This window comes from Pseudonocardia humida, assembly GCF_023898865.1.
Lineage (GTDB): Bacteria > Actinomycetota > Actinomycetes > Mycobacteriales > Pseudonocardiaceae > Pseudonocardia > Pseudonocardia humida.
Genome location: NZ_JAGSOV010000024.1, coordinates 56,108 through 154,906, shown reverse-complemented (window position 1 = coordinate 154,906; position 98,799 = coordinate 56,108). Strand labels below are relative to the sequence as shown.

At 75.3% G+C, this 98,799-nt stretch carries 98 protein-coding genes, 1 pseudogene and 1 riboswitch (1 of these 100 running past the window's edge); of the genes and pseudogenes, 41 read left to right on the top strand and 58 right to left on the bottom strand.

Annotated elements, in window-relative coordinates; translation table 11 throughout:
• The 3 genes from KDL28_RS12600 to KDL28_RS12590 form a co-directional block, all read right to left on the bottom strand.
• Positions 1-487 (bottom strand): polyadenylate-specific 3'-exoribonuclease AS (locus KDL28_RS12600; protein ID WP_252438046.1); only part of this gene is annotated, 487 nt, incomplete at its 3' end.
• Positions 488-643: 156 nt separating this feature from the next.
• Entirely contained in the window at positions 644-1,144 is a 501-nt protein-coding gene (locus KDL28_RS12595; RefSeq protein WP_252438044.1) for a hypothetical protein, read from the bottom strand.
• A 215-nt stretch (positions 1,145-1,359) separates the two neighbouring features.
• Entirely contained in the window at positions 1,360-2,151 is a 792-nt protein-coding gene (locus KDL28_RS12590; RefSeq protein WP_252438042.1) for a lysophospholipid acyltransferase family protein, read from the bottom strand.
• 212 nt (positions 2,152-2,363) lie between these two features.
• Between KDL28_RS12590 and KDL28_RS12585 the strand changes: the two genes are divergently transcribed.
• A complete protein-coding gene (locus tag KDL28_RS12585) occupies positions 2,364-2,882 on the top strand; it encodes a DUF308 domain-containing protein (protein WP_252438040.1) in 519 nt (172 codons plus the stop codon).
• Between the two features lie 766 nt (positions 2,883-3,648).
• On the opposite strand, the gene KDL28_RS12580 is transcribed toward KDL28_RS12585, so the two are convergent.
• From KDL28_RS12580 to KDL28_RS12560, 5 genes are all read right to left on the bottom strand, one after another.
• Positions 3,649-4,599 (bottom strand): ROK family protein, encoded by a 951-nt coding sequence (locus tag KDL28_RS12580; RefSeq protein WP_252438038.1) that lies wholly within the window; start codon positions 4,597-4,599, stop codon positions 3,649-3,651.
• Positions 4,596-4,958 carry a hypothetical protein gene (locus KDL28_RS12575; RefSeq protein ID WP_252438036.1) on the bottom strand — a complete coding sequence of 121 codons (363 nt, stop codon included), beginning with the start codon at positions 4,956-4,958 and terminating at the stop codon, positions 4,596-4,598. The genes KDL28_RS12580 and KDL28_RS12575 overlap by 4 nt, the downstream gene beginning before the upstream one ends.
• A gap of 66 nt (positions 4,959-5,024) precedes the next feature.
• On the bottom strand, positions 5,025-6,248 hold the full coding sequence (locus KDL28_RS12570) for an ArsA family ATPase (protein ID WP_252438034.1): 1,224 nt from the start codon (positions 6,246-6,248) through the stop codon (positions 5,025-5,027).
• A 23-nt stretch (positions 6,249-6,271) separates the two neighbouring features.
• The gene (locus tag KDL28_RS12565; protein ID WP_252438032.1) at positions 6,272-6,727 is read right to left on the bottom strand and encodes an SRPBCC family protein; all 456 of its coding nucleotides are present in this window, start codon (positions 6,725-6,727) and stop codon (positions 6,272-6,274) included.
• 54 nt (positions 6,728-6,781) lie between these two features.
• The gene (locus KDL28_RS12560) at positions 6,782-7,573 is read right to left on the bottom strand and encodes a metallophosphoesterase family protein (RefSeq protein ID WP_252438030.1); all 792 of its coding nucleotides are present in this window, start codon (positions 7,571-7,573) and stop codon (positions 6,782-6,784) included.
• A gap of 158 nt (positions 7,574-7,731) precedes the next feature.
• Between KDL28_RS12560 and KDL28_RS12555 the strand changes: the two genes are divergently transcribed.
• A complete protein-coding gene (locus KDL28_RS12555) occupies positions 7,732-9,573 on the top strand; it encodes an AMP-dependent synthetase/ligase (RefSeq protein WP_252438028.1) in 1,842 nt (613 codons plus the stop codon).
• A 24-nt stretch (positions 9,574-9,597) separates the two neighbouring features.
• On the opposite strand, the gene KDL28_RS12550 is transcribed toward KDL28_RS12555, so the two are convergent.
• The 4 genes from KDL28_RS12550 to KDL28_RS12535 all read right to left on the bottom strand — a co-directional run bounded on the left by KDL28_RS12550 (position 9,598) and on the right by KDL28_RS12535 (position 14,022).
• Positions 9,598-10,785, bottom strand: coding sequence for a glycosyltransferase family 4 protein (locus tag KDL28_RS12550; protein ID WP_252438026.1), 1,188 nt, complete (start codon positions 10,783-10,785; stop codon positions 9,598-9,600).
• A gap of 112 nt (positions 10,786-10,897) precedes the next feature.
• The gene (locus KDL28_RS41480) at positions 10,898-11,965 is read right to left on the bottom strand and encodes a C40 family peptidase (protein WP_252438024.1); all 1,068 of its coding nucleotides are present in this window, start codon (positions 11,963-11,965) and stop codon (positions 10,898-10,900) included.
• Positions 11,966-12,215: 250 nt separating this feature from the next.
• A complete protein-coding gene (locus KDL28_RS12540; protein ID WP_252438022.1) occupies positions 12,216-12,485 on the bottom strand; it encodes a hypothetical protein in 270 nt (89 codons plus the stop codon).
• 115 nt (positions 12,486-12,600) lie between these two features.
• Positions 12,601-14,022, bottom strand: coding sequence for an NYN domain-containing protein (locus KDL28_RS12535; protein ID WP_252438020.1), 1,422 nt, complete (start codon positions 14,020-14,022; stop codon positions 12,601-12,603).
• Positions 14,023-14,140: 118 nt separating this feature from the next.
• Here KDL28_RS12535 and KDL28_RS12530 point away from each other — a divergent pair, with 118 nt between their 5' ends.
• Entirely contained in the window at positions 14,141-15,883 is a 1,743-nt protein-coding gene (locus KDL28_RS12530) for a DEDD exonuclease domain-containing protein (RefSeq protein ID WP_252438018.1), read from the top strand.
• A gap of 138 nt (positions 15,884-16,021) precedes the next feature.
• Positions 16,022-16,300, top strand: coding sequence for an Lrp/AsnC family transcriptional regulator (locus tag KDL28_RS12525; RefSeq protein ID WP_252438016.1), 279 nt, complete (start codon positions 16,022-16,024; stop codon positions 16,298-16,300).
• On the opposite strand, the gene KDL28_RS12520 is transcribed toward KDL28_RS12525, so the two are convergent.
• From KDL28_RS12520 to KDL28_RS12510, 3 genes are all read right to left on the bottom strand, one after another.
• Positions 16,297-17,073, bottom strand: a complete 777-nt coding sequence (locus KDL28_RS12520) for an SAM-dependent methyltransferase (protein ID WP_252438014.1) — start codon at positions 17,071-17,073, stop codon at positions 16,297-16,299. The genes KDL28_RS12525 and KDL28_RS12520 overlap by 4 nt on opposite strands.
• A gap of 130 nt (positions 17,074-17,203) precedes the next feature.
• Complete coding sequence (trpD, locus tag KDL28_RS12515) at positions 17,204-18,247, bottom strand: anthranilate phosphoribosyltransferase (RefSeq protein WP_252438012.1); 1,044 nt, start codon at positions 18,245-18,247, stop codon at positions 17,204-17,206.
• A 7-nt stretch (positions 18,248-18,254) separates the two neighbouring features.
• Positions 18,255-18,686, bottom strand: a complete 432-nt coding sequence (locus KDL28_RS12510) for a response regulator transcription factor (protein ID WP_252438010.1) — start codon at positions 18,684-18,686, stop codon at positions 18,255-18,257.
• A gap of 153 nt (positions 18,687-18,839) precedes the next feature.
• Here KDL28_RS12510 and ctaE point away from each other — a divergent pair, with 153 nt between their 5' ends.
• Genes ctaE through qcrB form a run of 4 tightly spaced genes read left to right on the top strand, consistent with a single transcriptional unit; the run spans position 18,840 to position 23,200 of the window.
• The gene (gene ctaE / locus KDL28_RS12505) at positions 18,840-19,445 is read left to right on the top strand and encodes an aa3-type cytochrome oxidase subunit III (protein ID WP_252438008.1); all 606 of its coding nucleotides are present in this window, start codon (positions 18,840-18,842) and stop codon (positions 19,443-19,445) included.
• Between the two features lie 25 nt (positions 19,446-19,470).
• A complete protein-coding gene (gene qcrC, locus KDL28_RS12500) occupies positions 19,471-20,331 on the top strand; it encodes a cytochrome bc1 complex diheme cytochrome c subunit (protein ID WP_252438006.1) in 861 nt (286 codons plus the stop codon).
• Entirely contained in the window at positions 20,328-21,488 is a 1,161-nt protein-coding gene (gene qcrA / locus KDL28_RS12495; protein ID WP_256501333.1) for a cytochrome bc1 complex Rieske iron-sulfur subunit, read from the top strand. The genes qcrC and qcrA overlap by 4 nt, the downstream gene beginning before the upstream one ends.
• Entirely contained in the window at positions 21,485-23,200 is a 1,716-nt protein-coding gene (gene qcrB, locus KDL28_RS12490) for a cytochrome bc1 complex cytochrome b subunit (RefSeq protein WP_252438004.1), read from the top strand. Before qcrA ends, qcrB begins: the two co-directional genes overlap by 4 nt.
• Here the strand turns inward: qcrB and KDL28_RS12485 are convergent, their stop codons facing one another.
• A complete protein-coding gene (locus KDL28_RS12485) occupies positions 23,201-24,376 on the bottom strand; it encodes a glycosyltransferase 87 family protein (protein ID WP_252438002.1) in 1,176 nt (391 codons plus the stop codon). It abuts the gene before it with no gap.
• 154 nt (positions 24,377-24,530) lie between these two features.
• Here KDL28_RS12485 and KDL28_RS12480 point away from each other — a divergent pair, with 154 nt between their 5' ends.
• From KDL28_RS12480 to KDL28_RS12470, 3 genes are all read left to right on the top strand, one after another.
• Positions 24,531-25,553: an LLM class F420-dependent oxidoreductase gene (locus KDL28_RS12480; protein WP_252438000.1), complete on the top strand. Its 1,023-nt coding sequence runs from the start codon at positions 24,531-24,533 to the stop codon at positions 25,551-25,553.
• Between the two features lie 171 nt (positions 25,554-25,724).
• Positions 25,725-25,889, top strand: a complete 165-nt coding sequence (locus KDL28_RS12475) for a hypothetical protein (protein WP_252437998.1) — start codon at positions 25,725-25,727, stop codon at positions 25,887-25,889.
• A gap of 326 nt (positions 25,890-26,215) precedes the next feature.
• A complete protein-coding gene (locus KDL28_RS12470; protein ID WP_252437996.1) occupies positions 26,216-26,491 on the top strand; it encodes a hypothetical protein in 276 nt (91 codons plus the stop codon).
• 36 nt (positions 26,492-26,527) lie between these two features.
• On the opposite strand, the gene KDL28_RS12465 is transcribed toward KDL28_RS12470, so the two are convergent.
• The gene (locus KDL28_RS12465) at positions 26,528-27,895 is read right to left on the bottom strand and encodes an FAD-dependent oxidoreductase (RefSeq protein ID WP_252437994.1); all 1,368 of its coding nucleotides are present in this window, start codon (positions 27,893-27,895) and stop codon (positions 26,528-26,530) included.
• 261 nt (positions 27,896-28,156) lie between these two features.
• On the opposite strand from KDL28_RS12465, the gene KDL28_RS12460 reads away from it, so the two are divergent.
• The gene (locus tag KDL28_RS12460) at positions 28,157-29,248 is read left to right on the top strand and encodes a DICT sensory domain-containing protein (protein ID WP_252437992.1); all 1,092 of its coding nucleotides are present in this window, start codon (positions 28,157-28,159) and stop codon (positions 29,246-29,248) included.
• Between the two features lie 20 nt (positions 29,249-29,268).
• Here the strand turns inward: KDL28_RS12460 and KDL28_RS12455 are convergent, their stop codons facing one another.
• A complete protein-coding gene (locus tag KDL28_RS12455; protein ID WP_252437990.1) occupies positions 29,269-30,339 on the bottom strand; it encodes a winged helix DNA-binding domain-containing protein in 1,071 nt (356 codons plus the stop codon).
• A 105-nt stretch (positions 30,340-30,444) separates the two neighbouring features.
• On the opposite strand from KDL28_RS12455, the gene KDL28_RS12450 reads away from it, so the two are divergent.
• From KDL28_RS12450 to KDL28_RS12435, 4 genes are read left to right on the top strand one after another with little or no spacing between them, the layout of a single operon-like run.
• Positions 30,445-31,383, top strand: coding sequence for an ABC transporter ATP-binding protein (locus tag KDL28_RS12450; protein WP_252437988.1), 939 nt, complete (start codon positions 30,445-30,447; stop codon positions 31,381-31,383).
• Positions 31,380-32,162 carry an ABC transporter permease gene (locus tag KDL28_RS12445; RefSeq protein WP_252437986.1) on the top strand — a complete coding sequence of 261 codons (783 nt, stop codon included), beginning with the start codon at positions 31,380-31,382 and terminating at the stop codon, positions 32,160-32,162. Before KDL28_RS12450 ends, KDL28_RS12445 begins: the two co-directional genes overlap by 4 nt.
• A complete protein-coding gene (locus KDL28_RS12440; protein WP_252437984.1) occupies positions 32,159-33,301 on the top strand; it encodes a sensor histidine kinase in 1,143 nt (380 codons plus the stop codon). Before KDL28_RS12445 ends, KDL28_RS12440 begins: the two co-directional genes overlap by 4 nt.
• Positions 33,298-33,903 carry a response regulator transcription factor gene (locus tag KDL28_RS12435; protein WP_252437982.1) on the top strand — a complete coding sequence of 202 codons (606 nt, stop codon included), beginning with the start codon at positions 33,298-33,300 and terminating at the stop codon, positions 33,901-33,903. Before KDL28_RS12440 ends, KDL28_RS12435 begins: the two co-directional genes overlap by 4 nt.
• A 34-nt stretch (positions 33,904-33,937) precedes the next feature.
• Here KDL28_RS12435 and KDL28_RS12430 read toward each other — a convergent pair whose 3' ends face one another.
• From KDL28_RS12430 to KDL28_RS12415, 4 genes are all read right to left on the bottom strand, one after another.
• Positions 33,938-34,756 (bottom strand): VOC family protein, encoded by an 819-nt coding sequence (locus tag KDL28_RS12430; protein ID WP_252437980.1) that lies wholly within the window; start codon positions 34,754-34,756, stop codon positions 33,938-33,940.
• A 54-nt stretch (positions 34,757-34,810) separates the two neighbouring features.
• Complete coding sequence (locus KDL28_RS12425) at positions 34,811-36,028, bottom strand: lyase family protein (RefSeq protein ID WP_252437978.1); 1,218 nt, start codon at positions 36,026-36,028, stop codon at positions 34,811-34,813.
• Positions 36,029-36,119: 91 nt separating this feature from the next.
• Positions 36,120-37,340 carry a cytochrome P450 family protein gene (locus tag KDL28_RS12420; RefSeq protein ID WP_252437976.1) on the bottom strand — a complete coding sequence of 407 codons (1,221 nt, stop codon included), beginning with the start codon at positions 37,338-37,340 and terminating at the stop codon, positions 36,120-36,122.
• Positions 37,341-37,375: 35 nt separating this feature from the next.
• A complete protein-coding gene (locus KDL28_RS12415) occupies positions 37,376-38,551 on the bottom strand; it encodes an NAD(P)/FAD-dependent oxidoreductase (RefSeq protein WP_252437974.1) in 1,176 nt (391 codons plus the stop codon).
• Between the two features lie 676 nt (positions 38,552-39,227).
• On the opposite strand from KDL28_RS12415, the gene KDL28_RS12410 reads away from it, so the two are divergent.
• Both KDL28_RS12410 and KDL28_RS12405 read left to right on the top strand, forming a co-directional pair.
• Positions 39,228-39,896 (top strand): 4'-phosphopantetheinyl transferase family protein, encoded by a 669-nt coding sequence (locus KDL28_RS12410; protein ID WP_252438052.1) that lies wholly within the window; start codon positions 39,228-39,230, stop codon positions 39,894-39,896.
• Between the two features lie 45 nt (positions 39,897-39,941).
• Positions 39,942-41,276 carry a DNA polymerase IV gene (locus tag KDL28_RS12405; protein ID WP_308215993.1) on the top strand — a complete coding sequence of 445 codons (1,335 nt, stop codon included), beginning with the start codon at positions 39,942-39,944 and terminating at the stop codon, positions 41,274-41,276.
• An 8-nt stretch (positions 41,277-41,284) separates the two neighbouring features.
• Here the strand turns inward: KDL28_RS12405 and nhaA are convergent, their stop codons facing one another.
• Entirely contained in the window at positions 41,285-42,625 is a 1,341-nt protein-coding gene (gene nhaA / locus KDL28_RS12400) for a Na+/H+ antiporter NhaA (protein ID WP_252437972.1), read from the bottom strand.
• Between the two features lie 15 nt (positions 42,626-42,640).
• On the opposite strand from nhaA, the gene KDL28_RS12395 reads away from it, so the two are divergent.
• From KDL28_RS12395 to KDL28_RS12385, 3 genes are read left to right on the top strand one after another with little or no spacing between them, the layout of a single operon-like run.
• Positions 42,641-43,168 (top strand): DsbA family protein, encoded by a 528-nt coding sequence (locus tag KDL28_RS12395; protein ID WP_256501370.1) that lies wholly within the window; start codon positions 42,641-42,643, stop codon positions 43,166-43,168.
• 46 nt (positions 43,169-43,214) lie between these two features.
• On the top strand, positions 43,215-44,024 hold the full coding sequence (locus tag KDL28_RS12390; protein ID WP_252437968.1) for an endonuclease/exonuclease/phosphatase family protein: 810 nt from the start codon (positions 43,215-43,217) through the stop codon (positions 44,022-44,024).
• A gap of 28 nt (positions 44,025-44,052) precedes the next feature.
• Positions 44,053-44,775, top strand: coding sequence for a DUF998 domain-containing protein (locus KDL28_RS12385; protein ID WP_252437966.1), 723 nt, complete (start codon positions 44,053-44,055; stop codon positions 44,773-44,775).
• A gap of 72 nt (positions 44,776-44,847) precedes the next feature.
• Here KDL28_RS12385 and cobT read toward each other — a convergent pair whose 3' ends face one another.
• Both cobT and KDL28_RS12375 read right to left on the bottom strand, forming a co-directional pair.
• Positions 44,848-45,909, bottom strand: a complete 1,062-nt coding sequence (cobT, locus tag KDL28_RS12380) for a nicotinate-nucleotide--dimethylbenzimidazole phosphoribosyltransferase (protein WP_252437964.1) — start codon at positions 45,907-45,909, stop codon at positions 44,848-44,850.
• Positions 45,909-46,670, bottom strand: coding sequence for an SAM-dependent methyltransferase (locus KDL28_RS12375; RefSeq protein ID WP_252437962.1), 762 nt, complete (start codon positions 46,668-46,670; stop codon positions 45,909-45,911). The genes cobT and KDL28_RS12375 overlap by 1 nt, the downstream gene beginning before the upstream one ends.
• Positions 46,671-46,703: 33 nt before the next feature.
• Positions 46,704-46,875: riboswitch (cobalamin riboswitch) on the bottom strand.
• A gap of 132 nt (positions 46,876-47,007) precedes the next feature.
• Between KDL28_RS12375 and KDL28_RS12370 the strand changes: the two genes are divergently transcribed.
• From KDL28_RS12370 to KDL28_RS12360, 3 genes are all read left to right on the top strand, one after another.
• A complete protein-coding gene (locus KDL28_RS12370; RefSeq protein WP_252437960.1) occupies positions 47,008-47,727 on the top strand; it encodes a hypothetical protein in 720 nt (239 codons plus the stop codon).
• Positions 47,724-48,500: a hypothetical protein gene (locus KDL28_RS12365; RefSeq protein WP_252437958.1), complete on the top strand. Its 777-nt coding sequence runs from the start codon at positions 47,724-47,726 to the stop codon at positions 48,498-48,500. Before KDL28_RS12370 ends, KDL28_RS12365 begins: the two co-directional genes overlap by 4 nt.
• Positions 48,501-48,651: 151 nt before the next feature.
• Complete coding sequence (locus tag KDL28_RS12360; protein ID WP_252437956.1) at positions 48,652-50,433, top strand: serine/threonine-protein kinase; 1,782 nt, start codon at positions 48,652-48,654, stop codon at positions 50,431-50,433.
• 9 nt (positions 50,434-50,442) lie between these two features.
• On the opposite strand, the gene cobA is transcribed toward KDL28_RS12360, so the two are convergent.
• From cobA to KDL28_RS12345, 3 genes are all read right to left on the bottom strand, one after another.
• Positions 50,443-51,672, bottom strand: coding sequence for a uroporphyrinogen-III C-methyltransferase (gene cobA / locus KDL28_RS12355; protein WP_252437954.1), 1,230 nt, complete (start codon positions 51,670-51,672; stop codon positions 50,443-50,445).
• Between the two features lie 145 nt (positions 51,673-51,817).
• Positions 51,818-52,492 carry a DsbA family oxidoreductase gene (locus tag KDL28_RS12350; RefSeq protein ID WP_252437952.1) on the bottom strand — a complete coding sequence of 225 codons (675 nt, stop codon included), beginning with the start codon at positions 52,490-52,492 and terminating at the stop codon, positions 51,818-51,820.
• Between the two features lie 55 nt (positions 52,493-52,547).
• Positions 52,548-53,555 (bottom strand): patatin-like phospholipase family protein, encoded by a 1,008-nt coding sequence (locus KDL28_RS12345; protein ID WP_372496957.1) that lies wholly within the window; start codon positions 53,553-53,555, stop codon positions 52,548-52,550.
• On the opposite strand from KDL28_RS12345, the pseudogene KDL28_RS42105 reads away from it, so the two are divergent.
• Positions 53,545-53,964: pseudogene (locus KDL28_RS42105) on the top strand (helix-turn-helix domain-containing protein); the annotation flags it as partial. The gene KDL28_RS12345 and the pseudogene KDL28_RS42105 sit on opposite strands and share 11 nt — an antisense overlap.
• A 180-nt stretch (positions 53,965-54,144) precedes the next feature.
• Here the strand turns inward: KDL28_RS42105 and KDL28_RS12340 are convergent.
• The 8 genes from KDL28_RS12340 to KDL28_RS12305 form a co-directional block, all read right to left on the bottom strand.
• Positions 54,145-55,485, bottom strand: coding sequence for a cobyrinic acid a,c-diamide synthase CobB (locus KDL28_RS12340; RefSeq protein WP_252437948.1), 1,341 nt, complete (start codon positions 55,483-55,485; stop codon positions 54,145-54,147).
• The gene (locus tag KDL28_RS12335) at positions 55,482-56,453 is read right to left on the bottom strand and encodes an aldo/keto reductase (RefSeq protein WP_252437946.1); all 972 of its coding nucleotides are present in this window, start codon (positions 56,451-56,453) and stop codon (positions 55,482-55,484) included. Before KDL28_RS12335 ends, KDL28_RS12340 begins: the two co-directional genes overlap by 4 nt.
• Before the next feature lie 33 nt (positions 56,454-56,486).
• Positions 56,487-57,020: a M20/M25/M40 family metallo-hydrolase gene (locus tag KDL28_RS12330; protein ID WP_252437944.1), complete on the bottom strand. Its 534-nt coding sequence runs from the start codon at positions 57,018-57,020 to the stop codon at positions 56,487-56,489.
• 129 nt (positions 57,021-57,149) lie between these two features.
• Entirely contained in the window at positions 57,150-57,836 is a 687-nt protein-coding gene (locus KDL28_RS12325) for an MBL fold metallo-hydrolase (RefSeq protein WP_252437942.1), read from the bottom strand.
• 64 nt (positions 57,837-57,900) lie between these two features.
• Positions 57,901-58,515, bottom strand: a complete 615-nt coding sequence (gene cobO, locus KDL28_RS12320) for a cob(I)yrinic acid a,c-diamide adenosyltransferase (protein WP_252437940.1) — start codon at positions 58,513-58,515, stop codon at positions 57,901-57,903.
• A gap of 38 nt (positions 58,516-58,553) precedes the next feature.
• Positions 58,554-60,623, bottom strand: coding sequence for a putative cobaltochelatase (locus KDL28_RS12315; protein WP_252437938.1), 2,070 nt, complete (start codon positions 60,621-60,623; stop codon positions 58,554-58,556).
• A gap of 87 nt (positions 60,624-60,710) precedes the next feature.
• A complete protein-coding gene (locus KDL28_RS12310; RefSeq protein ID WP_252438048.1) occupies positions 60,711-62,237 on the bottom strand; it encodes a cobyric acid synthase in 1,527 nt (508 codons plus the stop codon).
• A gap of 32 nt (positions 62,238-62,269) precedes the next feature.
• The gene (locus tag KDL28_RS12305; protein WP_252437935.1) at positions 62,270-62,596 is read right to left on the bottom strand and encodes a hypothetical protein; all 327 of its coding nucleotides are present in this window, start codon (positions 62,594-62,596) and stop codon (positions 62,270-62,272) included.
• A gap of 63 nt (positions 62,597-62,659) precedes the next feature.
• On the opposite strand from KDL28_RS12305, the gene KDL28_RS12300 reads away from it, so the two are divergent.
• Together KDL28_RS12300 and KDL28_RS12295 are read left to right on the top strand one after the other, a co-directional pair.
• Complete coding sequence (locus KDL28_RS12300; RefSeq protein WP_252437933.1) at positions 62,660-62,917, top strand: hypothetical protein; 258 nt, start codon at positions 62,660-62,662, stop codon at positions 62,915-62,917.
• Positions 62,918-63,003: 86 nt separating this feature from the next.
• Positions 63,004-63,471: a hypothetical protein gene (locus KDL28_RS12295; RefSeq protein WP_252437931.1), complete on the top strand. Its 468-nt coding sequence runs from the start codon at positions 63,004-63,006 to the stop codon at positions 63,469-63,471.
• 210 nt (positions 63,472-63,681) lie between these two features.
• Here KDL28_RS12295 and add read toward each other — a convergent pair whose 3' ends face one another.
• Both add and KDL28_RS12285 read right to left on the bottom strand, forming a co-directional pair.
• Positions 63,682-64,689, bottom strand: a complete 1,008-nt coding sequence (gene add / locus KDL28_RS12290) for an adenosine deaminase (RefSeq protein ID WP_252437930.1) — start codon at positions 64,687-64,689, stop codon at positions 63,682-63,684.
• Positions 64,690-64,743: 54 nt separating this feature from the next.
• A complete protein-coding gene (locus KDL28_RS12285; protein ID WP_252437928.1) occupies positions 64,744-65,526 on the bottom strand; it encodes a hypothetical protein in 783 nt (260 codons plus the stop codon).
• 159 nt (positions 65,527-65,685) lie between these two features.
• Here KDL28_RS12285 and KDL28_RS12280 point away from each other — a divergent pair, with 159 nt between their 5' ends.
• A complete protein-coding gene (locus tag KDL28_RS12280) occupies positions 65,686-66,477 on the top strand; it encodes an SURF1 family cytochrome oxidase biogenesis protein (RefSeq protein ID WP_252437926.1) in 792 nt (263 codons plus the stop codon).
• Between the two features lie 15 nt (positions 66,478-66,492).
• Here the strand turns inward: KDL28_RS12280 and KDL28_RS12275 are convergent, their stop codons facing one another.
• The 3 genes from KDL28_RS12275 to KDL28_RS12265 form a co-directional block, all read right to left on the bottom strand.
• Positions 66,493-67,446 carry a cobalamin biosynthesis protein gene (locus KDL28_RS12275; RefSeq protein ID WP_252437924.1) on the bottom strand — a complete coding sequence of 318 codons (954 nt, stop codon included), beginning with the start codon at positions 67,444-67,446 and terminating at the stop codon, positions 66,493-66,495.
• On the bottom strand, positions 67,446-67,643 hold the full coding sequence (locus KDL28_RS12270) for a hypothetical protein (RefSeq protein WP_252437922.1): 198 nt from the start codon (positions 67,641-67,643) through the stop codon (positions 67,446-67,448). The genes KDL28_RS12275 and KDL28_RS12270 overlap by 1 nt, the downstream gene beginning before the upstream one ends.
• 119 nt (positions 67,644-67,762) lie before the next feature.
• Complete coding sequence (locus KDL28_RS12265) at positions 67,763-69,448, bottom strand: AMP-binding protein (RefSeq protein ID WP_252437920.1); 1,686 nt, start codon at positions 69,446-69,448, stop codon at positions 67,763-67,765.
• 321 nt (positions 69,449-69,769) lie between these two features.
• Here KDL28_RS12265 and KDL28_RS12260 point away from each other — a divergent pair, with 321 nt between their 5' ends.
• On the top strand, positions 69,770-70,183 hold the full coding sequence (locus KDL28_RS12260) for an SsgA family sporulation/cell division regulator (RefSeq protein ID WP_252437918.1): 414 nt from the start codon (positions 69,770-69,772) through the stop codon (positions 70,181-70,183).
• Between the two features lie 21 nt (positions 70,184-70,204).
• Here KDL28_RS12260 and KDL28_RS12255 read toward each other — a convergent pair whose 3' ends face one another.
• Positions 70,205-70,810, bottom strand: a complete 606-nt coding sequence (locus KDL28_RS12255; protein WP_252437916.1) for a DUF5709 domain-containing protein — start codon at positions 70,808-70,810, stop codon at positions 70,205-70,207.
• Between the two features lie 139 nt (positions 70,811-70,949).
• Here KDL28_RS12255 and KDL28_RS12250 point away from each other — a divergent pair, with 139 nt between their 5' ends.
• Positions 70,950-71,528, top strand: a complete 579-nt coding sequence (locus KDL28_RS12250) for a TetR/AcrR family transcriptional regulator (RefSeq protein ID WP_252437914.1) — start codon at positions 70,950-70,952, stop codon at positions 71,526-71,528.
• Positions 71,529-72,205: 677 nt separating this feature from the next.
• Positions 72,206-73,432 (top strand): GNAT family N-acetyltransferase, encoded by a 1,227-nt coding sequence (locus KDL28_RS12245; protein ID WP_252437912.1) that lies wholly within the window; start codon positions 72,206-72,208, stop codon positions 73,430-73,432.
• A gap of 18 nt (positions 73,433-73,450) precedes the next feature.
• On the opposite strand, the gene KDL28_RS12240 is transcribed toward KDL28_RS12245, so the two are convergent.
• The 3 genes from KDL28_RS12240 to KDL28_RS12230 form a co-directional block, all read right to left on the bottom strand.
• Positions 73,451-73,753 carry a hypothetical protein gene (locus tag KDL28_RS12240; RefSeq protein WP_252437910.1) on the bottom strand — a complete coding sequence of 101 codons (303 nt, stop codon included), beginning with the start codon at positions 73,751-73,753 and terminating at the stop codon, positions 73,451-73,453.
• Between the two features lie 7 nt (positions 73,754-73,760).
• The gene (locus tag KDL28_RS12235; protein WP_252437908.1) at positions 73,761-74,267 is read right to left on the bottom strand and encodes a mycothiol transferase; all 507 of its coding nucleotides are present in this window, start codon (positions 74,265-74,267) and stop codon (positions 73,761-73,763) included.
• A 124-nt stretch (positions 74,268-74,391) separates the two neighbouring features.
• Positions 74,392-75,276: a PfkB family carbohydrate kinase gene (locus KDL28_RS12230; protein ID WP_252437906.1), complete on the bottom strand. Its 885-nt coding sequence runs from the start codon at positions 75,274-75,276 to the stop codon at positions 74,392-74,394.
• Between the two features lie 147 nt (positions 75,277-75,423).
• Here KDL28_RS12230 and KDL28_RS12225 point away from each other — a divergent pair, with 147 nt between their 5' ends.
• The 3 genes from KDL28_RS12225 (at position 75,424) to fahA (ending at position 78,953) form a co-directional block, all read left to right on the top strand.
• Positions 75,424-77,241 (top strand): flavin-containing monooxygenase, encoded by a 1,818-nt coding sequence (locus KDL28_RS12225; protein WP_252437904.1) that lies wholly within the window; start codon positions 75,424-75,426, stop codon positions 77,239-77,241.
• Between the two features lie 96 nt (positions 77,242-77,337).
• Positions 77,338-77,715: a PH domain-containing protein gene (locus KDL28_RS12220; protein WP_252437902.1), complete on the top strand. Its 378-nt coding sequence runs from the start codon at positions 77,338-77,340 to the stop codon at positions 77,713-77,715.
• Positions 77,712-78,953, top strand: coding sequence for a fumarylacetoacetase (fahA, locus tag KDL28_RS12215; RefSeq protein ID WP_252437900.1), 1,242 nt, complete (start codon positions 77,712-77,714; stop codon positions 78,951-78,953). The genes KDL28_RS12220 and fahA overlap by 4 nt, the downstream gene beginning before the upstream one ends.
• A 54-nt stretch (positions 78,954-79,007) precedes the next feature.
• On the opposite strand, the gene KDL28_RS12210 is transcribed toward fahA, so the two are convergent.
• The 7 genes from KDL28_RS12210 to KDL28_RS12180 all read right to left on the bottom strand — a co-directional run bounded on the left by KDL28_RS12210 (position 79,008) and on the right by KDL28_RS12180 (position 81,834).
• On the bottom strand, positions 79,008-79,229 hold the full coding sequence (locus tag KDL28_RS12210) for a hypothetical protein (protein ID WP_252437898.1): 222 nt from the start codon (positions 79,227-79,229) through the stop codon (positions 79,008-79,010).
• Between the two features lie 167 nt (positions 79,230-79,396).
• A complete protein-coding gene (locus tag KDL28_RS12205) occupies positions 79,397-79,627 on the bottom strand; it encodes a hypothetical protein (protein ID WP_252437896.1) in 231 nt (76 codons plus the stop codon).
• Positions 79,628-79,706: 79 nt separating this feature from the next.
• Entirely contained in the window at positions 79,707-80,114 is a 408-nt protein-coding gene (locus tag KDL28_RS12200; protein ID WP_252437894.1) for an STAS domain-containing protein, read from the bottom strand.
• Between the two features lie 60 nt (positions 80,115-80,174).
• The gene (locus tag KDL28_RS12195; protein ID WP_256501355.1) at positions 80,175-80,363 is read right to left on the bottom strand and encodes a WYL domain-containing protein; all 189 of its coding nucleotides are present in this window, start codon (positions 80,361-80,363) and stop codon (positions 80,175-80,177) included.
• 109 nt (positions 80,364-80,472) lie between these two features.
• Positions 80,473-80,634, bottom strand: a complete 162-nt coding sequence (locus KDL28_RS12190) for a hypothetical protein (RefSeq protein ID WP_252437890.1) — start codon at positions 80,632-80,634, stop codon at positions 80,473-80,475.
• A 57-nt stretch (positions 80,635-80,691) separates the two neighbouring features.
• On the bottom strand, positions 80,692-80,940 hold the full coding sequence (locus tag KDL28_RS12185; RefSeq protein ID WP_252437888.1) for a DUF397 domain-containing protein: 249 nt from the start codon (positions 80,938-80,940) through the stop codon (positions 80,692-80,694).
• A gap of 27 nt (positions 80,941-80,967) precedes the next feature.
• Positions 80,968-81,834: a helix-turn-helix domain-containing protein gene (locus KDL28_RS12180; protein ID WP_252437886.1), complete on the bottom strand. Its 867-nt coding sequence runs from the start codon at positions 81,832-81,834 to the stop codon at positions 80,968-80,970.
• Positions 81,835-82,024: 190 nt separating this feature from the next.
• Here KDL28_RS12180 and KDL28_RS12175 point away from each other — a divergent pair, with 190 nt between their 5' ends.
• The gene (locus KDL28_RS12175) at positions 82,025-82,327 is read left to right on the top strand and encodes a hypothetical protein (RefSeq protein WP_252437884.1); all 303 of its coding nucleotides are present in this window, start codon (positions 82,025-82,027) and stop codon (positions 82,325-82,327) included.
• A gap of 147 nt (positions 82,328-82,474) precedes the next feature.
• Here KDL28_RS12175 and KDL28_RS12170 read toward each other — a convergent pair whose 3' ends face one another.
• Positions 82,475-83,359 carry a YihY/virulence factor BrkB family protein gene (locus KDL28_RS12170; RefSeq protein ID WP_252437882.1) on the bottom strand — a complete coding sequence of 295 codons (885 nt, stop codon included), beginning with the start codon at positions 83,357-83,359 and terminating at the stop codon, positions 82,475-82,477.
• Between the two features lie 283 nt (positions 83,360-83,642).
• Here KDL28_RS12170 and KDL28_RS12165 point away from each other — a divergent pair, with 283 nt between their 5' ends.
• Positions 83,643-84,947 carry an MFS transporter gene (locus KDL28_RS12165; protein WP_252437880.1) on the top strand — a complete coding sequence of 435 codons (1,305 nt, stop codon included), beginning with the start codon at positions 83,643-83,645 and terminating at the stop codon, positions 84,945-84,947.
• Entirely contained in the window at positions 84,937-86,352 is a 1,416-nt protein-coding gene (locus KDL28_RS12160; RefSeq protein WP_252437878.1) for a pyridoxal phosphate-dependent decarboxylase family protein, read from the top strand. Before KDL28_RS12165 ends, KDL28_RS12160 begins: the two co-directional genes overlap by 11 nt.
• A 15-nt stretch (positions 86,353-86,367) precedes the next feature.
• Here the strand turns inward: KDL28_RS12160 and KDL28_RS40410 are convergent, their stop codons facing one another.
• Positions 86,368-86,493 (bottom strand): hypothetical protein, encoded by a 126-nt coding sequence (locus KDL28_RS40410; RefSeq protein ID WP_256501322.1) that lies wholly within the window; start codon positions 86,491-86,493, stop codon positions 86,368-86,370.
• A 186-nt stretch (positions 86,494-86,679) separates the two neighbouring features.
• On the opposite strand from KDL28_RS40410, the gene KDL28_RS12155 reads away from it, so the two are divergent.
• The 3 genes from KDL28_RS12155 to KDL28_RS12145 all read left to right on the top strand — a co-directional run bounded on the left by KDL28_RS12155 (position 86,680) and on the right by KDL28_RS12145 (position 88,598).
• A complete protein-coding gene (locus tag KDL28_RS12155; RefSeq protein WP_252437876.1) occupies positions 86,680-87,582 on the top strand; it encodes an SGNH/GDSL hydrolase family protein in 903 nt (300 codons plus the stop codon).
• A gap of 214 nt (positions 87,583-87,796) precedes the next feature.
• Complete coding sequence (locus tag KDL28_RS12150; RefSeq protein ID WP_252437874.1) at positions 87,797-88,123, top strand: hypothetical protein; 327 nt, start codon at positions 87,797-87,799, stop codon at positions 88,121-88,123.
• Between the two features lie 31 nt (positions 88,124-88,154).
• Positions 88,155-88,598: a hypothetical protein gene (locus KDL28_RS12145; RefSeq protein ID WP_252437872.1), complete on the top strand. Its 444-nt coding sequence runs from the start codon at positions 88,155-88,157 to the stop codon at positions 88,596-88,598.
• A gap of 136 nt (positions 88,599-88,734) precedes the next feature.
• On the opposite strand, the gene KDL28_RS12140 is transcribed toward KDL28_RS12145, so the two are convergent.
• The 4 genes from KDL28_RS12140 to KDL28_RS12125 form a co-directional block, all read right to left on the bottom strand.
• Positions 88,735-92,028 (bottom strand): DEAD/DEAH box helicase, encoded by a 3,294-nt coding sequence (locus KDL28_RS12140; RefSeq protein ID WP_252437870.1) that lies wholly within the window; start codon positions 92,026-92,028, stop codon positions 88,735-88,737.
• Between the two features lie 578 nt (positions 92,029-92,606).
• Positions 92,607-93,068, bottom strand: coding sequence for a hypothetical protein (locus KDL28_RS12135; protein WP_252437868.1), 462 nt, complete (start codon positions 93,066-93,068; stop codon positions 92,607-92,609).
• 111 nt (positions 93,069-93,179) lie between these two features.
• Entirely contained in the window at positions 93,180-94,757 is a 1,578-nt protein-coding gene (locus tag KDL28_RS41475; RefSeq protein ID WP_252437866.1) for a DUF2207 family protein, read from the bottom strand.
• 101 nt (positions 94,758-94,858) lie between these two features.
• Positions 94,859-97,855 carry an AAA domain-containing protein gene (locus tag KDL28_RS12125; protein ID WP_252437864.1) on the bottom strand — a complete coding sequence of 999 codons (2,997 nt, stop codon included), beginning with the start codon at positions 97,853-97,855 and terminating at the stop codon, positions 94,859-94,861.
• 338 nt (positions 97,856-98,193) lie between these two features.
• Between KDL28_RS12125 and KDL28_RS12120 the strand changes: the two genes are divergently transcribed.
• Positions 98,194-98,799 carry the 5' portion of a ferritin-like domain-containing protein gene (locus tag KDL28_RS12120; protein ID WP_252437862.1) on the top strand. Its footprint extends 366 nt past the window's final position, so the window shows 606 of its 972 coding nt (coding positions 1-606); the start codon lies at positions 98,194-98,196; its stop codon lies off the right edge, out of view.

Genomic DNA, 98,799 nt, shown 5'->3' with positions numbered 1-98,799 from the left:
ACCGCGCGGCCACCGCCGACTCGATCGCCTCCCACCGGCGCAGGTTGAGCCGGGCGTCCGCCAGCGCGTCGTGCGCGTCGGGGGTGGGCGGCGGCAGCGGCGGGCGCCCCGCGTCCTCCCAGCGCTGCCGCAGCTCGCGGGTGAACCGCGGGAGCGGGCGCGGGAGCGCAGGCATCGCCCCCCACAGCTGGCACAGCGCCACGTGGTCGTAGGCCGCGATCCAGGCCCACAACTCGATGTCCCCCGGCGCCGAGGTGAGGAACTCCAGCAGGTCGGCGCGCAGCCGCTGGCGGGAGCGCCAGGCCTGGTCGGCGTGCGCGGGCAGCTTCGGCAGCACGTTGGCCCGCACCCACGGTCCGGCCCGCTCCGGGTCGAACTCCGTCGACACGGCGTAGAACTCCCGGCCGTCCTCGCCGACCACGCCGATCGACACCAGGTCGATCGTCACGCCGTCCTCGATGAACTCGCAATCGTAGAAGAACCGCATACCCGTCCTGTTTCGCAGGTCAGCCCAGTGGCCCGGCTCCGGGATCGGAGTCGGGCCACTGGTGACCGTAGACGGCGTGCCGACCGGGTGCAGCGGGCCGGGGGTGCGGGCCACCGGCACCGGTCCAGGACCGGGGACCAGCAGCACGCGGTGAGCTCAGTTGTCGGTGCCGAGGGTCTCGTCGACGGTCCCGTTGCCGGGCCTGATCCCGCCGCCGGGCGTGTTCTCGTCGTCGTTCTCGCCCCCGTCGTCGTCTTCGTCTTCCTCGTCGTCAGGGGCGTTGTTCCCGCCGTTCTGACCACCACCACCGTTGGCCGGCGGCTCCTCCTCGTCCTCCTCTTCCTCCTCCTCGACCGGCTGCTGGACCGGAGCGGGAGGCGGAACGACCACCGGAGCCGGCGGCGGGGGTGGCGGAGGGGGTGGCGGCGGAGGCGGCACCGTCGTGCGCCGCACCACCACCGGCGGCTTCGTCGTGACCTCCGCCTTCTCGATCTCGGGCGTCGCCGTCGGGGAGGCCACCAGCGTCGCCGAGGGGCGCGGCGGCAGCACCGGCAGGCTCAACGACGACGCGGGCAGGGAGGGGGCCTCGACGCCGCGCAGGGACGCCGACCAGGCCGATGTCGCACCCAGCACGATCCCGGCGACTACCGCGAACACCGCCCACGGAGCGAGCCTCGTCAGGAAGCTGCTGCTCGACCGGCTCGGGGAAGGCCGGGTGGACCGCTCGGTAACCGCTGGCACGATCGTGGTGGGGACATCGCCGGATGATGGGGAGTCATACCGTCGAACCACGTGGGAATGTCTAACCCACGGGTAACCGCGTTACCAACTCGGGGTCCATATCACCCGTTCAGACCAGCATAATCACTCGATCAGGTTCCGGTGGCCGGACTCTTGGGCGCCTCCGGCGCGCCCTTCCCGACGTCCTGCGCGGAGCCCGCTTCCAGGTCCTTCCGCACGCCCTCGCGGGCGTCCTGCCGGGCCGCCTTCGCCGCGCGCTCCTTGACCGACGCCGCGTACATGTCGACGTAGGTCTGGCCGGTCAGCTCCATGAGCGCGTACATGATCTCGTCGGTCATCGAGCGCTCGATGAACCGGTCGCCCGCCATCCCGGCGTAGCGGGAGAAGTCGAGGGGTCGACCCACCCGGATGTGCACCTTGCGCGGGCGCCACATCCGCGACCCGATGGGGTTGACCTTGTCGGTGCCGATCATCGCCACCGGCACGACCGGCACCCCGGCCTCCAGGCACATCCGGGCCACCCCGGTCTTTCCCTTGTAGAGCCGCCCGTCGGGCGAGCGGGTGCCCTCCGGGTAGATGCCCAGCAGCTTGTCCTCGCGCAGCAGCCGCACGGCCGTGTCCATCGCGGCCTGCGCCGCCGACCCGCTGGCCCGGTCGATCGGGACCTGCCCGACCCCGGAGAAGAACAGCTTCTTGAACCACCCGACCAGCCCCGGCTGCGTGAAGTACTCGCGCTTGGCCAGGAACGTGATGCGCCGCGGCACCAGCAGCGGCAGGAAGAACGAGTCGGCCACGGCCAGGTGGTTGCTGGCCAGGATGGCGCCACCACGCTCCGGGATGTGCTCGAGGCCCTCGATGGTCGGCCGGAAGAACAGCCGGAGCAGCGGACCGAGGAGCACGAACTTGGACCACCAGTACAGCACCCGGGCGTGCCCCCTCCAGATCGACGGCGACAGCCTACGGAGGGTCCACCGACCGGACAACGGCGAGCCGGATCGGTGATTGCTACCTCCGGTCGCGCGCAACCCCTCCTGCTGGAGCCTGGACCGTGAAAGGATGGGGGTGGGTCGCGCCGCTCCCCGACGCGACGGCCAGTGCGCGGCGCCGGTCGTGGACGACATGCCAGGAGGGCAGCGTGAACTCCGGTTCCGACGAGCGCCCGCAGCCGAGCGGCGGCGGGCGGGCTCCCGACGAGTTCGACGCCATCGTGGCGGCCTGGCGCCGGGAGGGCCCCGTCCCGGTCTGGCCCGACGACGACCTGTTCGCCGAGTCGGCGCCCGCCGCCGACAAGGAGACCGGTCCCGACCTCGACACCCCCACCGCGCCCACCCCCGCGGCGGCCACCGGCCCCGTCCCGCCGCCGAGCGGCCCGCGCGACCACTCCCCGCCCACCCGCCCCGAGGACGAGCACTACATCCCCCCGGAGCCACCCCCTCTGCCCCGCCTCGGCCCCCCGGCCATCGTGGGGCTGGTGCTGCTGGGGCTGGGCCTGCTGCTGGTCCTGGTCCCCGGCTGGCTCGGGGTGGGGCCGGCCTACGGCCTACCCCTCGGCCTGCTCACCCTGGCCGCCGGCCTCGGCTGGCTGGTCCTGCGCCTCTGGCCCGACCCACCCACTCCCCCGCGGGACGGCGACGACGACGGCGCCGTCATCTGACGGTCGCGCCCGCCCTCGGGTGGGCTGGTCCGGCGCCTCCGGCGCGCCCACGACCGGGCCCGGGGCGGTCCCGAGGCCAGCCGGCCGTCTTCGCAGACCCGGCCTGGTCCTCGCAGGGCGCACGGCATCTGCGAAGACCCCACAGACCCTGCGACGTGGCTGAGGGCCCCGCCGCGGGAGATCAACACGGTCGGGAGCGACCTGAGCGGCTCCCCACCAGCCCATGATCACCAGTTGGGGGACATGAGCCGCACTGGAGCGGCGAATGTCCCCCAACTCGCCCAGCCCCCGACATCCGGGGTGATCCATTCGCGCGAGATCGACCCCATCGGGCTCCGAGACGCCGCCTAGCCCGACCACGTCGATCTCGCGACAGAACCCAACCTGAGCACCCCCACCGGACCTCCACCCAGGGTCCTCCCCCCAGCCCCCTGCCGTCACGTCGGCGCGCGCAGCGCCGGCACGAAAGTGCTGGCCCCCGCCACCCCCACCCAACGCGCCCAGCCGCACCAAGCTGGCGGGGGCCAGGACTTTCGTGCTGCCCTCAGGGGCCGACGGGACGGTAGGGGGCGACCCCTGCTCAGAGGTCGCCCGCCGCGCAGGCGCCGCCGGAGGCCCCGACCAGCCCACCCGAAGCGAAGCCAGGACGCTGCGAACGCCCTGCCGAAGACCCCCGAACCAGCCACCCGAGCCCGAGCCGAACCCACCACGAAGGCCCTGCCGAACGCACCCGAACCCGAGCCGGCCCCAGCCCAACCGGGGAGCCTCACTCCGTGAGCGCCTCCCGCGCCAACCGCGCCGCCCCCACCACCGCCGCCGAGTCCCCCAGCTGCGCGGTGCGGATCCGGAACAGCGGCCGCCGCCCGGCGCCGGTCACCATCCTGGCGTAGTGCTCCCGGGCCTCGTCGAGGAACAGCGGCGCGGACTCCGACACCCCGCCGCCGATCACCACCAGCTCGGGGTCGAACACGTCGGCCACCAGCGCCAGCCCGGTGCCGAGCCAACGGGCGAGCTCGTCCATCGCCTCGCAGGCGACCGTGTCGCCCTCGCGGGCCGCGGCGGCGACGCGCTGGCCGGTGACCAGGCCGGGGTCCGAGCGCACGAGCCTGCGCAGCACCGGGGAGCGGCGGCCGTTGCGGGCCAGCAGTTCGACGGCCGTGGCGGCGAGGGCGGTGCCGCTGCAGTAGCGCTCCCAGCACCCGTTCTTGCCGCACGGGCACGGCCGGCCCTCGGGGACGACGGGGAGGTGCCCCAGTTCGGGGGCGACGCCGAAGGCGCCCCGGTAGACCTGCCCGTCGAGCAGCAGGGCCGAGCCGATGCCGGTGCCGATGGCGATGAAGACGACCGTCGCCGCGCCTGCGGCGGCGCCGAAGTGCCGCTCGGCGAGGGCGGCGGCGTTGGCGTCGTGCTCGACGACGACGGGCAGCCCGACGAGGTCGGCGATGCGGTCGGCGACCGGGGCGTCGCGCCAGGACAGGTGCGGCGCGAACCGCACCCCCCGCCGGTCGGGGGTGATGAAGCCGGCCAGTGCGAGCCCGACGGCGCCGACCGGGTACCGCTCGGCGAGCTCGCCGACGACCCGGGCCAGCGCGGCCTCCAGGGCGCCGTCACTGCGGGGGGTGGGGGTGCGGGCGGTGTCGAGGATGGTGCCGTCGGCGTCGACGACCCCGGCCCGCACGCTCGTGCCCCCGACGTCGACGCCGACGGTCAGCTTCACCGCGCCGCCCGGGGCCGCTCGACGTGGATGCGCTGCACCTGCCGGGTCGGTTGCGGGGTGGGCGGCTCGGGCGGCTCGGCCGGGCGCGGGGGCGGGTCGCCCTCCTCGAGCGCGGCGCGCAGCGCGGCCAGCATCCCGGCGGCCTGCTCGGCGACCCGCGCGGCCAGCTCGGGGTGGTCGCGGCGCACGGCCGCGACCACCGCGCACACCGGGCAGGCCCCGCAGGCCGTGCCCGGTTCGTCCACGCCGTCGCGGACCCGTTCGAGCGCGGGTTCGAGCCGGTCCAGCACGTCCACCGCGACGGCCCGCACCTCGGCACCCAGCCCGGCGTGCCCGGCACAGCCCTCCTGCGTCCTCAACCCCGGCCTCTCGTCACCGCGCACCCGTCGTGCCCGTCATGGGCCAGTACCCGCCTGGGCGACCACTCACCGTATCCACAGCGCCGGATCCGGGACGAACACCACGCACAGGTCGTCGCCCTCCAGCCGGGCGGAGGTCACCTGGCAGCGGCGCAGCGCGGCGGGCAGGGCGACCATCCGCCGGGTGGCGCCGGCCGTCACGGCCAGCTCGTCGCCGACGCGGGTGAGGTCCAGCGGGCCCGCGTCGGCGCCGGGCAGGCGCAGCACCAGCTCGAAGCGCGAGTCGGTCGAGGTGCCGGCGCCCGCGGTGCGCCGCACGGCGAGCAGCGGCGGTCCGGGGACGCCCGCGGCCATCGGGTCGGTGTCGCCGTAGAGCGAGTCGGCGAGCTCCAGCAGCGCCGGGACGCCGGTCGGTTCGCCCGCGGCGTGCTCGGCGGTGTGCAGCGGCACGGCCAGCCCGGCCAGCTCGACCAGCACGGCCTGCTGCTCGCCGTGGCGCTGGCGCAGCCACCGGGCGGCCGGTCCGCGCAGCGACGCGGGCGGCCCCGGGACCACCCGGTTGGCCACCAGCCCGTCGACGCGCAGGCCGTGCAGCGCGAGCGCGGTCAGCGTGCGGCGGGTCTCCGCGGCGACGACCCGCTCCGGGGTGAGCACCAGCCGGATCGAGGTGCGCTCGTGGTCGGCGAGCATGGCGCGCAGCCCGCTGAGCTGCTCGGCCAGCGCGTCCAGCGCGTCGATGGTGCCGTCCCAGGCCGGGGCCGCGTCGCGGCCGGCGCCGGCCAGGCCGGCCAGCAGCCCGCGCACGGCCCGCCGGTGTGCGGGGAAGAGGCGCTCCAGGTAGCCGGAGATGGCCTCGGGCAGCCCCAGCAGGCGCAGCGTCTCGGCGGTCGGCCCGCAGTCGACGACCACGACCTCCCACGGCCCGCTCTCGGCGGCCCGGCGCACCTCCCCCAGCGCGAGCAGGTCCTCCACGCCGGGCAGCACGGTGAGCTCGTCGGCCACCAGCTCGTCGACGCCCGCGCCGGCCAGCACCGTGCGCAGGTGGCCCTGCATGCGGGCCCACGACTCGTCGAGCAGGGCGTGGGTGTCGACGTGCGCGGCGAACAGCCCCGCCTCCAGCTCGACCGGCTCGTGGCCGAGGTCGGCCTCCAGGGCGTCGCCGAGCGAGTGGGCCGGGTCGGTGGAGACCACCAGCGCCTTGCGCCCGCCGCGGGCGAGCCGGGCCGCGGTGGCCGCGGCCAGGGTCGTCTTGCCGACACCCCCCTTGCCGGTGAACAGCACGACGCGCACGGGGCAGAGGGTAGCCGCAGGTCTCAGGCGGGTCGGCTGGCGGACCCGCCCTCGACCCGGCGCTTGAGGCCCTTCAGCGCGGTGTCGATGATGACCTTCTCCGCCTTGCGCCGCAGCATGCCGATCATGGGGATGTTCAGGTCGACGGCCAGCGAGTACGTCACGGTGGTCTCGTCGGCGCCGCCTTCGAGCACGTAGGAGCCCTTCTGCGCCTTCTGGATCTGGCCCTTGACCAGCGTCCAGCTCACCGAGCGGCCGTCGGGCGCCCAGGTGTAGTCGAGCGTGTAGTTGTCCTTGATCGGCCCGGCGTCCATGGCGAACTTCACGCGCTCGGCGCGGCCGGCGGCGTCCTCGCTGAGCACCTCGGCGCTCGTCACCTGGTCCGCCCACTCCGGGTAGGCCTCGAAGTCGGCGATGACCGCCATCACGCGCTCGGCGCCGGCGGCGATGACGATGGAGGAGGAGGTTGCGTCGGCCATGCGCCGGAGGTTACCGGGGGGTCGGCGTCCTGCCCTGTCGTGGCGGGCGGGGCGTCACCACCGCAGCACGTACGGGGCACCGGTGCGGCGGAAGTAGCCGACGTTGACGCACTCGGTGCGGTCGACGCGCACGCGCGCGGCGAGCGGCTGGTGGACGTGCCCGAACAGCGCCGCCCGGGGCCGGTCGCGGGCGACGACCTCGCGCAACGCCACCGAGGACGTCTCCGGCCTGCGGGTGACCACGTCGTAGGCCAGCTCGGCGACGGCGGGCGGCACGTGGCTGCACAGCACGTCGACGTCGACCAGCGCGCGGACGGCGGCGTCGTACTCCGCCTGCGGGCGCAGGTCGGGCGTCCACGCGCTGGGCACGGAGCCCGGACGGCGCCCCGGCGGCAGCGGCGCCCCACCCGCGAAGCCGAACCGCAGCCCGCCGATCTCGACGACCTGGCCGTCGGGCTGGCACAGGCCGGGCCTGCGGTACCCGGGCCACAGCCGGGCCACGTCGACGTTGCCGGGGATCGCCCAGGTCGGGGTGGTCATGGCGGCGAACAGCCGGTCGTACTGCTCGCGGAGGGCCTCGTCGATCACGGCCTCGGCGTCCGGCACGGCCGCCCAGGCCTCGCGCGCGTAGGCGAGGAGCTCACCGCGGGCGCCCGAACGGCGCAGCAGCGCGAACCGGGCGCTCACCGCGGGCCCGAGCACCCGCCCGACGATCCCGCCCGCGGGGTCGGCGTAGTCGATGAAGTCGATCAGGTCGCCGAGCACGACCAGCGCGTCCGCGCCCTCGCCCGCGCGGGCCAGCGCGTCGGCGGCGCCGTGCACGTCGGAGACCACGTGCACGCGCATGTGATCAGCCTACGGTCCGCCCGCGGCGGCCGTTCGCCCGCCGCGCGGCGTCCCGGCCCGGCGGATCGGACGAATCGGACCCCGCTCAGGCCCTGACACGGAGCGCAACCGACGGGTAGGTTGCGCTGAACCACAGCCAGTGCCGGCCAGGAGGTCCAGTGCGCGAGTACAGCGTTCCTGCCACCGTGCGTGTCGAGGACGGCGAGAGCCTCGTCGACGCCGTGTTCGAGAACGCGGCCGCGCACTCCGACTCGACCGTCTACCGCAGGCGCGGGGACGGCGGCGCGTGGACCGACGTCACCGCCGCCGCGTTCGCCGACGACGTCACCGCGGTGGCCAGGGGCCTCATCGCGGCGGGGGTCGGCGCGGGCGACCGGGTCGCCCTGCTCTCGCGCACCCGCTACGAGTGGACCCTGTTCGACTACGCGATCCTCGCCGTCGGTGGGGTCACCGTGCCGATCTACGAGACGTCCTCGGCCGAGCAGGTGAGCTGGATCCTGAACGACTCCGAGGCGGTCGCGATCGTCGTCGAGTCGGGCAAGCACCGCGGGGTCGTCGAGTCGGTCTCCGACGGCATCCCCGGCCTGCGCCGGATCTGGCAGATCGACCCGCCGGACGGCGCCCCCGGCGGGCCCGGCGCAGTCGGCGAGCTGGTGGCGCTGGGCGCCGACACCCCCGCGTCGGAGGTCGAGGCCCGGCGCGCGGCCGTGCGCGCCGACGACCTGGCCACCCTGATCTACACCTCGGGCACGACGGGCCGACCCAAGGGCTGCGAGCTGACCCACCGCAACCTGCTCACCGAGGTCAAGGCCGTGGTCGGGATGCTGCCCGAGCTGCTGACCTTCAGCGGCTCGGTGCTGCTGTTCCTGCCGCTGGCCCACGTCTTCGGCAAGGTCATCCAGTGCGGCGCGCTCTACAGCCGCACGGTCGTCGGGCACACCTCCGACGTCTCCGACCTGCTCGGCGACCTGCAGACCTTCAAGCCCACCTTCCTGCTGGCCGTGCCGCGCGTGTTCGAGAAGGTCTACAACTCCGCACGCCAGCGCGCCCACAACGACGGCAAGGGCAAGATCTTCGACGCCGCCGCCGACACGGCCATCAGCTGGTCGCAGGCCAAGGACAGCGGCGGTCCGTCGCTCGGTCTGCGCCTCAAGCACGCCGTGTTCGACCGGCTCGTCTACGGCAAGCTGCGGGCCGCCGTCGGCGGCGAGGTGGTGGCCGCGGTGTCGGGCAGCGCCCCCCTCGGCGCCCGCCTCGGGCACTTCTTCCGCGGCGTCGGGCTGCCCGTGCTCGAGGGCTACGGCCTCACCGAGACCTCCGCGGGCATCACCCTCAACACCCTCGCCGCGCAGCGCGTCGGGAGCGTCGGGCGGCCCGTCCCCGGCCACGGCGTCCGCATCGCGGAGGACGGCGAGATCCTGCTCAGCGGACCGATCGTGTTCCGCGGCTACTGGAAGAACGAGGCGGCGACGGCCGAGGCCATCGAGGACGGCTGGTTCCACAGCGGCGACATCGGCGAGCTGGACGACGGCGGCTTCCTGACCATCACCGGCCGCAAGAAGGAGATCATCGTGACGGCCGGGGGCAAGAACGTCGCCCCCGCCGTCCTCGAGGACCGGCTGCGGGCGAACGCGCTGGTCAGCCAGTGCATGGTCGTCGGCGACGGGCAGCCCTTCGTCGCCGCCCTGGTCACCGTCGACCCGGAGGCCCTGCCCGGCTGGCGCGAGCGCAACGGCAAGCCGGCCGGCGACGGCGTCGCCGACCTGGTCGACGACGCCGACCTGCGCGCCGAGATCGCGGCCGCGGTGGAGGACGCCAACAAGGCGGTCTCGCGGGCCGAGCAGATCCGCGAGTTCCGCGTGCTGCCCAACGACTTCAGCGAGGAGGGCGGGGAGATGACCCCGACGCTGAAGGTGAAGCGCGCGGTCGTGGCCAAGCTCTACGCCGAGGAGATCTCCGGCATCTACGCCGGCACGAAGCGCGACGCGGCACGCGACTGACCCCGTCGAGGACGGCGCCCGGGATCAGCCCGGGCGCTGTTGATCGTCGGCGCCGTCCTCGACGCTCTCGTCCCACCCCGCCCGCGTACCGCCGAGCAGGGTCGACAGCGTCCGCGCCCGGTCCGGCCAGGTCCAGGCCTCCCGCATCCACCTGCGGCCGGCGGCGCCCATCGCGGCGGCGCGGTCGGGGTCGGCCAGGAGGGCGACGAGGGCGGCCGTGGGGGCGGCGGGGGTGCGGGCGTCGACGACGTGGCCCGTCTCGCCGTCCCGGACGGCCTCCGGCGCCCCGCCCGACCGGCCCACCACCACCGGCAGCCCGCTGGCCGCCGCCTCCAGCGACACGATCCCCAGGCCCTCGACGTCCAGGCCGCCGCCGCGGGTCCGGCAGGGCAGCGCGAAGACGTCGCCGACGGCGTGGTGGGCCGGGAGTTCCGCGGCCGGGACGGCGCCGGTGAACACCACGTGCTCGGCCACGCCGTGGGCGGCGGCCAGGCGCTGCAGGCGGGACCGGTCGGGCCCGTCGCCGACCAGCAGCAGCCGCGTGCCCCCGACGGCCGAGCGGACGTCGCGCAGGGCCCGCACCAGCACGTCCTGGCCCTTGCGCGCGACCAGCCGGGACACGCACACGACCACCGGCGCCTCCCCCAGGCCGTAGCGCCGCCGCAGCGCCGCCCGGGCGGCGGGGTCGGGCCGGAACACGTCGGCGTCGACGGCGGGCGGCAGCAGCTCCAGGGCGGCGGTCGGACCGAAGGCGGCGCTCACTCGGCGGCGGGTGTAGGCCGAGACGGTGCTCACCGCGTCGGCGTCGCGGCCGATCCGGCGCAGGACCCGGCGGGCGCCGGGCAGCATCGACCAGCCGACCTCGTGGCCGTGCGTGCTGGCGACCACGCGGGAGATGCCGGCGCGCCCGCGCAGGTGCGGGCCGAGCAGTGCCAGCGGGGCGGACGCGCCGAACCACACGGTCCGCGCGCCGTGCTCGCGGGCCAGCGCGGCCGCCCGTCGCGCGACCCCGGCGACGGGCAGCATCAGCGACGTCGGGTGCCGGTGCACCGGGTAGGCCCGCTGCCGGTCGAACTCCTCGGCGCCGGGCCAGGACGGGGCGTAGACGGCCAGCTCGCCGGCGGGCAGCCGGTCGGCCAGCTCCAGCAGGTAGTTCTGGATCCCCCCGGCGCGCGGGGGGAAGTCGTTGGTCACCAGGAGCGTCCGGTCCACCCGCGGACGGTAGGGCGGGCCCGCGCGGGTGGGTGGACCGGGCCGGGGATCGGGCGGCGGCCCGGCCTCGCGGCCGGCCGCCGCCCTCCCCGGGGGAGCGGACAGTTCCCTGCTAGATGCGCCTGGCCGTGGTGAAGTTGCCGCGGTTGACGTTGGCGTACTTGACGACGTCGCCGGTCTGCGGGGCGTTGATCATCTTGCCGTCGCCGACGTAGATGCCGACGTGGCTGATCGGCTGGTAGAAGAACACCAGGTCGCCCGGTTGCAGCTGCTCGAACGACACGGGGGTGCCGACGGTGGCCTGCTGGCGGCTCGCCCGCGGCAGGGAGATGCCGATCTGCTTGAACGACCAGGACGTCAGGCCGGAGCAGTCGAAGCGCTCGGGACCGTTGCCGCCGTAGAGGTAGGGCTGGCCGATCTTGGTCTGGGCGAACTTGATGGCCTGCACGCCGGCCCCGGACCCGCGGACCGGGCCGATCGGCGGGGCCACCTCGGGCCCGTTGGCCTCGCGGCGCTCCTGCGGGCTGAGCCGCTGCAGCAGCGCGTAGGCCTGGTCGATGCGCTCCTCGGCGGCCTTCTTGCGGACCGCGATCTCCTGCTCGGCGCGACCGGCCTCGTCGGCGGCGGCCTGCGCGCGGGCGGCGGCGGCGTCCGCGTCGGACTGGGCGGCGGCGGCGCGGTCGACGATCGCGGTGAGCTCGGTCAGCGCGCTGCGGTAGTCGGCGGAGAGCGTCTCCAGCGCCGACATCTGGTCCAGGAACTCCTGGGGCGAGTCGCTGGCCAGCAGGGCGTTGAACTGGTCGAGGGTGCCGCTCTCGAACGTCGACATGGCCAGCTGGTCGACCTCGACGCGGAAGCGCTCCTGGTCGGCGCGGGCGATGTCGGCGGCGACGCGGGCCGGTTCGACGGCCGCGCGCAGCGTGTCGGCCTCGCCGCGGCGGATCTCGAACTCGTCCTTGGCGTTGTGCCACTCCTCGGTGAGCGCCTCCGCCTCGCGCTGCACCTGCTGCAGCTGCGTCCGGGCGTCCTCGGCGTTGTCCGGTGGCGGCTGCAGGGGCTGGGCGAGGGCCGGCGCGCTGCTCAGCGTCACGGCCAGTAGTGCGGCCAGGGAGACGGTGACGACCGAAGCGATCCGACGGGACAGCCGCCTGCGCTCGGACGGGCTACGCCGTAGCGACACCACGCGGATGAGTCTCCCTCCGCATCGCCCACATAACCCCTCGATCGGAATATCGGGGTAGTCCGATCGGGGCAATATGCGTGACCTCGCAGCGCTACCCGCGTTTCGAATAGCGACCAACCGCGAAGCCTGGCGGAGATTACGGAGAGGTGTTCGAGGCGTCCAACGGCGCCCCGGGTCCCCATCGGGGGCGAGCGGTCACCCGACGGAGGCGAAGGGCGGACGACGAGCGCGGCCGTCCGGCCCTATCTCACCCTGCGTCGCGCATCGACTCCGATGAGTCGTCCGCGGCGCTCGCTCGGCGCGCCTCGGGGGCCACCAGTCGCAATCTCGGGATGAGGCCTTGATCTGCGAGCACGGCGATGGCCCGGCGTTCCGGTGCGTCGAGCTGCACCATCGGCGCGCCGGACGGCGCCTCCGGCTCCTCGGACGCGACCGCGGGGACCCCCATCAGCACCCCGATCACGCAGTCGCCGCAGGCCGCGCCGCGGACCTGGCATCTGTCGCAATCGATGATCATTCTCGGCTCCTCGACGTCCGGTGACGTTGACGATGCCGAACGTTAGGACCGACCACCGACAGTTTTCGTAGCCCGACTCGAACACCCGGTCGATCAGCGGGTGCCGATCGGCGGCTCAGGAGCGGACGAGCCGGCCCAGCAGGACCGCCGAGGGCACCGTGTGCGCGCCGCACTGGCGGACCGAGTCGACGACGGCGCGGTCGGACGTGGCCACCAGGACCGGACGGCCCTGCGGCTCGGCGGCGACGAGGTCGCGGATGACGTCGTCGGCCAGCACGCCGGCGTCGCTGAACAGCACGCGCACGCCCCGGGCGCCGCGGGTGGGCGCGGTGACCACGCCCGCGCCGTCGAAGACGACGGTGATCTCCACCCCGGTGCGCGCGGCCAGCGCGGCCAGCTGGCCGGCGAGGCGGGCGCGCTGGTCGGCCAGCGGCAGCTCGGGGTAGCCGGTCTTGCTGACGTTGTAGCCGTCGACGATCAGGTGCACCGACGGCACGCTGAGCACGGCGTCCAGGGCGGCGAGGGTGTCGGCCGCGCCGCCGGCGCGCCCGGTCGTCGCCCCGGCCACGAGGTCGGCCGGGCGCGGCCCGCCGCCGCCGATCGCCAGCTCGCGGCGCAGCCCGGTGACGGCCCCGCCGAGCGTGTCGAGCAGCAGCGACAGCCGCACCTCGTCGGCCTTGCGGGCCTCCCTCGCGGCCTGCCGGGCCGCTGCCACCTCGGCCGCGGCCCGGTCGGCGCGGCGCCGCTCGGCGGCGGCGCGCTCGCGCTCGCGCTCCAGCTGGGACCGCACCTCGGACAGCTCGGCGCCGGCCGCGCGCCGCACCTCTTCGACGGTCCGCTCGGCCTGGGCGCGGGCGTCGAGCGCGGAACGGAGCCGGGCGCCCTGCTCGGACACGCGCCTGCGCAGCTGCTGGTACTCGTGCTCGCGCTGGGCGCCCGCCGAGCGCTCGCGACTGCGCGACTCGCCCAGCTCACCGCGCAGCCGCTCCAGCTCGAGGGTCAGCTTGTCGACCCGCGACAGCGCGGCGTCGAGCTCGGCGCGCAGCTCGCCGACCTCGCCGCGGCGGGCGGCGGCCGACACGACGTGGGCCGCGGACGGGGCGCCGACCAGGACCGCGGCGGCGGCCGCGGTGAGCGGGTCGTCGGCGTCGGAGGCCAGCTCGGCCGCCAGCTCGCCCGGGCGGTGCTCGTCCCACCAGGCCACCACGTCGGCCCGGAACGCCGCCGAGCACGACAGCTCGGCGACCAGCGCCGCACCGCCGAGCTTGGCCCGCTTGGCCGGGTGGAACCGGGCCACCCTCCGCAGCGGGACGGGCAGCTGCGCGGGTGGGATGCCCGCGACGGCGGTGGCGGCCAGCTCGGCGAGCCGGGAGCGCACGGCGTCGGGGAGGCGGTCCCAGTCGACCGGGGTCGCATCGGCGCCGACGGGGGCGTCGGTGGGGGCGTCGGTGGGCTCGGGGCCGGCCGGACCGGCCTCGTCGTCGGTCGGGCGCACGTCCCTTACCCCGGGGGGTGGGGTGCTTTCCGCGCTCGACATCAGCCCAGGTTACTTGGGTAAGGGCCGGTCCACAGATGACGCGCGGCAGGCTGATCGATCCAGGGCGCTCCGACGCCCGTCGGGGTTCTGTCGGTGCGGCCGGTTAGCGTCCGCGCCCGTGCCCGAAGGAACGAACCGCGGCGCTCCCCAACTCTCCTTCGACGAGCTCGGCACCCCGCTGCGCGAGGTGACCTTCGTCGTGCTCGACCTGGAGACCACGGGCGGCTCCAACCGCACCGACGCGATCACCGAGATCGGCGCGGTCAAGGTGCGCGGCGGCGAGCGGATCGGCGAGTTGGCCACCCTGGTCGACCCGGGCACCGGGCTCGCCCCCCACATCGTCGCGCTCACCGGCATCACCACCGCCATGATCTCCGGTGCGCCGCGGCTGCCCGCCGTGCTGCCGGACGTGCTGGAGTTCCTGCGCGGCGCCGTGCTGGTGGCGCACAACGCCCCGTTCGACTCCGGCTTCCTGCGCGCGGCCTGCGAGCGCCACGGCCAGGTCTGGCCCCGGCCGCCGGTGCTGTGCACGGCCCGCCTCGCCCGCGCCGTGCTGCCCCACGACGAGGCCCCCAGCGTCCGGCTCGGGGCGCTGGCCCGGCTGTTCGGCACCGAGACCACCCCCACCCACCGGGCGCTGGCCGACGCCCGCGCCACCGTCGAGGTGCTGCACCGGCTGCTGGAGCGGGTCGGCAACCTCGGGGTGCAGAGCCTCGAGGAGCTGCTCGCGCTGACCCGCGAGTCGGCCCCGCACCGGCCGACGTCGGGGCAGCGGCGCAAGCGCGAGCTGGCCCGCGACGTGCCGTCGGCGCCGGGCGTGTACCTGTTCCGCGGGCCGCGCGACGAGGTGCTCTACGTCGGCACCAGCGGCGACCTGCACCGCCGCGTGCGCAGCTACTTCACCGCAGGCGAGCGCCGCCGCCGCATCCGCGACATGGTCGCGCTCGCCGAGCGCGTCGACACCGTCGTCTGCGCGCACGCGCTGGAGGCCGGGGTGCGCGAGCTGCGCCTCATCGCCGCCCACCAGCCGCGCTACAACCGCCGCTCGCGCCGGCCCCACCGGGGCTGGTGGGTCGTGCCCACCAGCGAGGCGTTCCCCCGGCTGTCGGTCGTCACCACCGCCCGCGACGGCGCGATGGGCCCGTTCCGCTCCCGCCAGGCCGCCGCCTCCGCGGTCGACACCCTGCTCGACGCGGTGCCGCTGCGCCCGTGCACCCAGCGGATCCCGGCCCGCGGCGCCGCCGCGACGCCGTGCGCGCTGCACGAGATCGGGCGCTGCGCGGCGCCGTGCGCCGGCCTGCAGACGCCCCAGGAGTACGAACCCGGCGTGCGCGCCCTGCGCGAGCTCACCGGCGGCGCCGACGACACCGCCCTGCGCAGGCTCGCCGACCGAGTCCACGACCTCGGCGAGCGCGGCCGCTTCGAGAAGGCCGCCACCCACCGCGACCAGCTGACCGGCCTGATCCTGGGCCTGCACCGCTCCCAGCGGCTGGCCGCGCTGGCCGCCATCACCGAGCTGGTGGGCGCCCGACCCGACGGCGCGGGCGGCTGGGAGGTCGCCGTCGTGCGCCACGGCCGCCTGGCCGCCGCCGGCGTCGCCCGCCGCGGCGTGCCCCCCATGCCGGTGATCGACGCCCTGTGCCTGGGCGCGCAGACCGTCCTGCCCGGCGACGGCCCGCTGCGCGGCGCCCCCGCCGATGAGGTGCACCTGCTGCACCGCTGGCTCACCACCGGCGGCACCCGGCTCGTCCGGGCCGACCCGGCGTGGGGAGAGCCCGCCCGCGGGGCCGCGTCGTGGCTGCCGTGGGCCGAGCGGGCGCGACCGGTGCGGGGTCATCCCGAGGAGGCGGGGCTCGACTAGCCCGCTCCGGCCCGCTCCGGGCCTGAGGACCACCGGAACATGATCGACACCAGCCCGGGGTGGCCGGAGGGTCGGACATCGGCGCCCGCGGGCACTAGCGTTCGCCCGTACCCCGCCGCACGACCAGAGGAGCCGTCCGTGATCACCGCGTTCGTCCTGGTGCACACCGCTGCCGACCGCATCCCGGAGACCGCCCAGGCCATCGCCGACCTCGACGGCGTCTCCGAGGTCTACTCCTGCGCGGGTGACGTCGACCTGGTGGCGATCGTCCGGGTCCGCGAGCACGAGCAGCTGGCCGACGTGATCGCCGGCGGGCTGAGCAAGGTGGACGGCGTGCGCAGCACCGACACCCACATCGCGTTCCGGTCCTACAGCCAGCGCGACACCGAGGCCGCGTTCTCCGTCGGGCTGGACTAGGCCGGCTTGCGGGCGACCCCGCCGTAGGCGTCGATGGGCCCGACCGGCCCGTCGGCGGGGTCGGCCGGCCGCCAGCTGGTGATCGGCACCAGCCCAGGTTCGACCAGCTCCAGGCCGTCGAACCAGCGCTCGATCTGGTCGACGCGGCGCAGCCGGTACGGCGAGCCCATGCCGGCCTGGACGGCGGCGGCCGCGCGGATCATCGGGCTGGTGTCGGTGCCGTCCCACAGGGCGAGGTAGCTGCCCGGCGGCACCGCCTCCAGCACCCGGTGGACGACGGAGTGGGCCTCGTCGGCGTCGTCGAGGTAGCCGAGGACGCCCATGAAGAGCACGGCGACGGGGCGGTCGAGGTCGAGCAGCTCTGCGGCGCCCTCGATGATCTCGTCGGGGCGCCGGTAGTCGGCGTCGACGTAGAGGGTGTCGCCCTCGGCGCTGGTGCTGCGCAGGAGGGCCCGCGCGTGCGCGAGCACGAGCGGGTCGTTGTCCACGTAGACGACCTTCGCGTCGGGCGCGACGGACTGGGCCACCTCGTGGGTGTTCTGCGCGGTCGGCAGGCCGGTGCCGATGTCGAGGTACTGGCGCACGCCGGACTCGGCCAGACAGCGCACCGCGCGGGCGAGGAAGCCACGCGACCGGACGGCGTAGTCGGCGACGGCGGGGGCGGCCGCCTTCACGGCGTCGCCCACCGCGCGGTCGGCCGCGAAGTTGTCCTTGCCGCCCAGCCAGTAGTTCCAGATGCGGGCACCGTGTGGCACGTCGGTGCGCAGATCCACCCGGTGGTCCTCGGACACGCGGCAGCTCCCGTCGTGGGCGACCCGTCGGCGCCGAAACCGTAGGGTCACAGCCGGTGACTCCGGCGGTTCACCCTGTCGGACCACCCACTGCGCCGTCAGGTGATGCAGGTCACCTGCGACGGGCGGTCGAGAACTCGGCCCACCGGGCGAGCAGCCGGGTGGCCGCACCGGAGTCGACGGCCGCCGCCACCCGGTCGAGCGCGGCGGGGAAGGCGGCCAGCGGGTCGGCGTGCGGCCCGTCGAAGGCCACCACCGCGCCGGCCGCGTTCAGCAGCACGGCGTCGCGCACCGGGCCGGGGCCGCCGGCGAGGACGTCGCGGAAGGCCCGGGCGTTGGCCGCGGCGTCGCCACCGCGGAGGTCCTCGCGGGTGGCCGGGGCGATCCCGAAGGCGCTCGGGTCGAGCGAGAACGTGCGGACCTCGCCGTCGCCCACCACCCGGACAGTGCTCGTCGTGGTGGTGGTCAGCTCGTCGAGGCCGTCGTCGCCGCGCACGACCAGCGCCGACGCGCCGCGCGACGCGAACACCTCGGCGATCACCGGGGCCAGCCGGGAGTCGGCGCAGCCCACCAGGCCCGCGGCCGGTTGCGCCGGGTTGGTCAGCGGACCGAGCAGGTTCATCGCGGTCGGCACGCCGAGCTCGGCGCGCACCGGGCCGGCGTGGCGCATGGCCGGGTGGAACACCCGGGCGAAGCAGAACCCGATGCCGACCTCGGCCACGCAGGCCGCGACGCCGTCCGACGGCAGGTCGATCGCGATCCCGAGCGCCTCCAGGACGTCGGCCGTGCCCGTGGCCGACGACGCCGCCCGGTTGCCGTGCTTGACCACCGGCACCCCGGCGGCCGCCACCACGACGGCGGCCATCGACGAGATGTTGACGGTGTTGGCCTGGTCGCCGCCGGTGCCGACGACGTCGACCGCGCGCACCGGCACGTCCACGCGCCGGGCGTGCTGCAGCATCGCCGCGGCCAGCCCGGCGACCTCGTCGGGGGTCTCCCCCTTGGCCCGCAGCGCGACCAGGAACCCGGCCAGCTGCACCGGGCTCGCCTCGTCGGACAGCACCCGGTCCATCACCCAGGCCGTGTCCTCGGTGGACAGGTTCTCGCCGCTCAGCAGCCGCCGCAGCAGCCCCGGCCAGCTCAGCGCGTCGCCCACGGTCCGGTCAGCCGCGCAGGGCGGCGTCGGCGCCGCTGCCGGCGCGGCGCAGCACGTCGGCGACGGTCTCGGCGGCGGTCAGCGGGTCGAGCGGGTGCACCAGCACCGCGTCGGCCTGCGACCACGTGGCCAGCCAGCGGTCGTCGCGGCGGCGGGCGGTGACGATGATGGGCGGGCAGTCGTCGATCTCGTTCTTCAGCTGCCGCGAGATCCCCATCCCCCCGGTGGGCTGCGCTTCGCCGTCGAGGATGGCCAGGTCGATGCGGCCGGCGTCGGCGGCGGCCAGCACCTCGGCGATCCCGCTCGCCTCCAGGAAGCTGACGCGGCCCAGGTCGGCCGCCGGCCGACGGCCGACGGCCGTGGTGATGGCCTCCCTGACCTCGGGTCGGTGGCTGAACACCAGCACGGTCAGGCCAGGGCGGGCGACGGGGCTGCTCACGGCCCGAACTCTAGACCGCACGCCCGGGAACCGGGCCGGGTCCCCGGCCGTCGGCACCCGGCGGCACAGGGCGGCACGCCACCCCCGACATGTTGTAGAAGAAACACCGTCCCCGACAGGCCGTAGAAGTTGGCCGGGGGTCATAATGCCCCGGTGACGACAGCCGCCCCCACGATCAGCGCGCGCATCCACTCGCTGAATCGCCCGAACCTGGTCAGCGTTGGCACGATCGTCTGGCTGTCCAGCGAGCTGATGTTCTTCGCCGGGCTCTTCGCGATCTACTTCACCGCGCGCGCGCAGGTGGCCCCGACCGAGGGCTGGCCGCCGGAGCCCACCCACCTCAACGTGCCGTACGCGCTGGCGGTGACGATCGTCCTGGTGGCCTCGTCGTTCACCTGCCAGTTCGGCGTGTTCGCGGCGGAGCGCGGCGACGTGTTCGGGCTGCGCCGCTGGTACATGATCACCCTGGCGATGGGCACGTTCTTCGTGCTGGGGCAGGTGTACGAGTACGTCCAGCTGGTCCACGAGGGCACCACGATCTCGTCCGGGGCCTACGGCACGGTCTTCTACCTCGCCACCGGCTTCCACGGTCTGCACGTCACCGGCGGGCTGGTCGCGTTCGTCTACCTGATGATCCGCACCAAGCTCAGCAAGTTCACCCCGCAGCAGGCCACCGCGGCGATCGTCGTGTCGTACTACTGGCACTTCGTCGACGTCGTCTGGATCGGCCTGTTCGCCGTCATCTACTTCATCCGCTGACCGTCGAGGGCGAGAAGACGCACCGATGACCACCACCACACCCCCTCCCCCGACGCCGCAGCCCAGTGCCGGCAGAGGGCCCCGCACCCGGTTCCGCCGGCGGATCGCCGGCGCGGCCGCGCTGGGCATCGGGCTGCTCGTCGCGGGTGGCGCGTACGTGGCGCTCACCCCGGCCGCCAACGTGGCGCAGGCGCAGAGCGAGGACACCGCGCTCATCGCACAGGGTCAGCAGCTCTACAACAACGCCTGCATCACCTGCCACGGCGGCAACCTGCAGGGCGTGCAGGACCGTGGTCCGAGCCTGATCGGCGTCGGCGACGCCGCGGTCTGGTTCCAGGTCTCCACCGGCCGGATGCCGCTGGCCCGCCAGGAGGCCCAGGCGCACCGCAAGCCCCCGGTCCCGCAGTTCGACCCGAACACCGAGGAGGGCGCCGCGAACCTGGAGGCGCTGGGCGCCTACATCCAGGCCAACGGCGGCGGCCCGACCCTGCCCACCAGGGAGGGCGAGCAGCTGATCGGCGAGAACCCCGCCCGCGGGGGCGAGCTGTTCCGCCTCAACTGCGCGTCCTGCCACAACTTCACCGGCCGCGGCGGTGCGCTGTCGTCGGGCAAGTACGCCCCGTCGCTCGACCCGGCCGAGCCGGACATCATCTACGCGGCCATGCTCACCGGCCCGCAGAACATGCCCAAGTTCTCCGACCGCCAGCTCACGCGGGAGGAGAAGATGGACATCATCGCCTACGTCGAGTCCGTCCGGGGCGAGAACAACAACCCCGGCGGCAACCCGCTGGGCGGTATCGGCCCCGTCTCCGAGGGCCTGATCGCCTTCATCGTCGGCCTCGCCGGCATGATCGGCTTCGCACTCTGGCTGGGAGCCAAGTCATGACCACCTCGCGCCACGACCCACCACCGCTGGGCGCGGAGAACCCGCACCCGCCGCGCACGCCGTCCGCCGCCGAGCTGGCCGACATGGACCAGGAGCAGCTGGCGACCCTCGCGGCCAACCTCGACGACGTCGAGATCGTCCACAACCAGCGCAAGTTCCCGATCCCGGGCACCCGCGCCGAGAAGCGCGCCGAGCGCGCGGTGGCGATGTGGTTCCTGATCTCGGCGCTGAGCGCGGTCGCCTTCATCGGGGTCTTCCTGTTCTGGCCGTTCGAGTACAAGGCCCCCGGCGACCCCGGCTACGCGCTGTACTCGTACTACACGCCGCTGGTCGGCTTCACCTTCGGCATGGCCGTGCTGGCCCTGGGCATCGGCGTCATCTCGTACGTGAAGAAGTTCTTCCCGGACGAGGTCTCGGTGCAGCAGCGCCACGACGGCGCGTCCGATGAGGTCGCCCGCCGCACGGTCATGGCCCAGCTGGCCAAGGCGGGCAAGGACACCGACATCGCCCGCCGCTCGCTGATCAAGCGCACCGCCGGTCTCGCGGCGGGCGTCTTCGGCCTCGGGCTGGGCCTGGCCGCGGTCGCCCCGCTCGTCCGCGACCCGTGGAAGGGCCGCGAGGAGGCGGCGCTGTGGGTGACCGGATGGAAGCCGGTCAACGGTGAGACGGTCTACCTGCGCTACGACACCGGCGACCCGCACGAGATCGCCCTGGTCCGCCCCGAGGACCAGGACCCGGGCTCGATGATGACGGTGTTCCCGTTCCGCGAGTCCGAGCGCGGCGACGAGGAGGCGCTGATCCGGGCGCTGCGCCGGGCGGACAACCCGGTCATGCTGATCCGCCTGCGCCCGGGCACGCCGGTGGTGCTGCGGGAGGGCCAGGAGGACTTCCACTACGGCGACTACTACGCCTTCTCCAAGATCTGCACGCACCTGGGCTGCCCGACCTCGCTCTACGAGTCGCAGACCCAGCGGATCCTCTGCCCGTGCCACCAGTCGCAGTTCATCGCCACCGAGTACGCCAAGCCGGTCTTCGGTCCGGCGGCGCGCCCGCTCCCCCAACTGCCCATTACAGTGAATGACGAGGGTTACCTCGTAGCCACGGGGGACTTCCCCGAGGCCATCGGGCCGTCCTTCTGGGAGATCCACGGGTCATGAGCTCAATAACGACACCCACCACCTCCAGCGGCGGCCTGAAGGCCAGGGCCGCCTCCTCCCTCGACGAGCTGGACCAGCGCTACCACCCGGCGGCCGGCCTGCGGAAGCAGTTCAACAAGGTCTTCCCCACGCACTGGTCGTTCATGCTCGGTGAGATCGCGCTGTACAGCTTCATCGTGCTGCTGCTGTCGGGCACCTACCTGGGATTGTTCTTCGACCCGTCGATGGTCGAGGTCACCTACAACGGCCCGTTCGACAACCTCCGCGGCGTGCACATGAGCCGCGCGTACGAGAGCGCGCTGGAGATCTCGTTCGAGTACCGGGGCGGGCTGTTCGTCCGCCAGATCCACCACTGGTCCGCGCTGCTGTTCATGGCCTCGATGTTCGCCCACATGTTCCGGACGTTCTTCACCGGCGCGTTCCGCAAGCCGCGCGAGGCCAACTGGATCATCGGCATCCTGCTGATCTTCATCGGCACCTTCGAGGGCTTCTCCGGCTACTCCCTGCCCGACGACCTGCTCTCCGGCACGGGGCTGCGGATCGCCTCCGGCATCACGCTCTCGGTCCCGGTGATCGGCACCTGGACGAACTGGATCCTGTTCGGCAGCGAGTTCCCCGGCACCGAGATCATCCCGCGGCTCTACATCGTGCACGTGCTGCTGCTGCCGGGCATCCTGCTGGCCCTCATCGCCGCGCACGTGGGCCTGGTCTGGTACCAGAAGCACACCCAGTTCCCCGGCCCCGGCCGCACCGAGAAGAACGTCGTCGGCGTCCGCATCCTGCCGGCGTTCGCGGCCAAGGGCGGCGCCTTCTTCGCCGTCTCGGTCGGTGTCATGGGCCTCATGGCGGGCCTGTTCCAGATCAACCCGATCTGGAACATCGGGCCCTACAACCCGTCGCAGGTCTCCGCGGGCTCCCAGCCCGACTTCTACATGGGCTGGTCCGACGGCATGGCCCGGCTCTGGCCCGCGTGGGAGTTCACGATCGGGGACTACACGATCCCGGCGACGTTCATCCCGACGGCGGGCTTCCTGCCCGTCATCTTCGTCCTGGCCGGGGCCTACCCGTCCATCGAGCGGCGCTTCACCAAGGACAACGCCCTGCACAACCTGCTGCAGCGGCCGCGGGACGTGCCGGTCCGGACGTCGCTGGGCGTCATGGCCATCGCGTTCTACTTCGTGCTGCTGGTCTCCTCGGCCAACGACTGGTTCGCCTACTTCTTCGACGTGTCGCTCAACGCCACGACGTGGATGGGTCGGATCGGGCTGCTGGTGGTCCCGCCGATCGCCTACTGGGTGACCTACCGGATCTGCCTGGGCCTGCAGCGCGGCGACCGCGCGGTGCTCGAGCACGGCATCGAGACCGGCATCATCAAGCGGCTCCCGCACGGCGAGTTCATCGAGGTGCACCAGCCGCTGGCCGGCGTCGACGACCACGGCCACGCCATCCCGCTGGAGTACCAGGGCGCCCCGGTGCCCAAGCGGATGAACCAGCTGGGCATGGGCGGGGCGCCGGTCCCTGGCTCGCTGCTCACCCCGGACCCGCCGGAGCAGACGGCGGCCCTGGAGCAGGCGCGCCGCGAGGAGGAGGCCCTCGAGGCCGCCCGCAACCGCGGCGACGACGGCGACGCCAACCGCGTGGGCCGGGTCGAGGAGCGCCAGGCCCTCGCCGGCCGTCCGGACGCCGGGCGACCGAAGGACCTGACCGACTGATCAGGCACTGCTCGCCGGGAGGGCTCCGCCGTTCGCGGCGGGGCCCTCCCGCGTTCCCGGCCCCCGGCCGGCCCCGCTCCGCACCCCCACCAGCCCGAGCACCGCGACGAAGAGCACCAGGTAGGCGTCCGGGAAGAACGAGATCACCCCCGTGCTGGGGATCGGCCCCACCAGCGGCCCCGGCAGCGCCGTGATCACCGCCAGCGTCGTCCCGGTGACCACGCCGAGCCCGACCCACTCCCGCCGCGCCGCCAGCGCCACCAGCAGCGGCACCACCCACACCCAGTGGTGCGACCACGCGAACGGCGCCGCGGCGGCCGAGCAGAGCCCGCACAGGCTCACCGCGAGCAGTTCCTCGCCCCGTGCGGCCAGCCACACGGCCAGCGCCAGGGTCGCCGCCACGAGGAGGGCCGCGCAGGCCAGGTAGACGACCGTGGCCACCGGGCCGGGCCCGAGCAGGCGGGCCACCAGGCCGTTCACCGAGTGGTTGGCGTCGCCGTCGACGGCGGCGATGCGGTCGGCGGCGGCGAAGGTGCCGCGCAGCCAGTACGTGACCGAGTCGGCGGGGGCGAGCGCGAACCCGACGGCCCCGGCGGCGGCGAACGTGCCCACGGCCGTCGCCGCGGCCCGGTACCGCCCGCGCAGCAGCAGGTAGGCGACGAACAGCAACGGGGTGAGCTTCACCGCGGCGGCCAGGCCGAGGCCGACGCCGCGCCACCGGCTCTCCCGCCTGCCCAGCAGGTCGAGGACCACCAGGGCGAGCAGCACGATGTTGATCTGGCCGAGGTAGAGCGTGGTGCGCACCGGGTCGAGCCAGGTCGTCGCGGCCGTCACCAGCACGACGACGGCCGCGGCCGGCGCCCCGGACGGCACCCCGACGGCCCGCGCGCACCGGTGGGCGACCCGAGCCAGCAGCCCCAGCCCGAGCGCGGTCCAGAGGACCTTCAGCACGGCCAGCGGCAGCAGGGCCAGCGGGGCGAACAGGACCGCGGCGACCGGCGGGTAGACGAAGGGCAGCAGGTCGAGCACGACGCCGTGCTCGTAGAGGGGGCGCCCGTCGAGCAGGTACCGCCCGCCCGCCCGGTATACCTCCAGGTCGATCAGCAGGGTGTGGGCGTCCGGCCAGATCGCCAGCACCACCGCGTGCCCGAGCAGCGCCACTGCCGCCGCGCCCACAGCGATCCCGAGGGCCCTCCGCGGGCGCGTCGCACGCCGCTGCACCCCTGTGCTCATCACGGCCCGCGACGCTACCGGCGCGCCCCTGTCGCCCCGCGTGCGCGTCGCGCATCATCAAGAGGACACCGAATTCGACGGCGAGGAGGAGCGGCCGATGAAGGTCGACATCGGGGTGCGCAGCACCGGGCTGGCCGAGCTGGCCGCCGAGGTCCGCGGGCGCGAGGAGGCGGGCTACGACGGGCTGTGGACCGCGGAGACCTCGCACGACCCGTTCCTGCCGCACATGCTGATCGCCGAGCACACCGAGCGGGTGGCGATGGGCACCGGCATCGCCGTGGCGTTCGGGCGCAGCCCGATGACGGTGGCCAGTACCGCGCACGACCTGCAGGTGCTGTCGAAGGGCCGGTTCCTGCTCGGCCTGGGTAGCCAGATCAAGCCGCACATCGAGCGCCGCTTCAGCATGCCGTGGAGCAGCCCGGCCAAGCGGATGCGCGAGTTCGTCTCGGCGATGCGCGCGATCTGGGCGTCCTGGAACGACGGGGAGAAGCTCGACTTCCGCGGCGACTTCTACCAGCACACGCTGATGACGCCGTTCTTCACGCCGGAGCCGAGCCCGTGGGGCCCGCCGAAGGTCTACCTGGCCGCCGTCGGCGAGCTGATGACGCGCACCGCGGGCGAGGTGTGCGACGGCCTGCAGCCGCACGGTTTCACCACGGCCCGCTACCTGCGGGAGGTGACGCTGCCGATCGTGCACGAGGGCCTCGCCGCGTCGGGTCGCAAGCCGGCGGACTTCTCCATCAGCTTCGGCGGGTTCGTCGTCTCCGGGACGAACGAGGAGGAGATGGCCGAGGCGGCCCGGGCCACCAAGCAGCAGATCGCCTTCTACGGCAGCACGCCCGCCTACCGCGCGGTGCTCGAGCTGCACGGCTGGGGCGAGCTGCAGACCGAGCTGAACCGGATCTCCAAGGGCTCCGACCCGGAGCGCTGGCGCAAGATGGGCGAGCTCGTCGACGACGAGGTGCTCGACGCCTTCGCGGTGACCGCCGAGCCCGACGCCCTCGGCGCGGCGGTGCTGGAGCGCTGGGGCGATGCGGTCGACCGGTTCTCCTTCTACGCGCCGTACCGGCACGGCGAGGACCTCTTCGCAGCGGCCGTCCGGGCGCTGCGGGAGGCGTGAACCCGCCGCTTTCGTCGCCGAACGGAGTAGTGGATCAGGTCGAACAGGTGCACCCGGCAACGAGTGGATTACGACCGGTTTGGGAGGTCCACTCGATCGGGAACCAGTTCCTCGATCGGGAACACGCCCGAGCACATCCGAGCAGAATCGGATTCTCGAGAGGACACGACAATGGTCGCGATCGTCGCTGCGGTGCTGTTCGGCCTGGCCCTCATCTTCCGTCTGGCCGGTGTCGCCCTGGACGTCATCACCTGGGACGTCCTCATGCTGGCCGGCCTGCTCTGCGTGGGCCTGCACCTCGCCGGGGTCGGCACCCGGCGCCGGGTCCGCCGCTGACAGCCCGCGCCGAAGCACCTCCCCGCGCCCCGCGGAGCCGTCCGGCTCCGCGGGGCGCGGTGCGTCCACCCCTGGTCAGTACCACGGGTCACCCGTGGGGGTGCTCGGCTCCACCCAGGGGAAACCCCTGCCTCCGGCTAGCCCGGGTGTGCGGCCACCGTGACCCGCGCTACAGTGATCGGCATGCGCATCGCCCTCGCTCTCGCCGCGGCGGTACCGCCGCGCGTCGGCTGAGCCAGGCCGTCGGCGCGCGCATCCCCCACCACCACCGAGGCCTGGCTCGGGTCACTGCACACCGCAGCAGCACCCCGCCCATGGAGCCGATCATGACTGTTCTCGACGATTCTCCCCGCTCGACCTACGCCCCCCGCCTGCAGCGCCGCCACGAGATCGTGACGACCGGCGGCATGGACGGCGTCCTCTGCGTCGGCGACGCACTCCGCGAGTGCGGATACCCGGTCCGCGACTTCACCGTCGAGGTCCACGACGGCGTCCCGTACAGCTCGGTGCTCTGCACCGTCTCGGTCACCGCCGACGAGTCGGAGACCTTCACCGAGCGCATCGGCGCCCTCCCGGCCGTCGTCTCGGTCGGCCCGTACTGATCGTCGCGACCCGGGCGGGCCACCCGCCCGGGTCGATCACCGCGCGGGCACGCCGCGGGCGTGCTCGAGCATCTCGGCCATGTCCGCGACCTTCACCCGCTCCGCCGCGCGCAGGCCGCCCCGGCGGACCTCCTCGGAGTCCAGCCGCAGCCAGCCCGTCCAGTCCACCGGCCGCAGGCCGTGCGCGGCCAGGGTGGCCCGCAGCGCCTCCGGCTCGGGGTGCGCCGGGGCCGGCAGCGAGGGCAGGTCCGCCAGCACCGCGGCGACCGTCTCGGTCGCGTCGGACTTGTTGGTGCCGATCACCCCGGTGGGCCCGCGCTTGATCCAGCCGGTCACGTAGGCGCCGGGCACCCGCTGCCCGTCGCGCACGACGCGCCCGCCCTCGTTGGGCACGGTGCCGGTGCGCTCGTCGAACGGCAGGCCGGGCACCGGTTCGGCGCGGTAGCCGATCGCCCGCACCACCACCCCGACGTCGAACGACTCCAGCTCGCCGGTCGCGCTGATCCGGTCGTCGGCCGAGACGGTGTTGCGCTCGGCGACCACGGCACGGACCCGGTCCTCGCCCTCCAGGCGCACGGGGCTGCGCAGGAAGCGCAGGTGGATGCGGCGGCTGCCACCGGTGCTCGGCTCGGCCGCCCACCGGCGCAGGATGTCGAGGTTCTGGCGCTGGCGGCGGTCCTCGGGCTCGGGGACGCCCGCGGCGAGCACGCCGTCGTCGTGCACCAGGACGTCGACGTCGGACAGCTCGCCGATCTGGCGCAGCTCGGCGGGGGTGAACCGGACGTGCTGGGGGGCGCGCCGGATCAGCACGTGCACGTCGCGCACGGCGCTGGCGCGCAGGACGTCGAGCACCGGGTCGGGGACGTCGGTGGCGGCCATCTCCTCGGGGTCGCGGGCGAGCACCCTGGCCACGTCCAGCGCCACGTTGCCCGCACCCACCACCGCCACCCCGGGGTGGTCCAGCCGCGGCGCCAGCCCGACGTGGTCGGGGTGGCCGCAGTACCAGCTGACGAACGGGCCCGAGCCGTAGGAGCCGGGCAGGTCCTCCCCCGGGATGGCGAGGTCGCGGTCCAGCGAGCTGCCGGTGGCGTGCACGACGGCGTGGAAGTGCTCGCGCAGGACGTCCAGCGGCACCCCGCCCTCGCCGATCCGCACGCCACCGAGGAACTCCACCTCGGCCGGGTCGAACGGGCGCTGCAGCACCCGGATGACCGACTTCATCTTCACGTGGTCGGGCGCCACGCCGTAGCGGACCAGGCCGTACGGGGCGGGCAGCCGGTCGAGCACCTCCACGCTCACCGGCTCGCCCGAGGCCAGCAGGGCGGCTGCCGCGTAGAGGCCGGACGGCCCGGCTCCGATCACCGCGACCCGTCGGCGATCGCCACCGGTGTTGCCCTGCTGCATGTGCCCTCCTCGTCGCGGCCGGTTCGGGTCGACCGCGTCCTGGGTGCTCGGCGGGACGGCGCCGGGTGGTGGACCGGCGCCGGGAGTGCCCCGCTCCGGTCGTCCGTTGACCGCCGGCACCCTCCGGTGCGGACAACCCTACGTCCCCGCCACCCGGACGGCCGTCAGTCATTTGACGAGTCGTCACGCTCCGGCGATCACCCGCGGCACGACCGTTCGGCCGTCCGGGACCGCGACGATCGGCCGCTAGCCTGTGGGCCCGTGGAGACCTCCGGTCAGAACCTGTTCGGCAAGCGGGTGCTCGTGGAGCTCTCGCACGCCATCGAGCAGTTCGCGCTCGCCGCCCGGCCCGGCGACCCGCTGGTGGTCGTGGCGATGTTCCAGAAGGCGTCCTACTTCGCCCGCGAGGAGGCCGTCTACCGCGACATCGCCGCGCGCGGCGCGGTCACCGTCGTCGGGCTGGCCGAGGACCTCCCGCCGCGGCTGCCGCCCGGCGTGCGGCACTGCCTGTTCCCGAGCACGGACGAGCTGGCCCGCGAGTGGAGCGTCACCGTGCTCGGCCCGCGCGGCGGGGCGACCCTGGTCGCCACCGACCTGGAGTCGGTCGACCCGGGCGCGACCACCCTGGAGGAGGGCAGGCGGTTCCGCGCGGGCTGGTCGTTCCGCCGCGCCGACGCCTACGGCGAGGTCCTGCGCCTGCGCCGGGCGCTGCGGCCGACCCCCGACCTGCGCGACCGGATCGACGAGGTCCTGCACGCCGTGGTCTCCGAGCCCGAGCCCCCCAACCAGGACTGGTGGGACGTCCCGCTGCGCTTCCTGGCCGGTCGCACCGCGATGGCCGTCGACGAGCGCACCCACCTCGCCTCGACGCTGGCCGCCGCGGGCACCGACCCCACCGAGCGCGACCCCCGCACCGGCCTGTACACCGAGCGGTTCCTGCACCGCTGGACCGCCGGTCTCGGCGGCAGCCTGCCGGTCGGCCTGGCCCTGCTGCGGATCTCCGGCCTGGCCGGGCTGCGGGAGCAGTTCGGGCTGCGCGCCGCGACCGACGCGCTGGCCGGGGTGACCGGCTGCGTGCAGGACCTGCTCGGCGAGGGCGACCGGCTGGTGCGCCTGGGCGAGGAGGACTTCCTGGCCGTGCTGCCGTCCTGGGCGCCGGAGCGGGTGCTGCGGTTCTGCGAGGAGGCGTGCGCGGGGATCAGCCGGCTCGACCGGGTCTACCCGTTCGTCGCGCTGCCGGTGGCCGCGGCGGCGACGGTCACCCGCAGCCGTCCGCTGCCGCTGGCCGAGCTGCGCGAGCGGGTGGGCCAGCATGACGCGCAGGAGGCGGAGGCCGAGCCCGCGGAGGTGTAGCCGCTCGGAGGTGTAGCCGCTCAGAGGGGCGCCTCGTGGAACGCGACCAGCCGCTCGGCCTCCTCCTCGACGGCCGCGCGGTGCGCCGGGTCCAGCGGCTCGAACGGCTCCCACCGCACGCCCCCCTCGACCGTCCACGTGCCGGCCACCCGCCCGTCGACCAGGAAGGTGCGGACCGACTGCGGCATGCGGGTGTGGAAGACCTTGGCCCGGTGCTCGTCGGGCAGGACCTGGGCGCGGCGGGCGTGCGCGAGCAGGACCGCCTCCCACTGCCCCAGGAAGCGGACCGGGGCGGGCGCGTCGGGCGGGGGCAGGGGCGCGTCGGGCACGTCGACCAGCTCGCCGCCCGCCTCGTCGGCGAAGCGGCGCAGCTCCAGGCGGGCGAGCACCTCGCGGGCCTCGGTGATCGACCAGCCGCAGAAGCTCGCCACGTCCTTGGCCGAGGCGGGGCCGAACGCGCCGAGGTAGCGGCGGGCCAGCAGGTCGCGCGAGGCGGCGACGTCGAGCGGCGGGTCGGGGGCGAGGTCGGGCCCGGCCAGGGCGTAGACGTGGGCGCGCGGGCGCTCCCAGGTGCCCGCCGACGGGTGCCGGACGAGGTCGACCCACAGCTGCACGGCCTGCCAGACCTCGCGGGGCAGCCCGTCGGCGACGAGGCGCTGCTGGATCTCGGCCTGCTTGAGCGGGCCGTCGGCCAGGTAGCCGCGGACCAGGTCGGCGACCGCGTCCATGTCGACCTCGGCGGCGGCGCCGGCGTTGTGCAGCCACCACCGCCTGCGCGGCTCCCGCACGGCCTCGGTGAAGGGCGGGTAGTCGGCCGCGGAGACCATGTGGATGGTGCAGCGCATCACCCAGCCCTGCACGACCTCCCCGGCCAGCAGGGCGGCGGTGAGCTGCTCGCGGCGGAACCCGCGCACCCGCGACCACAGGCCCACGTAGCCCGAGGGCGCGTACTGCGTCTGCAGGCCCGCGGTGCGCTGGATGGCGTCGGGCAGCGACAGCTCGGCGCGGTCGAGCAGCAGCTGGCGGGCCAGCACGGCCCGGTTCAGCTGCGCGACGGTCAGGGTCGGCCCGGCCGGTGTCCGCTTGCCCACGCCGCGCAGTCTGCCCGCCGGCACCGACAACCGTGACATTCGTCAGCCGCAACCCCTGATCCCGGCCACTGCCCGCGACCGCGGCCGGACGGCATCGTTCCCGGCATGGATCGGGGAAGCGCTCGGGTACTGGAGATGGACGGGCTGCGGCACCGCTACGGCGCGCTGACCGCGCTCGACGGGGTCGGCCTGCACGTCGCCGCCGGGGAGTGCGTCGCGCTGCTGGGACCCAACGGCGCCGGCAAGACCACGCTGATCGGGCTGGCCACCGGGTTGCTGATCGCCCAGCGGGGCCGGGTGCGGGTCCGCGGGGGCGACCCGCGCTCGGCCGCCACCCGCCGCCACCTCGGCGTCGTGCAGCAGTCGATGGGCTTCCCGACGACGCTCACGGTGGCCGAGTTGGTGCGCGGGGCGGCGGTGCGGGCCGGGCGGCCGGCCGCGGCCGCCGGGCCGGTGATGGCCGAGGTCGGCATCACCGAGCTGGCCCGGCGCCGGTCCGCGAAGCTGTCCGGCGGGCAGCGCCAGCGGGTCGCGCTGGCCATGGCCCTGGTCGGCGACCCCGAGCTGCTGCTGCTCGACGAGCCCACCACCGGGCTGGACGTGGCGTCGCGGCGGACGTTCTGGCAGGTGCTGGCCCGCCACCGGGACGCCGGGGTCGGCATCGTGCTGACCACGCACATCCTGGAGGAGGCCGCGTCGATGGCCGACCGCGTCGTGGTGCTGCACCGCGGCCGGGTCGTGGCCGAGGACAGCCCGACCGGGCTGACCGCGCGGCTCGCCGACCGCACCGTCACCGCCCGCAGCGGCGTGGACCTCGACGTGCTGCGCGCCCTGCCCGGGGTGCTCACCGCCGAGCGCGACGGCGAGCGCGTGCGGGTGACCAGCGCCGAGCCGGAGCGGGTGCTGCGCGCCTGGCTCCCGCTCGACGACGCGCTGACCGACCTGCGGGTGGAGGGCGCCGGCCTGGAGCAGGCCCTGTTCGCCCTCACCGCGGACGACCAGCAGGACCAGCGGGACGACGAGATGGTGGGGGTGCCGGCATGACCGCGGTGACGGAGCGGGTCGTGGAGCGTCGCGAGGGGTTCGACGCGCGCGTGCTCGGGGTGGAGGTCGCCGAGGGGCTGCGGGCGATCCTGCGCGAGCCGGTCGCGCTGTTCTTCGCGGTGCTGATGCCGGTGCTGTTCTTCGCGCTGTTCGCCGGCATCTTCGGCGGCTACACCTCGCCGAGCGGTCTGCCGGTCGCCGCGACGATGCTGGCGACCTACGGGACCTTCGCCGTCGCCACGGTGATGATGGTCAACCCGGGGGTGACGGTCGCCGACGACCGCACCCGGGGCTGGCTGCGGGTCAAGAAGGTCTCCGGGACCCCGATCGCCGTCTCCGTCGCGGCCAAGGTGATCGCCGCGCTGCCCTACGCCCTGCTGTCCCTGCTGGCGATCTCGGCGATGTCGCTGGCGATCTCCGGGCCGGTGCTCGACGTGGGCACCTGGTTGCGGGTGGTCGGCGTGCTGCTGCTGGGCAGCCTGCCGTTCGCGCTGCTCAGCCTGGCCGTCGGGTTCGTGGCCTCGTCGAACGCGACCGTGGCGATCCTGAACGCGATCCTGTTCCCGATGACGATCGCCTCCGGGCTGTGGTTGCCGCCGGGGCTCCTGCCCGGCTTCGTCCAGGCGATCGCCCCGCTGCTGCCGACCTACCACCTCTCCCAGCTGGCGCAGGCCCAGATGACCGGGGCCGGGGGGCTCGGTCATCTGGTCGCGCTGCTGGTCAGCACGGTGGTCGCGGCCGCTCTGGCCGGCCTCGCCTACCGTAACCTGCGGGTGTGACCGGCCCGGCGGAGCAGCTGCGGCGCCCCACCACGCGGTGGGGCGCCGCGGCCCTGCGCGCCTGGTGGGACGGCTCGCCCAAGCGGTGGTCGCCGACCACCTTCTTCACGCTGTTCTGGACGGTCACGCTGCTCTACGTGCCGCTGTTCGACCCCACCCCGCAGCCGGTGGTGTTCGTGATCGGCGCGCTGGCGATGGCGGTCTACGTCCCGTTCTACCTGGCCGTCGACCTGCGCCCGGGCCCGCTGCGCGAGTACGGCGAGTGGCTCACCACCGGGCTGGCCCTGCTGGTCACGCCGTTCAACCCGGGCGGCGCCATCCTGCTCGTGTACGCCGGGGGGATCGCCGGCAACCACCGCTCGCGCCGGGTCGCGATGCGCTGGTTGGTCGCCCTGACCGCGTTGGTTGCGGCGTTCTTCGCGCTCTCGCCGATCCCGTTGCCCTGGCGGTTCTGGGCCTTCGGGCCGTCGGCCGTGCTGATCTGGGTGATCGGGCTGATCTGCATCGAGGCCAACGCCGAGGGCCGGGCCACCAGCATCCGCAACGCCCAGGTCGAGCACCTGGCCACGGTGGCGGAGCGCGAGCGCATCTCGCGCGACCTGCACGACCTGCTCGGCCACACGCTGACCGGGATCGTGGTGCGCTCCCAGCTGGCCCAGCGGCTCGTGGCGGCCGATCCGGACGCCGGCGTCGCCGAGATGGCCGCCGTCGAGAAGGCCGCCCGGGAGGCGCTGACCGAGGTGCGGGCCACCGTCAGCGGCTGGCGCCAGGTCGACTTCGGCGCCGAGCTGGAGGCCGCCCGCGAGGCCCTGACCGCGGCCGGCGTCGAGCTGGCCAGCACCCGCGACCCCGACCTGGTCCTCACCCCGTCCGCGGAGTCGGCGCTCGGGCTGGCGCTGCGCGAGGCGGTGACCAACGTGGTGCGCCACGCCGGGGCCACCCGGTGCGTGGTCAGCCTGCGCGGCGAGGGCGGGGAGGTGTCCCTGGAGGTCACCGACGACGGCGTCGGCGGCGGCCGCGACGGCAACGGCCTGACCGGCATGCGGGAGCGGATCGCCGCGCTCGGCGGCGAGGTCCGGCGCTCCCTGCACGGCGGCACCGCGCTGCTGGTCACCCTGCCCCGGTCGGTCGCCACGTGACGATCTCCGTCGTGCTGGCCGAGGACCAGGGCATGGTGCTGGGCGCGTTCGCCGCGCTGCTGCGCCTGGAGCCCGACCTGGACGTGGTGGCCACCGCGACCGACGGGCACAAGGCGCTGGCCGCCGTCCTGGAGCACGACCCGGACGTGCTGGTCACCGACGTGGAGATGCCCGGGATTAGCGGGCTGGACGTGGCCGCCGCGCTGCGCCGCGACGGCCACCGGGCCCGCGTCGTGATCGTCACGACCTTCGCCAGGTCGGGCTACCTGCGCCGGGCGATGGACAGCGGGGTGGCCGGCTACGTGCTCAAGGACGCCCCGATCGACCAGCTGGTCGGGGTGGTCCGCCGGGTGCACGCCGGCGAGCGCGTGGTCGACCCGCAGCTGGCCATGGCCGCGTGGGACTCCGCCGACCCGATGACCGACCGCGAGCGCGACGTCCTGCGGCTGGCCGCCGACGGCCTGCCCAACGGCGAGATCGCCGCGCGTCTGCACCTGGCCGAGGGCACCGTGCGCAACTACCTGTCGACCGCGATCACCAAGCTCGGGGTGCGCAACCGCATCGAGGCGGCGCGCCTGGCCCGCGACCGCGGCTGGCTGTAGGGGTCGTGAGTGGATCCGGCCCTGACCCCGACACTCACCCACGACCCGGCTGGTAGGTGTTGACGGTGAACGCGACGCCCTGCGGGTCGGTCAGCTCGGCCGTGCGCACCGGGTCCACCGTGTGGGGCGCCACGCGCACGGTCGCGCCGAGGGCCACGGCCCGCTCCACCGTCCGGTCGGTGTCGGCGACGGCGAAGGTGACCGTCCAGCGCGCGTCCGCGCCCTCGAGCACCCAGCCCACGCTGTTGGAGAAGTCGTCCGGGACGCCCTGCGCCTCGTGGCGCTCGCGCAGGCCCGGGTAGAACCGCTCCAGGACCTCGCGGTAGCCGGGGAGCACCCACATCGACGACGGTCCGAGCGGGACCGCCCGCCAGCCGAACACGGCGGCGTAGAAGGCCTGGGCGCCGGCCGGGTCGGGGGTCTGCAGGTTGCTCCAGTTCCAGGCGCCGTCGGCCCCGTCGTTCACCACCTCGGCCCCGCGCCTGCCCCGGGCCTCCCACAGCCGGAACACCGCGCCGGACGGGTCGGCGACGGTCGCGGTCCGACCGGCGCCCTCGACGTCGGAGGGCTCGGCCAGCACGCGCCCGCCGGCCCGGCGCACGGCGGCCACGGCGTCGTCCGCGCCGTCGACCCGGATGTAGGTGGTCCAGCCGGGCTCCGCCGGCCCGCCCGGCGGCCCGCCGATGCCGGCCACGTCGTGCCCGTCGATGCGGGCCACGAGTCCCGCCGGGGTCTCGCGGACGTCCCAGCCGAACAGGCCCCGGTAGAAGCGCGCCGCGCCCGGCACATCCGGGTGGGTGGTGTCGATCCAGCAGGGGACGCCGTGCGGGTACCGGTCCACGTCATCAGCCATGGCCCCACGCTAGGACCCTCAGCGGTCACTTCCGGTCCGCAATGGGGCTGGGGCTCACCCGCTGACGTCGGGCTCCGGCGGGGCGAAGCCCGTCCGGTCGGCCAGGAACCGGTCGACCAGCTCGCCAGCGTGCCCGGTGCCCTCCGGTCCGTCGAGCACGGGGCCGGTGTCGTCCGACGGCGACTCGAAGAGCCCGGCCGCCGGCTTGCGCCGGCGCGGGAGGTTGGCCGCCATCCGCTCCGGGTGCACCTCCAGCCCGGTCAGCGACGTCCGCAGCCGCGACGCCGCGCCACCGGTGGCCGCGAGCAGGTCGGACAGCGTCTGCCACTCGGCGTGCCACGCGCCTGCCGCGCGCTGGTGCTCGTGGTCGGCCGCGGCGAGCAGCGTCGCGGCCAGGCCGGGCGTCCGCCGGGCCGCGGCCCTGGCCGTGACCGCGGCGATCGGGTTGCGCTTGTGCGGCATCGACGACGAGTCGCCCGGCGCCGCCTCGGACACCTCGCCCAGCTCGGTGCCGGCGAGCAGCACGACGTCGGTGGCCGGCTTCGCGCACGCCCCCGCGGCGACGGCGAGCGCCCCGGCCAGCTCGCCGATCCGGCTGCGCTCGGTGTGCCACGGCAGCGCCGCCTCGGCCAGGGCCAGCCTGCGGGCCAGTGAGGCCGCCACGGCCGGCCCGTGCGGGTGCAGCGCGGCCAGCGTGCCCGCGGCTCCCCCGCACTGCGCGGGCAGCCCGGCCAGCACGGTGGCCAGGCCGAGCCGGGCCCGGTCGAGGCCGGCCGCCCAGCCCGCGGCGACCAGCCCGAACGTGGTCGGCACCGCCTGCTGGCCGAGCGTGCGGGCGATCATCGGGGTGTCGCGGTGGGCGGCGGCCAGCGCGGCGGCGGCGTCGGCCGCGCCGAGCAGGTCGTCCAGCACGACCTCCCCCGCCCACCCGGTGAGCAGCACGGCCGCGGTGTCCATCACGTCCTGGCTGGTGGCGCCGGGGTGCACAGAGGACCCGGCGGCACCGGCCGCCGCGCGCAGCATCCGGACCAGCGGGATCACCGGGTTGCCGCCCTCGACCGCCTGCCGGCCGAGCTCGGCGGTGTCGACGTCCAGCGCCGCCGCGGCCGCCTCGATCCGCTCGGCGTCGACCGCCGGGATGACGCCGTGCTCGGCCGCGGCGTGGGCCAGCGCGACCTCCACCGCCACCAGCGCGGCCACCCATGCGGCGTCGTCGAGCCGGGCGGTGACCCGGTCGGCCCCGAACAGTGGATCGAGGAGGGCGCTGCTCATGGGGCGTCACCGTACGCGGGCGATCGCGGCCGTCCGGCCGGAGCAACCGGGTACCGATGATCGTCGGAAGCCCGGCCGGACGAACGGAAGATCACGCCGAGGGTGGGGGCTCCCCGACGTCGGCCCCGAGCACGACGGGCATCTGCTTGAGCCCGCGCACGAGGGTGCTTCGCCGGTAGACCAACTCGTCCGGGTCGACGGCCAGCGCGAGGTCGGGGCGGCGGGCGATCAGCGCGCCGATCGCCTCCTGGCCCTCGATGCGGGCCAGCTGCGCGCCGAGGCAGTGGTGCAGGCCGTGGCCGAACGCCACGTGCCCGGAGGCGTCGCGGTCGATGCGCAGCTCGGCGGCGTCCGCGGTGCGCCGCTCGTCGCGGTTGGCCGCGGCCAGCGAGAGCACCACCACCGAACCCGCGGGGATGGTCACCCCGCTGTACTCGACGTCCTCGACGGCGAACCGGGCGGGCGTGGTGTGCACCGGGGAGTCCCAGCGCAGGAACTCCTCGACCGCCGAGCCGATCAGCTCGGGCCGCTCGCGCAGCAGGGCCCGCTGGTCGGGGTGGGTGAGCAGGGCCAGCAGCCCGTTGCCGATGAGGTTGACCGTGGTCTCGTGGCCGGCGATCAGCAGCATCATCGCCATCGCGACGAGCTCGGGCTCGGAGAGCCGGTCGCCGTCGTCGTCGGCCACCTCGATCAGCGCCGAGATGAGCGCGTCGTCGGGGTTCTCCCGCTTGGCCGCGATCAGCTCGGACAGGTACCCGTAGAGCTTCGCCGAGGAGTCGTTCGCCATGCCCTCGGAGCGGTCGGCGGAGTCGACCATGTCGTTGGACCAGGCCGCGAAGTCGTCGCGGTCCTCGGCGGGCACGCCGAGCAGCTCGCAGATCACCAGCACCGGCAGCATGAACGCGTAGCGCGACATCACGTCGACCGGGCCGTCGGCCGGCAGGTCGTCGATGAGCCGGCGGGCGATCTCGGCGACCCGCGGGCGCAGCGCCTCCATCCGGCGCAGGGTGAACGAGCGCGAGACGAGCTTGCGCAGCCGGGTGTGCTCCGGCGGGTCCATCAGGATCATCATCGGGATCGGGGTGGCCGGGTGCTCGGCCCGCTGCTCGGGGGGCAGCGTGTAGCGCCAGTCCTTGCTCAGCCGCGGGTCGGCGAGCGCGGCCCGCACGTCGGCGTGGCGGCTGATGAACCAGACCTCGCCGTCGCCCATCCGCACCTTGCGCACGGGGTGCTCGGCGAGCAGCCCGGCGTAGGCGGGGTAGGGGTCGCGCCAGAAGGCGCCCTCGAAGAGTTCCAGTGTGGTGGCGGTCACCGTGCTCCTTCGTGATCAGTTCTGTAAGCGCGAGCTTACGTGCGGGGGGCCGGCCGCGCCGCGCGCGCGAGCCGGTCGGGCAGCAGCGCGGACGCCGCGACCGGGACGTCGACGGGCACCGGCGCCCCGGTGATCACCGCGGCGCCGAACGCGGCCAGCGCCGGGGACGACTCGATGCCGAACCCGCCCTGGGCCGCGAAGAACCAGAACCCCGGGTGCTCGCCCCACGCCCCGACGACGGGCCTGCGGTCGGCCACGAAGGAGCGCAGCCCGGCCCAGCTGGTGCGCACCGAGCGCAGACCCAGACCGGTCGCGGCCTCCACCCGCTCCAGGGCCGTGGCCACGTCCAGCTCGTCGGGGCGCGCGTCGTGGGGGTCGACCGGCGTCTCGTCGCCCGGGCTGCACAGCAGCGCCGGCCCGGCCGCGGTCGTCTCGGCCTTGAAGTAGAACCGCTCGGCGGCCTCGCAGACCATCGGCAGCACCGGGTCGGGGCCGCGCAGGCGGGCGGGGTCGGGCACCGCGACCACCGCGATCGTGCGGCGCAGCGGGCGCAGCCCCACCCGCGGCACACCGGCCAGCCCGGCCACCTCGTCGGCCCACGCGCCCGCCGCGTCGACGACCTCGGCGCAGTCGACGACGAGGTCGGCGCCGGCCCGCACCCGCCACCCGTCGGCGGTCCGGTCGACGGCGCGCACCGGCGCCGCCGAGCGCACGCGGCCGCCGCGGGCGCGCAGCCCGCGCACGTAGGCCTGGTGCAGCGCCTCGGTGTCGATGTCGGCGGCCTCCTCGACGACGGCCGCCGCGCGCACCGCGCCCGGGGCCAGCGCCGGGCAGCGCCGCTCGGCCTCCCCCGGCTCCAGCGGCCGCGGAGCGGCCGGCTCCCCCGCCTGCTCGGCCAGGTCGGCGGCGAGCACGCGCTCACCCTCGGCGTCGAGGGCCACGTGCAGGACCGCGCGGCGGCTCAGCAGCGGCGGCGCCCCCAGCTCGGCGGCCAGCGCGGCGAACCGCGGGCCGCTGGCCGCGATCAGCGCGCGGACCTCGGGCACGCCGTGGCCGGGGATGTAGGTCGCCGCGGAGCGGGCCGTGGAGTGGCGGGCGAGGGCCCGGTCGGCCTCCAGCAGCACGACGCGCCGGGTGGCGGCGAGCTCGTAGCCCACCGAAGCCCCGGCGATGCCGCCGCCGATCACGACCACGTCCGCTGTCTCGACCATGGATCTCCACGGTAGCCGCGCGCGGCGTACGCGGCCCGTCGCCGTTAATTCGCTCGCACGGGCGCCGCGACCGCTCTAGGGTTCCTCCCATGCGCCTGTAACGAAGGTCGCTCCAGCGACCCGCGGTCCGCCGTCCCGGCCCGCGCAGCGTCCACGCCGCCCCGGCACCGCCCGGACGGTCGCACCGGCACCGACCAGTCCTCGCGCGGGCCTCGACGACCCGCGCCCGTGGCGCCCTTCCCGGTCTTCGTTGCAGGAGGTACCCGCATGCGTGCCCATCCGCCCTCTCCGCTGTCCTCGTCACTTCCCGTGGCACCGCCCGCGGACCAGCCGGTCCCCGGCACCGACCAGAGTCCCGAGTCCGACAGCCCGGCCGGCACCGCACCGGTGCCGGCGAACAGGGCGGCCCGTCGCGGCCGCGCGAAGGGTCAGGGCGACCGGGGAGCCGTCCGGACCGGCTTCCCGGCCCGACCCCGCGCGGCGCAGGGCCGCCGGGTCAACCCGGTGCGTCGCGCGGGTTGACCCACCCGGCGTGGCCGGGGGCACCCGCGGCACACGCCGGCCGCCGGACCCGACCACGCCCCGGCGCCGCCGTCCCGCGTCCACGGGACGGCGGCGCCGCCGCATCCGCTGGCCCGCCCGCGGCGGCGCGTGTGACGATGGGCCGGTGAGCGGCATGTGCGAGGTCTGGTGGGCCCGCCCGGTCGACCCGGACACCGCACCCGGCCTGGTGGGCCTGCTCGACGACGCCGAGCGCGCGCGGCTGCCCCGGTTCCGCCTCCCCGCCGACCGCGCCCGCTACCTGGCCGCGCACGCGCTGACCCGCATCGTGCTGGCCGGCGCCGTCGGCGCGGCGCCCGCCGAGCTGCGCTTCGACCGCAGCTGCCGCTGCGGCGAGCAGCACGGCAAACCCACCCTGCCCGGCGGCCCCGGCTTCTCCCTCACCCACGCCGGCGACCTGGTCGGCGTGGCCGTGCACGACGGCCCGGTCGGCCTCGACGTCGAGCACGCCCGCCCCCTCGCCGACCTCGCCGCGATGGCCGCGCACGTCAGCTCGCCCGACGAGACCGTCGCCGACGACTCGGCTTTCTTCACCCTGTGGACGCGCAAGGAGGCCCTGCTCAAGGCGACCGGCGAGGGCCTGTCCGCGCCGATGAGCGCGATCACCCTCGGCCCGACCGGCGTCCTGGCCTGGACGGGCGCCGCCGCGCCCACCGGCCCGGTGTGGCTGCGCGACCTGCGCCCCGCCGCCGGCTACCCGGCCGCCGTCGCCGGCCTGGGCCCCGGGCCCGTCGCCGTGCGGGAGTCCGACGGGGACGCCGTCCTGCGCTCCCCCACCCCCTGACGGCGGTCGGGCGGGACCGTCGGGGGTGGGGAGGACGATGGCGGGGTGAGCGGGAGGTGGGTGCTGCACCTGGACATGGACGCGTTCTTCGCCTCCGCCGAGCAGCTCACCCGCCCCACCCTGCGCGAGCGCCCGGTGCTGGTCGGTGGGCTCGGGCCGCGGGCGGTGGTCGCCGGGGCCAGCTACCAGGCCCGCGTGCACGGCGCCCGCTCGGCGATGCCGATGGGCCAGGCGCGCAGGCTGTGCCCGGGCGCCGTGGTCCTGCCGCCGCGGTTCCCCCTCTACCAGGCGCTCTCCGAGCGGGTCATGGGCGTGCTGGCCGAAGCGGCGCCGGTGCTGGAGCCGGTCTCGGTCGACGAGGCGTTCCTGGAGCCGCCCGACCTCGCCGGGGCCGAGCCCGCCGAGGTGGAGCGGTTCGCCGTCCGCCTGCGCGCCGACGTCCGCGCCGCGACGGGCCTGCCCGCCTCGGTGGGCGCCGGCTCCGGCAAGCAGCTCGCCAAGATCGCCTCCGAGCTGGCCAAGCCCGACGGGCTGCGGGTGGTGGGCCCCGGCGAGCAGCGCGAGGTGCTCGCCGCGCTGCCGGTCCGGGCGCTGTGGGGCGTGGGCCCGGTCAGCGAGGCCGCCCTGTCCAAGCTGGGCATCCGCACCATCGGCGAGCTGGCCGCGATGGACACCCGCGAGCTCAACGGCCTGCTCGGCACCGCGATCGGCACCGAGCTGCACCGCCTCGCGCACGGCGTCGACGACCGCCCGGTCGCCCCGCGCGGGGCGGCCAAGCAGGTCAGCGCGGAGACGACCTTCGAGACCGACCTCACGGCGATGACCGCGGTGCACGAGGCCGTCGCCCGCATCACCGGCAGCGCCCACCGCAGGCTGGTCGCGTCGGGCCGTGCGGCCCGCACGGTCACCGTCAAGGTCCGCAGCGCCGCCTTCACCACCGTCACCCGCTCGGAGACGGCCGCCTCCGGCACCACCGACCTCACCGCGCTGACGGCGGTCGCCCAGCGCCTGGCCCGCAACGCCGTCCCGGCCGACGGGGTGCGGCTGATCGGCGTCTCGCTCGCCGGCCTCGTCGACGACCCGCCGCCGGCGCTGTTCGAGGCGGCCGTCGACACCGGCCCCGCCCCGGAGCCCGACGCCACCGAGACCGCGGAGCCCGCCGCGGACGGCACCGCGGACGGCACCGCGCCGGACCGGCCCTGGCGCCCCGGCGACGACGTCCACCACCCCGAGCACGGCCACGGCTGGGTGCAGGGCGCCGGGCACGGCCGGGTGACCGTCCGCTTCGAGACCCGCTCCACGGGCCCCGGCCGCGCCCGCACCTTCGCCGCCGACGACGCCGCCCTCACCCGGGCGGATCCCCTGGCCAGCTTGACCTGACCGAGGGGTCAGGCCGGCGGGCGCCAGGGGCGGGGCGGCAGCACCGGCAGGCCCGACGGCGCGCACTGGCCGCCGCGCTCGCCGGCCACCCGGAAGATCAGCCAGCCGATCACCGCGGCCAGGATCGAGCCGACCAGGATGCCGATCTTGGCGTCGTTGACCAGCTCCTCGTCGTCGAGGGCCAGCTCGGTGACGAACAGCGCCACCGTGAACCCGATCCCGGCCAGCCCCGCCCCGCCGACGAGCTGCCCCCAGCGCAGCGTGTCGGGCACGGTGCCCAGCCGGGTGCGCAGCGCGAACCAGGTGCCCGCGGTGACGCCGATGAGCTTGCCCGCCGTGAGCCCGACGACGATCCCCCAGGTCAGCGGCGACGTGGCGGCGGCCAGCAGGCTCTGGCCGGTGAGCTGGACGCCCGCGTTCGCCAGCACGAACAGCGGCACGATCACGTAGCTGCTCCACGGCTGGATGCGCAGCTGCAGCCGCTCGTTCGGCGACACCGCCTCGCCGACCGCCGACTGCGCGGCCAACGCGCGCGCGGGGCTCGGGTCGAGCATGAAGCTGCTGCCGACGACCTGCGCGCGGGCGATGTCGCGGGGGCGCGGCGCGTAGGCGTTGACCAGCAGGCCCAGCACCACCCCGACCACGCTCGGGTGCACCCCCGAGGCCAGCACGGCCAGCCACATGACCGCGCCGATCAGCACGTAGATCGGGGTCCGCCAGAACCGGACGAAGCGCAGCGCCAGCAGCGCCGCGAACAGCCCGACGGCCATGAGCAGCGCGGTGACGTCGACGTCGTCGGTGTAGAAGAGGGCGATCGCGCCGACGGCGCCGATGTCGTCGACGATGGCCAGCGCGAGCAGGAACACCCGCAGCTGGTCGGGGCAGCGCGGCCCGACCAGCGCGAGCACCCCGATCACGACCGCGGTGTCGGTGGAGATCGCGATCCCCCACGCCCCCGCAGCCGGCCCGCCCGCGTTGAACAGCAGGAACAACGCGGCCGGCACGGTCAACCCGCCCAGCGCGGCCAGCGCGGGCGCGGCGATGGCCCGCGCGCCGCGCAGCTCCCCCAGCGTGGTCTCGCGACTGATCTCCAGCCCGACGCTGAAGAAGAACAGCACCATCAGCCCGTCGTTGACCCAGTGCCGCAGGTCGAGCGCGAGGTCCTGGCCGCCGACGCCGACGCGGAACTCCAGGTGCCAGAACTCCTCGTAGCCCAGGTCGAGGTTGGCCCACACCAGTGCGATCACCGCGGCGCCCAGCAGCAGCACCGCCGAACCGGACTCGGTGCGCAGGAAGGTCCGCGCGGCGCGGCTGAGCTCGCCGCGCTCGGCTAGGGTCGTGATCGCCACGGGACGTCATCCTGCCTGAGGAGGCCGGCGATCACGCTCGACCCACGGATCGGGACCTACGACCACCTGCTCGGAGTGCTGGGCGCCGAGTACAGCCTGGTCGAGTACGGCGACTTCGAGTGCCCGTACTGCCGGGCCGCGGCGCCGGTCGTCAACGAGGTGCGCGAGAAGCTGGGCGAGCGCCTGGTGTTCGTCTTCCGGCACTTCCCGCTCGCCGAGCTGCACCCGTTCGCGCTGTCGGCTGCGGTGGCGTCGGAGGGCGCGGCGCTGCACGGGCTGTTCTGGCCGATGCACGAGAAGCTGTTCTCCGGCGACGAGCCGCACCTCACCCAGGACGACCTGCGCCGCTACGCCGAGGAGATCGGGGCCAAGCCGGAGAAGGTCACCTGGCCGGCCACCCGCTTCGTCGAGGACCGCGTCGAGGCCGACTTCAACTCGGGCGTGCGCAGCGGCGTGCGCGGCACCCCGACGTTCTTCGTCAACGGCGAGCTCTACGACGGCGACACCACCGTCGACGCGCTGATCGACGCGCTGGTGCGGTGAACCGGAACCGGTCGCCCGCCCGAAAGCCCCGCACGGCGGGACCGCGGTGAGGATCGCCACCTGGAACCTGCTGCACTGCCGCGACGTGCGCACCGGCCGCGTCGACCTCGGGGCGGTGGCCGACGCGATCGCCGCGCTGGACGTCGACGCCGTCGCGGTGCAGGAGATCGACCGCGAGCTGTCCCGCTCCGGCGGCCACGACCAGCTCTCGGTGCTGGCCGACAAGCTCGGCTGGCACGGCGTGTTCGCCCCGGCCCTGCTCGGGGAGCCGGTCCGCAGCTGGGACGCCCTCCCCGACGACGGCGCCGACCCGGGCGGGCCTGCCTACGGCATCGGGCTGCTCAGCCCGCACCCCCTGCACGACGTGGCCCGGCTGGCCCTGCCCGGCGGCGCGGCGCAGCGCCGCACGCCCGCGGGCGTCGACCGGCCGCCCGCCTGGGACCGCGAGCCGCGGGTGGCCGTCCGCGCGCGGCTGGAGCTGCCCGGCGGCCGGGAGGTCGTGCTCACCGGCACGCACCTGACGTACGTGACGTGGCGCGCGGTCCGCCAGCTGCACCGCGCCCTGTCCTGGGCGGCGGCGGGCGGCCCGGCCGCCGTGCTGGCCGGCGACCTCAACCTGCCGCACCGGGCGCTGCGGGCGGCGCTGCGGGGCACCGGGTGGAGACCCACGGCCCCGGCCGGGCCGACCTACCCGGCGTGGCGCCCGCGGATGCAGCTCGACCACCTGCTGGCCCGCGGCGCCCATCTGGACGACGTGCGGGTAGCCCATCGGGGCCCCAGCGACCACCTGGCGGTCACCGCCAGGGTGAACATGTCCGGGAATCAGCCGCCGGTCAGTGCGTCGGAGCACCCCTGACCACGCTGCGTTGTCGCAGAATGGAGGGGTGCAGCGCTCCGGCCTCCGCCTCGGTCTGGTGTCGCTGGTGCTCGCGCTCGTCGCGCTGGTCGCCGCCGCCCGGGCCCTCGGCCTCGTCGTCTACCTCGCCGTGGCCTTCTGGTCCGACGTCGACCCGATATCGCAGCCGCTGAGCATGTACGTGTTCGTCGACGGCGGCGGCCCGCCGGCCGACTCCGCGGCGCTCACGCTGGCCGCGGCGATGGTCGCGCTGCTGCTCGGGATGGCCCGGGCGGGCGTTCGCCTGCGCGGCAAGCCCGCCGCCTACCTGTCGGCCTGGGCGGGCTGCCTGGTCGTGGCCACGGTCTTCCCCACCGACCGGTCGCCGTCGGTCGAGACCGTCGCGGGGTGGATCCACCAGATCGCCGGCGCCGGGTTCCTCGCGCTGCTGGCCATGGGCGGGTGGGCCCTGGTGCCGCGGCTGCGGGAGGACCCCGCGTGGCGGCCGACCGCGGGCGTCGTCCGCGCGCTGACGGCCTGGACCGCGGGCCTGGCGGTCGCCTACGTGGTGAGCCGGCTGGGCGACTGGTTCCCCGACCTGGTCGACGTCACCCTCGGGTTCGACCCCGGCGGGCTGCTGCAGCGCCTCGCGCTGACCGTCGACGCCGCGGTCATCGGCGCGCTGGCCATTCACCTGATCCGGGTGAGCTGGCCGGGCCTGCGCCCGCACGGCGAGCGCGGCTCCGACTCGGCCCCCTCGTCCCAATCCTGAGCCGTCCCAATCCTGAGCCGTCCCAATCCTGAGCCGTCCCAATCCTGAGCCGTCCCAATCCTGAGCCGCGCCCTACCCGTTCTTGTCGACCACCCCGGCGGCGTCGAAGGTCGCCACGTCCTGCATCGCCTGCGCGGCCGCCTGCAGCACCGGCAGCGCGAGCAGGGCGCCGGTGCCCTCCCCCAGCCGCAGGCCCAGGTCCAGCAGCGGCACCAGGCCCAGGTGGGCCAGGGTGAGCCGGTGGCCCGGCTCGGCGGAGCGGTGCCCGGCCACGCAGTAGCCGACCGCGGCCGGCGCGAACGCGGCCGCGACGAGCGCGGCCGCGCCCGCGTTGACGCCGTCGAGCAGCACCGGGAGCCGGTGGGCGGCGCCGCCCAGCACGAGACCGGCCAGGGCGGCGTGCTCCAGGCCGCCGAAGGCCGACAGCACGCCGAGGGGGTCGGCGGGGTCGGGTCGGTGCAGCGCGAGGGCCTGCGCGACGACGGCGGTCTTGCGGGCCAGGGTGGCGTCGTCGACGCCGGTGCCGCGGCCCGTGGCCGCGGCCGGGTCGGCCCCGGTGAACGCGCAGACCAGCGCGGCGGCGGCGGTCGTGTTCGCGATGCCCATGTCGCCCGTCACGAGGCACCGGTTGCCGGCCGCGGCGAGCTCCCCGGCGACCGCGATGCCGACCTCGACGGCCGCCAGGGCCCGGTCCCGGTCGAGCGCGGGCCCGGCGGTCATGTCGGCGGTGCCGGGCGCCACGCGGCGCAGCAGCAGGCCGTCGGCGGGGTCCAGCGGCGCGGCGACCCCGACGTCGACGACGTGCACCCCGGCCCCGACCCGGCGGGCGAAGGCGTTCACCACGGCGCCCCCGGCCAGGAAGTTGGCGACCATCTGCGCGGTGACCTCCTGCGGCCACGGCGTCACCCCCCGGGCGTGCACGCCGTGGTCGGCGGCGAACACCGCGACCGCCGCCGGCTCGGGCACCGGCGGCGGGCACGCCCCGGCGATCCCGGCCAGGTCGACGGCCAGGGCCTCGACCTGGCCCAAAGCGCCGCGCGGCTTGGTCATCCGGTCCAGCCGCTCGGCGGCGGCGGCGCGGGCCGCGGCGTCGACCGGCCGGACGGCGGCCAGCGCCACCTCGAGCGCGCCCATCACCGCCCCCGCCGCGGTCCGCCGCGCCCCGCGCGGGCGGGTGGGACGAGCAGCGTCGACGGGTCCGGCCCTCCGGCGTCGTAGACGGCGTCGTCGAAGCGGCCGGTCTCGCGCAGCACCGCCAGCGTCTCGGGCGGCATCCCGCCGAGGTCGTGGGCCACGACGGCGTCGCCGCGCTCGCAGGCCTCCCGGAACCGCTGCGCCCCGGCCGTCACCGGGAACAGCTGCAGCGCCTCGCGGCCCTGCACGAGCGGCGTGCCCGCGCGGGCCGCCAGGTCCTGCATCGCGGTGATCCCCGGGACGATCCGCACGTCCACCCCGCCCGCAACAGCGCGGACGGCGTCGGCCAGGTAGGTGAAGGCCGAGTAGACGCAGGGGTCGCCGACGGTGGCGAAGGCGGCCAGGCCGCCGGGGTGCTCCCCGAACCAGGAGGCCACCGCCGCGGCCACCGCGTCCCAGGCGCGCTCGTCCCCGTGCGGGGCGATCACGAGCCGCTCCACCCGCCACGCCTCGGCGTAGTGCAGCGCGATCTGCTCGGTGGGCCCGGTCCCGCCCGGGTCGGCGACCGGCACGAACACCACGTCGGCCTCGGCCAGCAGGTCGGCCGCCCGCACGGTGACCAGGTCGGGGTCGCCGGGCCCCATCCCCACCCCGACGAGGGTGCCGGACGCGCGCGCCGGTGGCGGTTGGGCGTCCGCGACGGACAGCGCAGCCGACAACGCAGGGGACAGCACAGCAGGAGCCGACGGGTCGCCGGTCATCGTTCCTCCTCGAGGGTCCGCGCCCTCATCCGCGGGGGTCCAGCGACGGCGGCGAGTGTCCTGGCTCCCGGATCGATGCGCCGCGCCCGACCTTCCCGCCGTACCGCGGCGGTGGTCGTGAAAGTGGGCGTGCGCTCCCCGGTGACAGTGGCGGGACCGCGCCGGACTCGCACCGGCTTCCTGCACTGCCGTCCCGGGAACTGCAACACACGGTGCGGCCCGGGTCAACGCGGTCGCGCCACGGCGAGGTTTGAGTTCACGAGCGGGTCGGGAACTCCCCTGTCAAGTTCTTCACTCGGATGGAGTGAGGCAACCGCCACGAGAGAGGTGTGTCCGGGTGGATACCACCGTCATCGTCCTGATCGTCGTCATCGTGGTGCTCGCGCTCGCCGCCGGGGGCTTCGTGCTGGCCCGCCAGCGCCGCTCCCAGCGCCTGCGCGAGCACTACGGCGAGGAGTACGAGCGCAGCGTAGAGGAGACCGGCGACCGCCGGTCCGCCGAGGCCGCGCTGACCGAGCGCGAGAGCCGGGTGCGCGACCTCGACATCCGCGAGCTGCGCCCCGAGGAGCGCGAGGGCTTCACCGAGCGCTGGGCCGCCGTCCAGCGCGACTTCGTCGACGACCCGGCCGGCTCGCTGCGCCAGGCCGACGACCTGGTCGTGGAGATCATGCGGGTGCGCGGCTACCCGACCGAGGGCGACTTCGACCGCCGCGCCGAGGACATCTCCGTCGACCACCCGCAGGTGGTTCGCCACTACCGCGACGCCCGCGCCGTGCGCGACGCCGACGGCGACGTCGACACCGAGAAGCAGCGCACCGCGCTCACCTCGTACCGCTCGCTCGTCGAGGCCCTGCTCGGCACGCACTCCGACCGGCACGACGACGACCGGCACGACGACCACCGGCACGACGACCACCGGCACGACGACCGCCACGACGACCGCCGCCACGACGAGGTCGAGGGCCCCCGCCACGCCGCCGACCCGAGCACCGACGGCACCCGCAACGGCGTCGCCCACACCGACGTGACCACGACGACCGAGGAGCAGAAGCGATGACCACCGCCGACCGGCACACCGACACCGACCCGCGGCCCGAGGGCGGCGCCTACCGGGCCTCGGACGTCGACGTCACCGCCCAGGACGACGCGGCGCGCTACGAGGACGTCGACGGCACGGCCGCGGCCCGCGAGCCCGGCGGCTACGCCCAGCGCCACGGCGACGCGGCCGACGGCACCGACCGCACCGACGGGACCCACGGGAACGCGGACGGGTACGGCGGCACCCAGCGCCTCGACGCCCAGGACGCCGACCTGCGCGGCGACCCCGACCCGACCCCGACCGACGCCACGGCGACCGACGAGCCCCGCACCGAGGGCGGCTACCCGCACAGCGCCGAATCGGTCGACCGCTCCGGCCGCAACGCCGAGGGCCACACCGAGGGCCACACCGCGGGCCGCCACGCCGACTCCGACCTGCGCACCGCCGACGCGGACGCCTCGGCCACGAGCGCCACCGGCACCTCGACCGGCACAGCGACCACCGGCACGGCGGGTTCGGACAAGCTGGAGCGGCTCGTGCCCAGCTCGCGCGTCGACGAGTACACGACCCGCTGGGACGCGGTGAAGGTCGAGTTCGTCGACGAGCCCCGCCAGGCCGTGGCCAAGGCCGACAAGCTGGTCGGCGAGCTGCTCGACGAGCTGGACCAGCTGTTCCGCAAGCAGCGCAGCGACCTCGAGCACGGCCTCGACGCCGACGAGACCTCCACCGAGGACCTGCGGCTGGCCCTGCGCCGCTACCGCAGCTTCTTCGACCGGCTGCTCCAGCTCTGAGCCCCCGCTGCACCCGACCGGGCCCGACCGCCGAACGGTGGTCGGGCCCGGTGGCGTGTCGGGCCGGTCACGCAGCGGCGTACCGGCTGGTGGACCGCCTGCGGGTGTGCACGCCGGCCGGTGGTCGGACGACCGGTTCTACACTGCGCGGGTGACCTCGGTTCCCCCGTTGGAGATACCCGGCCTGGAGAACCCAGAGGTGATCGGCCAGGGCGGGTTCGGGACCGTGTTCAAGGTCGAGGAGCCCGAGTTCGGCCGGTCGGTCGCGGTCAAGGTGATCGAGGAGCGGCTCAACGGCGACAGCGTCCGCCGGGCCTTCCTGCGCGAGTGCCAGGCCATGGGGGCCCTGTCCGGCCACCCGCACATCGTCACCGTGCTGCGCGGCGGCACCACCGACACCGGCCGCGCCTACATCGTGATGGACCTGATGAGCGAGGGGTCGCTGGGCGACCGCATCGCGCGGGACGGCCCGCTGCCCTGGCCGGAGGTCCTGGAGATCGGCGTGATGGTCGCCGGCGCGCTGGAGACCGCGCACCGCGCCGGCATCCTGCACCTGGACATGAAGCCGGCCAACGTGCTGGTCTCCAAGTACGGCGAGCCGAAGCTGGCCGATTTCGGCATCTCCCGCCTGCCCGGCGTCACCGAGACCACCGACGGCCGGGTCAAGGCCAGCGTCGCGTTCGCGGCCCCCGAACGGCTGCTCGACGGCACCGCGACCGTCGCCTCCGACATCTACGGCCTCGGCGCCACCCTGTACACCCTCCTGGTCGGCCGACCCGCCTTCACCTCCGAGACCGGCCACGACGACCTGCTGGCCACGGTGGCCCGCGTCGTCCGCGACCCGGTCCCCGACCTGCGCCCGCGCGGCGTGCCGGACGTCGTGGCCCGGGCGATCGAGCGCATGATGGCCAAGTCGCCCGCCGAGCGCTTCCCCTCCGCGGCCGACGCCGCGGTCGAGATGCAGGCCGCGCAGCGCAGCACCGGCCGCCCGGTCACCCGGGCGGTCATCGAGGGCGAGCGTCCCACCCACGGCGACACCGTCACCTGGGCGGCCCCCCGGTCGGTCCCCGGCGTGGCCCCGCTGCGCCCGCTGGTCCCCGGCTTCGCCGAGGCCGACCGGGCCGGCTCGAGCGGACCCTCCGCCTTCGCCGGCCCCGGGCAGGGCCCCAGCGGCCCGACCCCGCGCGTCCCGGCCTGGATCTCGGCCCCCTACGGCGGCCAGTCCGCCGACCCCCCGCCGACCGAGCCCGTCCCGGCCCAGCAGGCGCCGACCCGCGCCGTCGCCGGCCCGCAGCAGCCGCCGCACTGGGCGCCCCCGCCGATGGCCGCCCGGCACCGCCGCGGCCCGATCATCGCCGGGGTGGCCGCCGCGGTCGTCGTGATCGTGGGCGCGGGCATGCTGGCCTGGTACCTCAACCGCCCGCCCACCATCTCCACCGGCAGCGGGCCGACGACCACGACCACGGCCGCCGCCCCGTCGACCAGCCGCACGACGACACCGCCGCCCCCCACCTCGACGACGATCGACATCCCGTTCGACGCCACCGTCGCCATCGACCCGAGCGTCACCCACCCGGCCGCCGTGGACGCCCGGTCGAGCCTGCGCGAGTACATCCTGGGCATCAACGAGGCACGCTACGAGGACGCCTTCGCCTACTTCAGCCCCGACTCCGCCACCTTCCAGGGCGGCATCGACGCCTGGGCGGAGGGCCAGCTCACCACCATCATCGTCGACGCGCGGATCACCGCCGTGCGCGACATCGACCCGGTCACCATCGAGGTCGACATGACCTTCACCAGCACGCAGGCCGCCGAGGACGGCCCCGACGGCCAGGAGTGCACCTACTGGAACCTGGCCTACGAGATGGACGGCTCGAGCCCGGTGTGGCTGATCCGCGGCGCCTCCGCGATCACCCCGCCGGTGGCCTGCTGACCACCGCCCTCAGCCGAGCCGGTCGACCGTCACCGCCCCCGCCACGAGCCCGGCCACCGGCCCCACGACCACCACCGCAGGCGGCGCGACGCCCTCGGCCACCACGACCTCCGCCACCGTGGCCAACGTCGCCCGCACCGTCCGCTGGATCCGGGTCGTCCCGTCCTGCACCACCACCACCGGGGTGTCGGCCGGCCGGCCCCCGGTGACCAGGGCGTCGGCGAACAGCGCGATGCGCTCCACCGCCATCATCAGCACGATCGTGCCCCGCAGCCGGGCCAGCGCCGGCCAGTCCACCAGGCTGCGGGGGTCGTCCGGCGCGACGTGCCCGGACACGACGACGATCTCGTGCACCACCCCGCGGTGGCTCACCGGGACGTCGGCGACGGCGGGGGCGGCGAAGGCGCTGGTGATCCCGGGGACGACGGTCACCGGGACGCCGGCTTCGGCGCAGGCCAGCACCTCCTCGAAGCCGCGGCCGAAGACGTAGGGGTCGCCGCCCTTGAGGCGCACCACGAACTTGCCGGCCGACGCGTGCTCCACCAGCAGCTCGTTGATCCGGGCCTGGTTCATCGCCCGCCCGTAGGGGATCTTGGACGCGTCGATGACCTCGACGTGCGGGCCGAGGGCATCGAGGAGGTCGCGGGGGCCGAGCCGGTCGGTGACGACGACGTCGGCGCGGGCCAGCAGGCGCCTGCCCCGCACCGTGATCAGCTCGGGGTCGCCGGGGCCGCCGCCGACCAGGGCGACCCCGGGTGCCACCGGCTCGGCCGTGTCGTCGACGACGCCGGCCTGGAGGGCTTCGACGAGGGCCGTGCGCACGGCGGCGGCGCGGCGGGGTCGCCTGCCGGCCAGCACGCCGACGGTCAGGCCGTCGTGGCGGCCGACGGCCGGGGTGACGGCGGTGCCGGAGGGGGCGTGGTCGGCGCGGACGCAGAACACCCGGCGCCGCTCGGCCTCCGCGCCCACGGCGGCGTTCGCCTCGGCGTCGTCGGTGCAGGCCAGGGCGTACCAGGCGCCGTCGAGATCGCCGTCGCGGTAGCCGCGGGCGGTCCAGCGCAGCTCGCCCGCGGTCGCCATGCCCTCGACGGCGGGGGTCAGGGCCGGGGCCACGACCTCGACGTCGGCACCGGCCGCGAGCAGGCCGCTGAGCCGGCGCTGGGCCACCGAACCGCCGCCCACCACGACGACGCGGCGACCGGCCAGGTCGAGTCCGGCCAGGTAGGGCTCGGCCATCATCGGTCCCCCACCGCGGCCCGCCCGCTCGGCCCCGACCCGACGGAGGTCACCTTCCCGCGATCCACCCCGTCAGTCTGGGTGGGGAAGGGGTCGACGTCCACGGTGCGGGCGGGGCGTCACACCCGCACCGGTCCCCGAACGGGGCTCAGCCCTCGTCGACGATCTCCCACGCGCGCTCGATGGCGTGCGCGTACCCGTCCACCTCGCTGGCCCCCGACACCCCCAACCGGCCCGCGAGCACCGCGAACGGCACCCCGCGCACGCCGATGCGCTGGGCGTCGGCGATGTCGGCGCGGACGTCGCCGGTGTGGGCGGTGCCGGCGAGCACCTCGGCCGCGGCCCCGCGATCGAGCCCGACCTCGGCGGCGAGGTCGGCCAGGACGGCGTGGTCGAAGACGTCGCGGCCACCGGAGAACAGCTCGCGCTGCAGGACGGTCATCAGGGGCTCGGCGGCGCCGGTCTGCGCGGCGTGGGCGAGCAGGCGGTGGATGTCGAAGGTGGCGGCGTGCGGGCGGTGGGCGGTGTAGGGCAGGCCCTCGGCGGCGGCGCGGGCGGCCATCCCGGCCTCCATCTCCTCGACCTGCGCCGCGGGCACGCCGAACTTCGCGGTCAGGTACTCCAGGTTGGGGCGGGCCCGGGCGGGGGCGGTCGGGTCGAGCTCGTAGGCGTGCAGCACCAGGTCGATCGAGTCGGCGCGGGGCGAGCCGTCGATGGCCTTGCGCAGCCGCGCCGCGCCCAGGTAGCACCACGGGCAGACGACGTCGCTCCACAGGTCGATGCGCAGGCGGGCGTCGGTGCGGTGCGGGGTCGAGGTCGTCACCCGGTCGAGGATGCCACCACGGCCCGGGCGCCGACCCGACCCGGTGATCAACCGCTCAGGCGGCCCGCTGCCCCGGTCCGTCGGCCTCGGCCAGCGCGGCGGCCGAGGTGCCCAGGGCCGTGTCGAGCACCCGGCACCGGCGACGGGGGTTCATCAGGTTGGCGCCCATGGCGGCGAGGTCGGCGGGGCCGGGGGTGAGGACGGTGACCCGGGTGCCGGTCGCCCGCACGGCGCGGACCTCGGCGTCGAGCCAGCGGGTGAGCACGTGGCGGATCGCGCGTTCCAGGCAGGCCACCGGGTCGCGCGGGCGGTCGTAGGCGTGGCTGGCCATCGGGGCCAGCACGTACACCTCGTCCAGCGGCGGAGCGCCCGGCCGGGCCAGCAGCCCGACCGACGTCGACGAGGCCACGCCGCCGTCGACGTAGCGGCGCCCGCCGATCACCCGCGGGGTGAACCAGCCGGGGATCGAGCACGAGGCGAGCACCGCGTCGCCGACCGTCGAGGGCGGGGCGCCCTCGCGGCCGAACACGACCCGGCGCCCGGAGTCGTAGTCGACGGCGACCACCCAGAGGCGCTCGCCGGGGACCCAGCCGTCGGTGGTGACGCCGAGCCGGTTCTGCAGCGCGACGACCATCCGGACCAGGGAGCTCATCTGCGCCCGCCCGGCCGGCAGCAGCCCGGACGCGACGATCAGCGGGTTCGTCCGCAGCGGGTGCGCCGCCGCGGCGACCAGCAGCCGCGGGGAACCGATCCAGGGCAGCGGCAGCGGCGGGCGGCCGTCGCCGGACTCGCGCTCGATGGTGCGCATGTCGGGCAGGTCGCCGCCGTCCAGGTCGGGGGCGATCTCGCCGGGCGGCACGCCGCGCTGGTGGGCCACCAGCTCGTCGACGGTCATCCCGCAGCGCAGCGCGGCCGCCAGCACGCTGCCCGCGCTGGTGCCCAGCAGCAGGTCGACCTCCCCCAGCGGGCGGTCCAGGTGCTCGGCCAGGGTGGCCAGCGCACCGGCCATCCACGCGGATCCGAGGATCCCTCCCGCCCCGAGAACGAGCCCGATGCGCGTCATGGCCCACCTCCCCGTCGAGGGTTGTTACTCGACGGTAGCTGGCAAATCCGCGGAACGGGAGCCGCAATCCGCCGTCAACGGGGTAGAGGGCCGGACGCGCCCACGGATACCGCCGCACCTCACGCCACGACGCCCGTACGGTCGAGTGACCGGTCGATCACAGCACCGCGGGCCGGGGCGGCCGAGGAGGCGTGCCGGGAGGGTGGTTCCGAGCGTGGACGAAAGCACGGCGGCTACCGCCATCGGCGCCCGCGTACGGCTGGTCCGCCGGCGCCGCGGCCTGGCCCAGGAGGTCGTGGCCGACCGGGTGGGGATCTCCGTCCCCTACCCCTCCCAGCTCGAGACCGGGCACCGGAACTTCTCCGCACGAGGCCTGATCGAGCGCCTCGCCGAGGCCCTCGACTGCTCGCCGGCCGACCTCACCGGCGACCAGCTGCACGTCCACGGCCGCCACCTACCTGTTGGGGTCCTCGGAGCGGCAGGAGCCGGCAGGCCGTCCCAGCGCCGGGCACGCCGTCGCGCTCCTGCTCGTCGTCATGGTCGCCGTGCTCGCACTGGCCGTCCTCACCGCGTGCGGCACGACGATCGATCACGTCGTATCGATGGGGACGCGGCGGGCCGAGTTCGTGAACCGGACCACCGCATCCGGGTGCCCGGCGGGGTGCGTGTGCAGGAACGACGCGTGCACCCGCCCGTGCACCCACCCCTCCGGCACCCCTCCCCGCCGGCCCCACGCCGGCGCGGGGCCGGCGGGTGCGGTGACCGCGCAGTGGTGGAACTCGTGGCCGGCCACCCGGCTGCCGGTGGCGAAGAGCGGCGAGTCGCTCAGCGCGACGGCGTCGCGGTAGCCGAGGGTGAGGCGCCCGGTCATCGCGGCCCGGGCCGGGAGCACCCCGGCCATCGGCACGCCGTCCAGCTCGGTGCACAGGTAGAGCAGCCCACCGCATTCGGCGTGCACCGGAGCCCCCGCCGCGACGGCCGCGCGCACCGCCGCGAGCAGCGCCTCGTTGGCGCCCAGGGCGGCCACGTGCTCCTCCGGGAAACCGCCGGGCAGCACGAGCGCCGCGGTGTCGGCGGGCAGCTCCTCGTCCAGCAGCGGGTCGACGACCGCGACCTCGGCGCCCACCGCCGCCAGCAGTTCGACGTGCTCGGCGTAGCCGAACGTGAACGCGGCTCCCCCGAACACCGCCACCCGGACCGGGGGGCCCGCCTCGACCTGCGGCGCCCAGGCCGGACCGGCGGGCAGCGGGGCGGCGAGGGCGACGACGGCGTCCAGGTCGACGTGCTCGGCCACCAGCTCGGCCATCGCGTCGACGGCCGCGGTGGCCGCCGAGCCGTGCTCGGCCGCGGTGACCAGGCCCAGGTGCCGCGACGGGACGGCGAGGGCGTCGCGGCGGGGCAGCGCGCCGAGCACCGGGACCCCGACCTCCTCGGCCGCGGTCCGCAGGACGGCCTCGTGCCGGGGGCTGCCGACCCGGTTGAGCACGACGCCCGCCACCCGCACGTCCGGGTCGAACGAGCGGAAGCCGTGCAGCAGCGCGGCCAGCGAGCGCGACTGGCCCCGGCAGTCGACGACCAGCAGCACCGGGGCCCGCAGCAGGCCGGCCACCTGCGCGGTGGAGCCCGCGCCGTCGCCGACCCGGCCGTCGAACAGCCCCATCACGCCCTCGACCACCGCGATCTCCGCGCCGGCCGCGCCGTGGCGGACCAGCGGACCGATCAGGTCGGCGCCGACGAGCACCGGGTCGAGGTTGCGACCGGGCCGCCCGGCGGCCAGCGTGTGGTAGCCGGGGTCGATGTAGTCGGGTCCGACCTTGAACGGCGCCACCGACGTCCCGCGCCGGCGCAGCGCCGCCATCAGGCCGGTGGCGACGGTCGTCTTGCCGCTGCCCGACGACGGCGCCGCGACGACGAGAGCGCGCGGTGTCACTCGTGCCCGAGCACCGGGTGCGGCACGTAGGGCCCCTCCAGCGCGGCGATCTCCTCGTCGCTGAGCTCGAGGTCGGCGGCGGCCACGGCGTCCTCGACGTGGCCGGGCTTGGTCGCCCCGATGATCGGCGCGGTGACCGCGTCCTTGTGCAGCATCCAGGCCAGCGCGACCTGGGCCAGCGGCACGCCGCGCGCCTCGGCCACGTCGGCCACGGCGTGCACGACGGCGTCGTCGGCCTCGGTGTACATGCGGTCGCCGATGGGGTCGCTCGACGAGCGGGTGGTGGTGCGCTCCTCGGGCAGCTTGGCCAGCCGGCCGCGGGCCAGCGGGCTCCACGGGATGACCCCGACGCCCTGGTCGAGGCAGAGCGGGTGCATCTCCCGCTCCTCCTCGCGGTAGACGAGGTTGTAGTGGTCCTGCATGGAGGCGAACCGGATCCAGCCGCCGAGCTCGGCGGTGTGCTGGGCCTTGGCGAACTGCCAGGCGTACATGCTGGAGGCGCCGATGTAGCGGGCCTTGCCGGCGCGCACGACGTCGTGCAGCGCCTCCATGGTCTCCTCGATCGGGGTGGTCGGGTCCCAGCGGTGGATCTGGTACAGGTCGACGTGGTCGGTGCCCAGCCTGCGCAGCGACTTGTCGATGCTGGCCAGGATGTGCTTGCGGTTGAGCCCGCGGTCGTTGGGGCCCTCGCCCGAGGGCATGAAGACCTTGGTGGCCAGCACGTAGTCGTCGCGGTCGGCGAACATCTCGCCCAGCAGCGTGCCGGTGACCTCCTCGCTGACGCCCGCCGAGTACATGTCGGCGGTGTCGAAGAAGGTGATGCCGGCGTCGACGGCGCTGCGCACGAGCGGGCGGGAGGCGTCGAGGTCGAGCACCCACTCCCGCCACTTCGGCGTGCCGTAGCTCATCATCCCCAGGCAGATGCGCGAGACCTTCAGCCCGGAATCTCCCAGACGCGTGTACTCCACGTGGCCCGACACTACCCCGCGACGGGCCGGTGATCAGCCTCTGTGATCGGCCGCGGCGAGCCAGGCCCCGGCCCGCGACGAGCAGCGCCGCGGTGGCCTGTCCGCGGCCGCCATGAACACACCGGGCCGGGCGTAGAGGTGCCCGCTGGGGGCGGAGGTGATGTGCTGGCCCAGGGCCACGTCGAAGCGGGGGAACCGGTCGAGGAAGCCGTCGGCCAGCATCGCGCGGGCCCCGGCGCCGATCTCCTCGGCCGGCTGGAAGACCGCCAGCACCCGGCCCGACCACGCCGAGCGGGTCGCCGCGAGCTGTTCGACGGCGCCGACGAGCGCGGTCACGTGGGTGTCGTGCCCGCAGGCGTGCATCACCGGCACGGTGGCGCCGTCGGGGTCGGTGGCGGTCGCGGTGCCGCGGTACGGCACGCGCTCGACCTCGCGGACGGGCAGCGCGTCCATGTCGGCGCGCAGCAGGACGGTCGGGCCGGCGCCGTTGTCGAGCACGCCGACCACCCCGGTCCCGCCGACGCCCGTGGTCACCGCGTACCCCGCGGCGGCCAGCCGCCCGGCCACCAGTGCCGCCGTGCGCCGCTCCTCGAACGCCAGCTCCGGGTGCGCGTGCAGGTCCTGGTACAGCGCCTCCAGGTCGTCGATGCGCTCGTCGAGCCCGCGGTCAGCCGGTCCATCGATCTCCTCGCCCGCTCAGCCCGCGAAGGGACCGGGCACCGCCGCCCGGAGCTCGGGACCCGAGGCCGGCTCGCCGTGGCCGAACAGGGCGACGTCGACGTCGAACGAGATCAGCCGGCGGAACGCGGCGAGGGCCTGCTGCCGGTCGAGGTTGAACGGCCCGAGGATCACCGCGCCCTGGCTCTCGGCCACCGTGTCGCCGGTGAACAGCACCCGCGGACCGGGCAGGTGCAGCGCGATGCTGCCGGGGGTGTGCCCGGGCCCGTGCACCACGGTGGCGCCGCCCCCGAACGGCAGCACCTCGCCGCCGGTGACCTCGCGGTCGACCGGGCAGGGCGGCGGGGGGACCGAGTCGTCCACCCCGAGCTGGGCCCACAGCTGCTGCTCGGCGGGCAGCAGGTCCAGCGGCGGCGGCGCGGCCTCGCCGCGGACAACGGCGGTTTCCGCCGCGTGCGCCACCAGCTCCGCCCCGTTCCAGCCGCGGATCTCCGCGGCCGACCCGGAGTGGTCGGGGTGGTGGTGGGTGAGCACGATCCGCACGACGGCGTCGCGGTCGAGGCCGAGCCCGCCCAGCGCCGCCGCCACGGCCTCCCCCGACCCGGGCGGGCCGGTGTCGACGAGGGTGACCTCGTCGCCGTCGCGCCAGGCGTAGCACTGGCCGAAGGGGAGCACGATCCGCTGCAGCGACGCCGGCAGGTCCACGCCGCCGATCATGGCAGCCGCCGGCGCCGGACGGGTGGCCGTTCCGCTCGTGGCGGACACGGGCTCACCACTCGATGCCGCGCTGGCCCTTCTGCCCGGCGTCCATCGGGTGCTTGACCTTGGTGGTCTGCATGACCAGGTCGGCGGCCTCGATGAGCGCGGCCGGGGCGTCCCGGCCGGTGACCACCACGTGCTGGTGCCCCGGACGGGCGGCGAGCACCTCCACGACCTCGTCGACGTCCACCCAGCCCCACTTGAGCGGGTAGGTGAACTCGTCGAGCACGTACATGTCGTGCGCGCCCGCCTCGATCCGGCGGCGGATCTCCGCCCAGCCCGCGGCGGCGTCGGCGGCGTGGTCCTGCTCGCTGCCCCGCTTGCGGGTCCACGACCAGCCCACGCCCATCTTGTGCCACTCGACCGGACCGCCGGTGCCGTGCTCGGCGTGCACCGCGCCCAGCGCGCGGAACGCCTCCTCCTCGCCGACCTTCCACTTCGCCGACTTCACGAACTGGAACACCGCGATCGACCAGCCCTGGCTCCAGCCGCGCAGCGCCAACCCGAACGCCGCGGTCGACTTCCCCTTCATCTCCCCGGTGTGCACGATCACCAGCGGCCGGTTGCGGCGCTGCCTGGTGGTCAGCCCGTCGTCCGGGGTCGTCGTCACCCGCCCCTGCGGCATCCGCCCTCCTCAGTTCCGGTCGTGCGTGGGAAACAGGGTCATAGCCCCGTTCTCCTTGCACGACCCCGGTTGACCACGTCGACCACGCGGTCGGCCGACAGCGCGCCGACCCCGACCAGCTCGGCGCCGGCCGCGGCGGCCACCCTGGCCGCCAGGCCCAGGCGCACCGGGCCGCTCTCGCAGTCCACCACGATCGTCGCCACGCCGTCGGCCGCCAGCAGAGCGGCGGCCCGGCAGGCGTCGTGCACCGGGTCGTTGCCGGCGCGGGCGGGCACCGTGGCCCGGCCGTCGGTGAGCAGCACCACCAGCGGGCGGCGGCGCGGGTCGCGCAGCCGCTCGACCTCCAGCACCCGGCGGGCCCGCAGCAGGCCGTCGGCCAGCGGGGTGCGCCCCCCGGTGCGCAGGTCGGCCAGCCGCACCTGCGCGGCCGGGACGCTCGACGTCGGCGGCAGCACGACCTGCGCCTCGCGGGCCCGGAAGCTGACCAGCCCGACCCGGTCGCGGCGCTCGTAGGCGTCGCGCAGCAGCGAGAGGACCGCCCCGGTGACCGCGGTCATCCGCGTGCGGGCGGCCATCGAGCCGGAGGCGTCCACCACGAACAGCACCAGGTTGCCCTCGCGGCCCTCGCGCACGGCGTGGCGCAGGTCGTCGGGGCGCAGCCGCAGCCGACCCCCGCAGCGCCCGCGGACCCGCTGGTGGGGCGCGGCGGCCAGGACGGTGGCCGCCAGGTGCACATCGGCCGCCCTGGTCGGGCGCGCCCCCGAGGCGCGGACCACGCGGCCGGAGTCGGTGCGGGCGCGCGAGCGCTTCCCGGGGGCGCCCTCGCCGACCCCGGGCACCTCCAGCCGGCGGGCGCGGAACGTCTCCCCCGGCGACGCCACGCCCGTCGGACCGTCCCCGCCGGCCCGCGGCGGCTGGGCCGGCGGCTCGGTCGGGGGCGCCTCGGTCGGGGGCTCGGCCGGGCCCTGCGGCTCCGCGCCCCGTCCGGGCGGGGGGCCGGTGGGGCCGTCCGGGCCGGGGCCGTCGTCGGGGCCGTCCGGACCACCGTCGGGGCCCTCCGGCTCGTCCGGTGGCTCCTGCTCGCCCGCCTCGCGCAGCGCGTCGTCCAGGGCCTGCTCGTCGACGCCCGGCTCGTCGAACGGGTCGCGCCGGCGCCGGTGCGGCAGCGCCAGCCGGGCCGCCACCCGCACGTCCTCCTCGGCGACGGCGCCGGCGCCCCGCCAGGCGGCGTGCGCCGCGGCCGCGCGGGCGATGACCAGGTCGGCGCGCATCCCGTCGACGTCGAACGCGGCGCAGACCGACGCGATCCGGCGCAGCTCGGCGTCGGGCAGCACCACCGAGGCGACCCGGGTGCGGGCGGCGGCGATCCGCTCGGCGGTGGCGCGCTCGGCGTCGACCCAGCGCGCCGCGAAGCCGGCCGGGTCGTCCTCGAAGGCCAGCCGCCTGCGCACCACCTCGACGCGCGTGTCGACGTCCCGCGCGGCCCGCACCTCCACGGCGAGCCCGAACCGGTCGAGCAGCTGGGGGCGCAGCTCGCCCTCCTCCGGGTTCATCGTGCCGACCAGCAGGAACCGCGACGCGTGCGAGACCGAGACGCCGTCGCGCTCGACGTGCGCACGGCCCATCGCGGCCGCGTCCAGCAGCAGGTCGACGAGGTGGTCGTGCAGCAGGTTGACCTCGTCGACGTAGAGGACCCCGCGGTGGGCGTCGGCCAGCAGGCCCGGCTGGTAGGCGCGCACGCCCTCGGACAGCGCGCGCTCCAGGTCGAGCGAGCCGACCAGCCGGTCCTCGGTGGCGCCCACGGGCAGCTCGACCAGCCGGGCCGAGCGGTGCTCCGGCGGGCCGGCCGGCGCGTGCGGGCCGTCCGGGCAGGACGGGTCGGGGTCGGCCGGGTCGCAGCCGAAGCGGCAGCCGGGCACCACGGCCAGCTCCGGCAGCAGCGCGGCCAGCGCGCGGACCGCCGTCGACTTGGCGGTGCCCTTCTCCCCCCGCACCAGCACCCCGCCCACGCCCGGGTGCACCGCGTTGAGCAGCAGCGCCAACCGCAGGTCGTCGTGGCCGACCACGGCGGAGAACGGGAAGCCCGGCAGCGTCGGTGCGGTCGTCACGATCGCGACCCTGCCAGAGCCGCGCCACCCCCGCGCCCCCCTCGTGACCGATCCCATCGCCCTTGCCACGAGGGCCCCGGGGAGGCGTCAGCGGTCGGCGAGGTGGGTGCGGACGGTGGGCAGGCCCGGCGGGGAGCCGTGGGCGATGAGGTGCTCGAGGGCCGCGGTGTCGAGGTGCTGCTCGACGAGGTCGCCGAGCAGGTCGAGCTGGGCGGAGCGCTCGGCGGCGAAGTCGGTGTCGGGGGCCGCGCGGAAGCCGCTGCGCCCGGCCTGCTCGGCGGCGCGCCCCAGCAGGACGCGGCGGAACCGGTCGTTCTCCAGCAGGCCGTGCCAGTGCGTGCCGACGACCGCCCCTGCGTCCGAGCCCGCGTCCGGGCCGGTGGTGCCGCGCAGCAGGGGCGGGTCGGCCGAGCGGACGACGCGGCCGTGGTGGATCTCGTAGCCGTGCACGGGCTCGCCCCACGCCGTGCCCGTCGGGCGCCCGAGGTGCTTGTCGGGCACGAACTCGACCTCCAGGTCGAGCAGCCCGAGCCCGTCGGCCGACCCGCCCTCGACGTCGTGCGGGTCGGCGATCCGCCGGCCCAGCATCTGGTAGCCGCCGCAGACGCCGAGCACGGGCCGTCCCGCGCGGGCGTGCGCCAGTACGGCGTCGGCCAGCCCGGTGCGGCGCAGCCACCCGAGGTCGGACGCGGTCGACTTCGTGCCGGGCAGCACGACGAGGTCGGCGTCGGCCAGCCGCGACGGCTCGGTCACGTAGCGCACCGCGACGCCGGGTTCGCAGGCCAGCGCCTCGGCGTCGGTGCTGTTGGACATCCGGGGCAGCCGCACGACCGCCACCCGCAGCCACTGCTCCCCCCGTGGCGCCGCCGGGCGACCGAGCACGCCGTCGGCCACCGCGGCCAGCGAGTCCTCCGCGTCCAGCCACAGCCCGTCGGCCCACGGCACCACCCCGAGCGTCGGGCGCCCGGTCAGCGCGCGCAGCTGGTCGAGGCCGGGGGTGAGCAGGCTCGGGTCGCCGCGGAACTTGTTGATCACGAACCCGGCGACGCGGGCCTGGTCGGCCGGGTCCAGGACGGCCACGGTGCCGAACAGGTGGGCGAGCACGCCGCCCCGGTCGATGTCGCCGACCACGACGACCGGCAGGTCGGCCGCCTGCGCCAACCCCATGTTGGCGATGTCGGTGCCCCGCAGGTTGATCTCCGCGGGCGACCCGGCGCCCTCGCAGACCACGACGTCGTAGCGGCTGCGCACCTCGGCGAGCGTGTCGGTGACCACGTCCAGCAGGGCGGCCTTGCGGTCGCGGTAGGACCGCGCGCTCACCGTCCCGTCGACGCGCCCGAGCACCACCACCTGCGCGCTGCGGTCGCTGCCCGGTTTGAGCAGCACGGGGTTGAACGCCACGCTCGGCGCCAGCCCGCAGGCCTGCGCCTGCATGGCCTGCGCCCTCCCGATCTCGCCGCCGTCGGCGGTGACCACCGAGTTGTTGGACATGTTCTGCGCCTTGAACGGCGCCACCGCCACCCCGCGCCGGGCCAGCCACCGGCAGATCCCCGCCACCAGCGCGCTCTTGCCCGCGTCCGACGTCGTCCCGGCCACCAGCAGCGCCCCACGCAGTCCCACGCCGGCACGGTACGTGCCGGCCCCGCTCAGCGGTCCGGCTCGTCGTCCCGGGCCACTGTCAGGCTGCTGCGGTAGGCACTCGACGACCCGCCCGCCGTCGGGTCGACGGGCTCCGCGCCCGGGGGCCACGCCCGCACGGCCCGGAACCGGTACCCGTCCTGCTCGGCGCGTTCGTACTCCAGGTGCACGGCCTGCCCGACGGCGAGCGAGCGGTGGCCCGGGACGCCGATACCGCCCGAGTCGCAGCGCGCCTCGAACGGCTGGCCGACCAGGTCGATCGACCGTCCGCCCGCGCCGACGACGACTGCGCCGCCCACGCCACCGGCCAGGTGCGCGAGTTCTTCCTGCAGCACCCGTGCGAGGCGCTGTTCAGAGCATTGTTCGAGATCCGCGACGGGCGTCGCGGAGTCGTGCGCGTGGCCGTCACGTCGGTGGACATGCCCGACATCGACCTGGCTGTGCGGTACCAGGAGCTGATCGACGGCAAGGGCACCGGCACGGTCCGCCCGCTCGCCCGCGACGGCCGGGGGGACGACACGGGCTTCGACGGCGTCGCCTACGAGTCGGCCCGTGAGGGCAGCACGGTCGTCATCTCCCAGGCCGAGCCGATCGGCCGAGTGGGACGAGCCCTCGATCTGGCCGAAGACGCCGTCAACGCCGCCACTTCGGGCTGACCGCGCAACCGGGTATCCGTCGTCGACGGCGCCCGGTCCTGCCCTCGGCGGTCGCGCCCGCGGCCGCGGGACGTCCGGAGGTAGTGGTGGGGACACGATCGCGGCGCTCGACCTTCCGCGCGTGGGGTTGGGTGCTGGCCGGTGCGGCCGGCCTGCTGGCCGCGCAAGGCACCTGGGACGCGGCGGGCATCGTCGCGCTGACGTGGGTGATCTACGTCCTGTTCGCCAGGACCACCCAGTGCCGCGCCGAGACGGCGAGCGGCAGCCCGTGCAACCACTCGGTCGCCGGCCTGTGGGGCAGTTGCGGTTTCCATCGCGGCGCCAAGTGGCGGTCGGTGCCGCTCTTCGTCCGCGACGGGGCGCTGGGGCTGCCCCGACTGATGTGGCCCCGCCCCGTCGGATCGCCACGCAGCGGTGGTCGCGGCGGCGCTCCCGCACCCGCACCCCGTCCGTCGCCGTCGGACGCAGCGAACCGCCGCACCGAGCGCATCATCGCCGTGGCGGGCCTGGCCGTCGCCGCTGCGGCCCTGGTCCGCGATCTCATCGCAGGCTGACCGCAGCCCGCCGTCGCTGCCCGCCTCCGGCCTTGGCCGCGGCCCGATCGTCGAGCCGGTACTCGGGCGGGTGTCGCGCTGACGGGCGTGAGCCACTTCCCGCCCACGGTGTCGTCACCGCACCGGGCTCCGCGACATCACCGAGCCGATGCCGTTCGCCACGGGTGGAGCTGGTCCACGCGCCGAGCTGACGCGGCGGGCCGTCGGGGGCTACGCCGGGTCCGGGACGCCGTCCAGCCACCGCGCCGTCCCCCGGTGCAGCTCGGCCTTCACCGCCGCGGGCGCGAAGGAGGCGTCGATCGCGGTGCGGTTGAGCCCGGCGATCGCCGCGTCGTCGAGCTCGAGGGTGTCGCGCACCGCGGCCAGCTCGGCGGTGAGGTCGCGGCCGGTGACGTCCGGGACGTCGGTGCCGACCGCCACGGTCAGCCCGGCGGCCAGCATCCGGGCCAGCGGGTGCCCGGCGAGCGAGCCGACGAGCCCGAGCGCCGCGTTCGACGACGGGCAGACCTCCAGCGGGATCCGGCGCTCGCGCAGCTCGGCGACCAGGTCGGGGTCGTCGAGGGCGCGGATGCCGTGGCCGATCCGCTCGGCCCGGCCGGCGTCGAGCGCCGCGCGGACGCTGGCGGGGCCGCACGTCTCGCCCGCGTGGTGCACGACGTGCACGCCCGCGGCGCGGGCGTCGGCGAACACCTCGGCGAACGGCTCGACGGGGTGCTCCTCGCGCCCGGCCAACCCGATCCCGACGACCCCGTCTGCGGCGTGGCGCACCGCCAGGTCGAGGGTCCGCCGGGCGCGCTCCACCGAGCGGCGCCGCGGGTGGTCGAGGATCACGCCGTAGCCGATGCCGGTGGTCGCGGCGCCCTCGACCAGACCGTCGAGCACGGCCTCCAGCGGCATCGCCAGGTCGCCGAGGCGGCTGCCGTGGCCGAGAGCGGTGAAGGTGACCTCGACGTACCGGACGCCGTCGGCGGCCTGGTCGGCGCAGAACTCGACGGCGATCCGGCGGAAGTCGTCGGGGCGGCACAGCACGTCGCGGACGGCGCCGCTGTGCTCGGCGAACGCGCCGAACCCGGCGAACAGCGCCGGCGACGGCGGAGCGGGCAGGCCGTTGCCGCGCGCGATCTCGGCCAGGGTGGCGGGGCGGACGGTGCTCTCCAGGTGGACGTGCAGGTGGGCCTTGGGGAGCGAGCGCAGGTCGCGGTGCGCGGGTGGGGCCACGCGGGGAGCCTCGTCGAGGGGTCCCCGACCGCTCAACCGGATTCCCCGCCCCGGTCAGCCGGCGTGCGGTTGGCGGGCCGCGACGCCCAGCTGCTCGCCCAGCGCGATCAGGGTGCGCTGGTGCGGCACCTCGCGCCGAGGCACCCGCAGCAGCTCCACCGGCCCGACGTCGAAGACGCCCCCCACGACCACGTGGTGGTCGACGGCGTGCAGCCGCGTCACGTCCGCCCACGGGGTCGGCAGCGGCCCGACCACCAGCGCGTCCGGGGTGAGGGTCAGCGATCCGTAGCGGACCGGGGAGCCGAGCCGCAGCGCCGCCCTCGCCCTGGGCAGCTCCACGGAGGCGATCACGTCGGCCAGCCGCACGGCCTCGCGGCCCTCGCATCGGAAGACCCGTCCGCGCGGCCCGTGGACGTCGAGCACGGTGATCGACGGGCCGCTCGCGCCGCCGAACGGCACGCCGCGTCGCTCGTTCTCGATCGGCACGAGCTCGGCCCAGGGCACCACCTGGATCGCGCGCCTGCGGTCGGCGCTGACCACCGCGCCGCCCTCGAACAGGTACAGCACCGGGTTCGCGGCGCGGAGCGCGCCGGCCCCGGCCGCACCGGTCAGCAGCACCCCCACGAAGGCGACCACGACCACCGGGTGGGCGACCTGCAGGGCCATCAGGCCCGTCAGGACCAGCCAGGGCAGGACGAGCAGCGCCACCACCCCGCCGATCATGCGGACGACCGGGGTGAGCCCGGAGCCGCGCGCCGAGGTGAGCAACGCCCCCAGACCGTGCGCCGCCGCCGCGTCGACCACCTGCGGGGGCACGACCTCGTCTCGCCAGTCCATCGTCTCCTCCTCCGCCGCCACCGCCGGTCGGTGGCTCGGCGCGGCGAGTCTGGACCTCGGTGGTCGCGCTCCGTGGCCGTTCGGACACACTTGCTCCGAACGCCGCAGCGCGGGCGGACCGCGCCGACGCCGACCGGGCCGGGCGAATACGGTGGAGGCGTGCGGTTCCTGTTGCGCCCGGGCTGGATCGCCCTGGTCGTCGTGGTCATCGGTTTCGCGGTGGCCGCGTTCACGCTGCTCGCGCCGTGGCAGTTCGGTCGCGAGGCCGTGCGCGACGCCCAGCAGCAGGCCATCGACGCCTCCTACGCCACCCCACCGGCGCCGTTCGAGGAGCTGGTCGCGCCGGGCCCGGGCGTCGACGCGTCGACGGAGTGGCGCCAGGCCACGGTCACCGGCACCTACCTGCCCGAGGCCGAGGCGGTCGTGCGGCTGCGGGTGGTGGAGGGCAAGCCCGCCGTCGACGTGCTCACCCCGCTGCGCACCGCGAGCGGCCGCGTGCTGCTGGTCGACCGGGGCACCGTCACCGCGAGGAGCGGCGCCGACGTGCCCGCCTACCCGGCCCCGCCTGCGGGACCGGTCACGCTGACCGGGCGCCTGCGGGTCGACCAGCCCGACCCCGAGGACCGCTCCACCCCCGGCCCGGACGGGCGCCTGCTGCTCTACACAGCCGACTCCGCGGCCGTGGCGCGGGCCAGCGGGCTGCCCGTCGAGCCGGGCCGCCTGCAGCTCTCCGCGGACCAGCCGGGCGTGCTCACGCCGGTGCAGGTGGCCCCCGAGACCGGCGGCGCCCCGTTCACCAACCTGTCCTACGCCCTGCAGTGGATCACCTTCGGGGTGATCGCGCTGTTCGCGCTGGTCTACTTCGTCCGGCTGGAGCTGCTCCAGCGCGACGGCAGGCGCAGGCAGGACAAGGCCGAGCTGCGACGGGCCCTCGCCGGCGACGACGGCTGACCGCTCGCCTGCCCGTCAACCGCCTGCCGCGCGCGCCAGGGCGGCGAACGCCGCCGCGACGGCCAGCGCGGCCACCCCGACCAGCCGGGACAGCCGCGCGGCCCGGCGCAGGTCGGCGGGGGCCGGGGCGGGCCCGGAGCCGAGCCGCGGGCGCTCCTCGACGCGGTGCGGGTAGACCGTGCGCCCCCCGAGCGCGACGCCCAGCGCCCCGGCCGCGGCCGCCTCGACCGGGCCGGCGTTGGGGCTGGGGTGGGCGGCGGCGTCGCGCCGCCAGGCGGCCAGCGCGGCCCGGGGCGAGCCCTCGACCGCGGGGGCGAGCGCGGCGAACAGCGCGGCGGCCACCCGGGCGGGCAGCAGGTTGGCCAGGTCGTCGAGGCGGGCGGCGGCGCGGCCGAAGCGCAGGTAGCGCGGGGAGCGGTGGCCGACCATCGCGTCGAGCGTGTTGACCGCCCGGTAGCCGAGCAGGCCGGGCACGCCCGCGACGGCCCCCCACAGCAGCGGCGCGACGACGGCGTCGGAGGTGTTCTCGGCCATCGACTCGGTGCCCGCCCTGGCCGCCCCGGCGACGTCGAGGGAGGCCGGGTCGCGCCCGCACAGGCTCGGCAGCCGGACGCGGGCCGCGGCCAGGTCGCCGTCGGTGAGCTCGTCGGCGAGCGCGCTGCCGTGCCGGGCCAGCGACGTACCGCCCAGGACCGCCCAGGTGGCGGCCGCGGTCGTCAGCAGGCCGGCGAGCGGGTGGCGCGCGCACGCGCGCTCGACGAGGGCCCCGGCGCCAACCGTCGTCCCGACGAGGACGGCCGCGTACGCGGCGCCGGGCCCGGGGGCGTCGGCGTACCAGCGCCGTTCCAGGGCCGTGGCGAGCGCGCCGAAGCCCGCCACGGGGTGGCCGCGCGCGGGGTCGCCGAACAGCGCGTCCGCGAGGCCGCCCAGCAGCAGGCCCGCGGGTCGGACCCAGGGCCGGGCCGGCACTACTCCCCGACGGCCCGGCCGAGCTGCAACCCGTGGATGCGCTGCGCGTCGTCGGCGATGCGGGCCAGCGAGCACGGCCAGCGCTCCCCCGCGCCGCTGACGCTGCGGCAGGCCCGGCAGCGCCCCATGCGGTCGGGCACGTGCTCGGCCAGCAGCCGCCGCCAGACCTCCGGCATGCCGGCCATCAGCTCGGCCATCGACCCACCGGCCGGATCCCCCGGTTGTCCCACGTTCTTCCCCTCACCTGCTCCGTGCCCGACCCGACCCGACCACACGTGATGTCGCATCTCGTGTCGGTACGGTTACTCCGCGATGCCTACAGGGTGAACTCCCCCTGCGCGACCGCGGACGAGTCCGCGTGCAGTTCGGCCTCGCGGCCGCGCAGCTCCACTCTCCTGATCTTGCCCGAGATGGTCTTGGGCAACGGGCCGAACTCCAGACGCCGGATCCGCTTGTACGGAGCCAGGTTGTCCCGGGCGAACTCCAGGATGGAGCGCGCGGTCCGCTCGTCGGGCTCGTGGCCCGCCGCCAGTACAACGTACGCCTTGGGTACCGCGAGCCGGACGGGGTCCGGCGACGGCACGACGGCCGCCTCGGCCACCGCCGGGTGCTCGATCAGCACGGATTCGAGTTCGAAGGGGCTGATGCGGTAGTCGGAGGCCTTGAAGACGTCGTCCGCGCGACCCACATAGGTGATGTAGCCCTCATCGTCGCGGGATCCGACGTCGCCGGTGTGGTAGAAGCCACTCGCCATCGCCTCGGCGTTGCGCTCGTCGTCGCCGTGGTAGCCGACCATCAGCCCGAGGGGGCGGCGGGACAGGTCGATGCAGATCTCGCCCTCGGTGGCGGGCTCGCCGGTCGCCGGGTCGACCAGTTCGATCGGGTAGCCGGGGATCGGCCGGCCCATCGAGCCCGGCTTGACCGTCTGCCCGGGCGGGTTGCCGATCTGCAGGGTGGTCTCGGTCTGCCCGAACCCGTCGCGGATGCGCAGGCCCCATGCCTTCTCGATCTGCTCGATCACCTCGGGGTTGAGGGGCTCGCCTGCCCCGACGACCTTGGCCGGCGGGTTCGCCAACCCGGACAGGTCGGCCTGGATGAGCATCCGCCACACCGTCGGCGGGGCGCAGAAGCTGGTGACCCCGCACCGGTCGAGCACGCCGAGCACCGACTCGGCGTCGAACTTCGTGTAGTTCATGACCAGTACGCAGGCCTCGGCGATCCACGGGGCGAAGACGTTGCTCCAGGCGTGCTTGGCCCAGCCCGGCGAGGAGATGTTGAGGTGCACGTCGCCGGGCTGCAGCCCGATCCAGTACATCGTCGACAGGTGCCCCACCGGGTAGGACGCGTGGGTGTGCTCGACGAGCTTGGGCTTGGCGGTGGTGCCGGAGGTGAAGTACAGCAGCAGGGTGTCGCTGCCGCGGGTGGTGCCGTCGGGGGTGAACGCGTCGGGCTCGGCGTCCGCGTCGGAGTAGGCGTGCCAGCCCTCGGGGGCGCCCCGGACCGCGATGCGGGTGTAGTCGCCCTCGACGTCGTCGAACTTGGCGGCGTCGCCCGCCCCGACGACGACGTGCCTGGCGTTGCCGCGGTCGAGGCGGTCGCGCAGGTCCGACGCGGTGAGCAGGGTGGTGGCCGGGATGACCACCGCGCCCAGCTTCATGGCCGCCAGCAGCGTCTCCCACAGCTCGACCTGGTTGCCGAGCATGAGGATGATCCGGTCGCCGCGGGAGACCCCCCTGGCGCGCAGCCAGTTGGCGACCTTGTTGGACCGCGCCGACAGCTCGGCGAACGTCCAGTGCGCGTCCGACCCGTCGCCCTCGACGATCCACAGGGCGCGGGCCGCGCCGCGCCGCGGGTCGGCGGCGACGGCGTCGAAGTGGTCGAGCGCCCAGTTGAACTCGTCGATCTCGGGCCAGCGGAAGTCCCGGTACGCCGTGTCGTAGTCCTCACGGTGGGTGATCAGGAACTCCCGTGCCTCGTAGAAGGCCTGGGCCGACCGGTTCATGGGCTCACCTCTTGATCGCGGCTCTGCTGATCACGGCGCTCGATCGCCGCGCTTGGTCACAGCGCTGATCTTCACGCCCGTCCCACACTAGTGAGCAGGGCCGGGTCGGGCGCACCTCCGGACGGACAGGCCGTGCGGGTGGAGCAGCGCGCGACCCGCCCGACACGCACCGTGACCGCCAGGGGGGATGGGTAGGTGCCGGTTGCTCACTTGATCGAGTGAATACGCCCGGTGTCGTGCAGCGTTCTGCGCTCGCGGCGCGAATGTCCCAGCACGAGCCCGCCGCAACAGCGACGGCGAGGGACCGCCCGGGAGCCACCGATGACCAGCGAACCAGTCCGCCAGGACATGTTCACCGTGCTGCACGGCCAGGCCACCCCGATCGTGACGAGATGGAGCTACCAGGCCTGCGACCCGTTCGCGGTGACGCTCGCCGTGCGTATCCAGCAGGGTCACTGGATCGAGTGGCTGGTGGCCCGCGACCTCGTCGTGCAGGCGCTGGACGAGCCTGCGGGCGAGGGCGACATCCGGATGACCCCGAAGACGGCCTCCGGCTACCGCATCGTCGAGATCGAGATCCGCTCGACCGACGGGCGCGCCGTGCTCGAGGTCGACCACGACCTCCTGCACCGGTTCGTGCACGCCACCCTCGAGGTGGTGGCGCTCGGCCAGGAGACGGCCCAGGTCGACCTGGACGAGGCCATCGCCCGGATCACCCGCAGCGTCGCCGAGTAGCCGGCGCCGCAGCGATCGCGGCTAGACCGGCCCCACGTCGTCGCGGCCCGACGCGGACGCCGACGCCCCGGACGCCTGCGCGCCGGCGTCGATGCGCGCCGCCCTGTCCTCGCCGCTCCAGGCGTCCCGGGCCGCCTCCCGCTCGGCCCGGTCGGACTCGGGGTCGTCGGCGAGGCTGCGCTCGACCTCCGGGTCGGCCAGCTCGGGCAGGTCGGCCACCGAGGGCTCCGACTCGAACCCGGACACCGGGTCCGTGCTCTCGTGCACCGCGGCCTCCTCCGCCGACGCGGCACCGCCGTCGATGCCGACGTCGACGCCGTCGACATCGTCCGCGGTCTCCAGGGCCGCGCCCTGGCCCGCGACCGTCAGCCGTCCGGACCGGTCCGGGTCGGCCGACTCCTCCTCGGGCATCTCCCGGGCCAGCCGCTGGTCCATCGACTCGCCGTCGGCCATCTCCTGGCCGGTCACCCCGTGCTCGGTGGCCGCGTACGGGCGGTCGGGCGGCACGTAACCCGCGTCGAGGGGGTCACCACCGGGCGGTCCGACCATCTGCTGCTGGTTCTCCAGCTGCACCGACGCACCGAGGTCGGGGGCCTCGGGCTGTTCCTCGTAGTCTCGCTGGGCCATCGGGTAGCACCTCCTGCTCGTCGGCGACGATTGCTCGCCGATCGGGTTGGGAGGTACCCCGGCGCGTCGCCGACCACACGCGTAACGATCCACCGGACGATCCGATGTGCACTCATCCGATCGGACGCCGAGGAGGGCCATGACGCAGCGACCGGCTGCCGGCACCGGGCGCAGACCGCGCGACTCCGCGGCCACCCGGCACGCGCTGCTGGCGGCCGCCCGCGAGCTGTTCGCCCAGCACGGCTACGACGCCACCACCGTCCGCGCCGTCGCCGACCGGGCCGGGGTCAACCAGGCCCTGCTGTTCCGCTACTTCGGCAACAAGCGCGGGCTGTTCGCCAACGCCGTGCAGGGCGAGGCGCGGGAGCTGCTGGAGGGGCCGGCCGAGAACCTGCTGGAGCGCAGCCTCGACGCGATGCTGACCGCCGAAGGCGAGCGCTACGGCACCGAGACGCTGCTGGCGGTGCTGCGGGCCGCGACCAGCGAGCAGGTGGGTGAGGAGGTGCGCGAGCAGCTCGCCGCCGCCTACTCCGCCGCGTTCGCCGCCCAGGCCGCCACCGACGACCCGCACGACGCCGCGGTGCGCGGCGAGCTGCTGCTGGCCTGGCTGCTCGGGCTCTCGCTGACCCGTTCCGTGCTGGTGGGCGGACCGCTGTCCGACGCCGCCGCCGTCCGCGCCCACGTGCTGCGCGCCGCGCGGGCGCTGCTGGAGGGCTGAGCCCACCATGTCCCGACGGGCTCGGAACACGAGCGGAGCAGCCGCCGATCACTTCCCGCGTGTCACCCGGATGCCGTTGCGGAACCGGTGAACCCCATGTCACACGTCGCGTATCCGGTGAGACGGACAGCCAGGAGGCGACGGGAATGCGGCACGACGCCCCCGAAGCGGGACAGCTGTTCGCGGCGACCTCGCCGATCCCGTCGGTGACCGCATCGGTCGGCGAGGACCTGGGCGCCGTCGGGTCCGAGGTGGGTGCGCAGGACGAACACAGCCGCGTGCGGCAGGTCCGGCTCTCGCCGGAGTGGCCGAACCAGTACCCGATCTGGATCACCCGGGTGGACGGCCCCGACCCCGAGGACACCCCGGTGGCGGAGTTGCACGAGCGCTACGGCGTCCCGGCCCGGCTCGGCGTCGAGTCGACGAGTGGGACCGCGAGATCCAGGCCGTCTACCACCGGACGACCCCCGGGAGTCGGCCTTCCCCGACGAGGAGGCCATGCGCCGCTGGTACGCGCGCGGCCGGGAGCTCGCGGAGCAGCTCGCCTGCGAGTTCGGGCCCGCCGTGCAGCTCGAGGTGGTCCGGCCGAGGCGTGGAGGGGCACGTCGTCGAGCCGGAAACGGCACGTCCACGACAACGGACTGCCCCGGTGGCGTCCGGTGGGTTATGAATGCCGGGTGGCCGAGCTGACCGTGCGACCGACCGTCGAGGGCGACTTCGAGGAGTTCATGGGCGTCTCCTCGACCGCCTTCCTGGACGAGTGGGTCGAGCGCGAGCCGTACACGCGCCGGTCGTTCGCGACCCATCGGTTCCACGTGGCCGTCGACCGGGGCGGGGACGGGTCGGAGGAGCTGGTCGGCACCTGCGGCATCCTCGGTCGGCGCGTCACGTTCCCCGGCGCCGGGCCCACTCCGGTCGCGGCGGTGACCGCGGTGACGGTGAAGCCGGGCCACCGCAGGCGCGGCGCGCTCACCGCGATGATGCGCACCCAACTGCACGGGCTGCACGAGACCGGCGGCGAGGCCGTCGCCGCGCTGTGGGCGTCCGAGGCGCCGATCTACGGCCGGTTCGGCTACGGCCGGGCCGCGCACTTCCTGTCGCTGGACGTGCCGGCCGACACGGCGTTCCGCCCCGGCGTCGACCTCGGGACCGACCGGGTCCGCCAGCTGCCGCGGGAGCGGGCCGTGCCGCTGCTGGCCCCGGTCTACGACCGGGTGTCGGCGCAGTGGCCCGGGTGGCTCGACCGCGACGAGCTGTTCTGGGCCATGGTCCTGGCCGACCTCCCGGAGCGCAGGCAGGGCAACTCCGAGCTGCGCTTCGCGGTGCACCCGGACGGCTACGCGATCTTCCGCACGCGCCGCGGCTGGGGCGACCGCGGCGCCGACGGGCGCATCCACGTCCAGGAGGTCGTGGCCGCCACCCCGGTCGCCGCGGCCGCGCTGTGGCGCCACCTGCTCGACTACGACCTCGTCGGCGGGGTCACCGCGGACGTGGCCGTGGACGACCCGATCACCCAGCTCCTGCACGACCCGCGCCAGGCCGTCGCCACCCACCGCGACTCGCTGTGGGTGCGGCTGGTCGACCTCGACCGGGCGCTCGTGCAGCGGCGCTACGGGGGCCCCGTCGACGTCGTGCTGGAGGTGTCCGACGGCTTCTGCCCGTGGAACGCGGCGCGCTGGCGGCTGACCGCGCAGGCCGACGGCCCGGCCAGCGTCTCGCGCAGCGGCGACGCCGCCGACCTGCGCCTCGACGTCGCCGACCTGGGCGCGGCCTACCTGGGCGGCCCGACCCTGGTCCAGCTCGCCGGGGCCGGCCGCGTGCAGGAGCTGACCCCGGGCGCGCTCGTCCCGGCCTCGCGGGCGTTCGCCGGCACCCGGGCGCCGCACTGCCCCGAGGTCTTCTGACCCCGGGGACTCCCACCGTCAGCGCTCGATCGGCACCCGCACCGACCGGCGGTCCTCGGTGAGCCGGCCGCCCCGCTCGGCCCGCTCCACCATCGCCGCCCAGCGCGCTGCCCAGTCCGGGGCGGTGCTGAGCAGCTTGGCCCGCGAGCGGAGCACGGCCAGGTCGAGCCCGGCGCAGTCCTCGCCGACGAGCGCGCCGCTGCCGGTGGTCTGCAGCGCCACCCGCGCGGCCGCCGGCCCCAGCTCGGTGCGCAGGCGCAGCGCGTCCAGGTCGTCGGCGTCCTGCACGACGATCCCGTCGGCGGCCAGGATGACGATCACGGCGCGGTCAGCCCCGCTCGACGACGCCGCGCACGAACGCGGCCTGACCGACGTGCTGCAGGTCGTCGGAGATCACGCTGACCAGCCGCACCGCCAGGGTGACCGGCGGGTCCCAGCGCTCGTCGACGACCCGGTCGAGGTCCTCGGCCTGCACCGTGCCCAGGTAGTCGCGGGTCTGCTCGGTGACGGCGTCGCAGTAACCGGTGAGCAGCTCGGCGGAGGCGCGCACCCCGGCGACGTCGGCCGAGGAGTGGCCGTACCCGGTGGCGGAGTCGTCGAAGGGCAGGGCGAACCGGGCGGCCCAGCCGCCCGCGGTCCAGACCTGCTCCCGGCCGGCCACCTCGGCGACGTGGTCGTCCTGGACGCGCAGCAGGTGCCAGACGAGCCAGGCGATCGAGTTGGCGTCGGGGGCGAGCCGGTGCGCCAGCTGGTCCTCGGTCAGACCCTCGACGGCCACGTGCACCTCCTCCTGGACGCGGGCGAACGCGTCGGCCAGCAGGTCTCTGGGCAACACTTTCCGGCACCTCCACGGTGGTATGCGGATCGGGTACTGCGGATCGGTCACGGGACGGGGTGGATCACCGTGTGTACCCGAGCGCGGCGCGCGCGACGCACCGGCCGCTCACGCCGCGCTCGACTCACAGCTCCGCTCGACGCGGCAGCGCGGCGATCGCCCCCGGCCGGCCGACGGTGATCGCCGCGGCGCGCGCGGCCCAGCCGGTGGCCTCGACGACGTCGGCCCCACCGACCAGGGCGTCGACCAGTGCCGCGACGAAGCTGTCGCCTGCCGCGGTGGCGTCGACGAGCCGGGCGGGCGCGGCCGGCACGGCCACCACCCGGTCCGGTCCGACGACCACCGCCCCCTCTGCCCCGCAGGTGACGACCGTCGTCGCGGACGGGCGCAGCGCACGGGCCAGGTCGGCGACGGCGTCGGTGCCGCGCGGTTCCTCGGCGCCGGCCAGGGTCGCGAGCTCGCCGCGGTTGGGGACCAGCAGGTCGGCGCGGTCGAGCACGGCGGCGGGCAGCGCGCGGGCCGGGGCCGGGTTCACCACGAACAGCCCGCCGGCCAGCTCGGCCGCGGCGGCGATGGCCGAGTCCGGCACCTCGCACTGGGTGACGACGGCGGCCGCGCCGGCCAGCGCCGCCCGCGCGGCCCGCACCCGGTCGGCGTCGACGGTGCCGTTGGCCCCGGCGGCCACCACGATCGTGCTCTCCCCGCCGTGCACCAGCACCACGGCCAGGCCGGTCGGCACGTCCACCGTCGCGACGTGCCGGTCGTCGACGCCCTCGGCGGCGAGCGCGGCGCGCATCGTGCGGCCCTCGGCGTCGTCGCCGACGGCGCCGACCATCGCCGTGGCCCGCCCGAGCCGGGCCAGCCCGACGGCCTGGTTGGCCCCCTTGCCGCCCGGACCGCGCAGCACCTCCCCGGTGGCCGCGACCGTCTGCCCGGCCGGTGGCAGCCCCGCCACCGGCACCGCCAGGTCGGCGTTCAGGCTCCCCACCACGACCACCCGGGCGTCCATCCCCGGAGTATCCAGCTGGGCCAATCGGCCAGGTCCGATGGGGTGCAACCTCGTGGCAACCCTGCCCGGACGGTGATCCGCGGTGTTTCCTGCCACGAGGACGCCGTCGTCTGACGGTGTGGCACGCGACGAAGCGGGGAGCCGAGCATGACCCAGACCCTCGATCCGGCAGCGACGACCTCACCCGCGCAGCGGGTCGACAGCTGGCTCGCCGACTTCGAGGCCGCGCTGACCGCCCGCGACGTCGAGCGCGCGGCCGGCCTGTTCGCCACCACCTGCTTCTGGCGAGACCTCGTCGCGTTCACCTGGAACCTCAAGACCGTCGAGGGCCGCGACGGCGTCACCGACATGCTGACAGCCGTGCTCGACACCGTCGACCCGAGCGGCTTCCGCACCACCGAGGAGCCCACCGGGGCCGACGGCGTCGTCGAGGCCTGGATCGAGTTCGAGACCGCCGTCGGGCGCGGCCGCGGGCACCTGCGGCTCACCGACGAGGGCGCCTGGACCCTGCTCACCACGCTCTACGAGCTGAAGGGCCACGAGGAGCCGCAGGGCAGCGAGCGGCCCAAGGGCGTGCAGCACGGCGCGACGAAGGACCGGGTCACCTGGAAGGAGGCCCGCGAGGCCGAGCTGAACGAGATGGGCAAGACCCGCCAGCCCTACGTCGTGGTGGTCGGCGGCGGGCAGGGCGGGATCGCGCTCGGCGCCCGACTGCGCCAGCTGGGCGTCCCGCACGTCGTCATCGACCGGCACGCCCGGCCCGGCGACCAGTGGCGCAGCCGCTACAAGTCGCTGTGCCTGCACGACCCGGTCTGGTACGACCACCTGCCCTACCTGCCGTTCCCGCCGAACTGGCCGGTGTTCGCGCCGAAGGACAAGATCGGCGACTGGCTGGAGATGTACACCCGGGTGATGGAGATCAACTACTGGTCCTCCACGACCTGCGAGTCGGCCTCCTTCGACGACGAGAGCAAGGAGTGGACCGTCGTCGTCGACCGCGACGGCGAGGAGGTCACCCTGCGGCCCGAGCAGCTCGTGCTGGCCACCGGCATGTCCGGCAAGCCGAACGTCCCGACGCTCAAGGGCCAGGACGTGTTCACGGGCGAGCAGCACCACAGCTCCCAGCACCCCGGCCCGGACGCGTACGTCGGCAAGAAGGTCGTGGTCATCGGGTCGAACAACTCCGCGTTCGACATCTGCGGCGCGCTGTGGGAGGCCGGCGCCGAGTCGGTGACGATGGTCCAGCGCAGCTCCACCCACATCGTCAAGTCCGACACCCTGATGGACATCGGGCTGGGCGACCTGTACTCCGAGCGCGCCCTGGCCGCCGGGATGACCACGCAGAAGGCCGACATGACCTTCGCCTCGCTGCCCTACCGGATCCTGCACGAGTTCCAGATCCCGGCCTACCAGCAGATGAAGGAGCGCGACCAGGACTTCTACGACCGGCTGGAGCAGGCCGGGTTCCGGCTGGACTGGGGCGACGACGGGTCCGGGCTGTTCCTGAAGTACCTGCGCCGCGGCTCGGGCTACTACATCGACGTCGGCGCCGCCGACCTCGTGGCCAACGGCGAGGTGAAGCTGGCGCACGGGCAGGTCGTCGAGCTCACCGAGGACGCCGTCGTCCTGGAGGACGGCGCCGTCCTGCCCGCCGACCTGGTCGTCTACGCCACCGGCTACGGCTCGATGAACGGCTGGGCCGCCGACCTGATCGGCCAGGACGTCGCCGACAAGGTCGGCAAGGTGTGGGGCCTGGGCTCGGACACCACCAAGGACCCCGGTCCGTGGGAGGGCGAGCAGCGCAACATGTGGAAGCCCACCCAGCAGGAGGCGCTGTGGTTCCACGGCGGCAACCTGCACCAGTCGCGCCACTACTCGCTCTACCTGGCCCTGCAGCTCAAGGCCCGGCTGGAGGGCATCCCCACCCCCGTCTACGGCCTGCAGGAGGTCCACCACCTCTCCTGACCCCGCTCGCCCGGTTCAGGAAAGCCACGATGCCGCCCTCTGCGGGCAGCATCGTGGCTTTCCTGAACTCCGGCCGGAGATCGGTACGGTGGCGGCATGGGTCTGCTGAGCGGGATCACCGGCAACGCGTCGCGGCTCGATCCGGGCAAGGCCGCGCGCGACTACGCGCGCCTGCTCGGGCAGGGGGAGCAGGTGATCGCGGCCTACCAGCTGGTACGCGACGCGTTCCTGTTCACCGACCGGCGGCTGATCCTGATCGACAAGCAGGGCGTCACCGGGCGCAAGGTCGAGTACCACACGGTGCCGTACAAGAGCATCACGCACTTCGCCGTGGAGACCGCGGGCACCTTCGACCTCGACGCCGAGCTCAAGATCTGGATCTCCAGCACGGCCGAGCCGATCCAGCGGCAGTTCGGCAAGGGCGCCGACGTCTACGAGGTGCAGGCCCTGCTGGCCGGGATGGTCGGGCGATGACCTCCGCGGCCACCACCGGCGAGCTGCCAGCCACCTGGCTCGACGTCCCCGCCGAGCACCCGTTCGGCATCCAGACCCTGCCCTACGGCAGCGTCGTCCTGCCCGACGGCCCGCGCGTCGGCGTCGCCATCGGCGACCAGGTCCTCGACCTGACCTCGGCCGCCACCGCGCTGCTGCCCCACCGCACCCGGCTGTTCGCCGCGGGCACCCTCGACCGGCTGCTGGCCGCCGGACCGGCCGTCTGGGCCGAGGTGCGCGCCGCGCTCACCGCATGGCTCACCGACGAGCGCCACCGCGGCACCGTCGAGGCGCTGCTGCTGCCCGCGGCCGACGCGAGGCTGCAGCTGCCGTTCACGGTGGCCGACTACGTCGACTTCTACGCCAGCGAGCACCACGCCGCGAACCTCGGTCGGATGTTCCGCCCCGACTCCCCCGAGCCGCTGACCCCCAACTGGAAGCACCTGCCGATCGGCTACCACGGCCGCGCCGGCACCGTCGTCGCGTCCGGGACGCCGGTCACCCGGCCGCGCGGGCAGCGGCGCACGCCGGAGGGCGAGGTGGTGTTCGGGCCGTCGGTGCGCCTGGACATCGAGGCCGAGCTGGGCTTCGTGGTCGGCGCGCCGGCCTCCGGCCCGGTGCCGCTGGCCGCCTTCGACCGGCACGTGTTCGGCGCCTGCCTGGTCAACGACTGGTCCGCGCGCGACATCCAGGCCTGGGAGTACGCGCCGCTCGGGCCGTTCCTGGGCAAGTCCTTCGCCACCTCGGTGTCGCCGTGGGTGGTGCCGCTGGCGGCGCTGCAGCACGCCAGGGTGCCTCCCCCGCCGCGCGACCCGCGACCCCTGCCCTACCTCGACGACGACGACGCCGAGCCGTGGGGCTTCGACGTGGCCGTCGAGGTCGCGCTGAACGGGCACGTGCTCTCGCACCCGCCGTTCGCCGGGATGTACTGGACGGCGGCCCAGCAGCTGGCCCACATGACGGTCAACGGGGCCACGCTGCGCACCGGCGACCTCTTCGCCTCGGGCACCATCAGCGGCCCGGAGCCGGGCCAGCGCGGCTCGCTGATCGAGCTGTGCTGGAACGGCACCGAGCCCATCGCGATGCCCGACGGCGGCACCCGCAGCTTCCTGGAGGACGAGGACGAGGTCGTCATCACCGCGACCGCGCCCGGCCCGGCCGGCACCCGCGTCGGGTTCGGCGAGGTGCGCGGCCGGATCCACGCCGCGCCCGTCGAGTAGGCGCGACGCGCTGGTGGTCGCCGGGGGGTCGTCCGGGCGGATCCCGGGCGGGGGCTAGCCCTGCGGCGTCAGGTCGCGGTCGACGAGGCGCGTGACGACGAGGCGGTGCAGCATCTCGGCCATCGCGCCGGTGGGGACCTGCCCGCGCAGCTCCCGGTCCGCCGCGGCCACCTCGGCCTCCACCACACCGCGTGGCATCACGTCGGCGAACTCGATCACCAGGCGGTCGGTGACCGCCGTCAGCTCGGATCCGTGCCCGCGGGCAGGGGCTGACATCTGTGCTGCTCTCCTCTCGGCGGCGCGGGTGGTCGTCACCCGCGCGAAGGGGGCGTCCGTGCGGACGCTGTCGACCATGGTGGCAACGCCGGCCGGCGGCGAGATCATCCCCGAACCGGCCGCGCTCCGCCAGGGCGTAACGGCCCTATCGGCGGTGGCGGTGCCGCTCAGGTGGGCCGGGGACGGCGGGGCCGGGGGCGCGACGGCTCGGCGAGTCCGGCGTCGACCCGTGCCGCCGCGGCCTCCGCGGCGAGCTCGACGATCCGGCGCAGTCCGAGGGCCTTGGCCAGGATGGCCCGCACGTCGGCCTTGGCCATCGCCCCCGGGTCGGCCCGCGCGGCGGGCTCCGGTCGGGCGCTCCTGCGCGGCTGCTCGCCGCCGGCCGTCGGGTCGCTCACCACTCAGTTGTACCCATCGACGCACATGGTCGCAGCCCAGGACAGCCGGATCGCCCGGAAGGGCTCGAGGACTCACCCGTCAGGGTTCGAGGCCGCCCTCGACCGCGTCGTCGACCGTCGGGTAGAGCGGCAGGATCTGCTGCAGGCTCATGGCCGCCCAGGGCCGGGTCACGGGCCGGTGGTCGGGCGGGGCCACGACCCGCAGCGCCGCGGGTGGGGCGGTCCCGTCCTGGCGGTGCGAGGTGGGGACGGTGGCCCGGGTGGCCAGGTTGGCCAGCACCCCGAGCCCGGAGGAGCCCAGGAAGTCGACGGCGGAGAGGTCGATGACGACCAGGTCGGTCCGCTGGTCGCGCATGGCCTCGTCGACCACGTCCATCAACCGGGGCGCCGAGTGCAGGTCCAGCTCACCGGACACCCCCACCACCACGGCCGGGCCGCGTGAGGTCGTCGTCAGACCGAACCGCTGTTCGTCGTCGTGGCCGCTCACGGCCTCCACGGTATCGGCGGAGCCATCCGGCCGCTCCGCCGGTGGTGCGCTCCCGCCGCCTCACTCCGCGAGCCCGACGGCCTCGATCCCCCGCACGGCGAACCCGCGCTCGTCCCCGCGGAGGTGGCACCACGCCATGAGGTACCCGTCGCGGGCCTCGTGCGGGCGGATGTCGCGCAGCGTGCGGTCGCCCGCCCGGTTGCGATACTGGAAGCGCACGTCACGCCCGTGCCCGACGGCGTCGGCCAGCAGTGCGACGGCCGCCGCGTCGAGACCCGCTCCGAGGTCGGGGCCCAGCTCCGCGGCCGACGCCGGCCGCGCACGGCGACGGCCCGGGCGACGGCCATCTCGTCCCGGTTCATCCGGTGAGCGCGCGGCCCACCGAGTCGGCGCCGGTCGACCGGGCCGCCGGTTCCCCGAAGCTGCGCGGCACCGGTTCGACCAGCACGTCGGGCCGGCTCGCCAGCAGGGCGGTCAGGGGCTCCGGACCGAGACCGGCCAGGTGATCGGTGAGCGCCACGCCCCGGTTGCAGCACGCCCCCGACCCGCTGACGGGCCGGGGGCACTCCCGGCCGGATCAGGTCAGGTCGTCGAACTCACCGGCCTTGGCCCCTCTGACCCAGGCCTCCATCTCCCGGCGGGTGAAGTACACGGTCCCGGCACCGCGGTGGTTGCTGTTGCGCACGGCGACGCGCCCGTCGGGGGCCAACGCGAGCTCCACGCAGGAGCCCTGGTCGCCGCTGAAGGTGGAGATCCGCCACTCCAGATCGTCCGAGCGGTCGCCCACGGCGGCGGCGTTCCGGTGTTCACCCAGGTGTTCGGCCATGTGATTGCCTCCGAGAGTGCATACGGGTCACGCGAACTCCTCCGCCGCGTCGGCGATCAGAGTAAGGGATTCGCTCGGAGAGAGCGCGTTCGCGCTCATGTGCTCGAAGGCGACCGAATGCGCGGAGATCTCGTTGGGCTCTTCGAGGTAGAGCGATCCGGCGCGGTGCTCCACGTACGCGAGTCCCGGATCGGACGGCCAGGGGAAATCCAGGATCTGGAACCGGCCGGTCATTCCCGGATACGCTCCTCCGGAGTAGGGCATCACCTGGATGGTCACCTTGGGGCGTTGCGCCATCGCGGCGAGGTGGCGCAGCTGCTCCGCCATCAGGGCCGGACTACCCACAACTCGGCGGAGCACGGCCTCGTCCAACATGACCCACAGGCGCAGCGGGTCGGGGTCGCGGTCGAGCACGGCCTGGCGGGTCATGCGCAGCTCGACGTGCCGCGCGACCTCCTCGTCGGTGCGTTCGGCGGTCCCGCTGCGGGAGACCGCCTCGGCGTACTCGCGAGTCTGCAGCAGCCCCGGCACCAGCTGGGCCTCGTAGACCCGGATCACCGACGCGCCCTGCTCCAGCCCGACGAACAGCGAGAACCAGCCCGGCAGCGTCACCGCGTCGTAGCGCTCCCACCAGCCCTTCTGCCGCGAGTCCCTGGCCGCCTGCAGGTAGGTCGGCCAGCGCTCCCGGGGAACCCGGTAGAGGGGCAGCAGGACCTCGTCCAGATCGCGGACGACGACCGGCCGTTCGGCGGTCTCGTAGTAGCTGATCTTGGCCACCGAACAGCGCAGCTCGCGCGCCACGTCCCGCTGCTCGAGCCGGGCCCGTTGCCGCAGGCGCACGAGTTCGAAGGCCAACCACCGCCGCCACACGGTCGGACTCGACGCCGACGCCATCGCACACCTCCAGCCAGCCGGAAGGGCCAGTGTGACGGGCCCTGATCGGCGGCTGGACGCGGGGTGACTGTACGTGAACGGAGCATCACCCAGCTGGTCGCTGGCCGGGTGTGAAGTCAAAATTTAGAGTCTGCGAGGTGTTGAGACCTGACTCGCTGCCCTGTTCGGGCCTCACTCTCCCACCGGACGGGTGAGCCGCTATCACCTGCACGCTCGCGCACTGGAGGGGCCGCTCGACGCACCCCGCCGCGACGAGGTGCGGGTCTCCCAGACCGACGACGCCGACGAGGCCGACCGCTGGACGTCCCGCCAACTGGACGAGGGCTTCACCGTGTGGGTCTACGACCACGGACGGTCTTCCCGCCTGATCGGGGCCAGCGACTTCCGGCTCATCGGCCACTACCGCCCCCGGGCGGCGCGCCCCCCGCTCACCCGCCACCCCGCACCCGACCCGCACCACCGCGCCGGAACGCCGACCCGCTCAGCGGGCTGAGCGGGTCGGCGCGCCAGCATTCGTCATGACCGTGCGGCGCGGTCGCGGGATCAGCGGTGATCGTCTTTCGACGCCGCCCGGAACGGCCCGAAACCGAAGAAGATCAATTCTGCGACGGCTCCACAGCGGAGCCCGGGAGAACGTCGATCATCCCCGATCGGCGGCCACGTTGTCGGCCGCCTCGGCGCCGCGCTCCCCCTTCGGAGCCGACGGACCGGTCGTCGAGTCCTGGCTGGTCTGCTTCTCGCTCTCGGCGTTGATCTCCGCGCCGAGCAGGACCAGGTAACTGGTCAGGTACAGCCACAGCATCAGCACGATGACGCCGGCCAGCGCGCCGTAGGTCTTGTTGTAGCTGCCGAAGTTCGAGACGTAGAGGCTGAACGCGACGCTGGCGATGATCCACAGCACGGTCGCGACGATCGCGCCGGTGCTGACCCAGGCGAACCGCGGTGCGTCGCGGTCGGGGGCGACCCGGTACACGATGGCCAGCGCCGCGATCACCAGCGCGACCAGCAGCAGCCAGCGCAGCACCTGCGCGACGACCAGGGCGACACCGCCCAGCCCGAGCGCGTCCAGCACGACCGGGGCGACGGCGACCAGCGCGACGGCCAGCAGCACGAACACGACCGCGCCGAGGGTCAGCAGCAGCGCGAGGCCGCGCAGCTTGAAGAAGCCGCGGCTCTCGTCCTCGTCGTAGGCGACGTTGGTGGCGGCGATGAGGTTCATCGTGCCGCCGGAGGCGCTCCACAGCGCGGCCAGCAGCGACACGATCAGCCCGATCCCGAGCGCGCCCCCGCTGCCCGCCGCCACCGAGTTGAGCTGGTCGACGACCAGCGGCCGGGCGGTCTCCGGGAGCAGCTGGGCGAGTTGGGCGACCTGGTCGGCGACGGTCGTCGGGTCGGCCACCAGCCCGTAGAGCGTCAGCGCCGCGATGATCGCCGGGAACAGCGCGAGGAACGCGAAGAACGCCACCCCGCCGGCCAGGATCGAGACGTTGTCCTTCTTGCCCTCGGCGAACGCCCGCTTGGTCACCTGCCACCAGCCGCGCGCCGGGATCTGTGCCGGAGTGCTGGCGTCGTCGCCGGGCGGCGGTCCGCTCCGCTCGCGTGTCGATCGCGCGTTCGCCACTGCCACTGCCCTGCCCCTCGTCAGCCTTGCGTTCATCCGTCCGTGCGGCGCGTGGTTTCCCCCTGGGAGACGGTCCAACCATCACTGCGGCATCCGCCCGGCCGACCCGACATCGGTTCGATGACGATCATCGAGCGGCCCGCCGGCGGATCTGGATCGTGGACGCGGGGCGCCATAGTGTCGGGCCATGGCCCTCAGCGCCGGCGTGCGCCGGGGATACGCGCTGGGCAGCGTGGCCACGGGAACCTTCGGCACCGTCCCCGGCCTGCTGCTGCTCCCCTACCTGACCGACGACCTCGGCGTCGCCGCCGGCGTCGCCGGCGTGCTGGTGCTGGTGCCCAAGGGCTGGGACGTCGTGCTCAACCCGATCGCCGGGCGGATCAGCGACCGCAGCGGCGTGCGCCGCCCGTTCCTGCTCTACGCGGGCGTCGCGGTGGCGGTCACGTTCGCGCTGATGTTCGCCGGTCCGCAGGCCCCGCCCGCCCTCGCCGGCGGGTACGTGGCGCTGCTGTTCCTGGCCTGCGCCACCGCCTACGCGTTCTTCCAGGTGCCCTACAACGCGATGCCGGCCGAGATGACGACCGACGTCGACGAGCGCACCCGGATGATGACCTGGCGGGTCGCGGTGCTCGCGGTGGCGATCCTGCTCTCCGGGGCGACCGCGCCGCTGGTGGTCGAGGCGTTCGGCTACCCCGCAATGGGGGCCTACGTCGGCGTCCTGCTGCTGCTCGGCACGGTGGGCGCGTACCTGGGCACGCGCGGGGTGCCGCCGGCCGGGCGCGTCGCCGCGTCCGGTTCGCTGGCCACCCAGCTGCGGCTGGTCGGCGCGAACGCGAACTTCCGCCACCTGCTCGTCGCGTTCATCATCCAGGCGCTGGCCATCGGCTCGATCCTGGCCGGGGTGACCTACGTGGCCGGGCACCTGATCACCGAACCGGCCGCCGCCACGATCCTGTTCGCCGCGTTCGTCGGCCCCGCGCTGCTGGTCACCCCGCTGTGGGAGCGCGTCGCCCTGCGCCACGGCAAGCGCGCCGGCTACCTCGTCTCCTCGGCCGTGCTCGCGCTCGGCTCGCTGACCCTGCTGAGCACGGCGTCGGGTTCGGCGCCGGCCGCGTACGTCGGGGCGGGGATCACCGGCATCGGCTACGCCGGCACCCAGGTCTTCCCGCTGGCGATGCTGCCCGACGTGGCCGGCGAGGACGCCCGGCTCTCCGGGGTGAACCGGATCGGCGTGTTCACCGGCGTGTGGACGGCCGCCGAGACCCTCGGCCTGGCCCTGGGCCCCGGCCTGTACGCGCTGATCCTGCAGCTGGGCGGCTACCTGCCGTCCACGGCCGGGGTCGAGGTGACCCAGCCCGCCTCCGCGCTGACCGCGATCGCCGTGGGGGTGTCGGTGGTGCCCGCGGTGCTGGTCGCGGCCAGCCTGTTCTGGCTGCGCCGCTACGCGCTCGACGAACACCCCGCCCAGGAACGGAGCACCGATGGTGGCTGACGGGTTGCTGGACCGGCTGACCGCGCTGCGCCGCGGTGACCTGCCCACCCACGGCGGGCGGACGCTGGCCTACGTCTACGACTCCGGCCTGGCCGACGCCGACGAGGTGGGCCGGCGCGCGCTGGCCATGTTCGCCTCCACCAACGGCCTGGACCCGACGGCGTTCCCCAGCCTCGCCGCCATGGAGCGCGACCTGGTGGCCCTGACCCGCCCCCTGGCCGGCGCCCCCGACTCGGCCGTGGGCACGGTCACCTCCGGGGGCACCGAGTCGATCCTGCTGGCCGTGCAGACCGCCCGGGACGCCCGCCCGGTCGCCGACCCGGTGATGGTCGTGCCGACGACGGCGCACGGCGCGTTCCACAAGGCGGCGCACTACTTCGGCGTCCGCCTGGTCGCCGTGGACGTCGACCCGGTGACCAAGCGGGCCGTCCCGGAGGCGATGGCCGCGGCCATGGACGCGCACGCCGGGCACGTCGTGCTGGTGGCGGTGTCGGCCCCGTCCTACGCGCACGGCGTGATCGACCCGGTGGAGCCGATCGCCGCGGCCGCCGCCGAACGCGGGCTGCGCTGCCACGTGGACGCCTGCATCGGCGGCTGGGTGCTGCCCTGGGCCGAGCCGGCACCACCCGCGTGGGACTTCCGCTGCCCCGGCGTGACCAGCCTGTCGGTCGACCTGCACAAGTACGCCTACACCCCCAAGGGCGTCTCCCTCCTGCTGCACCGGACCGCGGACCTGCGCCGCCCCCAGTTCTTCGCCACCGCCGACTGGCCCGGCTACACGATGCTCAACGCCACCACGCAGTCGACGAAGTCGGGCGGCCCGCTCGCCGCGGCGTGGGCGGTGGTCCAGCACATCGGCGTGGACGGCTACCGCGACCTGGTCGCCATCACCCTGGCCGCGACGCGCCGCCTCGCCGCGGGCATCGCCGAGCGCGACCACCTGGCGCTGGCCGCCGAGCCCGACTCCTCGCTGCTGGCCGTGCAGACCGACGGGGCGCTCGACGTGTTCTCCCTCAGCGACGAGATGGGCGAGCGCGGCTGGTTCGTCCAACCCCAGATGGCCTTCCGCGACCTACCGGCCACCCTGCACCTCACGGTGTGCGCCGCCACCGCCGACGGCGTGGACGACTTCCTCACCGCGCTCGACGAGTCGGTGGCCGCGGCCGTCGCCGCCGGGCCGGTCGAGGTGGCCCCCGAGCTGCGCGACGCGGCCGCCGCCCTCGACCCGGCGACCCTCGACGACGCCGCGTTCGACGGCCTGCTGGCCATCGCCGGGCTGGCCGGGCATGACGGGGCGCTCACCGTCCCGAAGCGGATGGCGCCGGTGAACGCGCTGCTCGACGTGGCCCCGCCGCGGCTGCGGGAGGCGCTGCTGATCGCGTTCCTGGACCGGCTCACCCGCTGAGCGGCGCGCCGCCCGTCACGGCGGCCGGCTCGGCGGCGGCCGCGGTTCGGTCGTGGTGGTCCGCACCGGCGGCAGCGGGGCATGGCAGGCGGGCCCACCGTCGGTGGTGGTGGTGGGGCGGGCCGGGATCGTCGTCGTCATGGTGCTGAGCATCGCAACGACCACCGACAGTTCCCGCCGGGTCGTCCCGAGCTGGGCCACGTGCCGACCGGGGCGACCGTCGGGTCCGGCCGGACGGCGGCCGCGGGCTGCGGCGGTCAGCGGCTGCGGCGCGCGGGGGCGCGCCGATAGCGTCGTCGCCCCCCGCCCCCGGATCTGGAGGTCCGCGTGATCCGTCCTGCTCCCCGGTCGGCTCAACCCCACCGATCGCGGGCCGCCCGCGCCCTGCTCGCCGGCCTGCTCGGCGTGGCCGCCGCGCTCGTCCCGACCACGGCGGCGTCGGCCGCCGAACCCGCCGACTACGTCGCGCTCGGCGACTCCTACGCCGCGGGTCCGCTCATCCCGCTGCAGTACGGCTCCCCGCCCGGCTGCGCCCGCTCCGACCACAACTACCCGGCGCTGACCTCGCAGGCCCTCGCCACGGCCTCCTTCCTCGACGTCAGCTGCAGCGGCGCCAAGACCGCCGACCTGACCGCCCCGCAGGAGACCGAGGCCGGCACCAACCCGCCCCAGCTCGACGCGCTCGGCGCGGAGACCGACCTGGTCACGATCAGCATCGGCGGCAACGACATCGGCTTCTCCGAGATCGTCGAGGAGTGCGCCACCCGCTCCCCCGCCGAGCCCGACGGCGCCGCCTGCCGCGACTTCTACGACTCCGGCGGCTCCGACGAGCTCGCCGAGCGCATCGACGGCACCGCCCCGGAGGTCCGGGCGGCCCTGCTGGGCATCCTGGCTCGCTCCCCCGCCGCCGAGGTGCTCCTGGTGGGCTACCCGACGATCGTCCCCGACGACGGACCGGGCTGCTTCCCCGCCGTCCCGTTCAGCCCCGGCGACACCCAGTACCTCCGCGAGACCACCAAGCGCCTCAACGACATGCTCGCCGAGCAGGCCACCCTGGCCGGCGTCGACTACGTCGACACCTACACCCCGACCATCGGCCACGACATCTGCACGCCGCCCGGCGTGAAGTGGGTCGAGGGCCTGGCCCCGACGTCCCCGGCGGCGCCGGTGCACCCCAACGCGCTGGGGATGGAGGCGATGTCGGCGGCCGTGGTCGGCGCCGTCGGCTGAGCCGGCGACCCCCGGAGCCGTGGATCGCCGCGGCGTGCTGCGCCGCACTCGTCGGCGTCGCGCTGGCCGCCGGGACGGCCCAGGCCGACGTGCCGGTCGGGCCCGCTCGCCCGGTCGACTGCCCCGGCCTCAGCGGCGATCCCATCCTGCACAGCGGCGCGTGGGCCCCGTACCTCTGCCACTCGGCGGTCGTGGACCCACCGGGGACGTGGTCGTGCTGCGCCAGGGCCGGACCGGCACCAGCGCCTTCGGCTGGCTGCACGGGTGGCTCGACGACAACGTCGATGACCACGTCATCGAGCGGGTCGTCAGCAGCGCCCTCCCGCTGAGCGCCCCGCGCGACCGGGTCCGCTACATCGCCGAGCTGCGGGTGCGGGGGCACGGCGTGATCTCGGTGTGGGTGGAGGTCGACAAGAAGCCGTCCCGCGACGCCGCCGACGACGAGCCGTTCGGCGTCGTCACCGCCTACTGCAAGCTCCCCTCCCGCACCGTCCGGAGAACCTCTGCCCGGGCTGGGTCAACGACTCGCTGCTCTGAGTGAGGACCCGATCGCGACCGGTACCTTCGTCCCGATGACTGCCGAGGAGCTGGCCGAGATCGCGGCGACCATCCGGCGGGACTACTCGCCGGAGGCCCTGGACCCCGGTGTGTCCGAGCCGACCGTGGTCGAGTCGGGCGGCGGTTCGGCCCTCGTGCTGCCCGGCGACCAGCAGCCCGAGCCGTTGCGCAGCATGCGGCTCATCGACGCCGCCGCGGTGGGCACGACCCTCGTCATCACCTTCACCTGGGCCGACGGGACCGATGACGACACGGTCTACCTGATGCCGCTGGACTGCCGCGACGAGCAGCTCGACCTGGGCGCGCACTGGGCGGTGTCCTACTTCCTCCTGCGGTTCATCGAGCACTCCCTCGGCGGGCCCCGGGACGCCTGGGCCGACCGGACGACGGTGATGAGCGACCGGCTGCGGGTGGTCCGGCCATGGCGGGCCGCCTGGGAAGCCGATCCCGCGGGCTGACCGGAACCGGTCCGCCGCATCCGGATGCGGCGGACCCCCCGGGCTCGACCCGGGCGGCGCGGTCAGGCACTGGCGGGGACGTTGGCGACGTCGCGGAACGCGCCGGGCCGCTCCGTCCCTGGGGCGGGCCGGTGCGTCAGGAGACCAGCGCGCGGATGTCGTCCGCCTCGAGCGCCGCGCCGAAGGCGTTGCCCTCGTCCATGACCCCGGAGAACAGGGCCGCCTTGCGCAGGGCCAGCGCCCGCACCTTCTCCTCGATGGTGTCGCGGGCGATGAGCCGGTAGACCATGACCGCGCGGGTCTGGCCGATCCGGTGGGTGCGGTCGACCGCCTGCGCCTCGGTGGCCGGGTTCCACCACGGGTCGAGCAGGAAGCAGTAGTCGGCCTCGGTCAGCGTCAACCCGAAGCCGCCGGCCTTGAGGCTGATCAGGAACACCGGCGCCGCGCCGTCGGTGAACCGGCGCACGATCGCCGGTCGGTCGCGGCTGGAGCCGTCGAGGTAGGCGTAGGTGATGCCGGCGGCGTCGAGGCGCTGTCTGACCTCGGCGAGGAAACCGGTGAACTGGCTGAACACCAGCGCGCGGTGCCCGCTGCCGACGACCTCGCCGAGCTGCTCGAGCAGGGCGTCGATCTTCGCCGAGCCGAGGTGGCCCTGCTCCGGCTCGACCAGGGCCGGATGCAGGCTGAGCCGGCGCAGCAGTGTGATCGACTTCAGGATGGTGAAGCGGTTGCGGTCGACGTCGTCGAGCAGCCCGAGCACCTTCTGCCGCTCGCGCTGCAGGTGGCGCTGGTAGAGCCGGCGGTGGCGCGGGTCCAGCTCGACCTCCAGCACCTGCTCCTGCTTGGCCGGCAGCTCGCGGGCGACCTGCTCCTTCGTGCGGCGGCGCACGAGCGGACGGATCCGGCGGCGCAGGCGGGCCAGCAGCTCAGGGGCGCCCTCGGCCCCCTTCTCGATCGGGCGGGCGTAGGAGTCGCGGAACCGGGTCGGGCTCGGGAACAGCCCCGGCGCCGTGATCGACAGCAGCGACCACAGCTCCATCAGGTTGTTCTCCATCGGCGTCCCGGTGATCGCCAGCTTGAACGGTGCCGGCAGCCGGCGCGCGCACTGGTGCACCTTGGACTGGTGGTTCTTGGCGAACTGCGCCTCGTCGAGCACCAACCCCGACCACCGGACGCCCTCGTGCGCCTCGATGTCGAGGCGGAACAGCGCGTAGGAGGTGACGACGACGTCCGCACCGGCCACGACGTCGGCCAGTTGCCGCCCGCTGCGGCGCAGGGTGTCGGTGATCGTGACGACGGCAAGGTCGGGCGCGAACCGGCGGGCCTCGGCCGCCCAGACCGCCACCACGCTGCTCGGCGCGACGACCAGGAAGGGCGGCGCCTCAGGCGCGACCTGCCGTGCGTGGCCGACGAGGGCGAGCGTCTGCAGCGTCTTGCCCAGCCCCATGTCGTCGGCCAGGATCCCGCCCAGGCCGTGCCGCCAGAGGAAGCACAGCCACTCGTAGCCCTCGCGCTGGTAGGGCCGCAGCTGCGCGGTCAGCGTGGCGGGCGGTTCGGCCCCGCCCACCTCGCCGAGCGCCAGCAGTCCGCCGACCTGCTCGCGCCAGGCGCGGGCCTGCTGTTCGACGACGCCCAGCGCGGCCAGCTCCTCCCACAGCCCGGCCTGGAACCGGCTGATCCGCAGCCCGCCGGGCGCGTCCTGCAGCGACCGCGCCTCCTCGATGAGCGCGCGCAGGGCCTGCAGCTCGGGCTTGTCGAGGGCGAAGTAGGCGCCGTCGTCCAGCAGCAGGTGCGACTCGCCCGCCGCGAGCGCGACGAACAGCTCCGCGAACGGGACCTCGCGGCCCTCCACGCTGACCCGGACACCGAGGTCGAACCAGTCGTTGTCGCCCGCCACGGCCTCGGTGCGGACACCGACCTGCAGCGACTCGCCCGCCTCGCGGTAGCGGGGCGGCTCCCCCTCCTCCTCCACCACCAGGCGCGGCACGTCGACCAGCCGCGGCAGGGCCTCGGTGGCGAAGCGCATCGTGTCCAGGCCGCGCAGCTCGGTGTGCGCCGACCGACCGGATCCGGTGTCCAGGCCCGGGACCTCGACCCCGAGGTCGCGCACCGCGTCCAGGACGGCCCGCTCCGCGACCCGGTCGCGCAGTGCGTCGTCGGCAGCGGGCGGGTCGACGGGCGTGCGCACGGGCGCGCCGCCGACGTCGTAGGACCACACCCAGTCCAGCCCCAGCTCGTGTCCGTCGCCGAAGGCCGCGCGCAGCACGAGGGTCGGTTCGGACGTGCGGGGAGGTTCGAACGCGCCGTCGGACGAGCAGATCGGCGCGAGGCGGCTCAGCCGCGGGCAGAACTCGGTGCGGAAGCGCTCGAGCTGCCCGTGGGGCACTGGGAGTCTGCGTCCGTCGAGCACCATGCGGCGCAGCCCGGGCGGCGCCGGTGTCGTCAACCGGGCCAGGCCGAACCCGCGGCTGGTCGGGTCGACCGCACCGTCCGGCCCGACCGGGGTGTGCACGACCCCGTGCCCGGACTCCCCGATGAGCAGCAGCGGCGCTTCCGCCCGGCCGGGGCCGGTCGGATCGAGGTGCAGGGCGGGTGCCACCTGCAGCCCGCCGTCGTCGGTGGCCGTGACGTCCAGGCGCAGCTCGGCCCGACGCCGGTGCTCGACCTGGCCGAGCCGCTTGCGGCTGTGCACGATCTGCAGGCCGATCTCGTCGGCCTCCTCCAGCAGCGCCCACAGCCGCGTGCTGTCGAAGCGGTCGAGGTCGATGCTGCGGTCCTCGGGGGCGTAGTAGTAGCGGCTCTGCTGGTCGGTCGAGCGGTACACCGCGTACAGCTCGCTCAGCAGCCGGACGTGCTCGGGGCGGTACTCGTCGGCCTGGTACGGCTGCCCGATCCGACCCCAGGACAACCCGCCGGCCACCCACCCCGTGCGCCCCGGCCGGACGAGCCGAGCCGAGAGCGATGCCGGATCGCCGCCGCGGCCGGAACCAGACCGCACCGACAACTCGATCGCGACGGGCACCGTGCCCGCCGCCGGTCGGTACCCGGGCTCGTCCGGCGCGAGCAGGGCGTCGAGCTCGCGCACCCACGCGTCCTCCCGCTTCGCCGCCTGCGCCGGCCGGCGCGGCGCCTGCGCCAGCGTGACGGCCGCGGCGACGACGTGCGCGCAGTCGATGCCGGTCGGGCACGTGCACTCGCCGCCCAGGAAGACCAGCCTCCCGCCGGCTCCGCGGCGGAACGAGACCTCGACCTCGTGGCACTCGCCGTCGAGACCGCGGACCTCCGCGTAGAGCGTGTCGCCGGCGTCGTCCCACTCCATGTGCAGGACGCCGCGCAGCTTCGCCGCCACGAGGCCCGCCGCGAAGGTGCGGGCGCGCACCTGCGCGGCGATGCTGTCGGCGTCGACGCCGTCGATGGTCACGAGCCGCATGCGCAGCACCTCCAGGAGCGGGCGGGGAGCCGTCCGGGACGGTAGCGGGCCGCACCGACAGGCTGGACCGCCGTCCGGCACGATCACCGACACGGACCGTCAGCAGAGGCACGCCGTTGAACCAGGCGTTGTGGCACGTTGCCACCGTCCGGGACTCACCTGGTGGCCGAGGAGCGCGTCCCGGAGAGAGGGTGTCCCGTCCCGCAGGAACGGGTGGCACCGGTCCGGGCGCCCGCCGCCTCGCGGCGGTCCGGGGCGCACCAGTTACTCCGCGGAGCGGCGCCGATCGCGCACGCTCACCCGCAGACACCGACGTCCAGACGTGCATGACCGAAGCCCACGACCAGATCGTCAGCGCCGCGGGCTCCGCCGAGGAGCGCGACGACCTGGTCGTGGAGCTGCGGAAGATCCGCCGGCTGCTGGAGGCCGATGACCCCGGACCCGTGCCGGTGCGCACACGTTGGCAGCCGGTGCTGGAGGCAAGCACTCGCCGCCCGCTACGAGGACGTCATCCTGTGCCGCCCCAGGGCGACACCATCCCCGCGCGTCGCGCTGAGGGGCACGCGCCGGTGAGGTACTCACTCCTCCTCCCGCAGCACCCGCCCCGGCACGTCCGGGTCGCAGCCGACCCGGGCCAGGCGGGCGCGGATGCTGTTGCGGCTGCGGCCCATGTCCTTGGCGATGGTGCCGATGAGGTCGAAGGCCGGGGTGGTGTCCGCGGAGTTCAGCCAGGCGTCCTTCAGCGTCGTGTCCAGCTCGGCGGTCCACGGCACGCGGCCGTTCATCGGGCCCGGGCGGGGTTTGCGGGGCGGGGCGGGGTCGAGGTCGGAGGTGCCGGCGTGGCGGTCGTCCCAGGCGGCGCGCAGGGCGAGCAGCAGGGACCGGGCGGGGACGTCGAAGGTCGTTCCGCCCGGCGGTGACGGGTCGTCCGGGTTCGCCGTGGACCACGTCAGGCGGGCGGTGTCGCCGTCGACGGACAGGCGCAGGGCGCCGGGGGTGTCGGTGTCGGGCACGGTGTCCAGCACGGTTTCTCTGATCATGCCCACGATCGTGGCGGCCGGGACCGACAGGATCGGGCCCGTTCCCCGAGGTCGGGACGGGGTTGAGTCGATCGGACGATGTGGTGCAACACCCTCCGTAGCGACGTTCGCCTACGTGCTCCCCGCGGCGCCGCCACCACCACCCGCGCCGGTCCCGCTGACCGTGCCGGTCGAGGAGGTGCCCGCGGTGCTGCTGCTGAACGCGACCCACCACGGGAACGCCGCCAGGTGGGCGGCGTCGTCGGCCCGGCCGGAGGCGAACGCCCGCAGCGGCACCCCCGCCTCGGTGGCGTTCTTCAACCGCTCGCCCAGCGCGTCGCCCAGGCCCAGCGCCACCGCGTCGGGGAGGGCGGCGTCCAGGTCGAGGTGGGCGTCCTCGTCCTTCGCCGCGGCCTTGAGGCCGTCGCGGTAGGCCGTCCACGGGACGGCGGCCTCCAGCCCGGCGGGGGTGAGCGCGGGGTAGGTGACCAGCAGCACGAACGCGGTGACCGCGACCGCGAGCAGCGCCACGGCCCCGATCCAGGCCGGCAGCGGCCCGCTGCCCACTCCGGCGAGCAGCATGGCGAAGATCCCGGTCACCAGGCAGATGGCGGCGATCACCGCCAGCAGGCCCCGCGCGAGCGCGGCGCGCGGGTCGAGCCACTTGCGCTCGCGCATCTGGGCCCGCACCGCGTCGCGCACCTGGCCCGACCACGTGGAGACCGAGGCCAGGTGGCTGCTGCGCACGACGCCGTCCTCGGCCTTCTCGGCGAGCCGGTCCCACACCACCCGCTCGACGTCGTCGCGCACGGCGGCGCGGTCGACCAGCCGCACCCGCACCTTGGGCGAGCTCGCCCAGCTGCCCTCGTCCTCGGCCTCGATCGTGACCGCGCCGCGCCCGGCCAGGTCGAGCAGGACGGCCGGCACGACCTGCATGGGCGGGCCGCCGGCGACCAGGGCCCCGCCCAGGGCGGGCGGCAGGTCGTCGGGGCGCTCGGTGATCGGCTCGTGGGTGCTGCGGTGGGTGCGGGAGCGGCCGCGGTGCAGGACCAGCGAGGCGATGAGGCCCACCGCGGCCAGGCCGATCGCGGTCCACGGCAGCCAGCTGCGGGCCGCGTCCGCGGCGAACCGGTCGAACGCGCTGACCGGCGGGCCGGAGCGGATGCTGCTCTCCAGCCGGTCGAGCGCGGCGACGAGGCCGCCGCGCACGTCGCCGTCGCGCAGCGGCGGGATCAGCGCCTCCTCGACGATGTCGCGCTGCTCCCCCTCGGGCACGTTGCCCTCGGCGAAGGCGCGCCCGACGAACAGGCCGGCGCGGGCGTCGGTCGGGTCGTCGGGGTTGCGGTTGACCAGGACGGCCGCGGCCCGGTCCCGGTCGGTCCCGCTGACCCGCGCCCACTCCTGGTGCAGGGCTTCGACCTGGTCGAACGTGTCGTCCGAGTCGGCGTCCAGCGCCCGCACCACCACGACGACGTCCGCTCCGGCCGCACCCAGCCGCGCGACGCGCTCCTCGACGTCGGCGAGCTGGGCGGCGTCGAGCGAGGAGCCGGTCGTGTCGTAGACGTGGCGCGCCGGGTCGAGGTCGCCGAACGACTCGGCGTCCTGGGCCAGGGCCGGTGACCCGACCAGGACGTTCGTCAGGACCAGCAGTGCGAGCACCAGCAGCCGCGCGAGCGGGTGCGCCCGGCTCGTCGATCCGGCGGACGACACGTCCACATCCCCCCTCCGCGCCGCGACCCCGGGCGGCCGCGGCTCCCCGTCATGATCCCGTCGCGGTGGTGTTCCCGCTGGACGGGTGGGGGTAACGCGGATCAGCCCGCGCCCAGCTCCACCTCGGCGTCGCCGGACCGGCACTCGCGGCCGACGTCCGGGTCCCCGCCGCGCACGTCCACCGGGTCGGCGCGGGGGCACGGGTCGGCGGTGGCGTCGGCCCCCAGCTCGACGAGCAGCCGCTCGGCCGGCCCCCGGCCCTCGACGGCGAGCAGCGCCTCCCGGGGGTCGCGCGGGCCGTCGGGCAGCACGGCGCTGCCCAGCAGGACCGTCCGCCGGTCGACGAGCGCGACCCGGCGGGGCCCGTGGTCGGTGCGGACGACGGTGGCCCCGCTCTCGCGCAGGGCGTCGGCGCCGTCGTCGTCGGGGCGCAGGAACGCCTTGACCCGCACGCCGCGCTCCACCGCGGCGCCGACCAGCGGTGCGACCACCCCGGCGGGCCACGGCGACCACAGCCACAGCGAGTCGCGCGCCGCACCCAGCCGGCGCTCCAGCTCGGCGCGCAGGTCGTCTTCGGCGGAGACGTCGAGCGCGGTCGCGGCCCGCCGCAGCGGGTCGCCGACCTCGGCGAGCACCCGGTCGGCGCGGTAGGGCGCCGGCCCGTCCAGGCCGAGCAGTGCCGCCGCGCTCCACGTGCGGGCGTCGCCGCGCTCGACGGCCTGGCGCAGCGCCGCGAGCGGGCCGGTGGCCGCGGCCAGCGCCGTGCCGTCGACCAGGACGTAGAGCCGGCGGCGGGCCCGGGTGACCCCCAGCGCGAAGGCCCGCGCGTCCGGGGCGTGGTCGACCTGGTCGAGCACGGCGGTGTCGAGCGCGCGCCCGCGGAACGCGGTCACCGGGCCGCAGCCGGTCAGCGGGTCGCGGTCGCGCAGCGCGGTGAGGGTCAGCTCGGCCTGCGCGCGCGAGGTCGTCAGCACGCCCGTCACCGGCTCCGACCCCCGCGCCAGCGCCGGGGCGAGCACCAGCCCCGCCATCCACCACGGGTCGCCCGACGGTCCACGCCGGACGGCGGCCAGGTCGGGCAGCGCCGCCACGTCGACCACGACGACCTCGGTCTCGTCCTGCTCGGCGTCGGGCCCGCGCAGCACCTGGTAGCCCAGGTCGTTGACCAGCCGGCGCAGCCCGGCGCCGCCGCGCCACCGCTCCAGCAGCGCCACGCACCCGTCGTGGGCCAGCGCGTCCTGCGGGGTGCCGATCCCGGCGTGGCCGAAGCAGCCGGCCCGCACCCAGGTGCGCACCGCCGGGTGCTCGCTGGTCGCCACCGCGGCGGGCAGGACCGGCCCGGGGAGCAGGACGTCGCCGACGAGGACCGCGGTCTCCCCCGCCCGGCCGAGCACGAGCAGCACCTCGGCCAGCGCCGCCGCCTCCGCCCCGTCGACCAGGACGACGTCGAAGTCGGCCGCGGCGACCGGCTCGCTCCGCGAGCGGGCGAGCGTGGTCGCGACCAGCCCGGCCGCCCCGACGATCTCGGCCTCGGCGTCGGCGCGCAGCGTGCCCGACCGCTCGGCCAGCCTGCGGTGCTCCTCCTCGTGGGCGCTGCGGTCGCCCGCGCTCTGCGCGCGGATGGCGCGCAGGCGCGTCCACCGCTCGTGCAGCGCGGGCAGCCGCTCGCGCTCGATGCGCTCGACGAGGGCGTGGTCGGCGGCGCTCGGCCGGCCCACCTCGTTGGCCTGCTCCATCGCCCGTTCCAGGCGGCGCAGCTCGGACTCGACGGGCTCGAACGCCAGCCACGCCGCCGTGGCCGCGCGCTCGGCGCGGGCGATGGCCCCGTCGAGGCGGCCCAGTCGGGCGGGCGTGGTCGAGCCGATCGCCCGGCGGGCGGCGATGATCTCGTCCCACAGCTCGCGGCGGCGGGCCACGGCGCCCTGCCCGAACGTCTCCACCTCCTGGCCGAGCTGCTTCGCGCGCCTGCGCGAGCGCCCCTCGGCCGCGCGCAGGTCGGCGCGCAGGGCCTCGTCCCGCGCGTCGAGCTCGCGCAGCTCGGCCTGCAGCTCGGGCAGCCGGACCATGGCCCCGCGGGCCACGGCGAGGGAGGCCGCCTCCGCCACGAGCCGGTCGTGCTCGCGGCGGGCGGCGACCACCCGGCCGTAGGCCAGCTCGGCGGCGCGCAACGTGTCCTGGTAGCGGGTCCGCAGCTCCTCGCGGCGGCCGGCGGCGGCGACCCTGGCCGCGGCGGCCCGGTAGCCCTCCGGGTCGTAGCCGTCGAGCCGGGCGGCCAGCTCGCCGATCTCCTCGTCGGTCCCGGCGAGGTCGGTCAGCCTGCGGGCGATCAGCGCCCGGCGCGCGTCGACGTCGGCGGAGACCCGCGCGGCCAGCGCGTCGAGGCGCAGGTCGTCGAGCCCGGGCAGGACCGGGACACCCGCCCGCACGACCTGGCCGCGCCCGGGGCGCATCGAGCGCACGACCTCCAGCAGCACCGAGTCGGCCATGACCGCGGCCGTCGACACCAGCAGGACCCGCTTGCCCGCGCGGAGGAGGTCCTCGGCGGCCCGGGCGAGCACCCGCGTCCGGCCGGTGCCCGGCGGGCTCCAGACCACCCGCAGCCCCGGGCTGCGACAGGCCCGGTAGGCCTCGACCTGTGCGTCCGACAGCCCGGGCGGCGCGGCGGCCTGCGAGGTGGGCGGGCCGTCGAGCCGTCCGGCCGCCAGCGCCTCGGCCAGTGGCGCGTCCCGCAGCTCGCGCAGGCCGTCGAGCAGGCGCTCCACCGCGGCCCGGGGCGTCGCGCTCGGGCTCCACAGCCAGCGCGACCCCGGCGGCACGCCGTCGGGCTCGCGCAGCAGGAGCACGCCGTCGAGCAGGTGGAACCGGTCGACGGGGTGGGCCGTGGACTGCTCGGGCCCCTCCCGCCCGGCCAGCACGAACGGCGGTTCGAGCAGGTCGGCGAGGTCGGGGCGATCACGCAGGTCGAGTCGCAGCCAGCCGTCCTCGGCGGCGGGCGCGGCCTCGCCGCGGCGGGTCCACGGACCGGGCAGCGCCGAGCCCGGGAGCAATCGCAGCCACTCCTCGACCGCCGCGATCGACCCCGCCGTCCACGCCGCCATCCCCGCCCCCGCCCGGCGCCACGGGTGGCGCCCCCCGCTACGAGGGTCCCCGACCGCCCGCGCGATGTCACACCGCCAGTCGTGCGTCCGTCCCCACAGCCATCCGGCCCAGCCCGGCCCGCTCGCCGTGTCGATCACGACGCCGGGCGCGGCAGGCACCCGTCCGAGCCCGCCGGGGGGCGCGCTGCCGTTACCCGCGCGAGATCGACCATTCACCGGTCCCGCCCCGTCGGTCCGAACTGGACGGCGGAATTGATCGTGATCCCCGGTTGACGCGTCCTACTCCCCTCGACCGGCGCCGAGAGATGAATGCTGCGCCCGAGAAGAAACGAGTCCCGGTGTTCGAAGGTTTCAGCAAGGCGTTCGTGCGTGAAGCGATCAACCGCAGCGCGGAGAACGCGGTCGACCGCAGGCGCTTCCTGCGCGCGGCCGGCCTGACCACCGCAGGCATCGTCGGCGGCGGCGCCCTGACCGCGTGTGGGGCCGGCCCTGGCGGCACGGCGGCCATCGGCACGGTCTCCGAGGTGACCGAGGACCCCGCCGTCAGCGACGCCGCGGTGCTCAACTTCGCGCTCAACCTGGAGTACCTCGAAGCGGAGTTCTACCTGCGCGCCGTCACCGGCAAGGGCCTGGAGGACGACCAGATCGACGGCATCGGCAAGGTCGGCGGCGTGACCGGCGGCCGCAAGGTGATGTTCCACGACAAGACGCTCAAGGCGAACGCCACCGAGATCGCCGACGACGAGCGCGCGCACGTCGACTTCCTGCGCACCGCGCTCGGCGACGCCAAAGTCGCCCGGCCCGCGATCGACCTGGACGAGGCGTTCACCGCCGCGGCCATCGCCGCCGGGCTCATCAAGGAGCACGAGAAGTTCGACGCATTCGGCAGCGAGGACAATTTCCTGCTCGCCGCCTTCGTTTTCGAGGACGTCGGCGTGACGGCC

Coding starts and splice junctions, on each gene's coding strand:
- KDL28_RS12415 (WP_252437974.1), bottom strand. CDS start 38,551: ATGGTCGAGACAGCGGACGTGGTCGTGATCGGCGGCGGCATCGCCGGG.
- KDL28_RS12160 (WP_252437878.1), top strand. CDS start 84,937: ATGGTGGCTGACGGGTTGCTGGACCGGCTGACCGCGCTGCGCCGCGGT.
- KDL28_RS12260 (WP_252437918.1), top strand. CDS start 69,770: ATGACCAGCGAACCAGTCCGCCAGGACATGTTCACCGTGCTGCACGGC.
- KDL28_RS12445 (WP_252437986.1), top strand. CDS start 31,380: ATGACCGCGGTGACGGAGCGGGTCGTGGAGCGTCGCGAGGGGTTCGAC.
- KDL28_RS12135 (WP_252437868.1), bottom strand. CDS start 93,068: ATGATCAGAGAAACCGTGCTGGACACCGTGCCCGACACCGACACCCCC.
- cobT (WP_252437964.1), bottom strand. CDS start 45,909: ATGGGCGCGCTCGAGGTGGCGCTGGCCGCCGTCCGGCCGGTCGACGCC.
- KDL28_RS12250 (WP_252437914.1), top strand. CDS start 70,950: ATGACGCAGCGACCGGCTGCCGGCACCGGGCGCAGACCGCGCGACTCC.
- KDL28_RS12265 (WP_252437920.1), bottom strand. CDS start 69,448: ATGAACCGGTCGGCCCAGGCCTTCTACGAGGCACGGGAGTTCCTGATC.
- KDL28_RS12475 (WP_252437998.1), top strand. CDS start 25,725: ATGGTCGCGATCGTCGCTGCGGTGCTGTTCGGCCTGGCCCTCATCTTC.
- KDL28_RS12345 (WP_372496957.1), bottom strand. CDS start 53,555: ATGACGCGCATCGGGCTCGTTCTCGGGGCGGGAGGGATCCTCGGATCC.
- KDL28_RS12225 (WP_252437904.1), top strand. CDS start 75,424: ATGACCCAGACCCTCGATCCGGCAGCGACGACCTCACCCGCGCAGCGG.
- KDL28_RS12465 (WP_252437994.1), bottom strand. CDS start 27,895: ATGCAGCAGGGCAACACCGGTGGCGATCGCCGACGGGTCGCGGTGATC.
- KDL28_RS12230 (WP_252437906.1), bottom strand. CDS start 75,276: ATGGACGCCCGGGTGGTCGTGGTGGGGAGCCTGAACGCCGACCTGGCG.
- qcrB (WP_252438004.1), top strand. CDS start 21,485: ATGAGCTCAATAACGACACCCACCACCTCCAGCGGCGGCCTGAAGGCC.
- qcrA (WP_256501333.1), top strand. CDS start 20,328: ATGACCACCTCGCGCCACGACCCACCACCGCTGGGCGCGGAGAACCCG.
- KDL28_RS12270 (WP_252437922.1), bottom strand. CDS start 67,643: ATGGCCGAGCTGATGGCCGGCATGCCGGAGGTCTGGCGGCGGCTGCTG.
- KDL28_RS12140 (WP_252437870.1), bottom strand. CDS start 92,028: ATGCGGCTCGTGACCATCGACGGCGTCGACGCCGACAGCATCGCCGCG.
- KDL28_RS12210 (WP_252437898.1), bottom strand. CDS start 79,229: ATGTCAGCCCCTGCCCGCGGGCACGGATCCGAGCTGACGGCGGTCACC.
- cobO (WP_252437940.1), bottom strand. CDS start 58,515: ATGCCGCAGGGGCGGGTGACGACGACCCCGGACGACGGGCTGACCACC.
- KDL28_RS12430 (WP_252437980.1), bottom strand. CDS start 34,756: ATGGCTGATGACGTGGACCGGTACCCGCACGGCGTCCCCTGCTGGATC.
- KDL28_RS12255 (WP_252437916.1), bottom strand. CDS start 70,810: ATGGCCCAGCGAGACTACGAGGAACAGCCCGAGGCCCCCGACCTCGGT.
- KDL28_RS12560 (WP_252438030.1), bottom strand. CDS start 7,573: ATGCGCGTGCACGTGGTCTCCGACGTGCACGGCGCCGCCGACGCGCTG.
- KDL28_RS12565 (WP_252438032.1), bottom strand. CDS start 6,727: ATGGCCGACGCAACCTCCTCCTCCATCGTCATCGCCGCCGGCGCCGAG.
- KDL28_RS12165 (WP_252437880.1), top strand. CDS start 83,643: ATGGCCCTCAGCGCCGGCGTGCGCCGGGGATACGCGCTGGGCAGCGTG.
- KDL28_RS40410 (WP_256501322.1), bottom strand. CDS start 86,493: ATGACGACGACGATCCCGGCCCGCCCCACCACCACCACCGACGGTGGG.
- KDL28_RS12185 (WP_252437888.1), bottom strand. CDS start 80,940: ATGGCCGAACACCTGGGTGAACACCGGAACGCCGCCGCCGTGGGCGAC.
- KDL28_RS12470 (WP_252437996.1), top strand. CDS start 26,216: ATGACTGTTCTCGACGATTCTCCCCGCTCGACCTACGCCCCCCGCCTG.
- KDL28_RS12540 (WP_252438022.1), bottom strand. CDS start 12,485: ATGATCATCGATTGCGACAGATGCCAGGTCCGCGGCGCGGCCTGCGGC.
- KDL28_RS12480 (WP_252438000.1), top strand. CDS start 24,531: ATGAAGGTCGACATCGGGGTGCGCAGCACCGGGCTGGCCGAGCTGGCC.
- KDL28_RS12365 (WP_252437958.1), top strand. CDS start 47,724: ATGACCACCGCCGACCGGCACACCGACACCGACCCGCGGCCCGAGGGC.
- KDL28_RS12145 (WP_252437872.1), top strand. CDS start 88,155: ATGACTGCCGAGGAGCTGGCCGAGATCGCGGCGACCATCCGGCGGGAC.
- KDL28_RS12220 (WP_252437902.1), top strand. CDS start 77,338: ATGGGTCTGCTGAGCGGGATCACCGGCAACGCGTCGCGGCTCGATCCG.
- KDL28_RS12125 (WP_252437864.1), bottom strand. CDS start 97,855: ATGGCGGCGTGGACGGCGGGGTCGATCGCGGCGGTCGAGGAGTGGCTG.
- KDL28_RS12180 (WP_252437886.1), bottom strand. CDS start 81,834: ATGGCGTCGGCGTCGAGTCCGACCGTGTGGCGGCGGTGGTTGGCCTTC.
- KDL28_RS12535 (WP_252438020.1), bottom strand. CDS start 14,022: ATGTCGAGCGCGGAAAGCACCCCACCCCCCGGGGTAAGGGACGTGCGC.
- qcrC (WP_252438006.1), top strand. CDS start 19,471: ATGACCACCACCACACCCCCTCCCCCGACGCCGCAGCCCAGTGCCGGC.
- KDL28_RS12450 (WP_252437988.1), top strand. CDS start 30,445: ATGGATCGGGGAAGCGCTCGGGTACTGGAGATGGACGGGCTGCGGCAC.
- cobA (WP_252437954.1), bottom strand. CDS start 51,672: ATGATGGCCGAGCCCTACCTGGCCGGACTCGACCTGGCCGGTCGCCGC.
- fahA (WP_252437900.1), top strand. CDS start 77,712: ATGACCTCCGCGGCCACCACCGGCGAGCTGCCAGCCACCTGGCTCGAC.
- KDL28_RS12375 (WP_252437962.1), bottom strand. CDS start 46,670: ATGACCGGCGACCCGTCGGCTCCTGCTGTGCTGTCCCCTGCGTTGTCG.
- KDL28_RS12285 (WP_252437928.1), bottom strand. CDS start 65,526: ATGGACTGGCGAGACGAGGTCGTGCCCCCGCAGGTGGTCGACGCGGCG.
- KDL28_RS12425 (WP_252437978.1), bottom strand. CDS start 36,028: ATGAGCAGCGCCCTCCTCGATCCACTGTTCGGGGCCGACCGGGTCACC.
- KDL28_RS12410 (WP_252438052.1), top strand. CDS start 39,228: ATGTGCGAGGTCTGGTGGGCCCGCCCGGTCGACCCGGACACCGCACCC.